Below are 115,343 nucleotides of genomic sequence, written 5' to 3'. Positions count from 1 at the left end.
TGGACGTGTAGATGGTATGGAAGCACACGGTAACAGCCAAATCGTTCGTGCTTACGTTCCACTTGCTGAAATGTTCGGTTACGCAACAGTTCTTCGTTCTGCATCTCAAGGACGTGGTACATTCATGATGGTATTTGACCACTACGAAGATGTACCTAAGTCAGTACAAGAAGAAATCATTAAGAAAAACAAAGGTGAAGACTAATCAGTCCTCGCTCTAGAAGGAAGTCACTTAGTGGCTTCCTTTTGTCTTTAGAAAATACTTCTAAATATGGTAAAATAGTAGGAGAATAATGTGAGGAAAATGAATGTCAAACAGTTTTGAAATTTTGATGAATCAACTGGGGATGTCTGCTGAAATGAGACAGGATCCTGCTTTATCACAGGCTGATATTGAGCGAGTTGTGGTTCATAAAATTAGTAAGGTATGGGAGTTTCATTTCGTATTTTCTAATATTTTACCGATTGAAATCTTTTTAGAATTAAAGAAAGGTTTGAGGGAAGAATTTTCTAAGACAGGCAATAAAGCTGTTTTTGAAATCAAGGCTCGCTCTCAAGAATTTTCAAACCAGCTTTTGCAGGCCTACTATAGGGAGGCTTTTTCTGAGGGGCCATGTGCTAGTCAAGGTTTTAGGTCCCTTTATCAGAATTTGCGAGTTCGTGCGGAGGGCAATCAGCTATTTATTGAGGGCTCAGAGGCGATTGATAAGGAACATTTTAAGAAAAATCACCTTCCTAATTTAGCCAAACAACTTAAGAAGTTTGGTTTTCCAATTTTTAACTGTCAAGTAGAGAAAAATGATGTCCTGACCCAAGAGCAAGAGGAAGCCTTTCATGCTGAAAATGAGCAGATTGTTCAAGCTGCCAATGAGGAAGCGCTTCGTGCTATGGAACAACTAGAACAGATGGCACCTCCTCCAGCTGAAGAGAAACCAGCCTTTGATTTTCAAGCTAAAAAAGCTGCAGCTAAACCGAAGTTGGACAAGGTGGAGATTACTCCTATGATTGAAGTGACGACGGAGGAAAATCGTCTGGTCTTTGAAGGGGTTGTTTTTGATGTGGAGCAAAAAGTGACCAGAACAGGGCGTGTTTTGATCAACTTTAAAATGACGGACTACACTTCAAGTTTTTCTATGCAAAAGTGGGTTAAAAATGAGGAAGAGGCCCAGAAATTTGACCTTATCAAGAAGAATTCTTGGCTCCGAGTGCGTGGGAATGTGGAGATGAATAACTTCACACGCGATTTGACTATGAATGTGCAGGATGTGCAGGAAGTTGTTCACTATGAGCGGAAGGATTTGATGCCAGAAGGTGAGCGTCGGGTTGAGTTTCATGCTCATACTAACATGTCGACTATGGATGCTTTGCCAGAGGTAGAAGAAATCGTTGCGACAGCTGCTAAGTGGGGACACAAGGCGGTTGCCATCACGGATCATGGAAATGTCCAGTCCTTCCCACATGGCTATAAGGCGGCTAAGAAAGCGGGAATCCAGCTGATCTATGGTATGGAAGCCAATATCGTGGAGGACCGTGTCCCTATCGTTTATAACGAAGTGGGGATGGACTTGTCCGAAGCAACCTATGTGGTCTTTGACGTGGAAACGACGGGGCTATCAGCCATCTATAATGATTTGATTCAGGTTGCGGCCTCTAAGATGTACAAGGGGAATGTCATTGCCGAATTTGATGAATTTATTAATCCCGGGCATCCCTTGTCAGCCTTTACTACTGAGTTGACTGGAATTACAGATGATCATGTAAAAAATGCCAAACCACTGGAACAAGTTCTGCAAGAATTCCAAGAATTCTGCAAGGATACAGTCTTAGTTGCCCACAATGCCACCTTTGACGTTGGATTTATGAATGCCAATTATGAGCGTCATGCTCTTCCAAAGATTAGTCAGCCAGTTATTGATACACTGGAGTTTGCTAGAAACCTCTATCCTGAGTATAAGCGTCATGGTTTGGGACCTTTGACCAAGCGTTTTGGTGTGGCCTTAGAACATCACCACATGGCCAACTACGATGCGGAAGCTACTGGTCGTCTGCTCTTCATCTTTATCAAAGAGGTAGCAGAAAAACATGGTGTGACCGATCTAGTTAGACTTAATATTGATTTGATTAGTCCAGATTCTTATAAAAAAGCTCGGATCAAGCATGCGACCATCTATGTCAAGAATCAAGTAGGACTAAAAAATATCTTTAAGCTGGTTTCCTTGTCTAATACTAAGTACTTTGAAGGGGTGCCACGGATTCCGAGAACAGTTCTAGATGCTCATCGGGAAGGTTTGATTTTGGGGTCGGCTTGTTCAGAAGGTGAAGTTTTTGATGCGGTTGTTTCCCAAGGTGTGGATGCGGCGGTTGAGGTGGCCAAGTATTATGACTTTATCGAGGTCATGCCACCAGCTATCTATGCGCCCTTGATTGCTAAAGAGCAGGTCAAGGATATGGAGGAACTCCAGACCATCATCAAGAGTTTGATAGAGGTCGGCGACCGCCTTGGCAAGCCTGTTCTGGCTACGGGAAATGTTCACTATATCGAACCGGAAGAAGAGATTTATCGTGAAATTATCGTCCGTAGTTTGGGGCAGGGGGCTATGATTAACCGGACTATTGGTCATGGCGAACATGCCCAACCAGCACCTCTTCCCAAGGCTCATTTTAGAACGACCAATGAGATGTTGGATGAATTTGCTTTCTTGGGAGAGGAACTGGCACGTAAACTGGTTATTGAAAATCCCAATGCCTTGGCAGAAATCTTTGAACCTGTTGAGGTTGTTAAGGGGGACTTGTACACGCCTTTCATCGATAAGGCTGAAGAAACGGTCGCTGAGTTGACTTATAAGAAAGCTTTTGAGATTTATGGAAATCCGCTGCCAGATATTGTTGATTTGCGGATTGAAAAAGAATTGACTTCCATTCTGGGGAATGGATTTGCTGTGATTTATCTGGCCTCGCAGATGCTGGTTCAACGTTCCAATGAACGGGGTTACTTGGTTGGCTCTCGTGGGTCTGTAGGATCTAGTTTCGTTGCGACCATGATTGGGATTACGGAGGTTAATCCTCTCTCTCCTCACTATGTCTGTGGTCAGTGTCAATACAGCGAGTTTATCACCGATGGTTCTTATGGTTCAGGATTTGATATGCCCAATAAGGATTGTCCAAACTGTGGTCATAAACTCAGTAAAAACGGACAGGATATTCCGTTTGAAACCTTCCTTGGTTTTGATGGAGACAAGGTTCCTGATATTGACTTGAACTTCTCGGGAGAAGATCAACCTAGCGCCCATTTGGATGTACGTGATATCTTTGGCGAGGAATACGCCTTCCGTGCAGGAACGGTTGGTACGGTGGCTGCCAAGACTGCCTATGGATTTGTCAAGGGTTACGAGCGAGATTATGGAAAGTTTTATCGTGATGCAGAGGTGGAACGTCTTGCCCAAGGTGCTGCTGGTGTCAAGCGGACAACAGGACAACACCCGGGAGGAATCGTTGTTATTCCGAACTACATGGATGTTTACGACTTTACGCCTGTCCAGTATCCAGCAGATGACGTGACGGCTGAATGGCAGACGACTCACTTTAACTTCCATGATATTGATGAGAATGTCCTCAAACTTGATGTGCTGGGACATGATGATCCGACCATGATTCGAAAACTCCAGGACTTGTCTGGGATTGATCCTAATGAAATCCCTATGGATGACGAAGGCGTGATGGCCCTCTTCTCTGGGACGGATGTGTTAGGGGTAACACCTGAGCAAATCGGAACGCCTACGGGCATGCTGGGGATTCCAGAGTTTGGAACAAACTTTGTCCGAGGCATGGTCGATGAAACCCATCCGACGACCTTTGCAGAATTGCTTCAGTTGTCAGGGTTGTCCCACGGTACCGACGTTTGGCTGGGCAATGCCCAAGATTTGATTAAGCAAGGAATAGCGGATCTATCGACTGTTATCGGTTGTCGGGACGACATCATGGTTTACCTCATGCATGCTGGTCTCGAACCTAAGATGGCCTTTACCATTATGGAACGGGTACGTAAGGGCTTGTGGCTCAAGATTTCCGAAGAGGAACGCAATGGCTACATCGAAGCCATGAAAGCTAATAAGGTGCCAGAGTGGTATATCGAATCCTGTGGGAAAATTAAGTACATGTTCCCTAAAGCTCATGCGGCAGCCTACGTTATGATGGCCTTGCGTGTAGCTTACTTCAAGGTTCACCATCCCATTTATTACTACTGTGCTTACTTCTCCATTCGTGCTAAGGCTTTTGATATCAAGACTATGGGTGCAGGTTTGGATGCTATCAAGCGAAGAATGGAAGAAATCTCTGAAAAACGGAAGAACAATGAGGCCTCTAATGTGGAGATTGATCTCTATACAACTCTTGAGATTGTCAATGAGATGTGGGAACGTGGTTTCAAGTTTGGTAAACTCGATCTCTACCGTAGTCAGGCGACAGAGTTCCTCATCGATGGGGATACCCTCATTCCGCCATTTGTAGCAATGGATGGTCTGGGAGAGAACGTTGCTAAGCAGTTGGTGCGAGCGCGTGAAGAGGGAGAATTCCTCTCTAAAACAGAACTACGCAAGCGTGGTGGACTCTCATCAACATTGGTTGAAAAGATGGATGAAATGGGGATTCTGGGCAATATGCCAGAGGATAACCAGTTGAGTTTGTTTGATGAGTTGTTTTAAAAGTTTGAAATGTCTTGTGTAGGTTTGAGGTTGTATCATGATGGAAAAGAAAAAAAGAGCAACACCCTGGAAATCAGGGAAAGTTATTTCTATATGTTTACGAAATGGCGTTTATATCTTAGCACAAATGGTGCGTGATCCCTATCTGGTATTTTTCAACCATTTTAATGAGGAAAATAACTGGAAGGGTGTGACCTTGAAAGAGGAAGATATCCTCTTTTGTAAGGCTGTTACTCGCCAGTTTCTACGCTATAGTCCTGTAGCGATTGTCAAAGAAGTTACCCCCCTGTTAGATTATGAACTGCCTAAAGAATGGATTTATAGCCATATTGGAGGACATCCTATTACTGTTTCGGTAAAGGGAAGGGAGCGCCAACTTTCTGGTTTTGGTAGATGTTGTTCTTTGGTTCTGGCGGATAAAGATAGTGGACTACCAGAAGATAATCCACTTATGGGACTCTTCCAATCCTATATCATATCAGATATCAAAGAACAGGATTGGGATCGGGTAGGTCAGGCTGAATTTATGTCTATTGAAGTATTTCCAACACTCAACGAACGTCTCTATCTTTGCTTTCTTTATGGAAAAAATATAAATCCAGAACAAGATATCTCTTTAGGAAAGCCTCTACCTGATGACTATGAAACCTATATAGATATCCTCACAAATAGTCCAGAGGCACGACTCCTCTACCTAGGAGAGCATGAAGAATAAGAAAGGACATTTCATGAAACTAAGAATATTCGCGGAAGATAAGCCGGCTGAGAAGGTATTTGAATATCAATTAGAACTTGCTGATCGTACAATTCTTCTATCAACAGTACTCTTGTCAGGTGCCATTGCTTTAGCAGGATTATTCTCTGCTTTGAAAGAAAAATAAAAATAGAAAAGAGAAAACAGAATGGTTTTACCAAATTTTAAAGAAAATCTAGAAAAATATGCGAAATTGTTGGTTGCGAATGGAATCAACGTGCAACCTGGTCACACTTTGGCTCTCTCTATCGATGTGGAGCAACGTGAGTTGGCTCACTTAATCGTCAAAGAAGCTTATGCTTTGGGTGCGCATGAGGTTATTGTTCAGTGGACAGATGATGTGATTAACCGTGAGAAATTCCTCCATGCGCCGATGGAGCGTCTGGACAATGTGCCAGAATACAAGATTGCTGAGATGAACTATCTTTTGGAGAACAAGGCTAGCCGTCTTGGAGTTCGTTCATCTGATCCAGGTGCCTTGAACGGTGTGGATGCTGACAAGCTATCAGCCTCTGCTAAAGCTATGGGACTTGCTATGAAGCCAATGCGCATCGCAACGCAATCCAACAAGGTTAGCTGGACTGTAGCGGCTGCTGCTGGACTTGAGTGGGCTAAGAAAGTCTTTCCAAATGCTGCGAGCGACGAAGAAGCAGTCGATCTCCTTTGGGACCAAATTTTCAAAACTTGCCGTGTCTACGAAGAAGATCCTGTTAAGGCTTGGGAAGAGCATGCAGCTATCCTCAAGAGCAAGGCTGATATGCTTAATAAAGAGCAATTTTCAGCCCTTCACTACACAGCGCCAGGGACAGATTTGACACTTGGTTTGCCAAAGAACCACGTTTGGGAATCAGCTGGTGCTATCAATGCACAGGGCGAAGGATTCTTGCCAAATATGCCGACAGAGGAAGTCTTCACAGCACCTGACTTCCGTCGTGCAGATGGTTATGTCACTTCTACAAAACCGCTTAGCTACAACGGAAATATCATTGAAGGCATTAAGGTGACTTTTAAGGATGGACAAATCGTGGATATTTCAGCTGAGAAGGGTGATCAGGTCATGAAAGACCTTGTCTTTGAAAATGCGGGTGCGCGTGCCTTGGGTGAATGTGCCTTGGTGCCAGATCCAAGCCCAATTTCTCAGTCAGGCATTACCTTTTTTAACACCCTTTTCGATGAAAATGCATCAAACCACTTGGCTATTGGTGCAGCCTATGCGACTAGCGTCGTTGGTGGAGCGGAGATGAGCGAAGAGGAGCTTGAAGCTGCGGGGCTTAACCGTTCAGATGTTCACGTAGACTTTATGATTGGTTCTAACCAAATGGATATCGATGGTATCCGTGAGGATGGGACACGTGTACCACTCTTCCGTAACGGAGATTGGGCAAATTAAGGAGTCAAAATGATAGGAAGTATGTTTGTTGGTCTCCTAGTGGGATTTTTAGCAGGTACTCTGACCAATCGTGGAGAGCGAATGGGATGTTTTGGAAAAATGTTTCTAGGCTGGATTGGTGCCTTTATAGGGCATTTGCTCTTTGGGACTTGGGGGCCGATAATAGCAGGAACTGCCATTATTCCGGCAGTACTAGGTTCCATGATTGTCTTAGCGATTTTCTGGAGACGAGGAAGTTAATTTCTTAAATCTGATACTCAATGAAAATCAAAGAGCAAACTAGGAAACTAGCCGCAGGCTGCTCAAAGCACTGCTTTGCGGTTGTAGATAGAACTGACGAAGTCAGTAACATACATACGGCAAGACGACGTTGACGCGGTTTGAAGAGATTTTTGAAGAGTATGAAACGAAAAGGAGGTTGGTCATTGTACCAGCCTCCTTTTGAGTATGATATAATAGTTCTATGAGATTAGATAAATTTTTAGTTGCCTGCGCTGTGGGGAGCCGGACTGAGGTCAAAAACTTGCTCAAGGCTGGGCGCGTGACGGTAAATGGTAAAAAAGAAAAGTCAGCTAAATTGCAGATTGATGAAGAAAGAGATGAGATTCGCTTTGATGGGCAAGTGTTGGAGTATGAAGAGTTTGTCTACTACATGATGAACAAGCCCAAAGGAGTTATCTCAGCGACTGAGGATCCCAAGCACAGAACCGTTCTGGACTTGCTGGATGATATTGCTCAGAGCAAGGAAGTTTTCCCAGTAGGACGCTTGGATATTGATACACATGGTCTTCTACTCTTGACCAATGATGGCCAGCTTGCCCATGCTCTTCTTTCGCCAAAGCGTCATGTGGAAAAGACCTATCTGGCTCAGGTCAAGGGAATTATGACCCAAGAAGATGTGGAGACATTTGCCAAGGGAGTTCCTCTCAAAGATTTTACTTGTCAGCCTGCTAAACTGGAGCTCGTGTCCATAGATCCAGAAAAAAATCAAAGTCAAATTCGTGTGACCATTGCAGAAGGGAAGTTTCATCAGGTCAAGCGTATGGTGGGCTACTGTGGCAAGGAAGTAGTAGACTTGCAACGTTTGACTATGGGAACTTTAGTATTGGATGAGAACTTGCAGCGAGGGGAATGGCGTCGCTTGACCAAGGAAGAATTAGAAATTCTCCGCGCTAATATTATTTAATTTAGTTTAATACTCAATGAAAATCAAAGAGCAAACTAGGAAACTAGCCGCAGGCTGCTCAAAACACTGTTTTGAGGTTGTGGATAGAACTGACGAAGTCAGTAACCATACCTACGGCAAGGCGACGTTGACGTGGTTTGAAGAGATTTTCGAAGAGTATAAATTTGAAAAAGGTGAGGGACAATGTCCTCTCCTTTTATGTTTTTCAGTTGCTTCCTTTCTAAAAAGCGTTATAATAGACTGTAGAATAAAAGGAGGAATCTATGAACGCGATTCAAGAATCATTTACTGATAAACTATTTGCCAACTATGAAGCAAATGTAAAATACCAAGCGATTGAAAATGCTGCTAGCCACAATGGAATTTTTGCAGCTCTAGAACGTCGCCAAAGCCATGTAGATAACACACCTGTTTTCTCATTGGATTTGACTAAGGACAAGGTAACTAACCAGAAAGCGTCTGGTCGTTGCTGGATGTTTGCAGCTCTTAACACCTTCCGCCACAAACTCATTTCACAATACAAATTGGAAAATTTCGAGTTGTCACAGGCCCACACCTTCTTCTGGGATAAGTATGAGAAATCAAACTGGTTCTTGGAGCAAGTCATTACGACTGCAGACCAAGAATTGACGAGCCGTAAGGTTAGCTTCTTACTCCAAACACCTCAACAAGACGGTGGTCAGTGGGATATGGTCGTTTCCCTCTTTGAGAAATACGGTGTCGTGCCTAAGTCAGTTTATCCTGAATCTGTTTCATCTAGTAGCAGTCGTGAGCTAAATGCCATTCTCAACAAATTGCTTCGTCAAGATGCTCAAATCTTGCGTGACTTGCTCGCTTCTGGCGCAGACCAAGCGACTGTTCAAGCTAAGAAAGAAGACCTCTTGCAAGAAATCTTTAATTTCCTTGCTATGTCACTAGGTCTTCCACCACGTAAATTTGACTTTGCTTATCGTGATAAGGATAACAACTACCAAAGTGAAAAGAGCATTACTCCACAAGAATTTTACAAGAAATATGTCAATCTTCCACTAGAAGATTACGTTTCTGTTATCAATGCTCCAACTGCTGATAAACCATACGGTAAATCTTACACAGTTGAGATGTTGGGAAATGTGGTTGGTAGCCGTGCAGTTCGCTACATCAACGTGCCGATGGAGCGCTTGAAAGAATTAGCGATTGCCCAAATGCAAGCAGGTGAGACTGTTTGGTTTGGTTCTGATGTTGGTCAGCTCAGCAACCGCAAAGCTGGAATCCTTGCGACAGATGTTTATGACTTTGAATCAAGCATGGATATTAAACTCACTCAAGACAAGGCTGGACGTTTGGACTATAGCGAAAGCTTAATGACCCACGCTATGGTCTTGACAGGTGTTGACTTGGATGAAAATGGCAAGTCAACCAAGTGGAAGGTTGAAAACTCATGGGGAGACAAGGTTGGTGCAGATGGTTACTTTGTTGCCTCAGACGCTTGGATGGACGAATACACATACCAAATCGTTGTTCGTAAGGAATTGCTGACAGCAGAAGAACAAGCTGCCTATGGAGCAGAACCAATCGTACTTGCACCATGGGATCCAATGGGAGCCTTGGCTGAATAATACTCTTAGAAAATCTCTTCAAACCACATCAGCTTTGCCTTGCCGTATATATGTTACTGACTTCGTCAGTTCTATCTGCAACCTCAAAGCAGTGCTTTGAGCAACCTGCGGCTAGCTTTCTAGTTTACTCTTTGATTTTCATTGAGTATAAAAGCATAGAAAAAAGGAATCAGGTTTAGAACCTGGTTCCTTTTGAGTTTCTTGATTACATGATACCGAAGAAACGAGCTGCGATACCTACTGCAAAGAGTGCAAGGATGATTGAGATTGGTGATACTTTTTTCTTAAGCAACCACATGCAAAGGAAAGTAAGGAGAAGTCCCATCAATCCTGGAATCAATGAGTTCAACTGACCTTGAAGGGTTTGTGGTTGAATCTTATCTAGGCTCAATCCACCAAGTGCTTGACCAAGGATACCTTTCAATTCAGCACCTGATACAGGACCTTCTGGGAAGTTGATGTAGGCACCTTCAGCCAGTTGTTTACCTGGAAGGTTAACAGTAAAGTTAATCGATACCCAACGTTGTACAAGAACGGCAAGAATGAACATACCAAGGATAGAAGCACCTTTAGTGATGTCTTTCAAGATACCACCAGACATGTCTTTAGTGATTTCAGAACCAGCCTTGTAACCAAACTCTTGTGTGTACCATAGGAAGGCCATACGGATCGCATTCCATCCGAAGAAGAAGAGAAGTGGACCAACCAAGTTACCAGATGCAGCAAGGGATGCACCAAGAGCTCCAAGGATAGGACGAACTGTAAACCAGAATACTGGGTCACCTATACCAGCAAGAGGTCCCATCATACCGATTTTAACCCCTTGGATAGCAGCGTCATCAATTTCAACACCGTTCGCACGTTCTTCTTCAAGTGCAAGAGTAACCCCCATGATTGGAGCAGCAACGTATGGGTGTGTGTTGAAGAACTCAAGGTGACGCTCAAGAGCAGCAGCTTGGTCTTCTTTAGTAGTGTACAATTTTTTGATAGCTGGGATCAATGAGTAAGCCCAACCCAAGTTTTGCATACGCTCGTAGTTCCAAGAACCTTGAAGGAATTGTGAACGCCACCAAACTTTTTTACGATCTGATTTTGATAATTGAAGTTTTTCAGTCATGATTGTTCCCCTTTCTAGTAGTCTTCTAGGATATCACCGATTGGGTCGTTAGAAGTCGCAGCTCCGCCGCCACCGTTACCACCTTGTTTTGAAAGGTTAAGGTAGATGAAGGCAAGGGCAACACCGACTACACCAAGGGCAATCAAAGTCAATTGAGAAATGGCAGCAAAAGCAAAACCGATTGCGAAGAATGGCCATACTTCACGAGTTGCCATCATGTTGATAACCATAGCGTAACCAACGGCAACGACCATAGCACCACCGACAGCCATACCACCGTTCAACCAGTCTGGCATCAATTTAAGAGCATCTTGAACGGCAGAAGCTGGGATAGCGATAAGGAAGGCTGCAGGGATAGCAATACGAAGACCTTGAAGAAGAAGTGCGATAAAGTGAGCACGTTCAACAGCCGCAATATTTCCTTCTTTAGCAGCAGCATCTGCAGTGTGAACCAAACCAACTGAGATTGTACGAACAATCATTGTCAAGAAAAGTCCAGCTACGGCAAGTGGAATAGCTGTTGCTGTTGCAACGGCGATACCTTCAGTAGTAAAGTTACCACCTTTGATCAAGATGATGGCTGCGGCAACAGATGCAAGAGCAGCGTCAGGAGCTACGGCAGCTCCGATGTTTGCCCAACCAAGGGCGATCATTTGAAGTGATCCACCAAGCATAACCCCTGCTTCGAGGTTACCAGTTGCAAGTCCGATAAGGGTACATGCGACGATTGGTTGATGGAATTGGAATTGGTCGAGGATACCTTCAAGACCTGCAAGGAAGGCAACAACTACAACCAAGACAGCAGAAATAATTGAAATATCTGACATGGTTTTATTCCTTTTCTATTTAATGATAATAAAGTGAAAAATTTTCTTAGAATTCTTCTATAGTTTGATATTTGTTATTGAACGTTGGCTTTGCTAATCAAGTCAAACAAATCTTTTTTAGTGTCGTTTGGTACTTTACGGACGTCAAATTCAACACCGAGGTCACGCATTTTTTCAAATGTAGCAACGTCATCTTTGTCCATAGACAAAACGTTGTTGACCATTGTTTTACCTGTTGAGTGAGCCATTGATCCTACGTTAAGGGTCTTGATTGGCACGCCACCTTCAATTGCACGAAGGGCATCTTGAGGTGTTTCAAACAAGATAAGGGCATGTGTTTCTCCAAAGCGTGGGTCTTTTGAAACCTCGATCAATTTTTGAATTGGAACCACATTGGCTCTGACATTATTTGGAGCTGCTTGTTTAATCAATTCTTTACGAAGATCGTCGTTGGCAACGTTATCTGAAGCAACGATAATACGGTCTGCTTTTGAATCTGGAGTCCAAGCAGTTGCAACCTGACCGTGAAGTAAACGAGTGTCTAGACGTGCAAGGTTGATTTTGAGTTTACCGTCTCCGATGACAGTTCCTTCTGGAATAGCAGCTTGGGCAACTGGAGCTGCTGCAGCGCTTGCTACTTCCTCAACTGGGTTGAGCTCTTCTGGAAGAGCTTTGATGCCATCTTTGGCTTCTTTGATGATATTCGCAGCGACTTTTTCTACACCTGCAGCAGCGTCCATGAGGCGCTCTGTATAGGCTTGAATCAACATCGGTAAATTAAGTCCTGTGATGATGGCAAACTTACGCTCAGGATTTTCTCCCATCACGCGACTAGCTTGGTTAAATGGAGATCCACTCCAAAGGTCAGCCAAAACTAGAACCTCATCTTCTGCGTCAAATGCAGCAACAGCGTTATTAAACTTAGCGTATAGATCATCAGGGCCTTCATTTGGCATAAAGGTTACAACTTGAACCTTTTCTTGTTCACCAAAGATCATAGATCCTGACTGATGAATACCCGCAGCAAATTCGCCGTGGCTCGCAATAATGATTCCGATACTCATTATTGTCATTCCTCCTTTTTTGTTTTAGTTTTCGTTTAAGAAAACTTTAAGACTTTTTAAGTATAAACCGTTTTCATCTAAAAATCAACTATTTATAATAAAAAATTAAAAAGCTTTTATTTGCAGATGTTGATATATTGAGTTTTTGGGAAGTAATCTTGAATTCTTATTTAAAAATTTAATCATGACCACCCGTCTAACGGGTGGTTTGAACCAGGGCTATAAGCCCAAATTACCAGCCAGCGCCTAAAGACGCTGGCTTTCACTTTGTTCAAGCCTCATTGCTCTTGACTCGTCACTTGCCTCTCAAAGAGGCTTTAGTATTACTTACCACTATCCCTAAAGGGATCCTCATATTCTTTTACACTCAATTTATCTAGTGCTATATCATGCTTTTCCTGTTCTTGGATATATTTCTTAATTGTGGCTTCATTAAGCCCTACTGTACTTACATAATAACCTTCTGCCCAGAAATGCCGATTTCCAAACTTGTACTTGAGATTGGCGTGTTTGTCAAACATCATGAGTGCACTTTTGCCTTTTAAATAACCCATGAAACTCGAGACACTTATCTTTGGTGGAATACTTACTAATATGTGTACATGGCCTGGCATTAAGTGACCCTCGATAATTTCAACTCCTTTATAACTACACAAGCGATGAAATATTTCGCCTAAACTACTTCGATATTGATTATAGATGACTTTTCGTCTATAATTAGGGGTGAACACAATGTGATAGAACAGTGCCACTTTGTGTGCGATAAACTATGAGCTTTTTGTGCCATATTTTTCTCCTTTCGCTTTACAATTGGTTTGAATACCTTTATTGTATCGCGTTTGGAGTTTTTTGGGTATAACCTTCGACGCGCACCCGCATAGCGGGTGGTTTTTTTGTCTCGCACCTAACGGAGCGAGACGGACTAATAGTCACATAATATAAAAAAGTTGGAAGCGCATTCCAACTTTTAAAATAGGTTTCTATTAGATTAGTGGGTGAAGTCGAGTACCATACGTCCTTGGATTTGACCTTTTTCCATTTCGTCGAAAATGGCTACGGCATCTTCTATTGGACGTTTTTGAACAACTGGAACTACTAAACCTTCTGCACCGAATTGGAAGGCTTCTTCCAAGTCTTTACGAGTTCCTACAAGAGAACCGATGACTTGGATTCCATCTAGAACGGTTTTCACGATGCTGAGTTCCATCATTTCAGAAGGAAGGCCGACAGCGACAACGCGACCACCAGCACGAACGGAGTCAACAGCCTGGTTGAAGGCAACTTTAGATACAGCAGTTACGACAGCTGAATGAGCTCCTCCATCAGTTTTTTCTCTGATGAGTCCTGGTACATCATCAACTTCTAGGCCGTTAATAACGACATCAGCACCGACTTCTTTTGCAAGGGCAAGTTTGTCGTTGTTGATATCAACTGCGATGACATGAGCATTGAATACTTTTTTAGCGTATTGAACAGCTAGGTTACCAAGCCCACCAGCACCGTAAAGAACAACCCATTGGCCTGGTTCAACTTTTGCTTCTTTTATAGCTTTATAGGTTGTTACACCAGCACATGTGATAGAAGAGGCTTGGGCTGGATCAAGTCCGTCAGGAACTTTGACAGCATAGTCTGCAGTTACGATACATTGTTCAGCCATACCACCATCTACCGAGTAGCCAGCATTTTTCACTGTACGGCAAAGAGTTTCACGGCCAGTAGTACAGTATTCGCAAGTGCCACATCCTTCAAAGAACCAAGCAACGCTGACGCGGTCGCCGACTTTAAGGCTTTTTACATCTGGGGCAATTTCTTTAACGATACCAACACCTTCGTGACCTAGGACACGTCCTGGTACCTGACCGAAGTCGCCATGGGCAACGTGGAGGTCAGTGTGGCAAACACCACAGTATTCAATTTCTACAAGTGCTTCCCCAGTTTCAAGTGGACGGAGTACTTTTTCTTCAACAGCAACACCAGTGCTTTCTGGATTTACAACAACAGCTTTCATAGCTATCCTCCTTTATATTGACCGAGAACAGGGATAACGGGACTGGATTGATTTTGTGTCAACAGAGTCGAGTATGACGAGCTCTCTTGTACTTTATATGTGAAGTATATCACAAAAGAAAGCCTTTTCCAAGGTTTTGGAGGCAAAAAATAGAACAATCGATTAACTGGTTGATGAGACTGTGAAAAGAGCACAAAGACCAGCTTGTAAGCTGGTCAGTATGGACTATAAGAATAAGTCTTGCAGGGTTTTGGCAACTCCGTCTTGGTCATTTGTCAAGGGAATTTGCTCATCTGCATAGGGGAGTAGATCTGGGTTGGCATTTTTCATTGCATAACCTTTCCCAGCAAAAGCGAGCATTTCGGTATCGTTGTGTTCATCTCCAAAGGCAATCAAATCCTTTTTGTCGCGGTTCATTACCTTGAGCAAGTAGTCCAAAGCAAAGGCTTTATTGACTCCTTTTGGAGTACACTCAAGGATATTGAGCGGACCTCCCCAGGTATTGATAGACAGTTGATGCTGGTAGAAGGCATTCATTTCTTTTGCCAAGGCATACTTGTCACTAGCTCTGGTCTGCAACAGAATACAGTTAGGATCCTTGGTTACCAACTCAGGCTGGAATCGATCTTCAGGCTGGAAAGCTTCTACACCAAATAGTTTGGGATTGGCAATTTCTTCATTAGGATTTGTAATGTAGAATTTTTTACGATATTCTCCAGCGATAAAATCGGCTTGAATGTCCTCTGAACGTTGAACCATGTCTAGCAGATATTTTTTGTCTACAGTTAAACACTTTTCAAAATCCCAAACTTGGTCTGGTAAATGAGTAAGGGAGCCGTTGAAGTTAATCATAGGAGTATCTAAGCCTAGTTCACGGTAGAAATCTTTTGACATGCGGTAAGGGCGACCTGTCGTAATAATAACTTGATGTCCTTTTTCAGCAACTTTTTTGATGGTTTCTTTGGTAAAATCAGAAATTTGACTGTCTGAGTTGAGCAGGGTTCCATCTAGGTCAACTGCAATAATTTTTTTCGTCATAGGGACCTTTCTAGTGTCTTTTCAGATAAGATGTCTACTATTATAACAAAAAGCAGGCAGAAAAGCAGATTCCAAACAAAAAATGAAATTGAATCAAATTCTTAAATAAATCAAACAAAGATATTGAAAAAGTGAATGATAAATGATATAATTCTATTATTGTTCGTAAAAATTAAAAGGAGATTGATAATGGACAAATTATTTAAACTAAAAGAGAACGGTACAGACGTTCGTACAGAGGTTCTCGCTGGTTTAACAACTTTCTTTGCAATGAGCTATATTCTCTTTGTAAACCCACAAATGCTTTCACAAACAGGGATGCCTGCTCAGGGTGTCTTCCTAGCAACGATTATTGGTGCAGTAGCGGGTACCTTGATGATGGCTTTTTATGCTAACTTGCCATACGCTCAAGCGCCAGGTATGGGACTCAATGCTTTCTTTACCTTTACAGTTGTATTTGGACTCGGTTATTCTTGGCAAGAAGCCCTAGCTATGGTCTTCATCTGTGGGATTATTTCATTGATTATTACCTTGACAAATGTTCGTAAAATGATCATTGAATCGATTCCAAATGCCCTTCGCTCAGCTATTTCAGCTGGTATCGGTGTCTTTCTTGCCTACGTGGGAATTAAGAATGCTGGACTTTTGAAATTTACGATTGATCCAGGCAACTATACTGTTGTGGGAGAAGGGGCTGACAAGGCTCAAGCAACGATTGCAGCAAACTCTTCAGCAGTTCCAGGCTTGGTCAGCTTTAATAATCCAGCTGTTTTGGTGGCTCTTGCAGGACTTGCTATCACAATTTTCTTTGTTATCAAAGGAATTAAAGGGGGAATTATTCTCTCTATCTTGACAACAACTGTTCTTGCTATTGCAGTTGGTTTGGTAGATTTGTCAAGCATCGATTTTGCTAATAACCATGTTGGTGCAGCTTTTGAAGATTTGAAGACAATCTTTGGTGCAGCTCTTGGTTCAGAAGGTTTGGGAGCTTTGATTTCAGATACAGCTCGCTTGCCTGAAACTCTGATGGCTATTCTTGCCTTCTCATTGACAGATATTTTTGATACAATTGGTACCTTGATTGGTACAGGTGAAAAAGTTGGTATCGTAGCGACAAATGGTGAAAATCATCAATCAGCTAAGTTGGACAAGGCTCTTTACTCTGACTTGATTGGTACTTCAATTGGTGCCATCGCAGGTACTTCGAACGTAACGACTTATGTTGAGTCTGCTGCTGGTATTGGTGCAGGTGGACGTACTGGTTTGACAGCCTTGGTCGTGGCAATCTGTTTTGCGATCTCAAGCTTCTTTAGCCCACTTCTAGCGATTGTACCAACAGCCGCTACAGCTCCAATCTTGATTATCGTTGGGATTATGATGTTGGCTAGCTTGAAAAATATCCATTGGGACGATATGTCTGAAGCGGTTCCTGCTTTCTTCACATCTATCTTTATGGGATTCAGCTACTCTATCACTCAAGGGATTGCAGTTGGTTTCTTGACTTACACTTTGACTAAGCTTGTCAAAGGTCAAGCTAAAGATGTTCATGTCATGATTTGGATTTTGGATGCCTTGTTTATCCTGAACTACATCAGCATGGCACTATAAATGCTATAATATAAAAAGGGGTTCTCCCCTTTTTATATTATAGTTACTTGAAAATTGCTTCAAACTAGGTAGGTGATTTTGATTGAATGGTAGGAGTATGATTGATGATAAAAAAGAATATTTGGGGTGAAGTATTAAACAGGGGGAAGTGGTTAATAATCTTTCTAGTAGGGCTTTTGTTTTCTCAGCTTCCTTTAGCCCTAGCAACTTTTCTAACCAGCAGAAAATTTCCACTGCTTCAAACTGGACTATTAGTAGGGGCCTTATCTCTTGTGGTTTTAACTGTATTTATAATAGGTGCTAGGAAAACACAGTTGGCTAGTTTTGGTTTATCGTTTTTCAAGGCTAAGGATTTGGCTAGATTGGCCTTAAGCTATCTAGTGATTCTTGCCTTTAATATTATTGGTGTGGTCTTACTGCATTTGATGAATGAAACAACAACCAGCAATCAATCAAATATTAATGATTTGGTCCAGAATAGTTCCTTAATTTCCAGTTTTTTCTTACTGGTTCTAATAGCTCCTATTTGTGAGGAGATTTTATGTCGAGGAGTGATTCCTAAAAAACTCTTTCGTGGTAAAGAAAATGTGGGTTATATAGTCGGTGCTATTATCTTTGCCTTGCTTCATTTACCGACAAATCTGCCTTCTCTTCTTATCTATGGAGGAATGTCAACTGTGCTAACTTGGACAGTTTATAAAACCCAACGTTTGGAAATGTCTATCTTACTTCACATGATTGTGAATGGGGTTGTTTTCTGTTTGCTGGCTCTTGTGGTGATTTTGAGTCGGACATTAGGGATTTCTGTTTAATACTCAATGAAAATCAAAGAGTAAACTAGGAAACTAGCCGCAGGCTGTACTTAAGTACGGCAAGGCGACGTTGACGCGATTTGAAGAGATTTTCGAAGAGTATAAGATTATTGACAATTGCTTACTCGTTTCTACTGGGAAAAAGATGAATGCAATCGTGTCCATCTTTTTCTTTTTATGGTAAAATAGAGAAATAATATGGTGAAAAGCCTTGAGGGAGTGACCGAATGTCAAGTAAAACCAATCATGCAAAGACAGCTATTTGCGGAATTATCAATGTAACCCCAGATTCCTTTTCGGATGGTGGTCAATTTTTTGCTCTTGAGCAGGCGCTCCAGCAGGCTCGTAAATTGATAGCAGAAGGGGCTAGTATGCTAGATATCGGCGGAGAATCGACTCGGCCGCGGCCGGGAAGCAGCTATGTTGAGATAGAAGAGGAAATCCAGCGTGTTGTTCCAGTGATTAAAGCTATTCGCAAGGAAAGTGACGTCCTTATCTCTATCGATACTTGGAAAAGTCAGGTGGCAGAGGCTGCTTTAGCTGCTGGTGCAAATCTAGTCAATGATATCACTGGACTCATGGGTGATGAAAGAATGGCTCATGTGGTTGCTAAGGCTAGAGCGAAAGTGGTCATCATGTTTAATCCAGTTATGGCTCGACCTCAGCACCCTAGCTCGCTTATATTCCCTCATTTTGGATTTGGTCAAGCTTTTACAGAGGAAGAATTAGCTAACTTTGAAAAATTGCCAATCGAAGAGTTGATGGAGGCTTTCTTTAAACGAGCACTAGCGAGAGCAGAGGAAGCTGGTATTGCACAAGAAAATATCCTGTTGGACCTAGGAATCGGCTTTGGTCTGACCAAGAAAGAAAATCTGCTTCTTTTACGGGACCTGGATAAACTACATCAGAAAGGCTATCCAATCTTTCTTGGAGTGTCGCGCAAGCGATTTGTCATCAATATCCTTGAAGAAAGTGGTTTTGAAGTCAATCCTGAGACAGAAATTGGTTTCCGCAATCGGGACACGGCTTCGGCTCATGTAACTAGTATCGCTGCGATACAGGGTGTAGAAGTGGTGCGCGTGCATGACGTAGCTAGTCACAAGATGGCAGTTGAAATTGCCTCCGCTATTCGTCTTGCTGATGAAGCGGAAAATCTAGATTTAAAACAATATAAATAAGATGAAAGAGATTCAAAACAATCAGTGGATTGCCAACTACCGGACGGACCAACCGCATTTTGGCTTGGAACGCATGGTGGAACTATTAGCTTTGCGTGGCAATCCCCATCTCAAACTCAAGGTCATCCATATCGGAGGGACCAATGGCAAGGGGTCTACCATTACTTTTTTGAAGAATATGCTAGAAAAACTAGAGCTGAGAGTTGGAGTTTTCAGCTCGCCCTATCTCATTCATTACACAGACCAGATTAGCATCAATGGGGAATCTATCCCAGAGGCTAGACTCGAAACCCTCATGGCAGACTATCAGTCTTTGCTGGAGGGAGAAGTGGCTGCCAATTTACAGGGCACAACCGAGTTTGAGATTATCACAGCCATAGCCTATGACTACTTTGCCTCAGAGCAAGTAGATGTGGCTATCATGGAAGTGGGCATGGGTGGACTCTTGGATAGTACCAATGTCTGTCAGCCCATTTTGACAGGAATTACGACTATTGGATTGGACCATGTAGCCCTACTTGGTGACACCTTGGAAGCCATAGCAGAGCAGAAAGCTGGTATTATCAAACAAGGTATTCCCTTGGTAACAGGGCGTATTGCTCCAGAAGCGCTGGCTGTGATTGACCGCATTGCGGAAGGGAAAGATGCGCCGAGACTTGCCTATGAGAAAGATTATCAGGTTAGCCATCAAAAGAGTGTGGTTACAGGCGAAGTCTTTGACTATACAAGTGTTGTCAGACAAGGTCGCTTCCAGACTGGCCTGCTTGGTTTGCACCAGATAGAGAATGCTGGGATGGCCATAGCTTTACTTGATACTTTTTGTCAAGAAGATGGTCGAGAACTAGCAAGCAATCACTTGCTTGCTCAAGCTCTGGAAGAAACAAGATGGCCGGGGCGTCTGGAGGTCGTGTCAAGGAACCCCTTGATGATCTTGGATGGGGCCCACAATCCCCATGCTATCAAGGCTTTACTAGCAACCTTGCAAGAACGCTTTGCGGATTATCGTAAGGAAATCCTCTTTACTTGTATCAAAACCAAGGCCTTGGAGGATATGTTGGACTTGCTGGGGACCATGCCGAATACCGAGCTTACCCTGACACATTTTGCGGATGGTCGGGCGACTGATGAAAGCGTGCTGAAAGAGGCAGCTAAGTCTAGAAATCTCAGCTACCAAGGTTGGCAGGATTTTCTAGAGCAGAAATTGACAGATAAAAAAGAAGAGAAACAAACAGTTAGGATTATCACGGGTTCCTTGTATTTCTTGAGCCAAGTGAGAGCCTATTTGATGGAGAGGAAGAACGAAAATGGATACACAAAAGATTGAAACAGCTGTAAAAATGATTATCGAGGCTGTAGGAGAGGACGTTAATCGCGAGGGCTTGCAGGAAACACCTGCTCGTGTCGCTCGTATGTATCAAGAGATTTTTTCAGGTCTTGGTCAAACAGCGGAGGAACATTTGTCAAAATCTTTTGAGATTATTGACGATAATATGGTGGTAGAAAAGGATATCTTTTTCCATACCATGTGTGAACACCACTTCTTGCCATTTTATGGGAGAGCGCATATTGCCTATATTCCAGATGGTCGTGTGGCAGGTTTGTCTAAGCTAGCCCGTACGGTTGAAGTTTATTCGAAAAAACCACAAATTCAAGAACGTTTGAATATCGAAGTAGCCGATGCCTTGATGGAGTATCTAGGCGCTAAGGGAGCCTTTGTTGTCATTGAGGCAGAACATATGTGTATGAGCATGCGTGGTGTCAGAAAACCAGGAACTGCAACCTTGACGACAGTAGCTCGTGGTCTATTTGAAACAGATAAGGACCTTCGAGATCAGGCCTATCGTTTAATGGGACTATAATACTCTTCAAAAATCAAATTCAAACCACGTCAGCTTCCATCTGCAACCTCAAAACAGTGTTTTGAGCAGACTGCGGCTAGCTTCCTAGTTTGCACTTTGATTTTCATTGAGTATAAAAAGAATCCGCTTTGGGCGGATTTTTCGAGAAAGGAATCATTATGGATCAACTGCAGATTAAGGATTTGGAAATTTTTGCCTATCATGGTCTTTTTCCTAGTGAGAAAGAATTGGGGCAGAAGTTTGTCGTTTCAGCTATCCTATCCTATGATATGACCAAGGCGGCTACAGACTTGAATTTAACGGCTTCTGTCCATTACGGAGAATTGTGTCAGCAGTGGACGACTTGGTTTCAGGAAACCACTGAGGACTTGATTGAAACGGTAGCCTACAAACTGGTAGAACGTACCTTTGAGGCCTATCCTCTTGTCCAAGAAATGAAGTTGGAACTGAAAAAGCCTTGGGCGCCAGTGCATTTGCCACTAGACACTTGCTCAGTAACAATCCACCGTCACAAGCAACGGGCCTTTATCGCCCTAGGAAGTAATATGGGAGATAAACAAGCAAACTTGAAACAAGCCATTGAGAAGATGCGAGCTCGTAGCATCCATATTCTCAAAGAATCCAGTGTCTTGACGACGGAGCCTTGGGGTGGTGTGGAGCAAGATAGCTTTGCTAATCAAGTGGTTGAGGTGGAAACCTGGTTGCCGGCCCCAGTTCTATTAGAGACCTTGTTAGCCATTGAGTCAGAGATGGGACGGGTGAGAGAAGTACATTGGGGGCCTCGTTTGATTGATTTGGACTTGCTCTTTGTGGAGGATCAGATTCTTTATACAGACAACCTCATCTTGCCTCATCCTTATATAGCGGAACGCCTTTTTGTCCTTGAATCTCTTCAAGAAATTGCGCCTCATTTTATCCATCCTACCTTAAAGCAACCGATCCGCAACTTGTATAATGCTTTGAAAAAATAGAAAAAACTCTAGTTTTCAGTCGCTTGTAACTGAAGGCTAGAGTTTTTATACTCTTCGAAAATCTCTTCAAACCACGTCAGCGTCGCCTTACCGTACTCAAGTACAGCTTGCGGCTAGCTTCCTAGTTTGCTCTTTGATTTTCATTGAGTATTAAAATAGGTCATTTTCTTCTGGGAGGAGGATAGTCTCTCTACCGTCCATATCTAAAACCAAGACTCTGGGGGGATAAAGAGGGTCGAAAGGGTGGTTAAAGTCAAAATCAATGGCTGTAGGGAGGTGTTGGCTTGAAAAGTGGAAGGTAATCTTTCCTTGGTTATTAAGCAATTGAAACTCAAGTTCTTCTTCCAATTCAAAGACATTTTTTAAGAAATGGTCGATGATATACCAAAAAGAGTCAATAACGTCATCAGGCAAGCTGGTAACAATGCCAAAACTAGCTGACCGCATGTGGGTATTGGTAAAAGCCATATCTCTACCCCCTTTCTTTTCCCTTATCATACAGCAAATAGGATTAAAAATCAAGAAAAGGTGATTTTTTGGCAAGAAAAAAAGGTGATACATAGGGTTAAGAACCGCGGCTATTAGGGTATGGTTATCAATTGGAGTAGTTTCTACGTCAGTGTAAAATTCATTACTATTTTTGACTTTTATGTTCACGTTTATCAAAATAAGCCCCTAGGATATGGCCGGAAGCATCATCAATGGCTAAGTGTAAGTTGGTGGTTTCTGCTCCAAACCAGGCATGAGGGCTGGCATCCATTTGGATGAGTTCTCCAGTAAATTTCTTTCTGGGTCTACTAGGATATACCTTTTTAGGGTCTTCCAGGAAGTCTTCAGCCGTCGGTAAGATTGGATTGTCTAGGGGTTGATTCAGGTTCAGTTTAGCTTGTTTTCTTACTCTCTTCTTTGTCTTTCTGTGAGACTTAGGAGAATGTTTTCCTTATAGAGTATTTTTCTAACAGTTGTATCAGAGAGCTTAATTCCCTCTTCTTCAGCTAGTAATTCACAGAAATGAAGAACATTTGGTTTATATGTTTCATAGGAGAGGTATCGCTTTAGGACACGTTCTTTGATTTCATCAGGGATTGCCTGTTTTGGTTTTCGATTTCTGCTTCCGTGTCTGAAGGCTTCTTTTCCTTTCTGTTGATAGACTAGTAGCAGACGATTGATTTGTCTTTCAGAAAGATTGAGTTCGACACAGGCTCGTTTCTTTGTTTTTTTCATTGGGCAATAGCTGTTATCACAAGATATTTTTTCGTTTCATTCATATTTAGTTGGATCCTTTTCATATGACTATTCTATCAAATGAGACATTTTCACGTTCGATTTACTAAAGACATTATCACATTCGAATCACATCAAATAAAAAAATGCTAAATTCCCAAACGAAGTTCCACTGTTAGTAGAAGTGGAAGTTAGTGTGAGACGTTTGAATGGGGTTAAAGGTTAGTTTTTAGAACTTATGTTGGAGTAATTTAGACGACTGGCAGACGTCTTCTGCAGGTATTTTAGAAATGCCGAAAAGCTTAGGAATCTCTTCTCCATAGGTAAATGCAAAGAGCTCATAGGCTGACTTTCCATTCAAAGTAGCACGTTTGACGCTGTTGACATGCGAACAAACTAGATTGATGTCCTCCTGAGTTAAGTTGTCAAAGGAAGTTCCCTTAGGTAGAATATCGCGAACCAGCGTGTGATTTTTCTCAATTCTCCCTTTCTGGTCAGAGCGATTAGGGTCACAAAAGAATAGCTTACTCTCTCCTCGCACATCCATTTCGATGTCATCAACCCTGGCAAACTCTCCACCATTATCTGTCAGGATGACAGGAAAAAGTTGGAAGAAGTCTTTGTCCGCTTGATGAAGAGTATTCTTGATATCATAGAGGTGTTTGGTAACCTCAAGGGCAGTTTTATTATCCAGAAGTCTAGCGAAGATAAAGTTACAGAAAGATAAATTGAAGGTCAGTAGGACTTTGCCTCCCATCCTCTCCAGAACTGTATCCATTTCTAGCCAAGAGTCTAGTTGATTCAGTTTTAAATAGTTTTGAAGATCCTCATAGGAACGTCCTTTTTTAGCTTCTTTAGGGATAGAAGGTAGCTTACTTTTCCGTCTTTCTTTGAATTTAACGGCTCTGGCTAGGTCAATAGGAGCGATAGACAGGTACCCTTTTCGGATGTGTCGATAGACGGTTGAGGAGCTGACATCAAGGTTATGAGTTTTGAGGATATGATAGATGTGTTGTCCCTTTTTAACCCCATCAGAAATGATTTTATCCATGTCCCAGAAGGTCTTGGAATTGAGGGGAGTTCCTTCACGAGCTTCGACAAGAGTTTGTTCGTATTGTTTTTGAGCTTGTTTAGCGAGATAGAAGATTTTCTGATAGCCACAGTTTTGTCTTCTTTTAGGACACCCATTACAGACAAAGGGAGCTTTGTCGAGTAGAGGGCAAGGAAGGTTATGGCATGTAGATTCTCGGACCTGTCTGTTTCGTTTGACTTCTTTGGAAACAGTAGTTGGGTCTTTTAGAATAAGTTGCCCGATAGCTTTGAAGGTTTCACCGCGCTCTAAGCCCAGTTGGATATCATTACGGTCTGAAAGGGTAAGGTGTTTATGTTTTGACATAGTTAGCCTCATTTCTAACTCAAACGTCTCACACTTAATTCCACCATAAAAATCCGTTTTAGACTAATTTCCACTTCGGTTAGGTAAGTAGAAGTTACTTTGAGAAGTTACGTTAAATAAAAAAATCTTCCAATTCCCTTGCAAAAATGAAGAAAGTGTGATAACATAGTACGGTATGTGGTGCTAGCACATCCGCTATATTAGATCTAATAGGAGGAAAACACAATGGCTAAAGTATGTTACTTTACAGGTCGTAAGACTGTATCAGGAAACAACCGTTCACACGCGATGAACCAAACAAAACGTGCCGTAAAACCAAACCTTCAAAAAGTTACTGTTCTTATCGATGGTAAACCTAAAAAAGTTTGGGCTTCAGCTCGTGCTTTGAAATCAGGTAAAGTTGAACGCGTTTAATATATAAAAGTAAGGAGACCTTAGGGTCTTTTTTCTTTTACTGTAGGTATAAAATCATTTGAAAAATAGAGTAAATATCCGCTGATACAGTATTCTGCTTTTACACTTGGGCTGAAATATGATAAAATAGAGTATCAACTAGTTGAGGTAAAAAGGATGACTGTAAAAATTAATACAAAAGATGGTCAAATCGAACTAACAGATGAAGTGATTGCAACCGTCGTAGGTGGAGCAGCAACTGAGATTTTTGGTGTGGTCGGTATGGCTAGTAAAAATGCCCTCAAAGATAATTTCCAAGCCCTTCTAGGTAAGGAAAATTATTCCAAAGGTGTCGTCGTAAAAGCGGCCGAAGATGGCAGTATTGCAGTTGATGTATATACCGTGTTGAGCTACGGAACAAAGATTAGCGAAGTGTCAAAAAACATTCAAGAGCGTGTTCGTTTTAGCTTGGAAAACCAGCTTGGAATTACTGCTCAGACTGTAAATGTCTACATTCAAAATATCAAAGTTGTAGGAGAATAACCGTGTCAAAAATTACTACTAGCTTATTTCAAGAAATGGTGCAGGCTGCATCAACTCGCTTGAATAAGCAAGCTGAATATGTCAATTCATTAAACGTCTTTCCAGTTCCAGATGGAGATACTGGAACAAATATGGGAATGACCATTGAAAATGGAGCCAAAGAAGTTGCAGACAAGCCAGCTTCTACAGCGGGAGAGGTAGCGAGCATTCTTGCCAAAGGTCTTTTGATGGGTGCGCGTGGAAATTCAGGAGTTATTACATCTCAGCTTTTCCGTGGATTTTCACAAGCTATCAAGGATAAAGACGAGTTAACAGGTCAAGACTTGGCTCTTGCCTTCCAATCAGGTGTGGAAGTTGCTTATAAGGCAGTGATGAAACCAGTTGAAGGAACGATTTTGACAGTTTCTCGTGGGGCCGCTATCGGTGCTAAGAAAAAAGCTGAGCAAACAGATGACGCTGTTGAAGTGATGCGCGCAGCCTTGGAAGGTGCTAAAACAGCCCTTGCTAAGACTCCAGATATGCTTCCAGTGTTGAAAGAAGTTGGCGTTGTGGACTCGGGTGGTCAAGGTTTGGTCTTCATCTACGAAGGTTTCCTTTCAGCCCTTACTGGCGAATACATTGCATCTGAGGACTTTGTAGCGACTCCTGCTAATATGAGTGAGATGATCAATGCAGAGCACCACAAGTCTGTAGCTGGTCATGTAGCGACTGAGGACATCACATTTGGTTACTGTACTGAAATCATGGTAGCCCTTAAGCAAGGCCCAACCTATGCCAAAGATTTTGACTACGACGAATTCCGTAACTACTTGAATGAACTTGGAGACTCTCTCCTTGTTGTCAACGATGATGAAATCGTCAAAGTCCATGTCCATACAGAAGATCCAGGTCTTGTTATGCAAGAAGGTCTCAAATATGGTAGCTTGGTCAAGGTAAAAGTTGACAATATGCGTAACCAACACGAAGCACAGGTTGAGAAAGAAGCTACTCAAGTTAGCAAGCCAGCTGAAGAAAAAGAGTATGCTTTGATTGCTGTAGTTGCTGGTAAAGGTCTAGCAGATATCTTCCGTTCTCAAGGCGTGGATTATGTTATTGAAGGCGGTCAAACTATGAACCCTTCAACAGAAGACTTTATCAAGGCTGTTGAACAGGTCAACGCTCGTAACATCATCTTCTTGCCAAACAACAAAAACATCTTCATGGCAGCTCAATCTGCAGCAGAAGTTTTGGAGCAACCAGCAGTAGTGGTAGAAGCTCGTACTCTTCCTCAAGGTTTGACAAGTCTTCTTGCCTTTGATCCAAGCAAGTTCATCGAAGAAAACCAAGAGCGTATGACAGCTGCTCTTAGCGATGTTGTTAGTGGAAGCGTCACAACAGCCGTTCGTGATACAACCATTGATGGCTTAGAAATCCATGAAAATGATAATCTAGGTATGGTGGATGGGAAAATTCTCGTGTCAAACCCTGACATGCACCAAACCTTGACAGAAACATTGAAACATATGTTGGATGAAGATAGTGAAATTGTAACATTCTATGTCGGTGAAGACGGAAGCGAAGAACTTGCTAATGAAATTGCTCAAGAAATCGCAGAAGAATTCGAAGATGTTGAAGTCGAGATTCACCAAGGCCAACAACCTGTTTACCCATACCTATTTAGTGTGGAATAAGATTAATAAAGAACTGAGAAATCAGTTCTTTTTTCTTTTTGAAAAATGGAATCGGTATCTTTTAAATAAAAACAAAAATAATATTCATAAAAAAACGTTAAAATAGAAAATTCAGAAAATTTCTTCTTTTCTCTTGAAAAATCTTGAAAAAATGGTATGATAGTAACAAGTTATTTTTAAGAGAAGAGAAAGGGGAACAATGGAGAAAATCAGTTTAGAATCTCCTAAGACGGGGTCGGATCTAGTTTTGGAAACACTTCGTGATTTAGGAATTGATACCATCTTTGGTTATCCTGGTGGTGCAGTCTTGCCTTTTTATGATGCGATATATAATTTTAAAGGCATTCGCCACATTCTAGGACGCCATGAGCAAGGTTGTCTGCATGAAGCTGAAGGTTATGCCAAATCAACTGGAAAGTTGGGTGTTGCCGTCGTCACTAGCGGACCTGGAGCAACAAATGCCATTACAGGAATTGCAGATGCCATGAGCGATAGTGTTCCCCTTTTGGTCTTTACAGGTCAGGTGGCGCGAGCGGGGATTGGGAAGGATGCCTTTCAGGAGGCAGACATCGTGGGAATTACCATGCCAATCACTAAGTACAATTACCAAGTTCGTGAGACAGCTGATATTCCGCGTATCATTACGGAAGCTGTCCATATCGCAACTACAGGCCGTCCAGGGCCAGTGGTCATTGACCTGCCTAAAGACGTATCTGCTTTAGAAACAGACTTCATTTATTCACCAGAAGTGAACCTACCAAGCTATCAGCCAACTCTTGAGCCAAATGATATGCAAATCAAGAAAATCTTGAAGCAATTATCCAAGGCTAAAAAGCCAGTCTTGTTAGCTGGTGGTGGAATTAGTTATGCTGAAGCAGCTGCAGAATTAAATGAATTTGCAGAACGATATCAAATTCCAGTGGTAACCAGTCTTTTGGGACAAGGAACGATTGCAACGAGTCATCCACTCTTTCTTGGAATGGGGGGGATGCATGGGTCTTTCGCAGCGAATATTGCCATGACAGAGACGGACTTTATGATTAGTATTGGCTCTCGTTTTGATGACCGTTTGACAGGAAATCCTAAGACCTTCGCTAAGAATGCTAAGGTTGCCCACATTGATATTGACCCAGCTGAGATCGGCAAGATTATCAGTGCAGATATTCCTGTAGTTGGAGATGCTAAGAAAGCCTTGCAAATGTTGTTGGCTGAACCGACAGTTCATAACAATACTGAAAAATGGATTGAGAAAGTTACTAAAGACAAGAACCGTGTTCGTTCTTATGATAAGAAAGAGCGTGTGGTTCAACCGCAAGCTGTTATTGAACGAATTGGTGAATTGACGAATGGAGATGCCATTGTGGTAACAGACGTTGGTCAACACCAAATGTGGACAGCCCAGTATTATCCATATCAAAATGAACGTCAGTTAGTGACTTCAGGTGGTTTAGGAACCATGGGATTTGGAATTCCAGCAGCAATTGGAGCTAAAATTGCTAACCCAGATAAGGAAGTAGTCTTGTTCGTTGGGGATGGTGGTTTCCAAATGACTAATCAGGAATTGGCGATTTTGAACATTTACAAGGTGCCAATCAAGGTGGTTATGCTGAACAACCACTCACTTGGAATGGTCCGCCAGTGGCAAGAATCCTTCTATGAAGGTAGAACATCAGAGTCAGTCTTTGATACCCTTCCTGATTTTCAACTGATGGCACAGGCTTATGGCATTAAAAACTATAAGTTTGACAATCCTGAGACCTTGGCTCAAGACCTTGAAGTTATCACTGAGAATGTTCCTATGCTAATCGAGGTAGATATTTCTCGTAAGGAACAGGTGCTACCAATGGTACCAGCTGGTAAGAGTAATCATGAGATGTTGGGGGTGAAGTTCCATGCGTAGAATGTTAACAGCAAAACTACAAAATCGTTCAGGAGTCCTCAATCGCTTTACCGGTGTCCTGTCTCGTCGTCAGGTTAATATCGAAAGTATCTCTGTTGGAGCAACAGAAGATCCGAATGTATCGCGTATCACCATTATTATTGATGTAGCTTCTCATGATGAAGTGGAGCAAATCATCAAGCAACTCAATCGTCAGATTGATGTGATTCGCATTCGTGATATTACGGATAAACCACACTTGGAACGCGAGGTGATTTTGGTTAAGATGTCAGCGCCAGCTGAGAAGCGTGCTGAGATTCTAGCGATTATTCAACCTTTCCGTGCAACGGTGGTAGACGTAGCGCCAAGCTCGATTACCATTCAGATGACAGGAAATGCTGAAAAGAGTGAAGCTCTATTGCGAGTCATTCGACCATACGGTATTCGCAATATCGCTCGAACCGGAGCAACTGGATTTACCCGCGATTAATACTCTTCGAAAATCAAATTCAAACTACGTCAGCTTCGCCTTGCCGTACTCAAGTACAGCCTGCGGCTAGCTTCCTAGTTTGCTCTTTGATTTTCATTGAGTATAAAAAAACTTAATTTTGTTAAACCAGCCTAAAAGGCAATAAATAATAGAAAAGAGAGAAAAAACTATGGCAGTTCAAATGGAATACGAAAAAGATGTTAAAGTAGCAGCACTTGACGGTAAAAAAATCGCTGTTATCGGTTATGGTTCACAAGGACATGCGCATGCTCAAAACTTGCGTGATTCAGGTCGCGATGTCATCATCGGTGTCCGTCCAGGTAAATCTTTTGACAAAGCAAAAGAAGACGGATTTGACACTTATACAGTAGCAGAAGCAACTAAATTGGCTGATGTTATCATGATTTTGGCACCAGACGAAATCCAACAAGAATTGTACGAAGCAGAAATCGCTCCAAACTTGGAAGCTGGAAACGCAGTTGGATTTGCCCATGGTTTCAATATCCACTTTGAGTTTATCAAAGTTCCTGCGGATGTAGATGTCTTTATGTGTGCACCTAAAGGACCAGGACACTTGGTACGCCGTACTTATGAAGAAGGATTTGGTGTTCCAGCTCTTTATGCAGTATACCAAGATGCAACAGGAAATGCTAAAAACATTGCTATGGACTGGTGTAAAGGTGTTGGAGCAGCTCGTGTAGGTCTTCTTGAAACAACTTACAAAGAAGAAACTGAAGAAGATTTGTTTGGTGAACAAGCTGTACTTTGTGGTGGTTTGACTGCCCTTATCGAAGCAGGTTTCGAAGTCTTGACAGAAGCAGGATATGCTCCAGAATTGGCTTACTTTGAAGTTCTTCACGAAATGAAATTGATCGTTGACTTGATCTACGAAGGTGGATTCAAGAAAATGCGTCAATCTATTTCAAACACTGCTGAATACGGTGACTATGTATCAGGTCCACGTGTAATCACTGAACAAGTTAAAGAAAACATGAAGGCTGTCTTGGCAGACATCCAAAATGGTAAATTTGCAAATGACTTTGTAAATGACTATAAAGCTGGACGTCCAAAATTGACTGCTTACCGTGAACAAGCAGCTAACCTTGAAATTGAAAAAGTTGGTGCAGAATTGCGTAAAGCAATGCCATTCGTTGGTAAAAACGACGATGATGCATTCAAAATCTATAACTAATTAGAGAGCAAAGGATTTTGAGAAAACTTTAGCTTCAGCTATTCGTGGGATATTAGATGTACTTATTTAGGGGTTGAAATCATATGAATATTACCAATTTGTTTTCTATCAAGACAGGATGTGATGAAACTGATAGGCAACTGCAAAAATTATTTTTTCAGTTGGATTTACAATTGGGAGAATTGACAGATCAACTAAGAAAATTAGATTCTAATTTTGTTCCTCGTAGTCAATTTGTAGACACGCTGGATTTGAATGATGTAGAATATAAAGAAATTTTAAACTATTTTATCTTCCATCGTAATGATAGTGAAGAAAGTTTGGCAGAATGGTTATATGATTGGATTTCTACAAATCGTTATGAACTTCCTAAAGAGTTTTCAATTCGTATGGCTCATAAATATCATGAAAGTGTTGCTGAAGTTTTTGGAGATGAATAACTAAAAAAACAGTCATTAGTGACTGTTTTTTATAGAAAAAGAGGTTTTATATGTTAAGTTCAAAAGATATAATCAAGGCTCACAAGGTCTTGAACGGTGTGGTTGTGAATACACCGCTTGATTATGACCATTATTTATCGGAGAAGTATGGTGCTAAGATTTATTTGAAAAAGGAAAATGCCCAGCGTGTTCGCTCTTTTAAAATTCGTGGTGCCTATTATGCTATTTCTCAGCTCAGCAAGGAAGAGCGTGAGCGTGGGGTAGTCTGCGCTTCTGCGGGAAATCATGCGCAGGGAGTTGCCTATACTTGTAATGAAATGAAAATTCCTGCTACTATCTTTATGCCCATTACTACTCCGCAACAAAAGATTGGGCAAGTTCGCTTTTTTGGTGGGGATTTCGTGACCATTAAACTAGTTGGAGATACCTTTGATGCCTCGGCCAAAGCAGCTCAAGAATTTACAGTCTCTGAAAATCGTACCTTTATTGATCCCTTTGATGATGCCCATGTTCAAGCAGGTCAAGGGACAGTTGCTTATGAGATTTTAGAAGAAGCTCGAAAAGAATCGATTGATTTTGATGCTGTCTTGGTTCCTGTTGGTGGTGGCGGTCTCATTGCCGGGGTTTCTACCTATATCAAGGAAACAAGTCCAGAAATTGAAGTCATTGGGGTAGAGGCGAATGGAGCGCGTTCCATGAAGGCTGCCTTTGAAGCTGGTGGGCCTGTTAAGCTCAAGGAAATTGACAAATTTGCGGATGGGATTGCTGTGCAAAAGGTAGGACAGTTGACCTATGAGGCAACTCGCCAACATGTTCAAACTTTGGTAGGTGTCGATGAGGGATTGATTTCTGAAACCTTGATTGACCTCTACTCTAAGCAAGGGATTGTCGCAGAACCTGCTGGAGCGGCTAGTATCGCCTCTTTAGAGGTTTTAGCTGAATATATTAAGGGGAAAACCATTTGTTGTATCATTTCTGGAGGAAATAATGATATCAACCGTATGCCAGAAATGGAAGAGCGTGCCTTGATTTATGATGGGATCAAACATTACTTTGTGGTCAATTTTCCACAGCGTCCAGGAGCTTTGCGTGAATTTGTAAATGATATCCTGGGGCCAAATGATGATATCACACGTTTTGAGTACATCAAACGAGCTAGTAAGGGAACAGGTCCAGTATTGATCGGAATCGCCTTAGCGGATAAGCATGATTATGCAGGTTTAATCCGTAGAATGGAAGGTTTTGATCCGGCTTATATTAACTTAAATGGTAATGAAACGCTTTATAATATGCTTGTCTGAGGACTAATAAAAAAATATCATATTATTTGCACAACTGATGTATAGGTGCTATAATGAAGATGAAGAAAGGGGGCGATTCCTATGGTTTTAGGAAACTTATCGTGCAATTCTTACTTCTGTTCATTATAGCACTTATGATGTTTGGCTCAGATTTCCATCCTTCATTTTGATTTCCCATCTATTTTGAAAAGTAGACTCACACGGTCTTTAAGATGTGATTTGCTTTCTTTTTGCTGACAAATATACCATATTAAAAGGATATATGAGTAACTGACTGAGCTTATCTGTCTTGTCATCTTTATTAAGGATGGTTTAGAGAATCGGGTGTTTGGTTTTAGGTTAGCACCTCAATATCCAAATGAGTGATGAATTTGAAGAATATAAGGAATGGCTATCTATCAGATGATTTCTTGAGGAAGAAAGATAGGAGTTTTGAGCTAGTGAATGCTTGGATTTCTAAAGGTTAGGATTGTCATATTCAGTTATTAAATCGAAGAAATAAGCTATCTTACGGAAATAGGGAAGCATTTTTTTAAAAGCTTGAATAATTTTGCACCTCAAGAGGGTAATAATACAATATTTTTATTAGCAAATATTTATGGTGTAGAGGCTAGCAAAACCTATATATTATCGGCTTTAAAAAGGAAGTAAGAAAATTCTGAACTAATTATTTTCGTTGAATATATGTTTTTTTATTGACAAAAGTAGTAAAAACGTATACAATTAAATATTGTAAAGAAGAAAATAGGAGAAAAACATGGCTAAGTCAAACTTTGAAAAAGTAGAATCAGTTGTTGGCTGGGTTCGTGATAAGAAAATCACAGGCTACCGTATCTCTAAAGAAACGAATGCGCGTGAAATGTCTATCATTGCTCTGGCGCAGGGTCGTGCAAAAGTAAAAAATATTTCATTTGAAACAGCCCTAGGCCTAATTGATTTCTATGAAAAAAATCATGAAAAATTTGAAGATTAATCTTTGGATAACGGCGGATTCTTGACCCTCAAGTAGTAGAGATAGAGAATCTGCCTTTTCATTTTGGACAGCAAAAAGACTGCACGGTTGATGCAGCCTTTTCTTTTTATTTAAGATAGCGTTGAAGGAATTCTTTTGTACGGTCTTCTTTAGGATTGGTGAAGAGGTCTTCTGGTTTGCCTTCTTCAGCAATCACACCCTTATCCATAAAGATAACACGGTGAGAGACATCACGGGCGAATTCCATTTCGTGGGTTACGACAATCATAGTCAAGCCTTCCTGAGCAAGATCCTGCATGATTCTGAGGACCTCTCCAACCATTTCTGGATCGAGAGCTGATGTTGGTTCATCAAAGAGAATAGCGTCAGGATTCATGGAAAGGGCGCGAGCGATGGCCACACGTTGTTTTTGACCACCTGAGAGTTGTTTTGGCTTGGCTTGCCAGTAGCGTTCTCCCATGCCGACCTTTTCTAGGTTTTCTTTGGCAATCTTTTCAGCTTCTGTACGTTCGCGTTTAAGGACAGTTGTCTGAGCGACAATTGTGTTTTCAAGCACGTTGAGATTTTCAAAGAGGTTAAAGGATTGGAACACCATCCCCAACTTTTCACGGTATTGCGTGAGGTCATAGCCTTTTTCGAGGACGTTTTGTCCATGATAAAGAATTTGTCCATCAGTTGGCGTTTCAAGTAGGTTAATGGAGCGTAGGAAGGTTGATTTTCCGCTTCCAGAGCTTCCGATGATAGAGATAACTTCTCCCTTGTGGACAGTGAGAGAAATGTCTTTTAACACTTCGTTTTGGCCATAGGATTTTTTGAGGTGTTTAATTTCAAGGATTGCTTGGGTCATTATTTCAAATCCTCCGTTTGCATTTGGTTAGCACCTGTAGTATAGGTATCCATGTCCATGCGGCGTTCGATGAAGCGTAGGATACGTGTTACGGTGAAGGTGAGGACAAAGTAAATCACGGCGATGATTGTAAATGTCTGGAAGTATTGATAGGTTTGCGTTGCCACGGTATTTCCTGAGAAATAAAGTTCGACAACCGAGATAACGTTCAATACAGATGTATCTTTGATATTGATGACAAATTCATTACCAGTTGCTGGTAGGATATTGCGGACAACCTGAGGTAGGACAATCTTACGCATGGTTTGGTTATGAGTCATACCGAGTGCAGTCGCGGCTTCAAATTGTCCCTTGTCAACTGCCAGGATACCACCACGGACGATTTCAGTCATGTAGGCACCGGTATTGATTGAAACGATGAAGATAGCAGCTAGTGTACGGTCAAGGTTGATACCGAAAGCTTGGGCAGTTCCATAGTAGATAACCATCGATTGAACGATCATTGGAGTACCACGGAAAATTTCAATGTAGACATTGAGGATCCAGCCAACTAATTTTTGTAGGCTATAAATGGCTTTATTTTCAGATAGAGGAGCAGTACGGAAAACACCAATGGCAAGGCCGATAATGAGACCTATGATGGTTCCGACGATAGAGATTAAAAGAGTGATACCAGCACCACGCAAGAGTTGTTGCCAGTTTTCAGAAAGAATTTTAGCGACTTGGCTAAAGAAACTACTGCTAGTCTCTTCAGTTGTTGTAGCTTCGGCAGGTTGTTCCTTGATCATACGATCCATCAAGGAAACTTGGTAGTCTTTTGAAATGGTTTCAATGCTGGCATTGATTTGGCTAATACGATTGTCATCTTTACGAAGTCCGATGGCGATAGCTGTATCTTCTTCCCCAGTTTTGAAACCTGGCTCTACTTGGACCATCTTAAACTTAGAGTTCGCAGCTTCAGCAGTCAGAGCTTCTGGGCGTTCAGAAACATAGGCATCGATGACACCAGCCTCAAGAGCTTGGCGCATTTGAGCGAAGTCTCCCATGGCTGTTTCTTTCTTAGCACCCGGGATTTGTGCAATCAAGTCATAAAGGTAGACACCTTGTTGAGAAGTGATTTTCGCACCATTAAAGTTATCCAAAGATTTAGCATTTGCGTAGGCAGAATCTTTTTTGACTAGTAGAACTGGTTCGCTAGTGTAGTAACTGCTTGAAAAGGCAATTTCTTGTTTACGCTCGGCAGTAGGACTCATACCTGCGATAATCATGTCAATCTTACCAGAAGTAAGGGCAGGGACTAGACCTTCCCACTTGGTTTTAACAACCAAAGGTTCTTTACCTAAGTCCTTAGCGATTTTCTTGGCGATTTGAACATCGTATCCGTTAGCATACTGGTTGGTTCCATCGATTTTGACAGCTCCATTGCTATCATCGTCCTGGGTCCAGTTAAAGGGAGCATATGCTGCTTCCATCCCGATGCGTAAATATTCATCGGCTTGAGCAACATTGACAAGTCCCAGCATCAGCAAGAGACTTGTGAAAATAGATAAGTATATTTTTTTCATGATTTCTCCTATTTCTAATCTATTAAAAAATAACTGTCTCCTATTTTATCGAAAAATGCGTAATTTTTCAACATAAGTAAGCCTTTACTTACGAAAAAATGCTATAATGATAAGAAAGATAAAAAGGGGGCTTAATTGATGAAAAAAACTTTTTTCTTATTTGTTTTAGGCTTGTTTTGCCTTCTGCCACTTTCTGTTTTCGCCATTGATTTTAAGATAAACTCTTATCAAGGTGATTTGTATATTCATGCAGACAATACGGCAGAATTTAGACAGAAGATAGTTTATCAGTTTGAGGAGGACTTTAAGGGGCAAATCGTGGGACTTGGACGTGCTGGCAAGATGCCTAGCGGATTTGAGATTGATTCTCATCCAAAGGTTCAGGCTGCGAAAAATGGTGCTGAACTAGCAGACGTTACTAGCGAAGTGATAGAAGGAGCAGATGGTTATACTGTTAAAGTTTATAATCCAGGTCAAGAAGGCGACACAGTTGAAGTTTACCTCGTTTGGAACTTAAAAAATTTGCTTTTTCTATATGATGACATCGCTGAATTAAATTGGCAGCCTTTAACAGATAGTTCAGGGGCTATTGGAAAGTTTGAATTTCATGTAAGGGGAGAGAAGGGGGCTGAAAAACTCTTTTTCCATACAGGCAAACTTTTTAGAGAGGGAACGATTGAAAAGAGTAATCTTGATTATACTATTCGTTTGGACAATCTTTCGGCTAAGCGTGGGGTTGAATTGCATGCCTACTGGCCTCGAACTGATTTTGCTAGCGCTAGGGATCAGGGTTTGAAAGGGAATCGTTTAGAAGAGTTTAATAAAATAGAGGACTCGATTGTTAAAGAAAAAGAGCAAAGTAAACAACTCGTTACCTGGGTCTTCCCTGCCATACTTTCTATCTCCTTGTTATTGAGTATTTGCTTTTATTATATTTATAGAAGAAAGACCACTCCTTCGGTCAAATATGCCAAAAATCATCGTCTCTATGAACCACCAATGGAATTAGAGCCTATGGTATTATCAGAGGCTGTCTACTCGACCTCCTTGGAGGAAGTGAGTCCCTTGGTCAAGGGAGCTGGAAAATTCACCTTTGACCAACTTATTCAAGCTACCTTGTTAGATGTGATAGACCGTGGGAATATCTCTATCATTTCAGAAGGAGATGCAGTTGGTTTGAGGCTAGTAAAAGAAGATGGTTTGTCAAGCTTTGAGAAAGACTGTCTAAATCTGACTTTTTCAGGCAAAAAAGAAGAAACTCTTTCCAATTTGTTTGCGGATTACAAGGTATCTGATAGTCTTTATCGTAGAGCAAAAGTCTCTGATGAAAAACGGATTCAAGCAAAGGGGCGTCAGCTCAAATCCTCTTTTGAAGAAGTATTGAAAGAGATGCAAGAAGGAGTGAGAAATCGGGTTATCTTCTGGGGACTTCCAGATTATTATCGTCCTTTAACTGGTGGGGAAAAGGCCTTGCAAGTGGGGATGGGACTCTCCACTATCTTGCCCCTATTTATTGGATTTGGTTTGTTCTTGTACAGTTTGGACGTTTATGGCTATCTTTACCTCCCCTTGCCAATACTTGGTTTTCTAGGTTTGGTTTTGGCTGTTTTCTATTATTGGAAGCTTCGACTAGATAATCGTGATGGTGTCCTAAATGAAGCGGGAGCAGAGGTCTACTATCTCTGGACCAGTTTTGAAAATATGTTGCGTGAGATTGCACGATTGGATCAGGCAGAGTTGGAAAGTATTGTAGTCTGGAATCGCCTCTTGGTCTATGCAACCCTATTTGGCTATGCGGACAAGGTTAGTCATTTGATGAAGGTTCATCACATCCAAGTAGAAAATCCAGATATCAATCTCTATGTAGCTTATGGCTGGCATAGTATGTTTTATCATTCAACAGCACAAATGAGCCATTATGCTAGTGTCGCAAATACAGCAAGTACCTACTCCGTATCTTCTGGAAGTGGAAGTTCTGGCGGTGGCTTCTCTGGTGGCGGAGGTGGCGGCAGTATCGGAGCCTTTTAAAGAGAACTGCCATAGACTGAAAAAGTATGCTATAATGGAAGATAGAAAAAAGGAGTAATCTATGTATCTTATTGAAATTTTAAAATCTATCTTCTTCGGAATTGTTGAAGGAATTACGGAATGGTTGCCGATTTCCAGTACAGGGCACTTGATTTTAGCAGAGGAGTTTATCCAATACCAAAATCAGAATGAATCTTTTATGTCCATGTTTAATGTCGTGATTCAGCTTGGAGCGATTTTGGCGGTTATGGTCATTTACTTTAATAAGCTCAATCCTTTCAAACCGACTAAGGACAAACAGGAAGTTCGTAAGACTTGGAGACTATGGTTGAAGGTCTTGATTGCGACCTTGCCTTTGCTTGGCGTCTTTAAATTTGATGATTGGTTTGACACCCACTTCCATAACATGGTTTCAGTTGCCCTCATGTTGATTATCTACGGGATTGCCTTTATCTATTTGGAAAAGCGCAATAAAGCGCGTGCTATCGAGCCAAGTGTAACAGAATTAGACAAGCTTCCTTATACGACAGCTTTCTATATCGGACTCTTCCAAGTTCTTGCTCTTTTACCAGGGACTAGCCGTTCAGGTGCAACGATTGTCGGTGGTTTGTTAAATGGAACGAGTCGTTCAGTTGTGACAGAATTTACTTTCTATCTAGGGATTCCTGTTATGTTTGGAGCTAGCGCATTAAAGATTTTCAAATTTATAAAAGCAGGACAGCTCTTGAGTTTTGGGCAATTGTTCTTGCTCTTGGTTGCGATGGGAGTCGCTTTTGCAGTCAGCATGGTCGCTATTCGCTTTTTGACCAGCTATGTGAAAAAACACGACTTTACCCTTTTCGGTAAATACCGCATCGTGCTTGGTAGTATCTTATTGCTTTATAGCTTTATTCGTTTATTTGTATAAGAAAAAACCTTGAAGGGGTAGCTCTTCAAGGTTTTAAAATCCAGTCATGGTAATCCCCAGCAGGCGGACACCTCTTTCTTTCTCGCTTAACTCTTCATAGAGTTGCAGGGCGATTTGGCTTATCTGATTAGCATCCTGTGTTTTTTGAGCCAGACTTTTTCGTTTGGTAAGAGTTGAAAAGTCCTCGTAGCGAATTTTCAGAATGACAATTTTTCCAGCTTTTTCTTGTTGATGTAGATTGAGAGCGACTCTTTCTGATAGAAGAGTCAGCTCTTTTTTGATGTCTTCCTCAGCACGGAGAATCTTCCCGTAGGTTTTCTCCTTTCCGATTGATTTACGGATGCGATTGGATTTGACGGGGGAATTGTGAATACCACGAGCCTTTCGATAAAGGTCATAGCCCAGTCTGCCAAAGCGGTCTATTAGGGTCACTTCAGGAACTTCAAGTAGGTCAGCTCCAGTAAAAACACCCATGTGATGAAGGCGTTCCACCGTCTTTTTTCCTACTCCATGAAATTTGGAAATATCCATTTGTTTGAGAAAATCCTCAGCCTGTTCAGGTAAAATCACTGTCAAACCATGTGGTTTTTGATAATCGCTAGCCATTTTAGCTAAGAATTTGTTGTAGGAAACACCTGCGGAAGCAGTTAGATGGAGTTCTTGCCAGATATCCTCTTGAATGAGGAGAGCGATTTTGACCGCTGACTTGATACCGAGTTTATTTTCTGTCACATCCAAATAGGCTTCGTCAATGCTCATGGGTTCAATCAAATCTGTATAGCGCTTAAAGATAGCTCGAATCTGGAGTCCCACAGTCTTGTATTTTTCATAATTCCCTGAGATAAAGACTGCCTGGGGACAACGTTCGTAGGCTTCCTTGGAACTCATGGCAGAATGGACACCAAAAGCTCGCGCCTCATAGCTACAAGTGGAAACGACTCCCCGCCCACCTGTTTGCCGAGGGTCGCTTCCGATAATGACAGGTTTTCCTCTGAGTTTAGGATTATCTCTGATTTCCACCGCAGCAAAAAAGGCATCCATGTCAATATGGATGATTTTTCTTGACAAATCATTTAACAAAGGAAAAATCAACATGCCTAGCCCCCTTTTTACTGCTTATTTTCTTTTATTATACCCTTTTTTCTGAAAAAAAGAAAAAAGGACTTTATTTTTTCAAAAATATAATACAGTTTGAAATAAAATGTAGACTGTTTTAGAAAAGAAAGTGTAAAAATAGGGAATTTTCACTTGTTGAAATCGGTTACTGTATGGTATACTTGACTCATGAATGTAACAGATGGTTGTTACTAGAAAGAAAAAAGAGGACATTAACATGGTTGTTAAAACAGTTGTTGAAGCACAAGATATTTTTGACAAAGCTTGGGAAGGCTTCAAAGGCGTAGATTGGAAAGAAAAAGCAAGTGTATCACGCTTCGTACAAGCTAACTACACACCTTATGATGGAGACGAAAGCTTCCTTGCAGGACCAACAGAACGTTCACTTCACATCAAAAAAATTGTAGAAGAAACTAAAGCACACTACGAAGAAACTCGTTTCCCAATGGACACTCGTCCAACATCTATCGCTGATATCCCAGCAGGATTTATCGATAAAGAAAACGAAGTTATCTTCGGTATCCAAAACGACGAACTCTTCAAATTGAACTTCATGCCAAAAGGTGGTATCCGTATGGCTGAAACTACTTTGAAAGAAAATGGATACGAACCAGATCCAGCTGTTCACGAAATCTTTACTAAATACGTAACAACAGTTAACGACGGTATCTTCCGCGCTTATACTTCAAATATCCGTCGTGCTCGTCACGCACACACTGTAACTGGTCTTCCAGATGCATACTCACGCGGACGTATCATCGGTGTTTACGCACGTCTTGCTCTTTACGGTGCAGACTACTTGATGCAAGAAAAAGTAAACGACTGGAATGCAATCGAAGAAATCGATGAAGAAACAATCCGTCTTCGTGAAGAAATCAATCTTCAATATCAAGCATTGCAACAAGTTGTTCGCTTGGGTGACCTTTACGGAGTTGACGTTCGCAAACCAGCGATGAACGTTAAAGAAGCTATCCAATGGGTTAACATCGCCTTCATGTCTGTCTGCCGTGTTATCAACGGTGCTGCTACATCCCTAGGACGTGTACCAATCGTATTGGACATCTTTGCAGAACGTGACCTTGCTCGTGGTACATTTACTGAATCAGAAATCCAAGAATTTGTTGATGATTTCGTTATGAAACTTCGTACAGTTAAATTTGCTCGTACAAAAGCTTATGACCAATTGTACTCAGGTGACCCAACTTTCATCACAACTTCTATGGCTGGTATGGGTAACGACGGTCGTCACCGTGTTACTAAGATGGACTACCGTTTCTTGAACACTCTTGACAACATCGGTAACTCTCCAGAGCCAAACTTGACAGTTCTTTGGACTGACAAATTGCCATACAACTTCCGTCGCTACTGTATGCATATGAGCCACAAACACTCTTCTATCCAATACGAAGGTGTAACAACAATGGCTAAAGACGGATATGGTGAAATGAGCTGTATCTCATGCTGTGTGTCTCCACTTGACCCAGAAAATGAAGAGCAACGCCACAACATCCAGTACTTCGGTGCTCGTGTAAACGTATTGAAAGCCCTTCTTACTGGTTTGAACGGTGGTTACGACGATGTTCACAAAGACTACAAAGTATTTGACATCGAACCAATCCGTGACGAAGTTCTTGAATTTGAATCAGTTAAAGCTAACTTTGAAAAATCTCTTGACTGGTTGACTGATACTTACGTAGATGCTTTGAACATCATCCACTACATGACTGATAAGTACAACTACGAAGCTGTTCAAATGGCCTTCTTGCCAACTAAACAACGTGCTAACATGGGATTCGGTATCTGTGGATTTGCCAACACTGTTGATACATTGGCAGCTATCAAATACGCTACAGTTAAACCAATCCGTGATGAAAATGGCTACATCTACGATTACGAAACAATCGGAGAATACCCACGTTGGGGTGAAGATGACCCACGTTCAAACGAATTGGCAGAATGGTTGATCGAAGCTTACACAACTCGTCTACGTAGCCACAAACTTTACAAAGACGCTGAAGCTACAGTATCACTTTTGACAATCACATCTAACGTTGCTTACTCTAAACAAACTGGTAACTCACCAGTTCACAAAGGTGTATACCTCAACGAAGATGGTTCTGTGAACTTGTCTAAACTTGAATTCTTCTCACCAGGTGCTAACCCATCTAACAAAGCTAAAGGTGGATGGTTGCAAAACTTGAACTCACTTTCTAGCCTTGACTTTAGTTATGCAGCTGATGGTATCTCATTGACTACACAAGTATCACCTCGCGCTCTTGGTAAGACTCGTGACGAACAAGTTGATAACTTGGTAACAATCCTTGATGGTTACTTCGAAAACGGTGGACAACACGTTAACTTGAACGTTATGGACTTGAACGATGTTTACGAAAAGATCATGTCAGGTGAAGACGTTATCGTACGTATCTCTGGATATTGTGTAAACACTAAATACCTCACACCAGAACAAAAAACTGAATTGACACAACGTGTCTTCCACGAAGTTCTTTCAATGGATGATGCCTTGGATGCATTGAGCTAATCAAGTTCTTGAATAATGAAATAAGGAACCCTCGGTCAAACGACTGAGGGTTGTTTTTTGGGCTCTTCAATTCCTTGAGTCAGGTACTGAAATGTCTGACCGAGATTCAAAGATACTTGTTGAGTTGCGGGAAGTATTTGATACTCAATGAAAATCAAAGAGCAAACTAGGAAGCTAGCCACAGGTTGCTCAAAACACTGTTTTGAGGTTGTAGATAAGACTGACAAAGTCAGTCACATATATACGGCAAGGCGAAGCTGACGTGGTTTGAATTTTATTTTCGAAGAGTATGAAAATAAAAACACCACACTTTGTAAGACACAAGGTGTGGTTGTATTTTATCTCTTAGACCAAGTTCTCTTCATAAAGAGAAGTAGGATTGGATAAATCTCCAAGCGGCCTGCAATCATTGCAAAGGAGAGGAGAATTTTTGAGATAGGGCTAAAGATTGAGAAACTAGATGTCGTTCCTAGAATAGGACCGATGTTATTGAAACAGCTAAAGACAGCACTGGTAACGATCAGGAAATCATTGCTATCTAGGCTGACAATAAAGATAAGCGCTAGCAAAATCATAGCATAGATGACAAAGTACTTGAGAATTTTATGCTGGGTATCCTTGTCAATCACCGTTTTATTAACATGGAGTGTCAAAACACGGTGGGGCGATAGGATTGACAAAATTTGATTTTTGGCAATTTTTGAAAGGATAAGGCCTCGAATAACCTTGAGTCCACCTGCAGTTGAACCAGCAGAACCACCGATTGCCATGAGGAAGAGAAGGATAAACTGGGAGAAGAGGGGCCAATTGGTAATATCTCCATATCCAAAACCAGTCGTTGTAATGATATTGGAAACCTGGAAGAAGGCCATTTCAAAACTCTTAGAAAATCCTGGGTAGAGATAGAGGGTATTGAGGCTGATCAAGCCTGTAGAAAGCAGAACAATGACCAAGTAAGCTCGAAGTTCTTCGTCACCAAAGAAGGCCTTGACGCGACGGAGCATGAGGTAGTAGTAGAGATTGAAATTGACCCCAAAAACCAGAACTCCGATACTAACCAGATAGGTAATCAGTGAGCTACCATAGTGGGCAATTCCATCGTTATAGACTGTAAAACCTCCTGTACCTGCTGTTCCCATGGCAATGACAAAACTATCAAATAGGGGCATACCAGCTAGATAATAGATGATGACAAAGAGGGAAAAGAGGGCTAGGTAAAGGAGATAGAGGATCTGGGCAGTATTTTTGAGTTTGGATACAACCTTGCCAAAAACAGGGCCAGGAACCTCAGCCTTCATCACTTCTAGGTGGCTATTCTTGGCATTATCCATAATAGCAAGTGCAAAAACAAGCACTCCCATCCCTCCAATCAAGTGGGTAAAACTTCGCCAGAAGAGGAGGGAACGACTGAGAACCGAAACGTCGTTCAGAATAGTTGCTCCGGTAGTTGTAAAGCCAGAACTGATCTCAAAAAAGGCATCTATAACACTGGGAATTTGTCTAGCAAAGACAAAGGGGAGACCACCAAAGAAAGACCAAAGGATCCAACAGAGGGCCACAATCAAGATTCCCTCCTTGGCATAAATCCGTTGATTTTTTGGCTTTTGTAAAATTCCTGAACCGCCTAGTAATACGAGAATCCCAATCGTTGTAAAGAGGGCTGTAAAGACTTGGCTCGATTCACGGTAATAGATAGCAACAGACACAGGAACCAAAAGGAGAACAGCTTCAAGCAAAAGTAACTTTGAAAGGAGGTAACGAATCATACTTTTATTCATTTCTTACCTCGCAATTAAGTCATAAATCTTGGTGATGTTTGGCAACAAGGTTGTTACTAGGAGCTTGTCTCCAACTTCCAACATATCCTCCCCAGTTGGGAAAATAGTCTTGCCCTTTCGAATGATGGCTGCAATAAGAACCCCTTTTTTCAATTTCAGTTGAGAAAGAGGTTTGGCAGTCATCTTATTAGCTTCCTTGATATGGAATTGCAGGGTTTCGATTTGGCCATTGGCTAGATGGTGCATGGCTTGAAGGTCTGAATACTGGGCATTAACTCGACCACGAATAAAGTGCATGATTGTATCTACAGCAATGCTTTTAGGTGTGATGATACTTGAAAAATCAGGCGCATTGATAATCTCGAGGAGACTGGTACGATTGACCTTGGTAATATTTTTCTGTACCCCTACCCTGTCAAGGAACATAGAGGTAATCAGATTTTCCTCATCGACCCCTGTTAGAGTCGCAACGGCATCATAGTTTTGAGCACTTTCTTCCAGCAGGATATCTTTTGCGGTACCATCTCCTTGAACGATGTGGAGGTTTGGAAATTTCTCGCTAAAGAAGCTAGCGATTTCAGGATTGATTTCAATAACCTTGGTATCGATACGACTGTCTTTGAGGATACCTAGTAGATAATAGGCAATTCTACCAGCTCCCACAATAAGAAGACTCTTCACGGCACGAGACTTGAAATAATTATGGAAGAGCATCATGTCAACACGGTTACCGGTGACAAAGATTCTATCTTTATCCTGTACAGTCATGTCACCGCTTGGAATGATAATTTGATGATCCCTCTCTATCGCACAGACAATGACATTGCCAAATTTTTTCCGAAAATCAGAAATGGGCATTTGGCAAAGACCACTGGAGGATTTAACAGTGAATTCCATCAAGCTGACCCGTCCACCAAAGAAACGTTCGACAGACAGGGCGTTGGGGAAGTCAATGATATTAGCAATAGCGCGGGCAGCCAAGAGCTCAGGGTTAACGATAAGAGAAAAACCGAGAATATTCTTTTCTTTGAAATAAGAGTTAGAATATTCAGGGTTTCGCACCCGAACGATAGTTTCTTTAGCTCCCATTTTCTTGGCTAGAACGGCTGCAATCATGTTGACTTCATCGTACTCAGTCAGGGTGATAAAGATATCACAATCTTGGACGCTGGCTTGCTCAAGAATGGCAAAATCGGCCCCGTTACCAAGGATACCAATGATATCAAAGCGACTGACAATATGATTGAGAACAGCTTCGTCTTGCTCAATTAGCAAAACATCATGCTTTTCTGCAACCAAGGAGCGACAGAGGGCAAAACCAACTTTTCCCCCTCCGACAAGGATAATTTTCATATTAAAACCTACTTTTTCATGATGTAACTATCATACCTTTTTTCAAGAAAAAATGCACCTACTAGCTAATAACAAGAGCTTTTAGTGAAAATTTGCTATAAGATAAAACTATACCCTAACCAATTGAAATAGCTATTAGCGACTTTCTCTGAAATATGGTATGATAAAGGATATACAAGGAGATAAAATGAATAATAATTTACTGGTATTACAATCAGACTTTGGTCTGGTTGATGGTGCGGTATCGGCTATGATTGGAGTGGCTTTAGAAGAATCTCCAACCTTAAAAATTCATCACTTGACGCACGATATTACGCCTTATAATATTTTTGAGGGGAGCTACCGTCTTTTTCAGACGGTGGATTACTGGCCTGAGGGAACGACTTTTGTATCGGTTGTCGATCCAGGTGTCGGCTCGAAACGTAAGAGTGTGGTTGCCAAGACTGCAAAAAATCAATACATTGTCACGCCAGATAATGGAACGCTTTCTTTTATCAAGAAACACGTTGGCATTGTAGCTATTCGTGAAATTTCTGAAGTGGCCAATAGACGTCAAAACACAGAGCATTCTTATACCTTCCACGGTCGTGATGTTTATGCTTATACTGGTGCTAAACTGGCCAGCGGTCACATTACTTTTGAGGAAGTGGGGCCAGAGCTCAGTGTAGACCATATTGTAGAGCTTCCAGTCGTAGAGACCATCATTGAAGATCATTTGGTGAAGGGAGCTATTGATATTCTGGATGTGCGTTTTGGTTCGCTTTGGACCTCTATCACGCGAGAAGAATTTTACAAACTGGAACCAGACTTTGGTGACCGTTTTGAAGTGACTATCTATCACGCTGATATGCTGGTCTATCAAAATCAGGTTGTTTATGGCAAATCATTTGCGGATGTGAGAATTGGGCAACCCATCCTTTACATCAACTCTCTCTATCGTTTAGGTCTGGCTATCAACCAAGGTTCTTTTGCCAAGGCCTATAATGTGGGTGTCGGTTCATCTTGGACCATTGAAATAAAGAAAATAGAAGGATAAAATAGGAGAATAAATAGTATGGAAATCAAATTTACAATTAAACAAGTTGTTGCTGTCGGAATTGGCGCTGCCCTCTTTGTCGTCATCGGGATGATCAACATTCCGACCCCTGTTCCCAATACAAGCATCCAGCTTCAGTATGCGGTACAAGCGCTACTTTCTATTATTTTTGGACCGATTATCGGTTTGCTTGTCGGGTTGATTGGTCATGCAATCAAGGACTCTCTTGCTGGTTACGGTCTGTGGTGGACTTGGATTATCGCTAGTGGGCTCTTTGGTCTAGCTGTGGGGCTATTTAGAAAGTACGTTCGCGTGATCAATGGTGTCTTTGACTGGAAAGATATTCTTATTTTTAACCTCATTCAACTACTTGCAAATGCCCTTGTTTGGGGTGTCTTGGCACCGCTTGGAGATGTTGTGATTTATCAAGAAGCGGCAGAAAAAGTATTTGCACAAGGGATTGTTGCGGGAATTGCTAATGGTGTATCTGTAGCTATTGCAGGAACTCTTCTCTTGCTTGCCTACGCAGGAACTCAAACTCGTGCAGGAAGTTTGAAAAAGGACTAATACTCTTCGAAAATCTCTTCAAACCACGTCAGCTCTATCTGCAACCTCAAAACAGTGTTTTGAGCAACTTGTGGCTAGCTTTCTGGTTTGCTCTTTGATTTTCATTGAGTATAAAATGATGGGGAAGGCTGGGCAACCAGTCTTTTTGCTGTTTATTGATTAGTTAGGCAAGTAAGCTAGGATAGGAATCTTTTTGGCGCTAAGATTTTAAGAGAAGAGACTGCAAGAAGGGGTAGATTTATGATAAAATAGAAGTCTAAGAAGCGAATGAAGAGAGTAAGATGAAAGAAGCTATAATTGAGTGGAAGGATTTCTCTTTCCGGTATGAAACACAACAAGAACCGACCTTGCAAGGGGTAGACTTGACCATTTACAAGGGAGAGAAAGTCTTAATTGTTGGGCCATCTGGGTCAGGTAAATCTACCTTGGGTCAGTGTTTGAATGGGATTATTCCCAATATTTACAAGGGTCAGATGTCTGGAGAATTTGTGATCAAGGGTCAAGCCGCTTTTGATATGAGTGTCTATGATAAATCTCATTTAGTCAGCACGGTTTTGCAGGATACAGATGGGCAGTTTATCGGCTTGTCCGTGGCAGAGGACTTGGCTTTTGCTCTGGAAAATGATGTAACAGGACTAGAAGAGATGAAAAATCGTGTTTATAAATGGGCTGAAAAGCTGGACCTTCTTTCTTTACTGGATCAGCGTCCTCAGGATTTGTCAGGTGGACAAAAGCAGCGAGTCAGTCTGGCTGGTGTCTTGATTGATGAGAGTCCGATTCTCTTGTTTGATGAGCCACTCGCCAATCTTGATCCCAAGTCAGGTCAGGATATTATCGAATTGATTGACCAGATTCATAAGGAAGAGGGGACGACGACCCTTATTATCGAGCACCGTTTAGAGGATGTTCTGCATCGCTCTGTGGATCGGATTGTCTTGATAAACGATGGCCGTATCCTCTTTAATGGGAGTCCTGATCAGCTACTTTCTACTGATTTATTGACCCAAAATGGAATTCGGGAACCCCTTTATCTAACTACTCTCCGTCAATTAGGTGTGGATTTAGCTAAGGAAGAACAATTAGCAAATCTGGATAACTTGTCTATCTCAAAAGGTCAGGTTCAGTTGCAGAATGAACTGGTAAAAGAAACCCCAGAATTACAGTCACTCTTTAGACTAGAGGACGTGTCATTTTCTTATGATGATAGACCGATTTTAAAGTCCCTACATTTGGATATTAAAAAGGGTGAAAAGATTGCCATTGTCGGAAAAAATGGAGCAGGGAAGTCAACTCTAGCCAAGGCTCTAAGTGCTTTTATTCAGACTGAAGGACGCTATCTGTGGGAAGGGCAGGATATAAAAGGAGATTCTGTTGCAGAACGGGCGGAACGAGTAGGCTATGTGCTGCAAAATCCTAATCAAATGATTTCGACCAACATGATTTTTGATGAGGTGGCTCTGGGACTTCGTTTGCGAGGTGTGGACGAGCAGGAAATTGAAACGAGAGTCTATGAAACCTTGAAAATCTGTGGTCTCTATGAATTCCGTAATTGGCCTATTTCTGCCCTGTCGTTTGGACAGAAAAAACGTGTGACTATTGCATCGATTTTGGTCTTAGGGGCTGAAATTATCCTCTTAGATGAACCGACTGCAGGTCAAGACCAGAAGAACTATACTGAGATTATGGAATTTCTTGAAGAACTGCATCAAAAAGGTCATACCATTGTCATGATTACTCATGATATGCAATTGATGCTGGATTATTCGGATCGGGCTCTTGTCATGGTGGATGGGGAATTGATTGCCGATACTGATCCAGCTAGTCTGTTGAGCAATCCTGAACTGTTAGTAAAAGCCAACCTAAAAGAAACTTCAATCTTCAACTTGGCCAAGAAACTAGACGTGGATCCACTTGCTTTAACGGCATTTTACAAAGAAAGGAGAGAAGGATGCCAGCTAAACTAATTGGTTACCAGCATAGAGATACTGTGATTCATCGCTTGTCAGGAGCTGGGAAACTCCTCTTTTTCATCCTCGTGTCCTTGGCGGCCATGATTAGCTATGATACCAGACTGCTTGTTCTGATTGCTATCTTTTCGGTCTTTCTCCTCTATTTGTCAGAAATCCGCTTTAAAGATGTTTCCTTTGTAGCCGTTTTTGCGACGGTATTTGCCGTTTTAAACGTTTTGATGGTCTATCTCTTTTCTCCCGAGTATGGGGTTGGACTTTACGGAGAGAGAAGTGTGATTTGGCAGGGAATCGGTGCCTACACTCTGACCAGTCAAGAACTCTTTTATCTGCTAAATCTGGCTATTAAGTACCTTTGCACCATTCCTCTGGCTATTATCTTTTTGATGACAACCCACCCTAGTCAGTTTGCTTCCAGTTTAAATCAAATCGGTGTGTCTTACAAGATTGCCTATTCAGTCAGCCTGACCTTGCGCTATATTCCAGATTTGCAGGAAGAATTCTTTACCATCAAGATGTCTCAGGAGGCGCGTGGGATGGAATTATCCAAGAAAGCTTCTCTCATGCAACGAATCAAAGGCAATCTGCGCATTATTACGCCCTTGATTTTTAGCTCGTTAGAACGCATTGATACCATCGCGACCGCCATGGAGCTTCGACGCTTTGGAAAAGAGAAAAAGCGGACTTGGTATAGTTATCAAGCCTTGAAAAAAGGGGACTATCTTACCTTGCTCTTGGCAGCCTTGTTTTTAGTAGCTAGTTTACTACTTATCTTGCAGAATCACGGACGATTTTACAACCCTTGGAAATAGTATTGTCAAAGTTTTCATTAGATAAGTAAAGAGAAATTATTCTATAACTTTTTATTGATAGATTGTATGAGAAATAAAGTTAATAATTGTATGCTTGAAACTTTTTGACAAAACATGAATTAGCTTGTATATTTTACAGTAGAATTTACACTACAAAATCAAAGTTATTCAAATATAATCATTTTCAACTAAGTTCAGTGTCATAATGTAGAGATGATATAAAATAGTAAAAGTATTTAATTTAAATCGTGTTAATTTCATTTTGTGTAAACATGGGAAAATGTTGAATGTATATAATGACGGGAGATGATTTACAATGATAAGTTTAGAGCTGTTGTCTGAAGAAAATAGTTTAGACGTCTATTTTTTTGAAAAAGAGAATCAAGAGTATTTTGAGCGGAATTTACCTCTTAGACCAGCTAACTATTTTGATTTAGAAGGTTTTAAAGAAATTACGAGGGAATTGTTAAGGGAACAAGAGAATCATGATGTCTACATGCATCTTATTAGAGATGCACAAGGCGTTATGGTTGGAAGAATCAATTTAAGTGTTTTAGGGAAGGATAGAAAAACAGCAGAACTTGGATATAGGATTGGAGAAAATGTTAGCAATTTAGGTTATGCCAGCGAAGCGCTTAAACTCGTTTTAGAAAAAGCTTTCACGACTTATGGTTTCAATAGAATCATTGCAGGGACGGCAACGGACAATCTGGCCTCCCAGAGAGTGCTTTTAAAAAATGGCTTTACCTTTAGTAGGGTTATAGAAAATGACTTACAAATTCATAATGAGTGGGTTCATACAGCAGTATTTGAGATAACGAGGTCATAATATCATCATTCCCAGTCCACAGATAGGTATAAAAGAGTAAGCAATTTTTGCAGATATTTAAGAATTTTCTCCTAGAAACCCTTGGAAATAGCTTGAAAAAATTGAAAAAATCAAGTCGTTTCTATTGACAATGATTCTGAAAGTGTTATACTAAGAAAGTAGTTTCGCTGATTTACTTCAAACCTGTTGTGAGGTAAGTTAACGATGCCTTAACCACGCTGTTTGCTGAGCTTGACTCCGGGCAGTGTGGCTATTTTTTTGCAATGGTAAAAGGAAGCAAGTCATGACAAATCACATTGTATTATTTGAGCCTCAAATTCCACAAAATACAGGCAATATCGCGCGTACTTGCGCTGCGACCAATTCTCCCCTCCACATCATCAAGCCTATGGGCTTTCCTATCGATGACCGCAAGATGAAGCGGGCTGGATTGGATTATTGGGATAAGCTAGAGATTTATTTTTACGATAGTTTGGAAGATTTCATGTCTCAGATGAAGGGCAAACTCTATCTGATTTCGAAATTCGCTGAGAAAGTGTATTCTGAGGTGGATTTATCGACTGACGACGACCATTATTTTCTTTTTGGACGTGAAGATAAGGGCTTGCCTGAGGACTTTATGCGAGAACATCCTGAAAAGGCTCTCCGTATTCCCATGAATGATGAACATGTCCGCAGTCTCAATGTGTCTAATACCGTCTGCATGATTGTCTACGAAGCCCTTCGCCAGCAGAACTTTGCAGGTCTTGAGCTTGTCCATACCTATGAAGTGGATAAATTGAAATAAAAAATGAAAATGAACAAAATGCTTGCGCTTGCAAGCGTTTTTTGTTATGATAAAAGAGTCTTCAGGGCAGGGTGTGATTCCCGACCGGCGGTAAATTTGACTAGCTATTTTAGCTTTCTCGTCGTTGTCTTGTCTCGATATACTTTAAGTATCATCTTCGACTGCGACGCCTAGATAAATCTAAAATATCTTAGCCAAATAAGTCCGCGAGCGCAAGCTGATGTGGTGAGATTCCACAACCGACAGTATAGTCTGGATGGGAGAAGACGAAAGAATAGCTTTGTCTGTTCTGATAGATTTATAGCTAAACTGTAACCGCTTGCTTGAATTTCCTTAATGGAGTGAGAGGGAAGATTTGGGATATAAAAAGTGAGAATAGATAGAGGAATCCTTTCTAACTTCTTCTGATTTTATAGAAAATTGGAGGAACCTGTTATGACAAACACACGTCGACTTTCGACCATTGCAATTCTATCAGCCATCTCATTTGTGCTGATGTACTTTGACTTTCCGCTTTTACCAGCGGCATCTTTCCTCAAGATCGAATTTAGTATCTTGCCAGTCCTTGTGGGTCTGGTGGTCATGGATTTGCCTGCTGCTCTAGGAGTGCTCTTGCTTCGCTCACTCTTGAAATTGCTTCTTAACAGCCAAGGAGTGAATACTTACATTGGTTTGCCGATGAATATCGTAGCTTTGGGAGTTTTTGTCATCGTATTTGCTTTGATTTGGAAAAAGGAACGGACAACCCTTCGTTTCCTACTAGGTTCTCTAGCTGGAACTATTGGTTTAACCGTGGCTATGTTGCTTCTCAACTATGTTTACGCTGTTCCTTTGTACGCTAAGTTTGCTAACTTTGATATTGGAAAAATTTTGGGACTTTCCAACTACCTAATGACTATGGTGTTGCCTTTTAACTTGATTGAGGGTGTAATCTTTTCCGTTTCATTCTGGTTGTTGTATGTTCTCTTGAAACCAACCTTAAAACATTATGAGAGATAAACAAACATTTTTAATGAAGGGCAGTTTTGCCCTTTTACTTTTCGTTATTCTTGGCTACATGGTCAAATTTTACCCTGAAGCGCTGGTCGATTTTGACCAACCGATTCAGACTGCCGTTCGAGGAGACTTGCCAGATTACTTGACTATTCTTTTCCGAGCCATCACACGCTTGATTGATATTCCAGTGATTATCACTTGGGTTGCCATCGTAGCCTTTATCTTTTATCGTAAGCGATGGAAGATAGAAAGTTTCTTCATGCTGGGAAATCTGGCTTTGGCAGGACTTTTAATCGTGACCTTTAAAAATATCTACCAGCGCCCACGACCAGCTATTTTACACTTGGTTGAGGAGAAGGGATTTTCCTTTCCAAGCGGCCATTCTCTGGCTGTGACGCTGATGGTAGGGACTTTGATTGTTATTCTTAGTCAGCGGATTAAAGATTCGGTCTGGAGAAAAATCGTACAAATCGTCCTTGGCCTTTACTTAGTCAGTGTGCTGGTATCAAGGGTTTATCTGGGAGTTCATTATCCATCAGATGTCCTTGCCAGTCTCTGTGTGGGCTTGGGAGTCTTGTTTATCGAATTTCCCTTCTATGACAAGCTACGCTTCCAATGGCGATTTAAAGGCAAGCAGAAGTGATGGAAAAGATAAAAAATTGTACAAATACAAATAGAACCATATGAAATATATACTTGAAACATGTTTTGGTGTTTGATATATTTTAATAAATAAAGCAAGGAGGAAGAAAGTGTGGGTATGTTATTAGCGACACGCTTAAAAAATAAAAGAAAGGAATTAAAATTATCTCAAAAAGAATTAGCTGAGGGGATTTGTGAGCAAGGGCAGATTAGCCGTATGGAGCAAGGTAAATATTCACCTGGGTCAGAATTACTCTTTCAACTATCTAAGCGATTGAAGGTGAGCATGGATTATTTCTTTGAAGATACTGAGGTTTCTAGTTTAGAAAATATTGATAAGTTTAAAGAATTATCTAAGAAATTTTTGGATGAGAGGGAATATGAATCTCTCCATTACATCTATGAACTGGAAAAATCTAAACGTACTCGTCTATCTGCTAAAGACCAGATTTATTTGGACTGGATTGATACATTAGTTCAATTCTGTTATTTAAATCATCAAACAGGGGCAGTTGCGAAACTGGAAAAAATACTGTTATCTCTGAAAAAATCTGATTTTTACTATCTACAACTGGGAAATACCTTGGCTAATTTTTATTTTGATATGGGGCAGGAAGACACATATCAGGAACTCTATCAACTTTTAAAAGAGAACCTCCAGTCACTATCTGTTCATCATTTGGAACAGTTAGAATTGATGATTAAATTCCGATATAACTATTGTAGATATTTGTGGTTGAATGAACGAACATCTGAAGCTATAGCAGAAATTACAGAAACGATAGCTATTTGTAAAAGATATAATAGTAGTTATCGATTAGCAGATTTGTATTGTTTATTGGGAAATATAAGCGAGAGCTTTGCTGAAAGGGATAGGATACTAGGTTTTTATCAAGTATCTTATCAGCTTTACAAGCACGAAGAGAACCAGAGAATGATGCTAGAAATTGAGAAGGAAATGAAATTATTGGAAAGTGAAGATTAAGAAAAGGATTTGTATTTTTAGATAACTTAAATTCATATTTCAAAAAAAATAAAAAAACACCATAAAAATTATTGACAAACCAAAATTGATGTATTAGAATATCATCAATAGTTTTTGATTTTGGTATTGGAGCTTTGGGGATATATTGGGCGTTGTTAGGATTTCAATTTCCTTTTGAGCTGAAGAAGGAGGCAATCCAATGAATACTTTTCTGACCAATAAAAATTACCGGATGTTGCTAATTAATCAATGGGTTTCGTCATTTGGTGATACGCTGTTTTATATTTCCTTTATTTCTTATGTATCGGGATATAAATTTGCTTCATTAGCTGTTCTTTGTATAACAGTTTCGGAGACTTTGCCGCAGATTTCTCAGTTGTTCACAGGCGTTATTGCCGATTTTCAAAAAAATCGTGTTGCAAAATATATTGCTATATTGGCAAGTAAGTTTCTGCTTTATACTCTATTGACACTGTTTGTAACGGATAAGAACTTTTCTATGGGGATGGTTTTTCTTATTTGTGGCATCAATCTTTTATCAGATACTATGAGTTATTTTGCAGGTGCTATGATTTCTCCTTTGTATGTGAGGATTATAGGAGATGATATGACAGATGCTATGGGGTTTAGACAGGCAACTGCTGGTGTAGTTAATATTCTTAGCAACCTTACAGGTGGAGTTTTGATTGGGGTCATCAGTCTTCAGATGTTTGTGGGTTTGAATGCTTTGACCTTTCTTTTTGCACTGTTGGGTGTGGTGTTTATTCGTACTTCTTTGAGAGATATTGAGGGACAGATGGAGGTTAGTAAAGGATTAACCGCAAAATCTTTTGGAGAGCATTTCCTCTATTCTATGAAGATATTGGCAAGTTTTCCAGCCATCATCAAATTAATATTCATTGCTGCTATGAACCAAGTGATTTTAAGCATTATTACCCCTTTAACGACCTTGATGTTGATTCATCATCCATTTATCTTCTTTGACACTGGGAAATCCATTGCAGCATTGTCAGTGGTTATTTTTTCAGGAACGATTGTGGGAAGTTTTTTGAGTGGAGGTATCCTAAAAAATATTCCCATAAAAATGATTGTCTACTTTGAAGAAATTATGCATCTCTGTATTCTCTTTTCTTGGTTGACCAATCATTTCCTCCTTTTATTGGTAGTTGTCTTCTTATGCGCAGTTGCAGTAGGAATGATGGGGCCTCGGATTTTCAACCTTGTATTCTCGATGGTTCCAGAAGAAGTCATGGGAACCATCCAGTCAGTGCTTGGAGTATTCAATGTTGTTGTACCAGGAATTCTTAGCATGCTCATCGTTGCCTTAGCGAGTGCTACAAACATAAAAATCACAGTGCTTCCACTTTTTATTTTTGTATTGACTGCCTTAGCAATTGTGAAAGCAATGAAAATAGAGTAATAGTAGTATGAACTACTGTCTCTTTTTGGGTGGGAGTTCACTATCCATCAGACGTTCTTGCCAGTCTCTGTGTGGGCTTGGGAGTCTTGTTTATCGAATTTCCCTTCTATGACAAGCTACGCTTCCAATGGCGATTTAAAGGCAAGCAGAAGTGAATATCAAATTCTCTTGAGGAGAAAGAAATGAAAGTCAACATAAAAGCTCTCCATCCGACTCAACTATACTTATCAGAAAAGAAACTAGCAGGCATCCAGACACTTTACCAGTCGGCAGAAGCAATCCAAGTCGATCCAATCAGTATTCTTGCCTTTGGAGATTACTTGCTGATTACAGACGGGCATCACAGGGCTTATCAGGCTTTATTGGCAGGTAGGGATACGATTTCTGCTGAGTGGGATAGAGATGGTGGTGATGAACTATATCATCTCTATGCGCAAGCTTGCGAGGAAAGAAAGATTTACTCTGTTCTGGATTTAAAAAATCATATCTTACCTCAAGATGAGTATGAAGTAAAATGGTATAACTGGTGTGATGGTTTTAATCAAGCAGCAACTCTCTTATTGAAAAGGAAAGCAGATGAAACGGATTTTACAAATAGATAATGCACTGCGTCTTGTTCCTTATTATAAGGTCAATCATTGTGAGAAAGCTTTTGCTTGGTATCAGGATGTGAACTTGGTTCACCTCGTAGATGGTGTGAAGAGACCTTATAGTCAAGAAACTTTGGAAGCCATGTATTCCTATTTGGATCAGCATGGTGAGCTTTTTTGGATTGAAGTCAAGGAGAAGGGAGAATGGTTTCCAATTGGGGATGTTACACTATCTCAGGATAATCTCCCCATTGTGATTGGGAATTCCGCTTACCAACATCGAGGACTTGGAAAAAAGATTCTGAGTGCTTTGATTGAATTGGCTCGAGTAAAAGGATGGAAAGAATTGAGAGTCAAGGAAATCTACACCTACAATCATGCTTCTAGGAGGTGTTTCAAGTCGCTTGGATTTGTGGAAAATGGAGCAACAGAAAAAGGAATGAGTTTTATATTGAAATTAATCTAATCCTGCCACTTTCTCCCCCTTAACCTTTGACTATTCTGCAAAATTATCGTAAAATAAAGAGTAAATGATAAAATGAGGTCAGAGTCTGTTTGCTCTGGCGATAGTAGTATAAATGAGGAGAAACGCTTTGGAATTAGAAGTATTTGCTGGGCAAGAAAAAAGTGAACTATCTATGATTGAGGTAGCGCGTGCTATCTTGGAACTTCGTGGTCGCGATCATGAGATGCATTTTAGCGATCTTGTAAACGAAATTCAAAATTACCTTGGAACATCAAACAGCGATATCCGTGAAGCCTTGCCTTTGTTCTACACAGAGTTGAACTTTGACGGTAGCTTCATCTCACTTGGAGACAACAAATGGGGGCTTCGTTCATGGTATGGTGTAGACGAAATCGACGAAGAAATCATTGCTCTTGAAGAAAATGACGATGATGAAGTAGCACCAAAAGCTAAGAAAAAACGCGTCAATGCCTTCATGGATGGCGATTCAGATGCTATTGACTACAATGCAGATGATCCAGAAGACGAAGATGCATACGAAGCAGATCCAGCTCTTTCATACGATGATGAAAATCCAGATGATGAGAAAAATGAAGTGGAAGCTTATGATGCAGAAATCAACGAAATCGCCCCAGATGACTTGGGTGAAGACGTGGATCTCAACGAAGAAGATGACGAGTTCTCAGAAGATGATGCTGAAACCAGCGAGGAATAAAAGTTAGGTGTGTCAATCGAAAGTTAGCCATGAAGAATAAATTCTTTGGGTGACTTGTAGTTCAAGCATTTTTTAGGATAGTTATTAATCCGCTTTTCGATGAATGCGACTTCTTTGGGAGTCGTTTTCTTAGTTCCTTTAGGTAACCATCTACGAATGAGCCTGTTGTGATTCTCATTATAGTAAAATGAACCAAAAATAGTACACAATGTGGTATAATATTCTTATGGCATATTCAATAGATTTTCGTAAAAAAGTTCTCTCTTATTATGAGCGAACAGGTAGTATAACAGAAGCATCACACCTTTTCCAAATCTCACGTAATACCATTTATGGCTGGTTAAAGCTAAAAGAGAAAACAGGAGAGCTAAACCATCAAGTAAAAGGAACAAAACCAAGAAAGGTTGATAGAGATAGACTTAAAAACTATCTTACTGACAATCCAGACGCTTATTTGACTGAAATAGCTTCTGAATTTGGCTGTCATCCAACTACTATTCACTATGCTCTCAAAGCTATGGGCTACACTCGAAAAAAAAGAACCACACCTACTATGAACAAGACCCAGAAAAAGTAGCCTTATTTCTTAAGAATTTTAATAGTTTAAAGCACTTAGCACCTGTTTATATTGATGAAACAGGATTCGATACTTATTTTTATCGAGAGTATGGTCGCTCTTTAAAAGGTCAGATAATAAGAGGTAAAGTATCTGGAAGAAGATATCAGAGGATTTCTTTGGTTGCAGGGCTAACAAATGGTGAGTTAATCGCTCCAATGACTTACGAAGAGACGATGACGAGCGACTTTTTTGAAGTATGGTTTCAGAAGTTTCTCTTACCAACATTAAATACACCATCAGTTATTATTATGGATAATGCAAGATTCCATAGAATGAGGAAGCTAGAACTTTTATGTGAAGAATTTGGGCATAAACTTTTACCTCTTCCTCCCTACTCATCTGAGTACAATCCTATTGAGAAAACATGGCCTCATATCAAAAAGCACCTCAAAAAAGTATTACCAAGTTGCAATACCTTTTTCGAGGCTCTTTTGTCCTGTTCTTGTTTCAATTAACTATATAATTGTTTTGCATCTCTGTGCCTTTCTTGTGTTTGTGGTTGAACAACAAGTATAACACAGAGGTGTTTTCTTATGCCTACAAGAGCTTTCATTTGACAATAGGAACCCTTGAAGCTGCTTCGTTAGCTAAACCAAGGCTAATCTTAGCCTTGGCTCGCCAGCCTAACAGCATCAAGCCTCTTATCAAATGAAATCGAGGACTAGCTATCAGCTAGTTGAACCATCTAATTTTTAGGAGGGGCTGGGTGGCTAACTTCATTATAGAACTTTCATTTAGATTACTTACATTTTGTTTTGATAAGTTTTACGGTAATCTCCAGGAGAAAGCCCAGTCCTTTGTTTAAAAATTTTAGTAAAGTAAGAATAATTATCATACCCTACTTGACAAGATACTTGTGATATCGAGATATTTGTTTGAGATAGGAGAGATTTAGCAGCATTAATGCGCTTATCCGTTATATATTTAACAAGAGTTTCTCCAGTTTCTTTTTTAAAAATTCTAGCTAAATGATCTGCACTGAGATAAACCATATCTGCTAATATAGAACGATTTATATCCTCATAGTAGTGATGATCTATGTATTCGACAATACGTTGAATACTATTTTTCTGGTTTTCAATGTTTGTTGCAAATTTCTTAGCATGTGACCAATAATAATCAAAGTAATCCTGAAATGATTCAACTGAATGAAAGCGTCGTTGGAATAAGAAATCATGAGTGCTGTTTTGGAATAATTTATGTGCCGAGATTCCATTTTGATCTAGATATATTCCTATTTGTTGAGTCCAATCTAGTAAAATTTGTTGTAGTGTGAAAGTAGGAATTTGAGAATTATAAGCAAGTGAATTAATTTTTTCTCTTAATTCGTATTCACTTAAGGTATCTAAAAAAGTAATTGAAAGAGTTTCTGTTTTAAAGGAAGTTGGAAAACTATGTGGAACACATGTAATAGTATTCCAATAAGAAACATATTGTTCATTATAAGTGTAGAGTTCTTTGGTATGAAATAAAATATCGGATAGTTTATGGCAACTCTTATATATAATGTTTGAGTATTTACTAAAGTTATTAGAAATTTGAGAATGAATCTCATATGCCAATTTGTCACTACGTTTGGATGAGTCTACTCTAAAGAGACAAACATATTGATCAACCTGGCTTTCCATCTTGAATAGACTTATCAGCTTATAAGAAGGTTGTGAAATTCTTTGAAGTTCTCTTTTTAGTTGAGAAGTCCATGATGGAGTTTCTGCAGAATAATCTTCTTCATTAAGATTGATTGTTAAAACTGCAAGAAAAAAATACTGGTGTTTTTGAAGAATAAAATCTTGTTTGCTTGCTATATTTTCTAGCTCATCAATGCGAGAAATTTGAGGTTTTCTAAGGTAATCATACCAGAAGTTATCTTCTATTTGTAAAAGTGCATCATTTTTTCCGTTTAAGTTATGATTCTCAATTTTACTAATGGCTTTTTGAATAATAAATTCTAATTTTTCAAAGTTAATGGGTTTTAGATAGTATTCGAAGCTTTGTAATTCAATTGCTTTTTGAGCATAGTTGAAGTCGGCGTAATTGGTTAAAAAAATTGTTTTTATATCATATTTTTCATTTCTAATCCACGATAAGAGTTCGAGGCCACTACCTTGAGGCATTTCTATATCGCTTATCATGAGATCAATAGGATTCTCTCTAATAATATTTTGAGCTTGAGTGAGGCTATAGGCAACATAAACAGTGTCAATGTGTAGTTTATCCCAATTTATTTTCTCTCGTAAAGCCTCAATGATAAAGCGATCGTCATCAACTAATAAGATGTTCATTATAACCTCCGTCTATAATCTTGTATGGAATAAGTAAAAGAATTTTAGCCCCACCTTCTTCATTATTTTCAAATGCAATACTATAGTCATTAGGATAGAGAAGATTTAAACGTTCGATGGTGTTTGTGATCCCAATATGATGTCCATCTTCTGTTATTAGAGACTGTTTCTGATTTAGTTTTGATAAAATTTCTTCAGAGAAACCTGGACCATTATCCTCGATACAAATCTGAATATAATCTGAGTTCTCAGTTTTTACTTTTTTTATTGATAGTAAAATTGTAAATAAATCTTGAAATGAAAAACCGTGTTTGATTGTGTTTTCAATAAACGTTTGTAACAGTAATGATGGGACAAGAGTATTTTGTAAATCAGAATTGTAGTCTAGTGAAAAGTAGATACTATTTCCATATCGAATTCGTTGTATTTCTAAATAATCTTTAATATGCTGAACTTCATCTTTAAGTTCTGAAAAATCTTGATTAGCCATAAATAAATGACGGAGATAATTTGAAGTTAGGATAGTTAACTCTTCAATTTCTTTATAGTTTTTTGTTTGAAGCATACTATGAATCATTGATAACATATTTAAGTAGAAATGCGGACGAATTTGGTTCTTAAGATAATTAAGTTCTATCTTCTTAAGTTCTAGTTGTGAATGGTATTCCCGTATTTTTAATTCTTGCATGTCAAATATTACTTTATTAAGTTTATCATTTGCCTTATCAATTTCTAGTATACCTTCAGATATAAAAAATTCAGAAGGGGGGATGGAGTCCCCAAGTTGAGAGAGTCGTTCAGTGAGTCTTGTTATTGGTTTAATCATCCATTGACGGATATACAGGATAATGATGATTGATAAAATGGTGATAATGATAGGAACAGCTGATAAAAATACTTCTAAGAGTGTGATATTTCTAAAGACTTCGGCATAATCGACTAAAACATAAATATCGAAAGGTAAATGCGTTTTTTCATTTTGAGCATGAATCAGGTAGTTTTCGGAGGGTATATTGTTAGGCTCTTTTAGAGAAAGTTTACCATTATTTCCAATATTAAGTTTTCTTAGAGGTTTTAGGATATCTTCTGAAGATATGACGGCATAAATGATTTTTCCTTCGTAATGAACAGATTTAACTAAGTATTCGCTGTTTTTAGTAGTTACATTTTTCCATTTACGGTCACTTATATCACTACGCAATGATTTTAGATTTGATTTTAACAGTAGATAATCTTCATATGGAATATAAAGATTGGAGACATTTATAAAATGATCAGTACTATCGGTTTCTAATAAGAATGTCATATGAGTTTCATTTTGATATTCAAACTCTGTAAAGCTAGTTTGAACTTTTTTGAGATCTTCTTGATAGTCAAGAAACGTTTGTACATGATTTAATTTCTCTAAAGATTCATTATGCGTTATTGTTGAGTACATAAAGCGTTCTACAGAATGCAATTTCTCATTAACAGAGTCAGCATAAATTTCAATTGAACTACGTAGGTGTACTATATTTTGGTTTTTAATAAAATTTCTGGTTATGTTACTCATAGCAATATTGATTAAAATATTTATCAATAGTAGTACAAGTAGGAGTTTAAAGAAAAAATGAATGGAATGTTTTTTTGATAAGTCGTGATTTAATTTCATATACTATTCTCCTCTTAAAATTATAGCACTTTGAAAATACGATATCATGTAACAAAACAGATATGTTTTATCAAGATGTCGGAAAAGTAATAGTTTTTAAAATTAAAAAACTGAAAAATTGATAAACCTAGTCCAAAAAGTTCTATTAAGGGAATTCTATATGGTGTAAAATAATCGTAGAAAATCAGATGGGGGGAAAAACATGAAAGTAGCATTTCAACTTCATAAAATAAAATTAAAGCATAGTATTCCGTTATATATATTACTTTTTCCTTCAATATTGCTATTGATTTTATTTTCCTATATTCCCATGTTGGGACTAATTATTGCATTTAAAGACTATTCACCAGCCAATGGTATCTTTGCTAGTCAGTGGGTAGGATTTAAGTATTTTACTCAATTTTTCTCATCATTCCAATTCGGGACAACTATGTTCAATACATTAAAAATTTCACTTTATAGTATTGTAGTAGGATTTCCCTTACCTATTATACTAGCTATCATTAGTAATCAGTTAAGAGTTGGGAAATTTAGAAAAATATTTCAAGTGACAACTTACTTACCTCATTTTATCTCTACAATGGTTATGTGTGGGATGATTATCTTATTTTTATCTCCTACTAGTGGTTTGTTAGCGAATGTATTTAAGTCTGTTGGAATCACTATTCCAGATTTTTTATCAAAACCTAGTCATTTTGCAGGTGTTTATGTTTGGAGTGATGTATGGCAACATATTGGTTGGGATAGTATTATTTATCTGGCGGCGCTTTCTGCAATTGATCCTACATATTATGAGGCTGCAACTATGGATGGTGCCTCTAGGTTACAAAAAATTCGGCATATAGAATTACCATTGCTTTTGCCGACTGCTATGATTTTATTAATATTAAGAGCAGGTAGTTTATTAAGTGTAGGGTTTGAGAAAGTGTTACTACTACAGAATCCACTTAATTTAGCAGGAAGTGAGATAATTTCGACCTATGTTTATAAAGTTGGTATGGTGAATTTTCAGTATAGTTATTCGACAGCTATAGGGTTATTTAACACCGTAGTCAATCTAATAATTTTGTTATCTGTTAACTGGTTCTCAAAAAGATATACTAGAACGGGTCTTTTTTAAAGGAAGGAGTGCTTAAAGTGAGATGGTTTCATAAATCAAGAAAAACAAACTCTGAATTATTATTTGATATAGTTACCTATGGTTTAGCAATTTTCCTCATCCTGTTAATTGTTTATCCGTTATGGTTTGTAGTGATTGCATCTTTTAGTAATCCTTCAGATGTTGCAAATGGAAAGGTATGGTTTATTCCTAGAGAATGGAAATTAGATGGATATTTACGTCTTATTCAACAACCTTTATTCTTACGTAGCTATCTAAATACCATTTTATATACTGTTGTTGGTACCTTAGTTGCTTTAGTAGTCAATATTCCAGCTGGTTATGCTTTATCTAGAAAAGAATTAGTTGGTAGAAAGTGGATGAGTATTCTATACATAATCCCTATGTTTGTATCAGGTGGCTTGATTCCTACCTACTTAACAGTAAAGAATGTAGGCTTGATTGATACATTTTGGGTAATGGTAATACCTTTTGCAGTTTCATCATACAATATTATTGTTGCTAGAACTTTCTTTAATAATAGTATTCCAGATGGGATGTGGGAGGCTGCGCAGATTGATGGCTGTGGTACAATTCGTTATTTTATTAAAATAGTTGTTCCGTTATCAAAAGCTATTATAGCAGTTATTGGACTTTGGACTGCAGTTGGTATTTGGAATTCGTGGTTTAATGCTTTAATTTATTTAACGAATGAAAATTTACAACCATTGCAATTAATTTTACGACGTTTACTAATTAGTAATCAAATGTTACAATCGCAAGCAACAGGAGAAGTGGCATCAGATCTTCGTATCAAAGCTGATATGATGAAATATGCAGCAATTGTTATTTCAACCGCTCCGATTATGTTGCTATATCCCTTTGTTCAAAAATATTTTAATCAAGGCGTAATGATTGGCGCCTTGAAAGAATAGGAGAAAAACATGAAAAATAAATCATTTACATATTTGTTCTTAGGAACAGTTACACTTGCTGGCTTAACAGCCTGTGCAAATTCCAATAATGCGAATAAGGACGATAAGTCTGGAGAAGATTCTTATAAAATCACAACTGTTCGTTGGTCTGACTGGGGAGAAGATTATCATAAAGGTTTTCTAACTGATTCTGCCAAAGAATCAGGTATCGATGTTAAATGGGATACACTTGTAGCTGCAGATTGGGTAGATAAGAAATCTGTGTTGGTTGCTAGTGGAGATTTACCAGATGCATTTTTAGGTTCAAATGCTTTTACAGATTCAGAAATTGCTCAGAACCAATCTTTATTTATTCCATTGGAAGATTTAATCAAAGAAAACATGCCAAATTTAACTAAGGCTATGGAGAAAGAACCTAAGATTAAAGCTATGATTACTTCACCAGATGGTCATATCTACAGTCTACCTAAAAAATTACCGATGCGTCCTACTGTAGCTAATCAGCTATTTATTAATAAAAAGTGGCTGGATAATTTAGGATTAAAGGTTCCAGAAACTTATGATGATTTAGTAAAAGTACTACAAGAATTTAAGGATAAAGATGCGAACGGAAATGGAGACGCTTCTGATGAAATTCCATTCGGAGCAGGAAACTTTGATCCAACATTCTCATATATTCTTCCGTTCAATAATCGTTTAGGGGCAGATAATACATATGAAATGTCTGTAAAAGATGGAAAACCAGTCTACCTTCGTACAGAAGAAAGTTATAAACAAGGGATTGCAGCAATGCACGAATCTTATAAAAAAGGTTTGATTGATCCGGAAATCTTTACAGAAGATACCTCTATGAGTGTTGCGAAACGTATGGATAAGGGAGTATCTAGAGTAGGTGTTTCTAGTGGTTGGACAGCAGATGCAACGTTTGGATTACATTCAAGTGAGTATATTGCTCTACCTGCTTTAAAAGGTATGGATGGTAAACAATATGTCTTTTCTGATCCAGATCATTACAACTATGGTCGAAATGAAATTTTGATTACAAATAAGAGCAAAAACCCTGCTAAATTATTGAAATGGTTGGATAAATTATATACAGATGAAGCAAGTATTCAGAATTTCTATGGATCATTTGGAATAGCTACTGAAAAGAATGGTGATAAGTTTAAAGTGTTACCTCCTAAAGATGGTAAATCAGCTGATGAATGGGCATGGATTAATTCACTTCGAGATTTTGGTCCTAAATACGTAAGCGATGATATCAATAGTCGCGTAGAAATCGATCAAACACAAGGTGATGGATTGAAATTGAAGATGGACCAAGATTTGAAACAATTTGCGTTGCCAGCTTACCCTAATGTGATTTATTCACAAGAAGAGCTTAACAAATTATCATCAATCTATGTTAGCATTGAATCCTATGTCAAACAACAAGCATCTAAATGGGTAGTTGAAGGTGGCATAGAAAAAGAATGGGACTCATACAAAGAAACTCTTAAGAATATGGGATTGGACGAATTTATGAAGATTCAACAGGAAGCATATAATCGTTACCAAAAAGAAGTCAAAGAGTAATACTTTATATGAACTCTTGGTTGTATAAACAAGGGACTAGCTAATTACAGGAAGCGAGACTGATAACATCAAATTATCTCGCTTCCTTTATTCTAATTTTTAAAGAAATTTGGAAATGTTTTTTAAATAATTTAGGTAATATTTTTGTGCAACTGACATTCTAAAATATAGAGTTAAGACGATTGATTTTATGGAGAATATATTATGCAAAAATTATTTTCATTAGATGGAAAAGTGGTTAGAATTTTAACTTTTTTGACAGATTTAATTATTTTAAATACTCTATTTATTGTTAGTTGTATTCCAATAGTTACAATTGGGGCATCATTAACTTCTCTTACGACAATGTGGTATCGTATTTTAAAAGGTAAAGATACCGATATTGCTTATCATTATTTTCGGATCTTTAGACAAAATTTTAAACAATCAACTTTTATTTGGTTGTTTATCCTCCTAATAGAATTACTTTTATATGTGAACTATTGTCTTTGGGGCTATTCAAGTTTACTTTCAGAGTATAGTTTATTGTTAGTGTTGCCCTTTTTATTTGTTATAATACTTTTGATGAGTGTTATTTTTCCCTATATTGGTCTATTTAAAGATAATCTAAAAAATAGTATTGTAAATAGCGTATTAATTTGTATGTTAAATCCAATACAAGCTATCATGTTGGTTTTATTTAATATGTCTGTACTGTATATGAGTTTTAGTAGTCCAGAACGAGTTTTAACAGCTATTTACGTATTTACATTTGGGGGATTTGCTTTTTGCGGATTGATGAATGTAACGATAACAAATAAAATGTTTGATAAGGTAAAGAAATTTACTAAAAGGAGGAAAACAAAGTGAAAATTTTTAAGGGAGAGTTTTATCGAATCTCTGTATTAACAGACAAGCTAGTAAGGTTAGAATACTCTCAAACTGGAAGTTTTGAGGATAGAACGACACAACTTATCTATAATAGAGATTTTGGCCAAGTTTCGTTAGATTATATCGAGACATCAAACGTACTAGATATTATGACGGACTATTTTCATTTGCATTTTAATAAAGGAGAATTTAACGCCGAAAATTTATTTATAGAATTAAAAGGAAATTTTGCCGTATATGGTAGTCGCTGGTATTTTGGTGAATCTATTGAAACGTTAAAAGGAACAGCTCGGACTCTGGATAAGGCAGATGGAGCAATCTCGTTAGAAGATGGAATTATTAGCCGAAATGGTATAGCCTTATTGGATGATTCTCAAGGATTTATTTGGGATGAACAGTCTGGTTATATTGAGAGAGAAAATCAAATTGACCTCTATTTCTTTGCCTATGGGCATGATTATAGAGGAGCAATCAGAGACTTTTACCATTTGACTGGCTCAACACCCTTGCTGCCAAGATATGCTTTAGGCAATTGGTGGAGTAGGTATTGGCCTTATACGTCGGATGAATACTTGGATTTAATAGACAGATTTGAAACAGAGAAAATTCCATTATCTATCGGTGTTTTAGATATGGATTGGCATATAACTGACATTCCAGCTCGTTTTGGAAGTGGCTGGACAGGATATAGTTGGAATAAAAACTTAATACCAAATCCAGAACAGTTATTGCAACAACTTCATGATAGAAAGTTAAAACTCTCCTTAAATGTCCATCCTGCTGATGGTATACGGGCTTATGAAGAAGCTTATCCTCGAGTCGCCAAACGATTGGGGTTAAATGTAGAACTAGAAGAACCTGCTATTTTTGATTTTTTTAATCCCTCTTTTAGAGAATCCTACTTTGAAGATGTTCATTATAAGCTAGAAAAGCAAGGAGTAGATTTTTGGTGGATTGACTGGCAACAAGGGACACAAGGCATGTTGGATCCACTATGGCTTTTAAACCATTATCACTATCAGGATAGTTGTAAACATTCAGAAGGTGGCTTGATTTTATCAAGATATGCAGGTCCTGGTAGTCACCGCTACCCTGTTGGTTTTTCAGGGGATACTATTATTAGTTGGAATTCGTTAAGATTTCAACCTTATTTTACAGCGACAGCATCAAATATCGGTTATAGTTGGTGGAGCCATGATATCGGTGGACATATGTTGGGGGATTATGACGAAGAGCTACAAACTAGATGGCTACAGTTTGGTGTTTTTAGCCCGATTACTCGATTACATAGTTCTAGAAGTCCCTTCAATAGCAAAGAACCTTGGTTTTTTTCAGAAACAACATCTAAGATTATGAAGAAATACCTTCGTTTGAGACATCAGATGATTCCATATCTATATACCATGAATGTAAAGACACACGAGGAAGGTGCCCCATTAATCAGCCCAATGTATTATTTCTACCCAGAGAATGATGAGAGTTATAATGTTCCAAATCAATACTTTTTTGGAACAGAACTGATGGTGGCTCCCATTGTAGAAAAGATGGACTTGGCATTCAAATCTGCAAAAGTGGATGTATGGTTCCCTGAAGGTGAATGGTATGACTTCTTTTCAGAGAAAAAATATACAGGTGGTGTGAAGTTAAGTGTTTATCGAGACATTTCGATGATACCTGTGTTTGCAAAAAGTGGTGCAATCATTCCCTTGGTTGGTTCTGAGATAGATATGGGTGTTGATTTACCTGAAGTTGTAGATTGGTATGTATTCCCAGGCAAACAACATTCTTTTGAAATGATTGAAGATCAAAATGGTCAAAGATATAAAACAAGATTGTCAATCGACTGGAAAATGGGGATGGTAGAGCTAACATTACAAGGAGATTCTAGTATCGTTCCAAGCAATAGAAAACATAGAATTCATTTTAAAGGAACGAATGTGTCTATAATTGAATTGCCAAATAAGAATGATACAGCTAATTTTGAATGGAAAGATAATAAAACACCATCTCTAAATGATGAAGTTTTTAGACTACTAAAGACGGCTTCTCTTCCATATGAATTAAAAGATAGATTGTTAAATCAATTCATCAATGCCAAAAATTCTCATGACTTAATGAATATCTTGCATCATCAGGATAAGGAATTGAGAGGGCGTTTGTTGGAAATGATATTTACTAATGAAAACTAATTGAAATAATTAGAAAGTCATTTGTTTAGTGTATATGAAGATTCGGTATGGCATTTGTTATCATTGGTCACATTGAAAATGTGAAATAAGCACCTACAACATAGACTTTACAACACTTCATGGTTCGATCCGTGAGGTGTTTTTCTATTTAAGTCAAAGCCAATCAAAAAATCTCACTATTCTTAGGCTAAAGGAGAACTAATCATAGTGAGATTGTGAATTATAGTAGTTTTTGTATGGCCTCTTCAATTTGTTTGGGGTCTGTTTTTGAAGAGAAGCGTTCAAAGACCTGCCCATCACGACCGATGAGAAATTTAGCGAAATTCCATTCGATTCGTTTTCCCAGTGGGCCAGATTTCTGGTCTTTTAACCAGACATAGAGAGGATCTGCCTCCTTACCGTTGACCTTGATCTTGGCAAAACGTGGGAAGGTGGTTTGATAATGTAGGCTACAGAAGGTGTTGATTTCCTCTGCGCTGCCTGGTGCTTGTCCCATAAACTGATTGCAAGGGAAGTCTAAAATCTCAAAACCTTGTTCTTGATAACGGTCATAGAGTTCTTGGAGACCTTGGTACTGGGGTGTTAAACCACATCCGGTAGCAGTGTTGACAACCAAGAGAACTTTCCCACGATAGGCATCTAGTGGAGTTTCTTGATTGTCTTGGTTCAAGACTGAAAAATCATAAAGTGAAGTCATGAGGGCCTCTTTTCTTTTTCTACATTGTAACAGTTTTTACTTTTTTCGTCGAGTCGGATGGAAGATATTGTTGAAAAATAGGTTCTTGATATAATAGAAACCGTTTACAAACAGCTTAAAAAATGGTGTGGTTTAATTAAACCGATTTACTTAGCTGCTATAAATCTCTAATTTGAGATTTAGTTCCTATTGATTTATTGGAGTGTATACATGCAAACAAAAACAAAGAAACTCATTGTGAGTTTTTCTTCACTTGTTTTATCAGGATTTTTATTATACCATTATCTGACAGTTGGAGCGGAAGAAACGACTACGAATACCATTCAGAAAAGCCAGAAGTTCAGTATCAGCAAAGGGATGCAAAAAATTTAGTTGAAAATGGTGATCTTGGTCAGACGGAGGACGGAAGCAGTCCGTGGACAGGAAGCAAAGCTCAGGGGTGGTCAGCTTGGGTAGACCAGAAGAATAGTTCTGCAGATGCCTCAACTCGAGTTATTGAGGCTAAGGATGGGGCTATCACTATCTCAAGCCATGAGAAATTAAGGGCAGTGGTTCACCGTATGGTCCCTGTTGAAGCTAAGAAAAAGTATAAACTGCGTTTCAAGACTAAAACAGATAATAAAGTCGGGATTGCTAAGGTTCGTATCATTGAGGAAAGTGGTAAGGACAATCAATTGTGGAATTTTGCAACGACGTCAGGAACAAAGGACTGGAAGACCATTGAAGCAGACTATAGCCCGACTTTAGATGTTGATAAAATCAAGCTGGAGTTATTCTATGAAACGGGAACTGGGACTATTTCTTTTAAGGATATTGAACTGGTAGAGGTAGCAGACCAGCCTTCTGAGGATTCTCAAACAGATAAACAGCTCGAGGAAAAGATTGATTTACCAATTGGGAAAAAACATGTCTTTGCTCTTGCAGACTATACTTTATAAGGTAGAAAATCCTGATTTTGCTTCAGTCAAAAATGGAATTTTAGAACCTCTTAAGTAAGGGACAACCAATGTCATTGTCAGTAAAGATGGCAAGGAGGTGAAAAAGATTCCTTTGAAGATTTTAGCCTCTGTTAAGGATGCATACACAGCCCGTTTGGATGACTGGAATGGTATCATCGCTGGGAATCAATACTATGATTCTAAAAATGAACGGATGGCCAAATTAAACCAGGAACTGGAAGGAAAGGTGGCTGATAGCCTATCCAGTATTTCAAGTCAGGCGAGCAGCACCTATTTGTGGGAAAAATTTTCAAATTATAAAACGTCTGCGAATCTAACTGCTACTTATCGGAAATTGGAGGAGATGGCCAAGCAAGTGACCAATCCTTCTTCTCGTTATTATCAGGATGAAACCGTTATTCGAACAGTTAGGGATTCCATGGAATGGATGCATAAACATGTCTACAGTAGTGACAAAAGCATTGTTGGGAATTGGCGGTATTATGAAATCGGTACACCTCGTGCCATCAACAATACCTTGCCTCTGATGAAAGAATACTTCTCTGATGAGGAAATTAAAAAATATACAGATGTGATTGAAAAATTTGCGCCAGATCCCGAACATTTCCGAAAGACGATTGATAACCCATTTAAGGCCCTAGATGGAAACTTAGTGGATATGGGAAGGGTAAAAGTAATAGCTGGTTTACTGCGTAAGGATGACCAAGAAATTTCTTCTACCATTCGTTCGATTGAGCAAGTGTTCAAGTTGGTAGACCAAGGTGAAGGTTTTTATCAAGATGGATTCTATATCGACCACACCAATGTTGCCTATACGGATGCTTATGGAGATGTCTTGATTGATGGCCTGTCTCAACTGTTGCCAGTCATTCAAAAGACCAAGAGCCCAATCAATAAAGATAAAATGCAAACTATGTACCACTGGATTGATAAATCGTTTGCCCCTTTGCTGGTGAATGGAGAGTTGATGGATATGAGTCGTGGACGCTCGATCAGTCGTGCAAATTGCGAGGGGCACGTGGCCGTAGTAGAAGTGCTAAGAGGGATTCACCGGATAGCGGATATGTCTGAAGGAGAAACCAAACAACGTTTGCAGAGTCTTGTGAAGACCATTGTTCAATCGGATAGTTATTATGATGTCTTTAAGAATTTGAAGACTTATAAGGATATCAGTTTGATGCAATCTTTGTTAAGCGATGCTGGAGTCGCAAGTGTTCCAAGAACCAGTTACCTATCTGCCTTTAATAAGATGGATAAAACAGCTATGTACAATGCGGAGAAAGGGTTTGGATTTGGCTTGTCACTCTTTTCCAGTCGTATCTTGAATTACGAACACATGAACAAGGAAAACAAACGTGGTTGGTATACGAGTGATGGGATGTTCTATCTTTACAATGGCGATTTGAGTCACTATAGCGATGGCTACTGGCCAACAGTTAATCCATATAAGATGCCTGGTGCGACAGGAACAGATGCTAAGAGATCGGATAGTGATACAGGTAAAGTTCTACCGTCTGCTTTCGTTGGAACGAGCAAACTAGATGAGGCCAATGCGACAGCAACCATGGATCTCACTAACTGGAATCAAACACTGACTGCTCATAAGAGCTGGTTTATGCTGAAGGATAAGATCGCCTTTTTAGGAAGCAATATCCAAAACACTTCAACAGATACTGCTGCAACTACAATTGACCAGAGAAAACTGGAATCAAGTGATCCATATAAAGTCTATGTCAATGATAAAGAAGCCTCCCTCACGGAACAAGAAAAGGATTATCCTGAAACCCAAAGTGTCTTCTTAGAATCGTCCGATTCGAAAAAGAATATTGGTTACTTTTTCTTTAAGAAGAGTTCAATCAGTATGAGTAAGGCTGTCCAAAAGGGATCTTGGAAGGATATCAATGAAGGACAGTCAGACAAGGAAGTTGAAAATGAATTTCTTACGATTAGTCAGGCTCATAAGTAAAATGGGGATTCTTATGGCTATATGCTCATCCCTAACGTGGATCGTGCCACCTTCAATCAAATGGTAAAAGAGTTAGAAAGTAGTCTCATCGATAACAATGAGATCCTTCAGTCTGTTTATGATGCCAAACAAGGAGTTTGGGGCATTGTGAAATATGATGATTCTGTCTCTACTATTTCCAACCAATTCCAAGTCTTGAAACGTGGGGTCTATACGATTCGAAAAGAAGGGGATGACTATAAGGTTGCCTACTACAATCCTGAAACCCAGGAATCAGCTCCAGATCAGGAAGTCTTTAAAAAGTTAGAACAAGCAGCTCAACCACAAACTCAGGATTCAAAAGAAAAGGAAAAATCTGAAGAAGAAAAGAACCATTCGGATCAAAAGAATCTCCCTCAGACAGGAGAAGGTCAGTCAATCTTGGCAAGTCTAGGGCTCTTGCTACTTGGGGCGACTTATCTATTCCGTAGAGGAAAGAATAACTGATTTGTTCATCATCTAAGATGAATCACATGAAACTGTGGAAAATAGAAAAAATCCGAAGAAAGTCAAACATCTTCGGATTTTTCTTTTAAAAAGAGTTTGGAACAAAAAGATTTTGATTTTAGAAATTCTTTATTATAAATTTTAAAAATCGATAGATTAGACAAAAAAGCGAACAATACAGAATTCTGAGTGTCAGATAACTCGTTTTGTTCGCTTTTTATATTTAAGGTTAGACTTTTGTCCCAGACTATTTTCACTTCATTTTATCTGAGTGTAACATACTGTTGGGCAATCTCGCTAATGCGGTCAAAGTCGCCTTGGGAAGCGAGTTTATTGAGTTCGCCACCAATTCCAACGGCGTCTGCACCAGCAGCGAACCATTGAGGAATGTTGTTTAGGCCGACTCCTCCGGTTACCATTACGGAAACTTGTGGGATCGGTGCCTTGACTGCAGAGATATATGCTGGACTGAGAGCACTACCTGGGAAGAGTTTAATGATTTCACTACCGGCTTCAAGTGCAGTCGTTATCTCTGTGAGAGTAATACAGCCTGGAATGTACGGAGTGCTATAGAGATTGCACATTTTTGCAGTTTCAGCATGGAAAGATGGAGAAACAACGTAATTTGCTCCGGCTAGAATAGCATCTCTAGCAGTTACGGCATCAATCACAGTACCTGCACCGATACAAACACTTTGATCGTCCTGATACAAGTCTACAAGTTCCTTGATGATTTGCCCTGCATACTGATTGGTATAGGCGATTTCAATAGCTTTGATACCTCCCTTGATACAAGCAATCGAGGCTTGCAGTCCTTCTTCCTTTGTATTTCCTCGAATAACAGCGACAATTTTTTGTTTTTTTAGTTCAATAATCGTATCTGATTTGGTCATGTAATTCTCCTAACGAATGATATCTTGTGCATTTGCCAGTAATTTTTCAATACTAGTTTCGGAAGTGGAGAGATGGTCTCCTGGAAGAGTACATTTGAGAGTTGCGCTCGCAACTGCAAAGTCAATGGTAGTTTTTAAGGAGGAATGATGGAGTAGTTGATAAAGGGCACCAGATATAAAGGCATCTCCGCTACCAACTCGTTGATAGACTGCAGTTTTTAGTTGGACAGACTCTTCAAATCGTTCTCCCAGAGCATAGGCCTGATAGACATTTTTGTCTTGTTCATCACTAGAGCGGAGGGTATGGAAAATGGCCTTGAAACCATAGGCTTCTTTTAATTGTCGCATGCGATTTTCCACCTCTTTTAGGCTGGCTCTGTCTCTTGGGAACATCTCTAGATTTTGGTCATCAATCATGAGAGGATCAATACCAAAGCAATAGTCAGCGAAACGTGCAAACTTAGAAAATTCATACTTGGCTTCTAGGACTGAAATCATCTTTGTTCTCAGATTGAGATCCATTGAAACGATAATCCCTCGGCGCTTGGCTTCTTCCAAGAGTAGGAGAAGGAGCGTACGAACCTCTTGACCGATAGCTACAGTGATTCCACTAAAATGAAAATGGCTAATCCCCTGAAAGAGAGAATCCATATCTAGCATGTTTGGCCGAATCTGACTGATACTCGTATGCTTACGATCGTAGAAAACTTCACTTTGACGACAACCAAAGCCGTTCTCCAAAAAGTAGAGGCCGATTCGATTGCCAATCCGACAGATTGAACTGGTATCGATTTGGTGCTGTTTCAAGAATGTGAGAAAACGATCTCCAATCTCGTTGTCAGGGAGTGCGGTAAAGACTTTCGTTGAGATACCCAGGGCCTGCAAATTACAAGCGATGTTAATTTCTGATCCGCCAAAATAAGTCGAACTGGCAACATGATCGCCGATACTGGTGGCATCTAATGGTGAGATTCGAATTAATGGTTCGCCAAACAGTAATATTTTCGTCATCCATTAGTTCCTTTCTGGTTTAGAATAGCTTTACTTGGCTAATACTTCTTTCAAATAAGCAGCGACTTCATCATCTTGGCAGTTTTCAAAGAAGTATTCTTGGAAGTATTTGCCAGAGATGGTGTCTTTGAGGAAGTCTTGGTCGATTGTTTTAAGGATGGTCATCAAATCATTGTAGGTGATTTGTTTTACCTCGTTTAAGATACGAGCGTTGCGTTGTTCAGGGATTACACGTTCTCTTGGGTAGCCACCGCCCATTTCTTCAGCAAATAAGCGTTCAAACATCAATTTGAGGGTCAGTTCTGCCCCCCAGCCAAATCCTTTGGCATAAGGGATAGACAAGGCGTTACCACCATTGATTTGAGAATAAAGGTAAGCGTCAGTTGGGTCCACTGCTAGACCACAGACAACACCAGGGAAGCTGTTTAAAGCAAGCATAGCTCCTACACCCGTACCACAGCCGGTAACAACAAAGTCGACTGCTTTTGTATTTAAAAGGATGGCAGCCATTAGGCCGTTTTGTACGTATGTTAATGGGTTTTCACCTTCTTCTCCACGCATACCATAGTTAAATAATTGGTAGCCTTTTTTATTTGTCGCTTCTTTTAGACTATCATAAATAATGTGATTCTTACTAGCTTGACTATTTTCATTGATTAATGCGATTTTCATAAGATCCTCTTTCTATTTTTACTCAGGTTGTTTTCCGATGTAGGCTAAGATACCGCCATCTACATATAGGATGTGGCCATTGACAAAGTCGCTGGCATCACTAGCGAGAAAGACAGCAGGGCCCATTAAATCTTCAGGATTTCCCCAACGTGCAGCAGGTGTTTTTGCAATGATGAACTGGTCAAATGGGTGGCGAGAACCATCTTCTTGCAACTCACGAAGAGGTGCTGTTTGAGGAGTGGCAATATAACCCGGCCCGATTCCGTTACATTGGATATTGGCTCCACCGTATTCAGACGCAATGTTGCGGGTCAACATTTTCAAGCCGCCTTTAGCGGCAGCATAAGCGCTAACCGTTTCACGTCCCAGTTCGCTCATCATCGAGCAAATATTGATAATCTTTCCATGCCCTTTCTTTATCATAGAAGGAATGACTGCTTTTGAAACGATAAATGGTGCGTTTAAGTCAATATCGATGACCTTACGGAAATCAGTGGCGCTCATTTCGCACATTGGAACGCGGCGGATAATACCAGCGTTATTAACAAGGATGTCAATGACACCAACCTCTTGTTCGATTTGCTTGACCATGGCTTGGATACCGTCCTCGTCTGTCACGTCACAGACATACCCATGGGCTTCGATGCCAACTTCACGATAAGCTTCAATCCCTTTATTGACCAGGTCTTGATTGATATCATTAAAGACAATAGTAGCGCCGACCTCAGCGTAGGATTTGGCAATAGCAAATCCAATTCCATAAGAAGCGCCGGTGATGAGAGCAATTTTTCCTTTTAAAGAAAACTGCTCAATTGAGAATGATGTATTTGTCATTTGATACTTCCTTTCAAATTTGTTAAGACTTCTCTATAACCAAATTATATTCTAGTAAACCGGTTTTGTCAATAATTAAATATTTTTATTTCTGAAAATCTTTGTTTTCCTAAAAAAAAAACGGAAGATTTTGAAGTTTCTGTCTATTGTAATGGTTAAACAAGCAATGAAAGCGCTAATATTTTTTTGAAAAAACTATTGACAAGATAAAAATAAAGGTCTACAATGTAAAATATAGAGTAAACCGGTAAACTCAAAAAAGAAAGGAGAAAAGATGAAAATTGTACTTGTAGGGCATGGACATTTTGCCACAGGGATTTATAGTTCTTTACAATTGATTGCAGGCAATCAAGAAAATGTAGAGGCGATTGACTTTGTGGAAGGAATGTCAGCAGATGAACTCAAGCAAAAAATCTTACTTGCAATTTCAAATGAAGAAGAAGTTTTAATCCTAAGTGATCTCTTGGGAGGATCGCCATTCAAGGTTTCTTCTACCATAATGGGAGAAAATCCAGCCAAAACAATGAATGTTCTCTCGGGTTTGAACTTAGCTATGTTAATGGAAGCAGTCTTTGCTAGAATGGCTCATAGCTTTGATGAGGTTGTTAATAAATCAGTAGTGGCGGCTCAGGGCGGAGTCGTAAATGGTAAAGAATTGTTTTCAACGGATGCAGAGGAAGAGGAAGAAGATTTCGAATCGGGTATTTAAAGGGTAAAAGAATGATAAAAAAGGTTACGATTGAAGAAATAAAATCGCCTGAGCGCTTCTTAGAAGTACCACTTCTGACGAAAGAAGAAGTCGGCCAGGCAATCGATAAGGTTATTCGGCAGTTAGAACTCAACCTTGACTATTTCAAGGAAGATTTCCCGACGCCAGCTACCTTTGATAATGTCTATCCAATCATGGATAATACGGAATGGACCAATGGTTTCTGGACAGGAGAACTGTGGTTGGCTTATGAATACAGTCAACAGGATGAATTTAAAAACATCGCTCATAAAAATGTTCTTTCTTTCCTGGATCGTGTCAATAAGAGAGTAGAATTGGATCACCATGATCTCGGCTTCTTGTACACACCGTCTTGTATGGCTGAATATAAGATAAATGGAGATGGAGAGGCCAGAGAGGCAGCCTTGAAAGCTGCAGATAAGTTGATTGAACGCTATCAAGAAAAAGGTGGTTTTATTCAAGCTTGGGGAGACTTGGGCAAGAAAGAGCATTACCGTTTGATTATCGACTGCTTGCTCAACATCCAACTCTTATTCTTTGCTTATCAAGAAACAGGCGATCAAAAATACTACGATATTGCAGAAAGCCATTTCTATGTTTCAGCTAATAATGTAATCCGTGATGACGCTTCGTCCTTCCACACCTTCTACTTTGATCCTGAGACAGGTCAACCCCTTAAAGGTGTAACGAGACAAGGGTATAGTGATGATTCATGCTGGGCACGTGGTCAATCATGGGGAGTCTATGGTATTCCTTTGACTTATCGTCACCTGAAAGACGAGTCCTGCTTTGACTTGTTTAAGGGTGTAACCAATTATTTCTTGAATCGTCTGCCAAAAGATCATGTTTCTTATTGGGATTTGATTTTTAATGATGGTAGTGATCAATCACGAGATTCTTCAGCAACAGCTATCGCTGTCTGTGGGATTCATGAAATGCTAAAACATCTCCCAGAGGTGGATGCTGACAAAGATATTTATAAACATGCTATGCATGCCATGCTTCGTTCTTTGATCGAACATTATGCAAATGATCAATTTACCCCTGGTGGGACAAGTCTCCTCCACGGTGTGTACTCATGGCATTCAGGTAAAGGAGTGGACGAAGGCAATATCTGGGGTGACTACTATTACCTAGAAGCCCTTATCCGTTTCTACAAGGATTGGAACCTATATTGGTAGGAGGAGAAATATGACAATGCCAAATATTATTATGACCCGTATCGATGAACGGTTGATTCATGGGCAAGGACAACTTTGGGTAAAATACCTAGGTTGTAATACGGTCATTGTTGCCAATGACGAAGTAAGCACGGACAAGATGCAACAAACTCTGATGAAAACAGTTGTGCCAGACTCAGTTGCCATGCGTTTCTTCCCTTTGCAAAAGGTGATTGATATCATTCACAAGGCCAATCCTGCTCAAACGATCTTTATCGTTGTAAAGGATGTGAAGGACGCTTTAACCTTGGTAGAAGGTGGTGTCCCTATTGAAGAAGTCAATATTGGGAACATTCACAATGCCCCTGGTAAAGAGCAAGTGACACGCTCCATCTTCCTGGGTGAAGAGGACAAGGCAGCCCTCAAGGAATTGAACCAAACTTATCAAGTAACATTTAATACGAAAACAACTCCAACAGGAAATGATGGAGCTGTTGAAGTCAACATTATGGACTATATTTAAAAGAGGAGATCGTTATGTCGATTAATGTATTTCAAGCGATTTTAATTGGATTATGGACAGCTTTCTGTTTTAGTGGAATGCTGTTAGGAATTTACACCAATAGATGCATTGTTCTGTCATTTGGTGTCGGAATTATTCTAGGTGATTTGCCTACTGCTCTTGCAATGGGAGCTATTGGTGAATTGGCTTATATGGGATTCGGTGTTGGTGCTGGAGGTACTGTTCCACCAAACCCAATCGGACCTGGTATCTTTGGTACCTTGATGGCTATCACTAGTGCTGGTAAAGTCAGTCCAGAAGCGGCTCTTGCCCTCTCTACTCCGATTGCTGTGGCGATTCAATTCTTACAAACTTTTGCCTACACTGTACGTGCTGGTGCGCCTGAAACGGCGATGAAGCACTTGAAAAACCATAATTTGAAGAAATTCAAGTTCACTCTAAATGCAACAATTTGGTTGTTTGCCTTTATTGGATTTACCTTGGGTTGCTTGGGTGCCCTTTCAATGGATACCTTGTTGAAACTCGTAGACTACATTCCACCAGTATTGCTTACAGGTTTGACAGTTGCTGGTAAAATGCTCCCAGCTATCGGTTTTGCGATGATCTTGTCAGTGATGGCTAAGAAAGAGTTGATTCCCTTTGTCTTGTTGGGATATGTTTGTGCAGCTTATCTAAACATCCCAACAATTGGTATTGCAATTGTAGGTACTATCTTTGCTTTGATTGAATTTTATAACAAGCCAAAAACAGCGAATCATGTGGTAGAGGAGGAAGCACACGATGACTGGATCTAACAAATTAACAAAACGTGATTATCTTAAAACGTCTTTGCGGGCATTCTTTTGTCAAAATGGATTTAACTATAGTAACTATCAAGGGTTGGGATATGCCAATGTGATGTATCCTGCTTTGAAAAAACACTATGGAGAGGATCAGGAAGGTTTCTACCAAGCCTTGGAAGAAAACTGTGAATTCTATAATACCAACCCACACTTCCTACCTTTTATTACCAGTTTGCACCTTGTAATGTTGGAAAATGGCCGTCCGGCAAAAGAGACACGTAGCATCAAGATGGCCTTGATGGGGCCATTGGCAGGTATTGGGGATTCTCTTTCTCAATTCTGTTTAGCTCCATTGTTCTCAACCATCGCCGCTTCTTTTGCTCAAGAAGGCCTGGTTGTCGGTCCAATCTTGTTCTTCCTAGCGATGAATACGATTTTAACAGCGATTAAATTGTCAACTGGTCTGTATGGATACAAACTAGGAACGACTGTGATTGATAAACTAAGTGAGCAGATGGCAACGATTTCTCGTATTGCCAATATTATTGGTGTAACCGTAATTGCTGGTTTGGCAGCGACATCTGTTAAGATTATGGTGCCGATCACCTTTGCTGCAGGGGAAGTTAAAGCAGATACCAAACAAAGTATCGTAAGTATTCAGGGAATGCTTGATAAGGTTGCTCCAGCTCTTCTACCAGCCCTATTTACACTTTTAGTTTACTACTTGATCAAAGAAAAGAAATGGACAACATATAAACTCGTTATTTTAACAGTTATCATCGGAATTATCGGAAGCTGGCTTAAGATTCTAGCTTAATGGATACAACATTGTTTTATGGAATAGTGATTGTCTTGGCAGTGAGCCCCCTTTTACTGTCAAGCTTTCATTCTATTCGTCAGCAAAAGTTGCTTCGCAAACAGATGGAGCAACGAAAAGAGTATTTAGCTTCTTTAACATCTGGTGATGAAGTGTTGTTATTGTCTGGAATTCATGGAAAAATCATTTCTATCAAAGATGACTTGGTCTCCTTGCAGATTGCAAAAGGTGTGGTCATCTATGTAGAAAAGGAAAGTGTAATGGGAAAGACAAAAGAACTGCTTTTTAAGTAGTTCTTTTTCTGGTAATAGATAATGAAAGAAGAAAGAAGACAATTTTTTGAAAGAATTGATGGGGATCAATATCGTGATTATATCTTGTCCCACTGTTCACAAGACTATGAGAAAGTCAAGCGTTCCCTTGAACGCTTGATGGACAATCGTTTTATGTTTGATAGTCCTTGGGATATGGAACCTTGTTCAAAAATCCATCAAATCCAGCCGATGGTGTGGAATCAAGTATTTGAAGATGATCCAGAATGGGCTTATATGCTCAATCGACAAGAATATCTCTTGCAGTTTATGATAGGGTACCTGGTAGAAGGAGATAAGGGCTATATCCAAAAGTGCAAGTTCTTTCTATTTGACTGGATTGAGCAGGTGAGAGAATTTCGTCCTCAATCTTTGATGACTAGAACCTTGGATACGGGTATTCGTTCCTTTACTTGGTTGAAACTACTCTTGCTCCTCTTGAAATTTGACTTGCTAGAGGAGGAAGAACTAGAGAAAATTTTGGTCAGTCTAGAAAAGCAGATTGACTTTATGAAAAGCCATTATCGCGCCAAGTACACCCTTAGTAACTGGGGGATTTTACAAACGATTCCGATACTTGCAACCTATCATTTCTTTTCAGATAAGATGGACCTAGAAGAAGCTTACCATTTTGCTTCAAAGGAGTTGAAACAGCAGATCGAGACGCAGATTTTAGAGGATGGAAGTCAGTTTGAACAGTCGATTCTCTATCATGTAGAGGTTTATAAAGCCTTGCTGGACTTGTGTCTCTTGCTTCCGGACTTGCAAGATAGCTTTCAAGAGCTGCTGGAAAAGATGGCGACTTACATTCAAATGATGACAGGTCTAGATGGACGGACCTTGGCTTTTGGTGATAGCGATTCTACAGAAACGACAGAGATTTTGAGCCTGTCTGCTATGGTTTTGAACAAGGAAGACCTTCTTAACGGTCTGGATGTTAAAGTCGATTTACTTAGCCTCCTGTTCCTGGGGCGAGAAAAGGTCAAGCGACTGCAGGAATTTGAAAAGAGAGCTTGGCAGCCTAAGTTCAGGAGCTTTGAAGATTCTGGGCATGTTTGCATTAAGGATGAACATCGTTATCTATTTTTTAAAAACGGTCCGCTGGGAAGTGCCCATAGCCATAGTGACGAGAATAGTTTTTGCTTACAGTATCAAGGCCAACCGATTTTCATAGATGCTGGGCGTTATTCTTATCGGGAGGTAGATGAACGTTATCTCTTAAAGAGTGCTTGGAGTCATTCGACCTGTATAGTAGATGGGAAAGCTCCAGAAAGGATCGTGGGATCCTGGGAATATGAATACTATCCTCACTCCCTGTTCTGTCACCACAAAGAAAGAGAGGGAGTGCATTATATTGAGGGGGCTTATTTGTCAGCAGAACCTGATTTGCCTTATCTTCACAGGAGAAAAATCCTCATGTTGGCAGAGGATGTATGGCTCTTGGTAGATGATATCAGGTGTCAAGGTCAGCATGAGGCGTTGACTCAGTTTATCCTTGACAAGGATGTGACCTATCAAGATGGGAAAATCAATCAGTTGAAACTATGGAGTGAAGTTGATTTTGATTTGGAAGCTACGATCATTTCTCCTAAATACAATGAGCTTGAAAAAAGTAGCAAACTCACCAAACACCAATTCTTTGAGAATCAGATGCTGGATTATACAATCATTGCGCATGAGAGTTTTGAAATCATCCGTCATTCTGTCTACCAGACAGATGGTCATCAAGTAGAAAATGCTCTGGCTTTTGAAGTGAAAAATGACGAAACAGACAAGCTGATTCTGTTATTAAGCGAGGATATTTGTGTAGGTGAAAAATTATGCCTCGTTGACGGAACAAAAATGCGTGGAAAATGTCTAGTATATGATAAAATAAATGAGAGAATGATTCGCTTGCAGTGCTAGAAATAGACGTTTTGAATAGTGAATATGTTATAATGGGTATTAGTAGGAGGTGTTTTAGATTGGAGAAGAAACTGACCATAAAAGATATTGCAGAAATGGCTCAGACATCGAAAACAACCGTGTCATTTTACCTAAACGGGAAATATGAAAAAATGTCCCAAGAGACACGTGAAAAGATTAAAAAAGTTATTCATGAAACAAATTACAAACCGAGCATTGTTGCGCGTAGCTTAAACTCCAAACGAACAAAATTAATTGGTGTTTTGATTGGTGATATTACCAACAGTTTCTCAACCCAAATTGTTAAGGGAATTGAGGATATCGCCAGCCAGAATGGCTACCAGGTAATGATAGGAAATAGTAACTACAGCCAAGAGAGTGAGGACAGGTATATTGAAAGCATGCTTCTCTTGGGAGTAGACGGCTTTATTATTCAGCCTACCTCTAATTTCCGAAAATATTCTCGTATCATCGATGAGAAAAAGAAGAAAATGGTCTTTTTTGATAGTCGGCTCTATGAACACCGGACTAGCTGGGTCAAAACCAATAACTATGATGCCGTTTATGATATGACCCAGTCCTGTATCGAAAAAGGTTATGAGCATTTTCTCTTGATTACAGCGGATACGAGTCGTTTGAGTACTCGGATTGAGCGGGCAAGTGGTTTTGTGGATGCTTTAACAGATGCTAATATGCGCCACGCTAGGCTAACCATTGAAGATAAGCATACGAATTTGGAACAAATTAAGGAATTTTTACAAAAAGAAATCAATCCCGATGAAAAAACTCTGGTATTTGTTCCTAACTGTTGGGCCCTACCTCCAGTCTTTACCGTTATCAAAGAGTTGAATTATAACTTGCCACAAGTTGGGTTGATTGGTTTTGACAATACGGAGTGGACTTGCTTTTCTTCTCCAAGTGTTTCGACGTTGGTTCAGCCCGCCTTTGAAGAAGGACAACAGGCTACAAAGATTTTGATTGACCAGATTGAAGGCCTCAATCAAGAAGAAAGGCAACAAGTCTTGGATTGTAGTGTGAGTTGGAAAGAGTCGACTTTCTAAGATGAAAGGGAAATAACTGGCAACCTCTGTTAAGAAATAAAATAATCCCATCTAGCATGAGCTGGATGGGATTATTTGTCTATAAAATGAGAAATTATGGGAGTAATCTCCTAAATCAACTGTTTTTGATTTACTTCTTTAACTACTTGATAAAAGTTATAGAAGTAGACCAAACTTGAGATGATGGTTACGACTAGGAATATTGGAAATTTCCATTGGATGGGGTTTCTTGATTGTCTTGATTTAAGACTGAAAAATCGTATAGTGTAGTCATTGATTGCTTTTCTCCTTCTGTTTGGTATTTTTAGGAGTCTTCTCCTCTTGTAGTGATAGAAATCCGTAGGTCAGGGTTCCAAAAATGCTGCCGATAATCAGGCCATACATCAGGAAAGGAACACTTTTGTCGAATTGCGTGAGTAACTTCACAAAATCTGAAAAGGACATCTGCTGAACGAAGACCTTATGAAAGAGGAGTAGGGTAAAGAGGACAATCTGAAGACCGATAAACACAACCCAGCTTCGAAATTTGATTTGGCCTTTGCTGTAGGTTTTGAGGATGATTTCTGACTTGTCATCTTTTTCCAGATGGAGTTCTTTGACGGCTCTTTGAGTTTTTAAAGTAATGAAAAAAATGAGTCCAGAGTAAACGTAGGGCATGGCATAGCGAACGGCCTCTATGAAGCGTCCAAATAACAGATAAAACAAGAAGAGGAAGAAGGAAGAATAAACGATTTGGACCATGGAACGGGCACAGGCTTTGTAGATAATTTCTTGCCGGCATTCATCAAAAGGGCCTTGGATATGAAAGAGATTTCGAAGTAGGCGAGTGGTTAAGTCATCTTTTTTCATACTAGTAACCTCCTAAATGAGCAGTTTTACTGATTTTCTTTTACGAATTGATAGAGATAATAAAGATAAGTGATAGAAGAAAGGATAGCGATAGTGAACAGTAAATAATATTTCCAACCGCTTGAGGCGAGCATCAGTTGTGGAAAAGATAGAATTATAAAGTATAGTGCTAAGTTAAGTGTGCGCGTTTTTGGGGAGTTAATCTTTAGATAAGTTAGTACTTTATTAAGTGCTGGAAAAAAGACTAGCACGAGGAATATCTCTCTGATTGGTAAGTCCCCTGAAATGATGATGAAGATGAGCAGAGAACTGAACAAAAGATGATAGGTCAGTAAAGTTAGTAATGATTTCATAAGGCACCTCCTAATCCTGGTCTTTTTTAGCTCTTGCAATACGAAGTGAGTCGACAATATGTATCATCACTCCGAAAAAGAAAGCTCCCAGTATAGTTTTAAAAATATGTTTTGTATTTAGAAGAGAACTGATAAAATTTGGATTTTCACTTGTTAGTGGAATTATAAAAAATATCACTGTTCCATAAATCGAACCTGCTTTCAGACCAGGATAACGTGACTGTTTCTTTTCTTTTTTCATGAGTTTTCTCCTAATCATTATCCTGATCTTTCTTGGCTTTTGCAATGCGACGGGAGATGATAATTTGTATAATCACTCCGAAGAAGAAAGACTGGAGAATACTTGAAAAAATATTTTCAAAAGCGAGAAGTGACTGAAGATAATCCTGACTCTCACCTAGCAGTATATGGAGAAGAGGGGTTGAAAAAAAACTCATTAATCCATAGAGTAGACCTGCTTTCATACCAGGGTAGTGTAGTTGCTTACTTTCTTTCTCGCTCAGCATATCTGGATCAATAGCTGTAATCCCTGTTTTTTTGGTTTGGGAGAGCACATAGAGAGCAGAAATCATCGAAATGCCGAATACCACAAGAGGATAGCCGATAGCGACAATTTGCGGGTATTTATAAGCGAGGACGAAGGGGATGAGATTCCCAAACGTCATCAGATAAAAGAGGATGATAAAGACTTGATTGCCAATACGATCAGCCTCGCGTCGTTTGTGTTCGTCGAGAGGGCCAGAAATTCCGTATATGCGTTTGATGAGTTTTTCAGTGAAGGTTTCTTTTTTCATGAGTTGGCTCCTTTTTTAAAAATTATCCTCCCAAAAGAGACTGTTGAGGTCAGTTTGGAGGCTGCGGGCGAGATTGAGACAGAGTTCCAGAGTTGGGTTGTACTTGTCGTTTTCAATCATATTGATGGTTTGTCTCGAGACACCTATATCCTTGGCGAGTTCGAGCTGGGAAATGCCCAGTTCCTTGCGAAATTCTTTCACACGATTCATCTGTTCTCCTTTCTGATTTGTGTCGTATATATTTGACTACATTATATTCTTCTATAGAGTGAATGTCAAGCATATTTGACATATTTCTTAAAGAAATCTTACTTTTTTTGACCTATTTGTCTGACTAGTGCAAGCTAGTCAGATTTGTGGTAAAATAGATAGGATATGACAAAAGAATTTCATCATGTAACGGTCTTACTCCACGAAACGATTGATATGCTTGACGTAAAGCCCGACGGTATCTACGTTGACGCGACTTTGGGTGGAGCAGGCCATAGCGAATATTTATTAAGTAAATTAAGTGAAAAAGGCCATCTCTATGCCTTTGACCAGGATCAGAATGCCATTGACAATGCGCAAAAACGCTTGGCACCTTACATTGAGAAGGGAATGGTGACCTTTATCAAGGACAACTTCCGTCATTTACAGGCACGTTTGCGCGAAGCTGGTGTTCAGGAAATTGATGGAATTTGTTATGACTTGGGAGTGTCTAGTCCTCAGCTGGATCAGCGTGAGCGCGGTTTTTCTTATAAAAAGGATGCGCCACTGGACATGCGCATGAATCAGGAAGCTAGTCTGACAGCCTATGAAGTGGTGAACCACTATGACTATCATGACTTGGTTCGTATTTTCTTTAAGTATGGCGAGGACAAATTTTCTAAACAGATTGCGCGTAAGATTGAACAGGCACGTGAAGTGAAGCCAATCGAGACAACGACTGAGCTGGCAGAGATTATCAAGTCGGCCAAGCCTGCCAAAGAGCTCAAGAAGAAGGGTCATCCTGCTAAGCAGATTTTCCAGGCTATTCGAATTGAAGTCAATGATGAACTGGGAGCCGCAGATGAGTCCATCCAGCAGGCTATGGATATGTTGGCTCTGGATGGTAGGATTTCAGTGATTACCTTTCATTCCTTGGAAGACCGTTTGACCAAGCAATTGTTCAAGGAAGCTTCAACAGTTGAAGTTCCAAAAGGCTTACCTTTCATCCCAGATGATCTCAAGCCCAAGATGGAATTGGTGTCCCGTAAGCCAATCTTGCCAAGTGCAGAAGAGTTAGAAGCCAATAACCGCTCGCACTCAGCCAAGTTGCGCGTGGCCAGAAAAATTCACAAGTAAGAGGAAAAAAGATGGCAGAAAGAATGGAAAAAACAGGTCAAATACTACAGATGCAACTTAAACGGTTTTCGCGTGTGGAAAAAGCTTTTTACTTTTCCATTGCTGTAACCACTCTTATTGTAGCCATTAGTATTATTTTTATGCAGACCAAGCTCTTGCAAGTGCAGAATGATTTGACAAAAATCAATGCGCAGATAGAGGAAAAGAAAACTGAATTGGACGATGCCAAGCAAGAGGTCAATGAACTATTACGTGCAGAACGTTTGAAAGAAATTGCCAATTCACACGATTTGCAATTAAACAATGAAAATATTCGAATAGCGGAGTAAGATATGAAGTGGACAAAAAGAGTAATCCGTTATGCGACCAAAAATCGGAAATCGCCGGCTGAAAACAGACGCAGAGTTGGAAAAAGTCTGAGTTTATTATCTGTCTTTGTTTTTGCCGTTTTTTTAGTCAATTTTGCGGTCATTATTGGGACGGGCACTCGCTTTGGAACAGATTTAGCGAAGGAAGCTAAGAAGGTTCATCAAACCACCCGTATAGTTCCTGCCAAACGTGGGACTATTTATGACCGAAATGGAGTCCCAATTGCTGAGGATGCGACATCTTATAATGTCTATGCGGTTATTGATGAGAACTATAAGTCAGCAACGGGTAAGATTCTTTACGTAGAAAAAACACAATTTAACAAGGTTGCAGAGGTCTTTCATAAGTATCTGGACATGGAAGAATCCTATGTAAGAGAGCAACTCTCGCAACCTAATCTCAAGCAAGTTTCCTTTGGAGCAAAGGGCAATGGGATTACCTATGCCAATATGATGTCTATCAAAAAAGAGTTGGAAACTGCAGAGGTCAAGGGGATTGATTTTACAACCAGTCCCAATCGTAGTTACCCAAACGGACAATTTGCTTCTAGTTTTATCGGACTAGCTCAGCTCCATGAAAATGAAGATGGCAGCAAGAGCTTGCTGGGAACCTCTGGAATGGAGAGTTCCTTGAACAGTATTCTTGCAGGGACAGACGGCATTATTACCTATGAAAAGGATCGTCTGGGAAATATTGTCCCCGGAACGGAACAAGTTTCCCAACAAACTGTAGATGGCAAGGATGTTTATACGACTATTTCCAGCACCCTTCAGTCCTTCATGGAGACCCAGATGAATGCCTTTCAAGAAAAAGTAAAAGGCAAGTATATGACGGCTACCTTGGTTAGTGCTAAAACAGGGGAAATTCTTGCAACGACGCAGAGACCAACCTTCGATGCTGATACTAAGGAAGGGCTGACTAAGGACTTTGTTTGGCGTGATATCCTTTATCAAAGTAACTATGAGCCAGGGTCAGCCATGAAGGTCATGACGCTCGCTGCTGCTATTGATAATAATACTTTCCCAGGAGGAGAAGTTTTCAATAGTAGTGAGTTAAAAGTAGCAGATACTACTACCCGAGATTGGGATGTCAATGAAGGATTAACTGTCGGAGGAATGATGACCTTTTCTCAAGGGTTTGCGCACTCAAGTAACGTTGGGATGACGCTTCTTGAGCAAAAGATGGGAGATGCTACCTGGCTGGATTATCTAAGTCGCTTTAAATTTGGTGTTCCGACTCGTTTTGGCTTGACGGATGAATATGCAGGTCAACTTCCGGCTGACAATATCGTCAATATTGCTCAGAGTTCATTTGGACAAGGGATTTCAGTGACCCAGACGCAAATGATTCGTGCCTTCACGGCTATTGCCAACGATGGAGTCATGCTAGAACCGAAATTTATTAGTGCCATTTATGATCCAAATGATCAAACTGCTCGGAAATCTCAAAAAGAAATTGTGGGAAATCCTGTTTCTAAAGATGCAGCTAGTCTAACTCGGACTAACATGATTTTGGTAGGGACGGATCCGGTTTATGGAACCATGTATAACCACAGCACAGGCAAGCCAACTGTAACTGTTCCTGGGCAAAATGTAGCCCTCAAGTCTGGTACGGCTCAGATTGCTGACGAGAAAAATGGTGGTTATCTAGTCGGGTTAACCAACTATATTTTCTCGGCTGTATCGATGAATCCGGCTGAAAATCCTGATTTTATCTTGTATGTGACGGTCCAACAACCTGAACATTATTCAGGTATTCAGTTGGGGGAATTTGCCAATCCTATCTTGGAAAGGGCAGTGGCTATGAAAGAATCTCTGAATCTTCAAACAACAGCTAAAGCTTTGGAGCAAGTAAGTCAACAAAGTCCTTATCCTATGCCTAGTGTCAAGGATATTTCACCTGGTGATTTAGCAGAAGAATTGCGTCGCAATCTTGTACAACCTATTGTTGTGGGAACAGGAACGAAGATTAAAAACAGTTCTGCTGAAGAAGGGAAGAATCTTGCCCCGAATCAGCAAGTCCTGATCTTATCTGATAAAGCAGAGGAAGTTCCAGACATGTATGGTTGGACAAAGGCGACTGCTGAGACCTTTGCTAAGTGGCTCAATATAGAACTTGCATTTGAAGGTTCGGGCTCTACTGTGCAGAAGCAAGATGTTCGTGCTAACACACCTATCAAGAACATTAAAAAAATTACATTAACTTTAGGAGACTAATATGTTTATTTCCATCAGTGCTGGAATTGTGACATTTTTACTAACTTTAGTAGGAATTCCGGCCTTTATCAAATTTTATAGAAAGGCGCAAATTACAGGCCAGCAGATGCATGAGGATGTCAAACAGCATCAGGCAAAAGCTGGGACTCCTACAATGGGAGGTTTGGTTTTCTTAATTACTTCTGTTTTGGTTGCTTTCTTTTTCGCCCTATTTAGTAGCCAATTCAGCAATAATGTGGGAATGATTTTGTTTATCTTGGTCTTGTATGGCTTGGTCGGATTTTTAGATGACTTTCTCAAGGTCTTCCGTAAGATCAATGAGGGGCTAAATCCCAAGCAGAAATTGGCTCTTCAGCTTCTAGGTGGAGTTATCTTCTATCTTTTCTATGAGCGTGGGGGCGATATGCTTTCAGTATTTGGTTACCAAGTGCATCTAGGGATTTTCTATATTTTCTTCGCTCTTTTCTGGCTAGTCGGTTTTTCAAACGCAGTGAACTTGACAGATGGTATTGACGGTCTGGCTAGTATTTCCGTTGTGATTAGTTTGTCTGCCTATGGCGTTATTGCCTATGTGCAAGGTCAGATGGATATCCTTCTAGTGATTCTTGCCATGATTGGTGGTTTGCTCGGTTTCTTTGTCTTTAACCATAAGCCTGCTAAGGTCTTTATGGGAGATGTGGGAAGTTTAGCTCTTGGTGGAATGCTGGCAGCTATTTCAATGGCTCTCCACCAAGAATGGACTCTCTTGATTATCGGAATTGTGTATGTCTTTGAAACAACTTCGGTCATGATGCAAGTCAGCTATTTCAAACTGACAGGTGGTAAACGTATTTTCCGTATGACGCCTGTGCATCACCATTTTGAGCTTGGAGGATTGTCTGGTAAAGGAAATCCTTGGAGCGAGTGGAAGGTTGACTTCTTCTTTTGGGGAGTGGGACTTCTAGCAAGTCTCCTGACCCTAGCAATTTTGTATTTGATGTAAGAACGGCACCCTGATTTTTCAGGGTGTTTTTGCTTTTTAAAAAATATTGGTCAATTAAAGTCAAAATCCTTGACCTTTTCTGACTAATGTAGTATATTATGAACGTAAGGTAAATGAAAGCCTTACTAGAACGCTTATTTAAAGTAAAAAAGAAAGAGGTGGGTCTATGTTTCATCTAGAAATCTTTAGAAGTAAAGATAGTCTACTCCTGCTTGAAAAAGAAAAACCAGAAATAGTACGTAGAGTAGCGATTTAGCTAGTCTAAATTTTTTAAAACAAAGGTCAAAGATAGTCAATATCAGTAATAATAAATAACAAAAAGAGGTAAAGAATATGAACAACAACTTTAATAATTTTAACAACATGGATGATTTATTTAACCAATTGATGGGTGGTATGCGCGGATACAGTTCTGAAAATCGTCGTTACTTGATTAATGGACGTGAAGTCACACCTGAGGAATTTGCTCACTATCGTGCAACTGGTCAATTACCAGGAAATGTAGAAGTTGATGGCAAAATGCCACAACAGGCTTCAGGTATGAAACAAGATGGTGTCCTTGCTAAACTAGGGCGAAACTTGACAGCAGAAGCTCGCGAGGGCAAGCTGGATCCTGTTATCGGACGAAACAAGGAAATTCAAGAAACATCTGAGATCCTCTCACGTCGTACCAAGAACAATCCTGTTCTGGTCGGAGATGCAGGTGTTGGTAAGACAGCTGTTGTCGAAGGTCTTGCTCAAGCAATTGTGAACGGCGATGTTCCAGCTGCTATTAAGAATAAGGAAATTATTTCCATTGATATTTCAGGTCTTGAGGCTGGGACTCAATACCGTGGTAGTTTTGAAGAAAACGTTCAAAACTTAGTCAATGAAGTGAAAGAAGCAGGGAATATTATCCTCTTCTTTGATGAAATTCATCAAATTCTCGGTGCTGGATCTACTGGAGGTGACAGTGGTTCTAAAGGACTTGCGGATATTCTCAAGCCAGCCCTCTCTCGTGGGGAATTGACAGTGATTGGGGCAACGACTCAGGATGAATACCGTAACACCATCTTGAAGAATGCTGCTCTTGCTCGTCGTTTTAACGAAGTCAAGGTCAATGCTCCTTCAGCAGAGGATACATATAAAATTCTTCAAGGAATTCGTGACCTCTATCAACAACACCACAATGTCATCTTGCCAGACGAAGTTTTGAAAGCAGCGGTGGATTATTCTGTTCAGTATATTCCACAACGTAGCTTGCCAGATAAGGCTATCGACCTTGTCGATGTTACGGCGGCTCACTTGGCAGCTCAGCATCCTGTAACAGATGTGCATGCTGTTGAACGTGAAATTGAGGTAGAAAAAGACAAGCAAGAAAAAGCTGTTGAGTCAGAAGATTTTGAAGCAGCTCTAAACTATAAAACACGCATCGCAGAATTGGAAAAGAAAATCGAAAACCACACAGAAGATATGAAAGTGACTGCAAGTGTCAACGATGTGGCTGAATCTGTAGAACGAATGACCGGTATTCCAGTATCTCAAATGGGGGCTACGGACATCGAACGTTTGAAAGATATGGCTCATCGCTTGCAAGACAAGGTAATCGGTCAAGATAAGGCAGTTGAAGCTGTTTCTCGTGCTATCCGTCGTAACCGTGCTGGTTTTGATGAAGGTAATCGCCCAATCGGTAGTTTCCTCTTTGTAGGACCAACTGGGGTTGGTAAGACAGAGCTTGCTAAGCAATTGGCGCTAGATATGTTTGGAACCAAGGATGCGATCATCCGTTTGGATATGTCTGAATACAGTGACCGCACAGCTGTTTCTAAGCTAATTGGTACAACAGCAGGATATGTGGGTTATGATGACAATAGCAATACCTTAACAGAACGTGTTCGTCGCAATCCATACTCTATCATTCTCTTGGATGAAATTGAGAAGGCTGATCCTCAAGTCATTACCCTTCTCCTCCAAGTCTTGGATGATGGTCGTTTGACTGATGGTCAAGGAAATACCGTTAACTTTAAAAACACAGTCATTATCGCAACATCAAATGCTGGTTTTGGCTATGAAGCTAACTTGACAGAAGATGCGGACAAACCAGAATTGATGGACCGTTTGAAACCATTCTTCCGTCCAGAATTCCTCAACCGCTTTAATGCAGTTATCGAGTTCTCGCACTTGACGAAGGAAGACCTTTCTAAGATTGTGGATTTAATGTTGGCTGAAGTCAACCAAACCTTGGCTAAGAAAGACATTGACTTGGTAGTCAGTCAAGCAGCTAAGGACTATATCACAGAAGAAGGCTACGATGAAGTCATGGGGGTTCGTCCACTCCGTCGTGTGGTTGAACAACAAATCCGTGACAAAGTCACAGACTTCCACTTGGATAACCTTGATGCTAAACACCTAGAAGCTGACATGGAAGATGGTGTTTTGGTCATTCGTGAGAAATCCTAAGACAGAATTTTGAGAATAAAAAAGAAGGAGCCAGCTGAAAAAACTGGTTCCTTTTTTGTGTTTAAATCACATGACGCTCAAAGGCATCATCTGAAATCCCTTGTTCCAAGATGAGTTTTGCCCATTCTTTAGCAGAGAAGAGGCTGTGGTCCTTGTAGTTTCCGCAAGATTCGATGGTTGTCCCTGGGACATCTTCCCAAGTAGTAGTTTCAGCGATTTCCTTGAGCGAATCCTTGATAACAGCCGCGATTTCAGCACTGGTGTGACGCCCCCACATAATCATGTGGAAACCTGTGCGGCAACCAAATGGTGAACAGTCAATCATACCGTCAATGCGAGTACGGATGAGTTTGGCTAAGAGGTGCTCGATAGTGTGCAGACCAGCGGTAGGGATTGAGTCTTCATTGGGTTGTACTAAGCGAATGTCATAATTGGAGATGATGTCTCCTTTTGGCCCTGTTTCTTCCCCAATCAAGCGGACATAGGGTGCTTTAACAATAGTGTGGTCAAGTTCAAAACTTTCAACAATAACTTCTTTTGACATGGTAAATCCTTTCAGTTTTCTAATTTCATTATAACATAAAGCCGGCTCCTGAGACAGAGAGAAAACCTCTCCGAGGGTGGAGAGGTTGAAATCGTTACTTGCGATACAAGCGGTCGTATTGGTAGTAAGGGTCAAAGGTTACATTGATACCTAGTTTGCGAAGGACATTCTTGTCTTCATCGGTTAAGATGATGGTTGAGTGGGCTTCGCTTCCTTTGAGGTTGCCAAGTTCTTCCATAGCACGAGCAGCATCAGGATTTTCTGTAGCTGTGATAGCAAGTGCAATCAGGATTTCATTTGAATGAAGGCGTGGATTGCGGCTACCCAGATGATCAATTTTAAGACCTTGGATTGGCTTAACAACTTCAGGTTCGATTAGTTTTACTTCTTTAGCGATGTCAGCTGATTTCTTGATGGCGTTGATAAGAGCAGCGGCTGTAGGGCCAAAGAGTTCAGAGTTCTTACCTGTGACGATTTCCCCATTTGGTAATTCAAGGGCTAGAGCTGGTCCGTCAGTTTCTTCTGCTTTTTGACGGGCAACGACAGCAACCTTACGGTCTGTAGGTGTGATGCCGAGGTCGTTCATGAGCAACTCGATTTTCTTGACAGCAGATTCGCCCACTTTTTCGGCTTTGAAATCAAGAACAGTCTGATAGTAGCGACGGATGATTTCTTGTTTAGAGGCTTCAATGGCAGCCTCGTTATCTGTGATAGCGAAACCAACCATGTTGACACCCATGTCTGTTGGAGAAGCGTATGGAGACTCTCCTAGGATACGTTCCAACATACGTTTGAGCACTGGGAAAATCTCGATATCACGGTTGTAGTTGACAGTGGTTTCTCCATAGGTTTGAAGATGGAAAGGGTCAATCATGTTGACATCATCAAGGTCAGCTGTGGCAGCCTCGTAGGCCAAATTGACTGGGTGATGAAGGGGAAGATTCCAAACTGGGAAGGTTTCAAATTTAGCGTAGCCAGACTTGATACCATTGATTTGGTCGTGGTACATATTGGACATACAGGTTGCCAATTTTCCAGAACCAGGTCCAGGAGCGGTTACGACAATCAAGTTACGACTGGTTTTGATGTAGTCGTTTTTTCCCATACCTTCAGGAGAAATGATGTGATCCATATCCGTCGGATATCCTTTGATTGGATAATGAAGATAAGAATCAATTCCGTTTTTCTCAAGTTGGTTGCGGAAGGCATCTGCAGCGGGTTGACCAGCGTACTGTGTGATGACAACAGAGCCGACAAAAATCCCTAATTCATTGAATTTATCAATCAAGCGAAGAACTTCTTGGTCATAAGAAATGCCCAAGTCACCACGTGCTTTGGAATGCTCGATATTGCTAGCATTAATGGCAATTACAACTTCAACTTGCTCTTTCAATTCTTGTAAGAGCTTGATTTTGTTGTCAGGCTCATAGCCAGGAAGCACACGAGCAGCGTGGAAATCTTCTAGCATTTTGCCACCAAACTCCAAGTAGAGCTTGCCGTCAAATTGGTTAATGCGCTCTAAAATGTGGTCGCGCTGTAGATTCAAATATTGTTCAGAACTAAAAGCTTGTTTTTTCATTTTTTTACCTCTGACCTCTATTATAATAAAAAATTGGAAGTTAGGAAACTCTGGACTTAAAAAAGGAATCAAAAAGATTAGGCAAACGCTTGCACAAAATTCCAAAAAGCGCTATCATAGACTGTAGATTATGAAGATAATGAGGTAAGAAGATGCAAGAAAAATGGTGGCACAATGCCGTAGTTTATCAAGTTTATCCTAAGAGCTTTATGGATAGCAATGGAGATGGAATTGGCGACTTGCCAGGTATTACCAGTAAGTTAGACTATCTAGCCAAGCTGGGGATCACAGCGATTTGGCTTTCTCCTGTTTATGACAGCCCTATGGATGATAATGGCTACGATATTGCTGATTATCAAGCGATTGCAGCTATTTTCGGAACTATGGAGGACATGGACCAACTAATTGCGGAAGCTAAGAAACGTGATATTCGTATCATCATGGACTTGGTAGTCAATCATACCTCAGATGAACATGCTTGGTTTGTCGAGGCCTGTGAAAATCCTGATAGCCCTGAGCGAGATTACTATATTTGGCGGGATGAACCCAATGATTTGGATTCTATCTTTAGTGGTTCTGCTTGGAAATACGATGAAAAGTCAGGTCAATATTATCTCCACTTTTTCAGTAAGAAACAGCCCGATCTCAACTGGGAAAATGAAAAACTTCGTCAGAAAATTTATGAGATGATGAACTTCTGGATTGATAAAGGCATTGGTGGTTTCCGCATGGATGTCATTGACATGATTGGCAAAATTCCTGACGAGAAAGTAGTCAATAATGGTCCTATGCTCCATCCCTATCTCAAGGAGATGAATCAGGCGACCTTTGGAGATAAGGATCTCTTGACAGTAGGGGAGACTTGGGGAGCAACGCCTGAGATTGCTAAGCTCTACTCTGATCCAAAGGGGCAAGAATTGTCTATGGTTTTCCAGTTCGAACACATCGGTCTTCAGTATCAGGAAGGTCAGCCTAAATGGCACTATCAAAAAGAACTGAATATTACTAAGTTAAAAGAGATTTTCAACAAATGGCAGACAGAATTAGGAGTTGAGGAAGGCTGGAATTCGCTCTTCTGGAACAATCATGACCTTCCTCGTATCGTCTCAATCTGGGGAAATGACCAGGAATACCGCGAAAAATCTGCCAAAACCTTTGCGATTTTGCTTCATCTCATGAGAGGGACACCTTATATCTACCAAGGTGAGGAGATTGGGATGACCAACTATCCGTTTGAAACACTGGACCAAGTAGAAGATATTGAATCCCTCAACTATGCGCGTGAGGCTCTTGAAAAAGGTGTTCCGATTGAAGAAATCATGGACAGTATCCGTGTTATTGGACGTGACAATGCCCGCACCCCTATGCAATGGGACGAGAGCAAAAACGCCGGGTTCTCAACAGGTCAACCTTGGTTGGAGGTTAATCCAAACTATCAAACAATCAACGTTCAAGAAGCGCTGGCAAATCCAGATTCTATTTTCTATACCTATCAGAAACTGGTTCAAATCCGTAAGGAAAACAGCTGGCTGATTCGAGCTGACTTTGAATTGCTTGATACGGCTGATAAGGTCTTTGCCTATATCCGTAAGGATGGCGACCGTCGCTTCCTAGTCGTGGCTAACTTGTCCAATGAAGAGCAAGTCTTTGTAGTAGAAGGAAATGTCAAATCTGTCTTGATTGAAAACACCCTAGCTCAAGAAGTCTTTGAAAAACAAATCTTAGCTCCATGGGATGCTTTCTGTGTGGAATTGACTGACTAAAATGAGAGAGGTTGGGCAAAAACTCGACTTCAGGAGAAAATGAAGTAAATCTTCCCACAATAAAACGCATAGTACCAAGGTTTTCATTGTACTGACCTGATATTATGCGTTTTTTGTTTTAAAGACTTTTTTCCCAGCCTCTTTTTGCTAAAAGTTGTGTAAAAACTCTTTTAAAAACATTTGTTAGAATTTTCTAACAAATTCTACAAGAAGTCTTGCATTTATAAAAAAATAGGGTATAATAGTGAAAATACTATCTTAAAGGAGATTATTTATGCAATCGAAAAAGTGGCTCTTAGGAGCAGGAGTGACCTTGAGCACAGCTATTCTTTTAACAGCTTGTGGGAAAAGTGAAAAGAATGCAGATGCTCCCAAAACATTTTCTTATGTTTATGCTGTTGATCCATCATCCTTGGATTATAGCCTTACAAGTAAAAGTTCAACTTCTGACGTAATAGGTAATGTCGTCGACGGTCTTTTAGAGAATGATAAATATGGGAATCTCATTCCTTCTCTAGCAGAGGATTGGTCAGTTTCTAAAGATGGCTTGACTTACACTTACAAACTTCGTAAGGGGGTGAAGTGGTATACTTCTGAAGGAGAGGAGTATGCAGAAGTTAAGGCTCAGGATTTTGTTACAGGTCTGAAACATGCAGCAGATGGAAAGTCTGATGGTCTTTCTTTGGTTGAGAAATCCATCAAAGGATTAGAGGCTTATGTTAGTGGTGAGACAAACGACTTCTCAACTGTAGGTGTGAAGGCTCTTGATGATTATACGGTAGAATATACCCTTAATAACCCGGAAAGTTTTTGGAACTCTAAAGTAACCACAGCAACCATGCTTCCTGTAAATGAAGAATTTTTGAATGCAACAGGCAAGGATTACGGAGCGCCAACTCCAACAAGTATTCTTTACAATGGCCCATATTTTTTGAAATCTTTGATTTCTAAATCTGTGATTGAATATGAAAAAAATCCTAACTATTGGGATAAGGACAATGTCAAAATTGATAATGTTAAATTGACATTCTATGATGGTTCAGATCAAGAATCCTTAATTCGTAGCTTTACACAAGGTGCCTATACAACTGCTCGTCTCTTTCCAGCAAGCTCAAACTTTGAATCAACTAAAAAGGAATACGGTGATAAGATTGTCTATAGTCCACAAGAGGCAACAAGCTACTACCTCACTGTGAACGTAAACCGCCAGTCTTACAATAAAACAGCTAAAACAGATGAGTCACAAAAAACATCAACAAAAGAAGCTCTTCTCAATAAGAACTTCCGTCAGGCTCTTAATTTTGCATTTAATCGCCACGCCTATACAGCTCAATTAAACGGTGAAGAGGGTGCGGATAAGATTATTCGTAATAGTCTAGTGCCAGATAACTATGTTCAAGTAGCTGGGAAGACCTTCGGACAGTTGGCTCAGGATGAACTACTGAAATATGGAGAACAGTGGAAAGATGTGACTCTCACAGATGGTAAGGATACAATTTACAATCCAACAAAGGCTAAATCTGCATTTGAAAAAGCGAAGTCAGAATTGCAAGCTAAGGGAGTAAGTTTCCCGATTCATTTGGATGTGCCTGTTGAGCAAACTGATGTAGTTGCGGTTCAACAAACCAATTCGCTAAAACAATCAATTGAAGAAACGCTTGGAACGGAGAATGTCATTATAGATGTTCTTCAAATGACAGATAATGAGAAGGAAAGTATTACTTCTCAAGCTAAAGTTCCAACCCAAAAAGATTATGATTTGAACGGAACAGGTTGGGGACCAGATTACCAAGATCCAGCAACCTATCTCAATATTTTAGATGCTAAGAAGGGTTCTGCCTTGAAACATCTAGGTATAACAAAAGGCAAGGATCCTGAAGTTGTGGCGAAAGTTGGCTTGGATGAATACAAGAAGCTCTTGGATGATGCGGCTTCTGAGACAAGTAATCTTGATAAACGATATGAAAAGTATGCTAAAGCACAGGCTTGGGTTACTGATAGTTCACTTCTTATTCCAGTTGCTTCTTCAGGGGGCTCTCCTATGGTTAGTCGTACTGTTCCATTTACCAAAGCTTATTCACAGGTTGGTATTAAGGGGGATCCATTTATTTTTAAAGGAATGGAACTTCAAAATGATATTGTGACAACTAAAGAGTATGATGCGGCCTTCAAAAAGTGGCAAAAGGAAAAACTGGAATCGAATGCTCAGTATCAAAAGGATTTAGAAAAGCACATAAAATAATGTGAATGAGAATCTTGCTTTCGTTAGGTTATCAGTTAATTCATTGATATTTAAATGATAAATCGCATAAAAACAAGGGAGGACTGTATGAAAGGCAGAAATCCTTTGTTTTTTTATGACTAAAGTTTATAAACTTTCATTCTCAGAATTCAATTAACTTTACAAATTCCCACTATTTTGGTAAAATAAACTTATGTTATAAAAACTAACATAAAGGAGAAAGAAGATGAATACAAAAAAGCGTGTCCTCAGTGCAGGCCTGACTTTTGCGGCTGCTTTGCTTTTAGCTGCTTGCGGACAATCAGGTTCAGATACAAAAACTTACTCATCAACCTTTAGTGGAAATCCAACTACATTTAACTACTTGTTAGACTACTACGCTGATAATACAGCCATCATTACCAACCTAGTTGATGGCTTGCTTGAAAATGACAATTACGGGAATCTAGTTCCATCTTTGGCAGAAGACTGGTCTGTTTCAAGCGATGGTCTGACTTATACCTACAAATTGAGAAAAGATGCCAAATGGTTCACGGCTGACGGTGAAGAGTATGCCCCAGTCAAGGCACAAGATTTTGTGACAGGTATCAAGTACGCAGTGGATAATAAATCACAGGCCATTGACTTGATTCAAAACTCGATCAAGGGCTTGAATGATTATATTACAGGAGCGGATTCTGACTTTTCTAAGGTTGGAGTGAAAGCCATCGACGACTATACTGTTGAGTATACTTTGGCACGCCCAGAACCTTACTGGAACTCAAAAACAACCAATAGTATTCTTTTCCCAGTAAACGAAGAGTTTTTAAACTCAAAAGGCAAAGATTTTGGCACCCTATCTCCAGATAGCATTCTCTACAGTGGACCTTATTTGTTAAAAGATTTCACATCAAAATCATCTATCGAGTATGTGAAGAACCCGCATTACTATGATCATGACAAAGTATCGATTGAACACGTGAAATTGGCCTATTTTGATGGTTCAGACCAAGAATTGACCATCCGTAACTTTGAAAGTGGAGCTTATTCAATCGCTGGGGTTTATCCAAATAGTTCTAACTTCGCCAAGACCAAGGAGAAATATAAGGATAATATCGTCTATAGCTTGCAGGACAAGACTTCTTGGTATTTTAATTTCAACGTCAACCGTAAGGCATACAACCATACGTCTAAAACGACAGATGAGCAGAAGAAGTCAACTGAGACAGCTGTCTTGAACAAGAACTTCCGCCAAGCGGTGAACTTTGCCTTGGACCGCACAGCCTATTCTGCTCAGTCAAATGGGGAAGAAGCGGCTAGCAAGACCCTTCGTAACACCCTAGTGCCTCCTACATTTGTCCAAGTTGGAGACAAGACCTTTGGAGAAGTAGTTGCTTCTAAATTGGTCAACTATGGCACAGAATGGTCAGGTATTAACTTGGAAGATGCTCAGGATGCCTATTTCAACAAAGAAAAAGCCCAAGCAAAATTTGCGGAAGCTAAAAAAGAATTGGCAAGTCAAGGTGTGACTTTCCCTATTCACTTGGATGTGGCTGTTGATCAGACAAGTAAAAATGCTGTGACAGGCATGAACTCAGTTAAGCAGACCCTTGAGTCAGTTTTAGGTGCCGATAACATTGTCATTGATGTTCAACAACTTTCAACAGATGATTTTAATAACGTAGCCTTCTTGGCACCGACACCAGCTGATCGAGACTATGATTTGAACTTTGATGGTTGGGTAGGTGATTACCAAGATCCGTCAACCTATCTCAATCCTTTCAATGCAGAGGATGGGTTCTACCTCAAGATCTTTGGTCTAGATGCCCAGGAAGATAAAACTAAGATTGCTAGCTTGGGGCTTGATACTTACACCAAGATGCTCAAAGATGCAGATAGTGAAAATAAAGATGTAGCCAAACGCTATGAAAAATATGCTGAAGTACAGGCTTGGATGATTGACAATTCTCTGATTATGTCAGCCATGTCAAGTGGTGGTACAGCATCTGTAACCAAAGTAACGCCATTTACAAGAGGGTATTCATTGGTTGGTATCAAGGGTGATGGCAATAACTACAAGTACATGAAACTGCAAAAAGATACTGTGACAACCAAACAGTTTGAAGAAGCTAAAAGTAAATGGGAGCAAGAAAGCAAAAAAGCAATCGAAAAAGCCCAAAAAGAAGCAGAAAAGCATGTTAAATAGTTAGAAATAGCTTTTTCAAGGAGAATCATAAAGACAAACATCAGTTTTGGTGCTTGTCTTTTTAAATCCCTTGGCTATTGGAAACTGAGAAATGATTTGTTTTGTGCTAAAATAGATTGAAACTAAGATTCTCTCTTTTACTATAGTTAAGGAGATGTAAAGATAAATGATAAGGGAGAGACTATGTACGACTATCTAATCGTTGGTGCTGGTTTGTCGGGAGCAATTTTTGCTTATGAAGCAACCAAGCGTGGGAAAAAAGTAAAAGTTATTGATAAACGTGACCACATTGGTGGAAATATCTACTGTGAGAATGTAGAAGGGGTTAATGTTCATAAATACGGTGCTCATATCTTCCATACTTCTAATAAAAAAGTTTGGGATTATGTGAATCAATTTGCTGAATTTAACAACTACATCAACTCGCCTGTAGCTAATTACAAGGGTAGCCTTTATAATCTACCTTTCAATATGAATACTTTCTATGCTATGTGGGGTACAAAAACTCCTCAAGAGGTCAAAGATAAGATTGCTGAGCAAACGGCACATATGAAGGCTGTTGAACCTAAAAACTTGGAAGAACAGGCTATCAAGTTAATCGGTCCAGATATTTATGAAAAGTTGATTAAAGGATATACTGAAAAGCAATGGGGACGTTCTGCGACTGACCTTCCACCCTTTATCATCAAACGTCTACCAGTTCGTTTAACCTTTGATAATAACTACTTCAATGACCGTTACCAGGGTATTCCAATTGGCGGTTACAACGTCATCATCGAAAATATGCTCAAGGATGTTGAAGTAGAACTTGGAGTTGACTTTTTTGCCAATCGTGAGGAATTAGAAGTTTCTGCTGAAAAGGTTGTCTTTACAGGAATGATTGACCAATACTTCGATTATAAACATGGTGAGTTAGAATACCGTAGTCTTCGTTTTGAGCATGAAGTTCTTGATGAAGAAAACTATCAAGGAAATGCTGTTATCAACTATACAGAACGAGAAATTCCTTATACTCGCATTATTGAGCATAAACACTTTGAGTATGGTACACAAGCTAAAACGGTCATTACTCGTGAATACCCAGCTGATTGGAAACGTGGAGATGAGCCTTATTATCCAATCAATGATGAGAGAAACAATGCTATATTTGCCAAATATCAGGAAGAAGCGGCAACAAATGACAAGGTCATTTTCTGTGGACGTTTGGCTGACTATAAATACTATGACATGCATGTGGTCATCGAACGGGCTTTGGAAGTGGTCGCGGAAGAGTTGGGACAATAATGCAAGGATTCTGTCATTTTAGAATCTTTGCTGCTTAAGATTTTTAGAAGTAAGGTCAACAAGATTCTTTTCTGCTTATCAGAAGAGAACCTCTGTTGGCTTTTTTGGTATAAATGAACAATTTTATTTTTCAGAATATATCAAATATAACAAATAACTCTTAAAATTCAGAAAATTCTATTGACAGGACTTGAAAAAGAGTCTATAATGAATAAAAAAACAAAGGAGAATACTATGAAAACAAGAAAAGTATTGGCTCTTGCGGGAGTAACCTTATTAGCAGCTGGTGTTTTAGCTGCTTGTTCTGGGGGTTCAGGCGCTCAAGGTGAAAAAACCTTTGCCTTTACCTACGAGACACATCCAGATAATCTCAACTATTTGACAACTGGTAAGGCAGCAACTTCTGAGATTACTAGTAATGTGATCGATGGATTACTTGAAAATGATAAATACGGGAACCTTATTCCCTCAATGGCAGAAGACTGGTCGGTTTCTAAGGATGGCTTGACCTATACCTATAAAATTCGTAAAGACGCCAAGTGGTATACTGCAGAAGGTGAAGAGTATGCGCCTGTTAAGGCTCAGGACTTTGTGACAGGTCTTAAATATGCAACAGATAAGAAAGCGGAAGCCCTTTACTTGGTACAGGATTCAATCAAAGGTCTGGATGCCTATGCCAAAGGTGAAATCACAGACTTTGCTCAAGTCGGGATTAAAGCCATTGACGATCAGACAGTCCAATACACCTTGAACAAACCTGAAACTTTTTGGAATTCTAAAACAACCATGGGTGTGCTTGCGCCAGTCAATGAAGAGTTTTTGAATTCAAAAGGGGATGATTTTGCCAAAGCTACGGATCCAAGTAGTCTCTTGTATAACGGTCCTTATTTGTTGAAATCCATTGTGACTAAATCCTCTGTTGAATTTGCGAAGAATCCGAACTACTGGGATAAGGACAATGTGCATATTGACAAAGTTAAATTGTCATTCTGGGATGGGCAAGATACCAGCAAACCAGCAGAAAACTTTAAAGATGGTAGCCTTACAGCAGCTCGTCTTTATCCAACAAGTGCAAGTTTCGCAGAGCTCGAGAAGAGTATGAAAGACAATATTGTCTATACTCAACAAGACTCTACGACTTATCTAGTGGGAACAAATATTGATCGTCAATCTTATAAGCACACATCTAAGACTAGCGAAGAACAAAAGACATCTACTAAAAAGGCTCTCTTAAACAAGGATTTCCGTCAGGCTATTGCCTTTGGTTTTGACCGTACAGCTTATGCCTCTCAGTTGAATGGAGAAACTGGAGCAAGCAAAATCTTGCGCAATCTCTTTGTGCCACCAACATTTGTTCAAGCAGATGGGAAAAACTTTGGCGATATGGTCAAAGAAAAATTGGTGACTTATGGGGATGAATGGAAGGATGTGAACCTTGCCGATTCACAAGATGGTCTCTACAATCCAGAAAAAGCCAAGGCTGAATTTGCTAAAGCTAAATCAGCTTTACAAGCAGAAGGTGTGACATTCCCAATTCACCTAGATATGCCTGTTGATCAGACAGCAACTACAAAAGTTCAGCGCGTCCAATCTATGAAACAATCCTTGGAAGCAACTTTAGGAACTGATAATGTCGTTATTGATATCCAACAATTGCAAAAAGATGAATTGCTTAATGTAACTCTATTTGCTGAAAATGCTGCTGGCGAAGACTGGGATTTATCAGATAATGTCGGTTGGGGTCCAGACTTTGCCGATCCATCAACTTATCTCGATATTATCAAACCTTCTGTAGGAGAAAGTACTAAAACATATTTAGGATTTGACTCAGGGGAAGATAATGTAGCTGCTAAAAAAGTAGGTCTATATGACTACGAAAAATTGGTTACTGAGGCTGGTGATGAGGCTATAGACGTTGCTAAACGCTATGAAAAATATGCTGCTGCCCAAGCTTGGTTGACCGACAGTGCTTTGATCATCCCAACAACTTCTAAAACTGGTCGTCCAATCTTGTCTAAGATGGTACCATTTACAATACCATTTGCATTGTCAGGAAATAAAGGTACAAGTGACCCAGTCTTGTATAAATACCTTGAAATTCAAGACAAGGCAGTTACTGCAGATGAATACCAAAAAGCTCAAGAAAAATGGATGAAAGAAAAAGCAGAATCCAATAAAAAAGCGCAAGAAGAACTTGCCAAACATGTCAAATAAAACAAAAAGAGACTGAGCAAAAAGTCCTTAAAAGCAAAACGCATATTGTCAGGTGAAAGCCTTGATCGTATGCGTTTTATTGTGGGAAAATGTACTTGATTTCTGTATTTCATTTTGACAATGAAAAAATCCTGAGTTTAGAGTTCTCAGGATTTTTCGTTTACTGTTGTGGTTGTTGTTGGACTTGAGGAGTCTGTGGAGCTGGATTTTGATTGGCTCCTGGTGCATTTGGTGCTTGATTTTGACCATTAGTACTAGCATCAGGACTTGTTACTGGTGCTTGACTAGTAGAGCTTTCTGCACTTGTTGATGAGCTTTCGGTTGAAGATGATTGGGATGTCGTTTCAGTCCAAGTCGGTCTTGCTCCATTTTGGAAAACAAACTGCCCATTTCGATAGATGCCATCTGGCATATTCCAGTCCTCTGGATTGCTTCCTTCAGACAGGTAGGTCATCATAGAGCGGTAAACTTTAGCAGCGACCGTAAGGCCATCGCCTACAAGTGGTGTCAGACGGTTAGAATAGCCTGTCCATACAGCCATTGCATATTTGCGGGTATACCCTACAAACATTTCATCTGGAGCTACGTAACCAGTGTTCTTGATATACTTTTCAATTTCTTCGTCAGTATAGTTAGAAGTACCTGTTTTACCTGCTTGTGGAAGCCAAGGTAGGTAGGCTCCACGTCCGATTCCGTATACTAAGACAGTTTTCATCATGTCGGTCATCATATAGGCTGTCGTTTCCTTCATGGCACGAGTTCCGACATTAGAGAACTCTTTTTCACTCCCATCACTAAAGACGACTTTATGGATATACATTGGTTTATAGTAAGTTCCACCATTTGCAAAGGCAGCGTAAGCAGCAGCCATCTTTTCACTACTTGCTCCATATTTTTTGTCTGACTCGGTTGTGTTACTTGAAATGGCATTTGAGTAGTGAAGACTTGGGTAGTCGATTCCGAGACCATTTAGGAAAGTCTTGGCACGGTTGAGTCCGACCTTGTTTAGCGTTTCCACGGCTGGGACGTTTCGCGATTGTTGCAGGGCGTATTGCAAGGTGATGTTGCCAAAGTAGCCCCTATCCCAGTTATAAACAGGGGTATCTGTCCCAGGATAGTTATAGGGCTCATCGTGAACGATAGTAGCAGTTGAATCGTAGACACCGTATTCCAAGGCAGGAGCATAGTCTGTGATCGGTTTCATAGTTGATCCCCAGTCACGGTTGGTTTCAACGGCTTGGTTAATTCCGAAAGATACATTACTTGATTGGTGACGGGCGCCTAACTGAGCAATGACTTTACCATTTGTTACATCCACGATAGTGGAAGCTACTTGCAATTCATCGTCTGGATAGGCAACGTACTCGTCTGTGTTGTAAATATTCCACAGATGTTTTTGAGCTTCTTGGTCTACATTTGTGTAGACATCCATCCCAGTTGTGAGCAGGTTATAGCCTGTTTCTTCTTCAACTTGATTGATGACTTCCTTGAGGTAATTATCCATGTAAGCAGGGTAATTACTTGCTGATTTGAGACTTTGTAGTCCATCAGTAATTGGTGTATTGACTGCTTTCTCATACTGTTCAGCAGAGATGTAGCCTTGATTTTTCATTTCAGATAAGACCAAGTTTCGGCGGCCTTGGGCTTCTTCTGGATGTGAATAGGGGTCATATTGGTTTGGTGCCTGAGGCATTCCAGCCAGCAAGGCTAACTGAGGTAAACTTAAATTATTGAGGTCTTTACCATAGTAGTTTTGAGCTGCTGTCTGCATTCCATAGTTGCCATTAGACATGTAGACCTTATTTATATAGTAGGTCAAGATTTCTTGCTTGGTTGCTTTTTGTTCTAACTGAATCGCTAACCAAGCTTCCTGAGCCTTACGAGAAATAGTCTGGTCGGAAGTCGAGGTTGAAAAGTAAGTCAACTTAATCAACTGTTGGGTGAGAGTTGATCCACCTTGGAGGGAATTGCTTTGCAGATTGCGCAAGAAAGCTCCCAGGATACGGATGGTATCAATCCCCCTGTGGTCGAAGAAGCGATGGTCTTCGATAGAAACGATTGCCTTAACCAAATCTGTGGGAATATCATTAGCTTGGGCATTGACGCGGCGTTCAGAACCCAAGTCAGCAATGAGTTGATTTTTATTGTCGTAGATTTTACTAGAAGTTGTTGCAACTAGTTTACTCTCGGATAGGCTAGGAGCCTTGCTAACGTAGTAGAAAAAAACTCCTCCGCCTAAGACAATGGCTGCGATAACCAAGCTTAAGAAGCTAATGCTCAGATACTTGATTAGGCGCAGAATCGTTGGTTTGTTCATCTTGTTTTACCACCTAATAAATGTTCTTTGATAACATTGAGATAAGGAATTTGAGGGAAGGCACCAGCCTTGATTTCATATCCATATTCTCGAATATATCCAAGTGGCATTGATTTTTGTCCCTTATCTTGATGATAGAAGCGAATCAAATCGAATGCCGGCAATAAGTAGGTTTCTTGCTGAGAAGAAAAGTGAAGAAGGACAAAGCAGATTCCTTGTTGGGCAAGGACTTGTTCCATATGCTGAATCTGATGTGGATGAAAATTTTTCATCGGAATCGCACGTTTTTGTTTTGTTTCCTTGGCTTCAAAGTCGATGTAATATCCATTATAAACGCCAGAATAGTCCGTCGTTGAAGCTTGTCGAAAATAGGCTTCAACAATCTTGGCACGACTTCGCTGTGGATAGTCCACTCGTACAATTTGAATAGGGGTTGGTTTCTTGTGTATAACAGCCAAGCCCTGAGACAAATAGTAGTCGTTGGTAGCATTGATCATCTTTTCAAAAGACATTCCTCGATTTGCGAAATTTTTGGGTTGAGAAAGAGATGTTTGTCTTTTTTGTGATGAAAGTTTATGTGGATAGTTGACCATAATTCTCCTTATTGGTACAATAACATCACTCTATTATACCATAAATTTGCACAGAAAGGGTTAAAAATGGCTACAGCTTTGGTTTTAGGCTATTCTGCTTTTGATTTAGGTTTGTTTTCTGACAAGGATCCTCGTCTTAAATTGATTAAAAAAGCGATACGTAAAGATTTAGAGGCAATGGCAGCAGATGGGGTGTCTTGGCTTGTATTTACAGGGACTTTGGGCTTTGAATATTGGGTTTTAGAGGTTGCTCAGGAGATGAAAACCGAGTACGGTTTCCAGTTGGCGACCATTTTTGCTTTTGAAACCCATGGGGAAAATTGGAATGAAAGCAATCAGATGAAACTGAGCCGCTTTAAGCAGGTAGACTTTGTCAAATATGCCTATCCTCGCTATGAACACAAGGGGCAGTTAAGAGATTACCAGCAGTTTTTACTGGAAAATACGAACAGTTCCTATCTTTTTTATGATGAAGAAAATGAAACGAAACTAGCTTATTTTTACCAAAAGATGAAAAATCAAGAGGACTATTTTATAAAGAGATTAACATTTGATCAATTAAATGAACTGGCTGAAAATTTTTCCGAAAATTGAAGCTTTGACCTTGATTTTTGTTTGCCTTTTTTTATATAATAATACTAGCAAGCGAGAATGGAGAGAGACATGGCAAGTATTATTTTTTCAGCGAAAGATATTTTTGAACAAGAGTTTGGACGTGAAGTCCGTGGGTATAGCAAGGTAGAAGTTGATGAGTTTTTAGACGATGTCATCAAGGATTATGAAACCTATGCTGCCTTGGTCAAGTCACTTCGTCAGGAGATTGCGGATTTGAAGGAAGAATTAACTCGTAAACCGCAAGTGAGTTCGGCTCCAAGTCCTAGTCACCCAGATCCAATTGATGTGGCTGCTTCATCTTCTATGACGAATTTTGATATTTTGAAACGCTTGAATCGTCTTGAAAAAGAAGTATTCGGTAAACAAATTTTAGACAATACTGATTTGTAATTCAGGTCTTGTTACATGCAATTTTTGGATAATCGCGTGAGGAGAATTGCTTCTCATGAGGAAAGTCCATGCTAGCACAGGCTGTGATGCCTGTAGTGTTTGTGCTAGGCGAAACCATAAGCCTAGGGACGAGAAATCGTTACGGCAGTTGAAATGGCTAAGTCCTTGGATAGGTCAGAGTAGGCTTGAAAGTGCCACAGTGACGGAGTCTTTCTGGAAACAGAGAGAGTGGAACGCGGTAAACCCCTCAAGCTAGCAACCCAAATTTTGGTCGGGGCATGGAGTACGCGGAAACGAACGTAGTATTCTGACTGCTATCAGCTAGAGCTGTTAGTGGTAGACAGATGATTATCGAAGGAAGTGGTCCTAGTCACTTCTGGAACAAAACATGGCTTATAGAAAATTGCATATAGGTTGGGGCTGAGAAATTTTCTCAACCTCATTTTTTAAAGTGGACATATAGAAAGGTCTTGCAAGACTGTAACATGAAAAAAGAATTTAATTTAATTGCAACTGTGGCAGCAGGTCTTGAAGCTGTTGTAGGACGAGAAGTGCGAGAGTTGGGCTACGATTGTCAGGTTGAAAATGGTCGTGTTCGTTTTCAAGGAGACGTGAGAGCTATTATCGAAACCAACCTCTGGCTTCGGGCAGCAGATCGTATCAAGATCATCGTAGGAACGTTCCCAGCTAAGACTTTTGAGGAACTGTTTCAGGGAGTTTTCGCTTTAGATTGGGAAAATTATTTACCACTTGGAGCTCGGTTCCCGATTTCAAAAGCCAAATGTGTTAAATCTAAACTTCACAATGAACCCAGTGTTCAGGCTATTTCTAAGAAAGCTGTTGTCAAGAAATTACAGAAACACTATGCTCGCCCAGAAGGGGTTCCTCTGATGGAGAATGGCCCAGAGTTTAAGATTGAGGTCTCTATTCTCAAAGATGTGGCAACTGTCATGATTGATACGACAGGCTCCAGTCTCTTTAAACGTGGCTATCGTACCGAAAAAGGCGGCGCTCCTATCAAGGAAAACATGGCGGCAGCCATTTTACAACTTTCTAACTGGTATCCAGACAAGCCTTTGATTGATCCGACCTGTGGTTCGGGGACTTTCTGTATCGAGGCTGTCATGATTGCCAGAAAGATGGCGCCTGGTCTTCGTCGCTCTTTTGCATTTGAGGAATGGAACTGGATTAGCAATCGCTTGATTCAGGAAGTGCGCACAGAAGCAGCTAAGAAAGTGGATCGTGAGCTGGAACTGGATATCATGGGCTGTGATATCGATGCTCGCATGGTAGAAATTGCTAAAGCTAATGCTCAGGCAGCTGGTGTTGCAGGGGATATTACCTTTAAGCAGATGCGCGTGCAGGATTTACGTTCTTATAAAATCAATGGTGTAATCATTTCCAATCCGCCTTATGGTGAACGCTTGTCAGATGATGCAGGGGTGACCAAGCTCTATGCTGAGATGGGTCAGGTATTTGCACCACTGAAAACTTGGAGCAAATTTATCCTGACTAGTGATGAAGCCTTTGAAAGCAAGTATGGTAGCCAAGCAGATAAGAAGCGTAAGTTATACAACGGAACCTTGAAAGTGGATCTGTATCAATATTTTGGTCAGCGTGTCAAACGGCAAGAGGTAAAATAGAAAGGGATACTCATGAGTAAAAAAAGACGAAATCGTCATAAAAAAGAAAACCAAGAACCGCAATTTGATTTTGATGAAGCAAAAGAATTAACAGTTGGTCAAGCTATTCGTAAAAATGAGGAAGTGGAAGCAGGAGTCTTGCCTGAAGATTCCATTTTGGACAAGTATGTCAAGCAACATAAAGATGAAATCGAAGCAGATAAGTTTGCGACTCGCCAATACAAAAAAGAGGAGTTAGTTGAAACTCAGAGTCTGGATGATTTAATTCAAGAGATGCGTGAGGCTGTAGAAGAGTCAGAAGCTTCTTCGGAGGAAGTTCCATCTTCTGAAGACATCTTACCTCCCTTGCCTCTGGATGATGAGGAGCAAGGCTTGGATCCTCTATTGCTAGAGGATGAAAATCCAACAGAAATGACTGAAGAAGTGGAAGAGGAGCAAAACCTTTCTCGTTTGGAACAAGAAGGCTTAGAAAAGAAAAGCAAAAAAGGCTTTGTTTTAACCGCTTTGGCTCTTGTATCAGTAATTATCTGTGTCAGTGCTTATTATGTCTATCGTCAAGTGAATCGCTCGACCAAGGAAATTGAAACTTCTCAATCAACTACAGCCAATCAATCGGATGTGGATGATTTTAATACACTTTATGACGCCTTCTACACAGACAACAATAAAACAGCTTTGAAAAATAGCCAGTTTGATAAACTAAGTCAACTCAAGACCTTACTTGATAAGCTGGAAGGTAGTCGTGAACATACGCTTGCCAAATCGAAGTATGATAGTCTAGCAACGCAAATCAAGGCCATTCAAGATGTCAATGCACAATTTGAAAAACCAGCTATTGTGGATGGTGTCTTGGATACCAATGCCAAAGCCAAATCGGATGCTAAATTTACAGATATTAAAACTGGAAATACGGAGCTTGATAAAGTGCTAGATAAGGCTATCAGCCTTGGTAAGAGCCAGCAAACAAGTACTTCTAGCTCAAGTTCAAGTCAAACTAGTAGCTCAAGCTCTAGTCAAGCAAGCTCAAATACGACTAGTGAGACAAGCCCAAGTAGTTCAAATGCTGCCTCAAATGAAACTAGAAGTTCTCGCAGTGAAGTCAATATGGGTCTCTCGAGTGCAGGGGTTGCTGTTCAAAGAAGTGCTAGTCGTGTTGCCTATAATCAGTCTGCTATTGATGATAGTAACAACTCTGCCTGGGATTTTGCGGATGGTGTCTTGGAACAAATTCTAGCGACTTCACGTTCGCGTGGCTATATCACTGGAGACCAATATATCCTTGAACGTGTCAATATCGTTAACGGCAATGGTTATTATAATCTCTACAAGCCAGATGGAACCTATCTCTTTACCCTTAACTGTAAGACAGGCTACTTTGTCGGAAATGGCGCTGGTCATGCGGATGACTTGGACTACTAAGCAGTCGTTACAAAATTCTTTCTTTTCAAAAGTAAAAATGATAAAATAAAACAAATCAAACAAGAGGAGTGTCAAATGACAAAAGCTAACTTTGGTGTCGTAGGTATGGCCGTAATGGGTCGTAACCTTGCCCTTAATATTGAATCTCGTGGTTACACAGTTGCTATCTACAACCGTAGTAAAGAAAAAACGGAAGATGTAATTGCTTGCCATCCTGAAAAGAACTTTGTGCCAAGCTATGATGTTGAAAGTTTTGTAAACTCAATCGAAAAACCTCGTCGTATCATGCTTATGGTTCAAGCTGGACCTGGTACAGATGCTACTATCCAAGCCCTTCTTCCACACCTTGACAAGGGTGATATCTTGATTGACGGAGGAAACACTTTCTACAAAGATACAATCCGTCGTAATGAAGAATTGGCAAACTCAGGTATCAACTTTATCGGTACTGGGGTTTCTGGTGGTGAAAAAGGTGCCCTTGAAGGTCCTTCTATCATGCCTGGTGGACAAAAAGAGGCCTACGAATTGGTTGCAGATGTTCTTGAAGAAATCTCAGCTAAAGCACCAGAAGATGGCAAACCATGTGTGACTTACATCGGTCCTGATGGAGCTGGTCACTATGTGAAAATGGTTCACAACGGTATCGAGTATGGTGATATGCAATTGATCGCAGAAAGTTATGACTTGATGCAACACTTGTTAGGCCTTTCTGCAGAAGATATGGCTGAAATCTTTACTGAGTGGAACAAGGGTGAATTGGACAGCTACTTGATCGAAATCACAGCTGATATCTTGAGCCGTAAAGACGATGAAGGCCAAGATGGACCAATCGTAGACTACATCCTTGATGCTGCAGGTAACAAGGGAACTGGTAAATGGACTAGTCAATCATCACTTGACCTTGGTGTGCCATTGTCACTGATTACTGAGTCAGTATTTGCACGTTACATTTCAACTTACAAAGAAGAACGTGTGCATGCTAGCAAGGTTCTTCCAAAACCAGTTGCCTTCAAATTTGAAGGAGACAAGGCTGAGTTGATTGAAAAGATTCGTCAAGCCCTTTACTTCTCAAAAATCATTTCATATGCACAAGGTTTTGCTCAATTGCGTGTAGCTTCTAAAGAAAACAACTGGAACTTGCCATTTGCAGACATCGCATCTATCTGGCGTGATGGCTGTATCATCCGTTCTCGTTTCTTGCAAAAGATTACAGATGCTTACAACCGTGATGCAGACCTTGCTAACCTTCTTTTGGATGAGTACTTCTTGGATGTTACTGCTAAGTACCAACAAGCAGTGCGTGACATCGTAGCTCTTGCTGTTCAAGCTGGTGTACCAGTGCCAACTTTCTCAGCAGCTATTACTTACTTTGATAGCTACCGTTCAGCTGACCTTCCAGCTAACTTGATTCAAGCGCAACGTGATTACTTTGGTGCCCACACTTACCAACGTAAAGACAAAGAAGGAACATTCCACTACTCTTGGTATGACGAAAAATAAGTAGGTCTGCCATGGGGAAACGGATTTTATTACTTGAGAAAGAACGAAATCTAGCTCATTTTTTAAGTTTGGAACTCCAAAAAGAGCAATACCGAGTTGATCAGGTTGAGGAGGGGCAAAAAGCCCTCTCCATGGCTCTTCAGACAGACTATGACTTGATTTTATTGAATGCTCGTCTGGGGGATATGACAGCCCAGGATTTTGCAGACAAGCTGAGTCGGACTAAGCCAGCTTCGGTCATCATGGTCTTGGACCATCGTGAAGAATTGCAAGATCAGATTGAGACAATCCAACGCTTTGCCGTTTCTTACATCTATAAGCCAGTTATTATTGAGAATCTGGTAGCTCGTATTTCAGCGATTTTCCGAGGTCGGGACTTCATCGACCAACACTGTAGTCAGATGAAGGTTCCAACGTCTTATCGCAATCTGCGTATGGATGTAGAACATCATACCGTTTATCGTGGCGAAGAGATGATTGCTCTGACCCGTCGTGAGTATGACCTTTTGGCTACTCTTATGGGAAGCAAGAAAGTTCTGACTCGTGAGCAGTTGTTGGAAAGTGTCTGGAAGTATGAAAGTGCAACCGAAACGAATATCGTGGATGTCTATATCCGTTATCTACGTAGCAAGCTTGATGTAAAAGGTCAAAAAAGCTACATTAAAACCGTGCGTGGTGTCGGTTACACCATGCAAGAATAGAAAGCAGTTGCAGTTATGTAACTGCTTTTTTTGAGAGATTTCTACATATTGACATACAATTAGAACTTTGCTACAATCATACTCAATGAAAATCAAAGAGCAAACTAGGAAACTAGCCGCAGGCTGTACTTGAGTACGGCAAGGCGACGATGACGTGGTTTGAATTTGATTTTCGAAGAGTATCAGTTATGGAGGATAGGTCTAATGAAAACAATAAAAAAATTGATGCAAATTGCATTAGCAGTCTTTTTCTTCGGTTTGCTAGCGACAAATACTGTATTTTCGGATACCACAGGTGGCCAATTTGTTGATAAGAATAATAGAAAATATTATGTTAAAGATAACCATAAAGCAATCTATTGGCATAAAATAGACGGTAAAACCTACTATTTTGGTGATAAAGGAGAAATGGTAGTTGGTTGGCAATACATTCCAATGCCAGTTAAAGGATATACAATTGGTCCTTATCCTAATGGTATAAGATTAGAAGGTTCCCCAATGCCAGAATGGTACTACTTTGACAAAAATGGAGTGCTACAAGAGTTTGTTGGCAAGCAAGTTTTAGAAGCAAAAACTGCTACAAACACCAACAAACATCATGGGGAACAATATGATACCCCAGACGAAAAACGTGTTTATTATTTTGAAGATCAGCGTAGCTATCACACTTTAAAAACTGGTTGGATTTATGACGAGGGTCATTGGTATTATTTACAAAAGAGTGGTGGCTTCGATGCTCGTATCGACAGTTTAACGGTTGGGGAGCTAGTGCGTGGTTGGACAAATGATAACTCAACTTGGTACTATCTGGATCCAACAAGTGCTGCAATGCAAACTGGTTGGCAATATCTTGGTAACAAGTGGTACTATCTCCGTTCATCGGGGGCCATGGCGACGGGTTGGTATCAGGAAGGCTCAACTTGGTACTACTTAGACCAGCAAAATGGTGATATGAAAACAGGTTGGCAAAACCTTGGTAACAAGTGGTACTATCTCCGTTCATCAGGAGCCATGGCGACAGGCTGGTTCCAGGTCAATGGAAAATGGTGCTATGCTTACAGCTCAGGTGCTTTGGTAGTGAATACGACTGTAGATGGTTATTCTGTTAATTATAATGGCGAATGGGTTCGATAAATAATGATAGTATTTTGTAATTTGAGATAAATTTTAAGTAAGAGTGCAGCTTCACGAAGTGATACTGGATAAAAAGTTTTTAAAATCAGAAAACCGCATATTATCAGGCGTCAAAAAAATTGGCAAAAACTTGATAATATGCGGTTTATTGTGGAAAGATTTACTTATTTTTAACGAAAGGTAAATTCCCAAACTAACTTCCACCGCTAATCCAAGTGGAAGTTAGTCTGATAAAAATCGTAAAAACCAGTGGAAATCCGTGTCAGGGTAAGTTCCGCTGGTTTTAATCATGCTTGATTTCATCGC

General features: G+C 40.0%; 99 protein-coding genes, 1 other RNA gene, 6 pseudogenes and 1 riboswitch (1 of these 107 running past the window's edge). Of the genes and pseudogenes, 75 read left to right on the top strand and 31 right to left on the bottom strand.

Annotated features, from left to right (window positions below; genetic code table 11):
• From fusA to pepC, 9 genes are all read left to right on the top strand, one after another.
• Positions 1 to 205, top strand: the final stretch of a protein-coding gene (fusA, locus tag PCY12_RS05480) for an elongation factor G (protein WP_000090345.1). 1,877 nt of this gene lie to the left of the window's left edge; only the last 205 of its 2,082 coding nucleotides appear in the window; its start codon lies beyond the left edge, outside the window; it ends in the stop codon at positions 203 to 205.
• A gap of 103 nt (positions 206 to 308) precedes the next feature.
• Positions 309 to 4,700, top strand: coding sequence for a PolC-type DNA polymerase III (locus PCY12_RS05475; RefSeq protein ID WP_301351949.1), 4,392 nt, complete (start codon positions 309 to 311; stop codon positions 4,698 to 4,700).
• A gap of 37 nt (positions 4,701 to 4,737) precedes the next feature.
• Positions 4,738 to 5,415: a hypothetical protein gene (locus tag PCY12_RS05470; protein WP_301351947.1), complete on the top strand. Its 678-nt coding sequence runs from the start codon at positions 4,738 to 4,740 to the stop codon at positions 5,413 to 5,415.
• A gap of 13 nt (positions 5,416 to 5,428) precedes the next feature.
• Positions 5,429 to 5,581: a hypothetical protein gene (locus tag PCY12_RS05465; RefSeq protein ID WP_301351945.1), complete on the top strand. Its 153-nt coding sequence runs from the start codon at positions 5,429 to 5,431 to the stop codon at positions 5,579 to 5,581.
• Between the two features lie 21 nt (positions 5,582 to 5,602).
• Positions 5,603 to 6,844, top strand: a complete 1,242-nt coding sequence (locus tag PCY12_RS05460) for an aminopeptidase (RefSeq protein WP_033676074.1) — start codon at positions 5,603 to 5,605, stop codon at positions 6,842 to 6,844.
• A 9-nt stretch (positions 6,845 to 6,853) separates the two neighbouring features.
• Positions 6,854 to 7,084, top strand: coding sequence for a GlsB/YeaQ/YmgE family stress response membrane protein (locus tag PCY12_RS05455; protein WP_000580445.1), 231 nt, complete (start codon positions 6,854 to 6,856; stop codon positions 7,082 to 7,084).
• A gap of 223 nt (positions 7,085 to 7,307) precedes the next feature.
• Entirely contained in the window at positions 7,308 to 8,030 is a 723-nt protein-coding gene (locus PCY12_RS05450; protein ID WP_301351943.1) for a pseudouridine synthase, read from the top strand.
• A gap of 16 nt (positions 8,031 to 8,046) precedes the next feature.
• On the top strand, positions 8,047 to 8,322 hold the full coding sequence (locus PCY12_RS05445) for a hypothetical protein (protein ID WP_301351941.1): 276 nt from the start codon (positions 8,047 to 8,049) through the stop codon (positions 8,320 to 8,322).
• Positions 8,294 to 9,628, top strand: a complete 1,335-nt coding sequence (gene pepC / locus PCY12_RS05440; RefSeq protein WP_301351940.1) for an aminopeptidase C — start codon at positions 8,294 to 8,296, stop codon at positions 9,626 to 9,628. Before PCY12_RS05445 ends, pepC begins: the two co-directional genes overlap by 29 nt.
• A gap of 205 nt (positions 9,629 to 9,833) precedes the next feature.
• Here the strand turns inward: pepC and PCY12_RS05435 are convergent, their stop codons facing one another.
• The 6 genes and pseudogenes from PCY12_RS05435 to PCY12_RS05410 form a co-directional block, all read right to left on the bottom strand.
• The gene (locus PCY12_RS05435; RefSeq protein ID WP_000136858.1) at positions 9,834 to 10,745 is read right to left on the bottom strand and encodes a PTS system mannose/fructose/sorbose family transporter subunit IID; all 912 of its coding nucleotides are present in this window, start codon (positions 10,743 to 10,745) and stop codon (positions 9,834 to 9,836) included.
• A gap of 14 nt (positions 10,746 to 10,759) precedes the next feature.
• A complete protein-coding gene (locus PCY12_RS05430; RefSeq protein WP_001280328.1) occupies positions 10,760 to 11,572 on the bottom strand; it encodes a PTS mannose/fructose/sorbose transporter subunit IIC in 813 nt (270 codons plus the stop codon).
• A gap of 74 nt (positions 11,573 to 11,646) precedes the next feature.
• The gene (locus PCY12_RS05425) at positions 11,647 to 12,636 is read right to left on the bottom strand and encodes a PTS sugar transporter subunit IIB (protein ID WP_033688085.1); all 990 of its coding nucleotides are present in this window, start codon (positions 12,634 to 12,636) and stop codon (positions 11,647 to 11,649) included.
• A gap of 323 nt (positions 12,637 to 12,959) precedes the next feature.
• Positions 12,960 to 13,423, bottom strand: a pseudogene (gene tnpA / locus PCY12_RS05420) (IS200/IS605 family transposase).
• 201 nt (positions 13,424 to 13,624) lie between these two features.
• On the bottom strand, positions 13,625 to 14,644 hold the full coding sequence (gene adhP, locus PCY12_RS05415; RefSeq protein WP_173225990.1) for an alcohol dehydrogenase AdhP: 1,020 nt from the start codon (positions 14,642 to 14,644) through the stop codon (positions 13,625 to 13,627).
• Positions 14,645 to 14,869: 225 nt separating this feature from the next.
• Entirely contained in the window at positions 14,870 to 15,682 is an 813-nt protein-coding gene (locus tag PCY12_RS05410; RefSeq protein ID WP_301351939.1) for a Cof-type HAD-IIB family hydrolase, read from the bottom strand.
• A gap of 189 nt (positions 15,683 to 15,871) precedes the next feature.
• On the opposite strand from PCY12_RS05410, the gene PCY12_RS05405 reads away from it, so the two are divergent.
• The 6 genes from PCY12_RS05405 (at position 15,872) to folK (ending at position 22,110) form a co-directional block, all read left to right on the top strand.
• Positions 15,872 to 17,290, top strand: a complete 1,419-nt coding sequence (locus PCY12_RS05405) for an NCS2 family permease (protein ID WP_000359311.1) — start codon at positions 15,872 to 15,874, stop codon at positions 17,288 to 17,290.
• A gap of 104 nt (positions 17,291 to 17,394) precedes the next feature.
• A complete protein-coding gene (locus PCY12_RS05400) occupies positions 17,395 to 18,102 on the top strand; it encodes a CPBP family intramembrane glutamic endopeptidase (RefSeq protein ID WP_301351938.1) in 708 nt (235 codons plus the stop codon).
• 227 nt (positions 18,103 to 18,329) lie between these two features.
• Positions 18,330 to 19,280: a dihydropteroate synthase gene (gene folP, locus PCY12_RS05395; protein WP_367316714.1), complete on the top strand. Its 951-nt coding sequence runs from the start codon at positions 18,330 to 18,332 to the stop codon at positions 19,278 to 19,280.
• A gap of 1 nt (position 19,281) precedes the next feature.
• A complete protein-coding gene (locus PCY12_RS05390) occupies positions 19,282 to 20,604 on the top strand; it encodes a folylpolyglutamate synthase/dihydrofolate synthase family protein (RefSeq protein ID WP_301351936.1) in 1,323 nt (440 codons plus the stop codon).
• Entirely contained in the window at positions 20,585 to 21,139 is a 555-nt protein-coding gene (gene folE, locus PCY12_RS05385) for a GTP cyclohydrolase I FolE (protein ID WP_050208078.1), read from the top strand. Before PCY12_RS05390 ends, folE begins: the two co-directional genes overlap by 20 nt.
• Before the next feature lie 158 nt (positions 21,140 to 21,297).
• Positions 21,298 to 22,110 carry a 2-amino-4-hydroxy-6-hydroxymethyldihydropteridine diphosphokinase gene (gene folK / locus PCY12_RS05380; RefSeq protein WP_301351935.1) on the top strand — a complete coding sequence of 271 codons (813 nt, stop codon included), beginning with the start codon at positions 21,298 to 21,300 and terminating at the stop codon, positions 22,108 to 22,110.
• 150 nt (positions 22,111 to 22,260) lie between these two features.
• Here the strand turns inward: folK and PCY12_RS05375 are convergent, their stop codons facing one another.
• The 3 genes and pseudogenes from PCY12_RS05375 to PCY12_RS05365 form a co-directional block, all read right to left on the bottom strand.
• A complete protein-coding gene (locus PCY12_RS05375; RefSeq protein WP_000886035.1) occupies positions 22,261 to 22,578 on the bottom strand; it encodes a DUF960 domain-containing protein in 318 nt (105 codons plus the stop codon).
• A 184-nt stretch (positions 22,579 to 22,762) separates the two neighbouring features.
• A pseudogene (locus PCY12_RS05370) lies at positions 22,763 to 23,378 on the bottom strand (helix-turn-helix domain-containing protein); the annotation flags it as partial.
• 185 nt (positions 23,379 to 23,563) lie between these two features.
• Positions 23,564 to 24,730: an IS30 family transposase gene (locus tag PCY12_RS05365; RefSeq protein WP_301351934.1), complete on the bottom strand. Its 1,167-nt coding sequence runs from the start codon at positions 24,728 to 24,730 to the stop codon at positions 23,564 to 23,566.
• A 225-nt stretch (positions 24,731 to 24,955) separates the two neighbouring features.
• Here PCY12_RS05365 and rpmB point away from each other — a divergent pair, with 225 nt between their 5' ends.
• The 10 genes and pseudogenes from rpmB (at position 24,956) to PCY12_RS05315 (ending at position 33,611) form a co-directional block, all read left to right on the top strand.
• Positions 24,956 to 25,144 carry a 50S ribosomal protein L28 gene (rpmB, locus tag PCY12_RS05360; protein ID WP_001140948.1) on the top strand — a complete coding sequence of 63 codons (189 nt, stop codon included), beginning with the start codon at positions 24,956 to 24,958 and terminating at the stop codon, positions 25,142 to 25,144.
• A gap of 156 nt (positions 25,145 to 25,300) precedes the next feature.
• Positions 25,301 to 25,666: an Asp23/Gls24 family envelope stress response protein gene (locus PCY12_RS05355; RefSeq protein WP_000216437.1), complete on the top strand. Its 366-nt coding sequence runs from the start codon at positions 25,301 to 25,303 to the stop codon at positions 25,664 to 25,666.
• A 2-nt stretch (positions 25,667 to 25,668) separates the two neighbouring features.
• Positions 25,669 to 27,336, top strand: coding sequence for a DAK2 domain-containing protein (locus tag PCY12_RS05350; RefSeq protein WP_301351932.1), 1,668 nt, complete (start codon positions 25,669 to 25,671; stop codon positions 27,334 to 27,336).
• A gap of 199 nt (positions 27,337 to 27,535) precedes the next feature.
• Complete coding sequence (locus tag PCY12_RS05345; RefSeq protein ID WP_261059788.1) at positions 27,536 to 29,236, top strand: acetolactate synthase large subunit; 1,701 nt, start codon at positions 27,536 to 27,538, stop codon at positions 29,234 to 29,236.
• A complete protein-coding gene (ilvN, locus tag PCY12_RS05340) occupies positions 29,229 to 29,705 on the top strand; it encodes an acetolactate synthase small subunit (protein WP_001253803.1) in 477 nt (158 codons plus the stop codon). Before PCY12_RS05345 ends, ilvN begins: the two co-directional genes overlap by 8 nt.
• Before the next feature lie 169 nt (positions 29,706 to 29,874).
• Complete coding sequence (gene ilvC, locus PCY12_RS05335; RefSeq protein ID WP_000290683.1) at positions 29,875 to 30,897, top strand: ketol-acid reductoisomerase; 1,023 nt, start codon at positions 29,875 to 29,877, stop codon at positions 30,895 to 30,897.
• Between the two features lie 83 nt (positions 30,898 to 30,980).
• Positions 30,981 to 31,337, top strand: a complete 357-nt coding sequence (locus PCY12_RS05330; protein WP_001027897.1) for a hypothetical protein — start codon at positions 30,981 to 30,983, stop codon at positions 31,335 to 31,337.
• A 50-nt stretch (positions 31,338 to 31,387) separates the two neighbouring features.
• Positions 31,388 to 32,638: a threonine ammonia-lyase IlvA gene (gene ilvA, locus PCY12_RS05325; protein ID WP_000952975.1), complete on the top strand. Its 1,251-nt coding sequence runs from the start codon at positions 31,388 to 31,390 to the stop codon at positions 32,636 to 32,638.
• A 537-nt stretch (positions 32,639 to 33,175) separates the two neighbouring features.
• Positions 33,176 to 33,289, top strand: a pseudogene (locus PCY12_RS05320) (SPFH domain-containing protein); the annotation flags it as partial.
• Between the two features lie 106 nt (positions 33,290 to 33,395).
• A complete protein-coding gene (locus PCY12_RS05315; protein ID WP_001130036.1) occupies positions 33,396 to 33,611 on the top strand; it encodes a hypothetical protein in 216 nt (71 codons plus the stop codon).
• A 106-nt stretch (positions 33,612 to 33,717) separates the two neighbouring features.
• Here the strand turns inward: PCY12_RS05315 and PCY12_RS05310 are convergent, their stop codons facing one another.
• Both PCY12_RS05310 and PCY12_RS05305 read right to left on the bottom strand, forming a co-directional pair.
• Positions 33,718 to 34,458, bottom strand: a complete 741-nt coding sequence (locus tag PCY12_RS05310; protein WP_000189483.1) for an amino acid ABC transporter ATP-binding protein — start codon at positions 34,456 to 34,458, stop codon at positions 33,718 to 33,720.
• Positions 34,458 to 36,023 (bottom strand): ABC transporter substrate-binding protein/permease, encoded by a 1,566-nt coding sequence (locus tag PCY12_RS05305; protein ID WP_301351930.1) that lies wholly within the window; start codon positions 36,021 to 36,023, stop codon positions 34,458 to 34,460. Before PCY12_RS05305 ends, PCY12_RS05310 begins: the two co-directional genes overlap by 1 nt.
• 138 nt (positions 36,024 to 36,161) lie before the next feature.
• Here PCY12_RS05305 and PCY12_RS05300 point away from each other — a divergent pair, with 138 nt between their 5' ends.
• Together PCY12_RS05300 and PCY12_RS05295 are read left to right on the top strand one after the other, a co-directional pair.
• Complete coding sequence (locus tag PCY12_RS05300; protein WP_301351928.1) at positions 36,162 to 38,051, top strand: DUF2207 domain-containing protein; 1,890 nt, start codon at positions 36,162 to 36,164, stop codon at positions 38,049 to 38,051.
• A gap of 61 nt (positions 38,052 to 38,112) precedes the next feature.
• On the top strand, positions 38,113 to 38,958 hold the full coding sequence (locus PCY12_RS05295; RefSeq protein WP_301351925.1) for an undecaprenyl-diphosphate phosphatase: 846 nt from the start codon (positions 38,113 to 38,115) through the stop codon (positions 38,956 to 38,958).
• A 33-nt stretch (positions 38,959 to 38,991) separates the two neighbouring features.
• Here the strand turns inward: PCY12_RS05295 and dinB are convergent, their stop codons facing one another.
• Positions 38,992 to 40,053 (bottom strand): DNA polymerase IV, encoded by a 1,062-nt coding sequence (gene dinB, locus PCY12_RS05290; RefSeq protein ID WP_301351923.1) that lies wholly within the window; start codon positions 40,051 to 40,053, stop codon positions 38,992 to 38,994.
• Positions 40,054 to 40,291: 238 nt separating this feature from the next.
• Between dinB and pflB the strand changes: the two genes are divergently transcribed.
• Positions 40,292 to 42,616, top strand: a complete 2,325-nt coding sequence (pflB, locus tag PCY12_RS05285) for a formate C-acetyltransferase (RefSeq protein WP_000260630.1) — start codon at positions 40,292 to 40,294, stop codon at positions 42,614 to 42,616.
• Between the two features lie 338 nt (positions 42,617 to 42,954).
• Here the strand turns inward: pflB and PCY12_RS05280 are convergent, their stop codons facing one another.
• The gene (locus PCY12_RS05280) at positions 42,955 to 44,394 is read right to left on the bottom strand and encodes a TrkH family potassium uptake protein (protein ID WP_301351921.1); all 1,440 of its coding nucleotides are present in this window, start codon (positions 44,392 to 44,394) and stop codon (positions 42,955 to 42,957) included.
• Positions 44,395 to 44,397: 3 nt separating this feature from the next.
• Complete coding sequence (gene trkA / locus PCY12_RS05275) at positions 44,398 to 45,747, bottom strand: Trk system potassium transporter TrkA (RefSeq protein WP_301351919.1); 1,350 nt, start codon at positions 45,745 to 45,747, stop codon at positions 44,398 to 44,400.
• 187 nt (positions 45,748 to 45,934) lie between these two features.
• Between trkA and PCY12_RS05270 the strand changes: the two genes are divergently transcribed.
• The 14 genes and pseudogenes from PCY12_RS05270 to rpoE all read left to right on the top strand — a co-directional run bounded on the left by PCY12_RS05270 (position 45,935) and on the right by rpoE (position 57,559).
• Complete coding sequence (locus PCY12_RS05270; protein WP_112444429.1) at positions 45,935 to 46,783, top strand: S-adenosyl-l-methionine hydroxide adenosyltransferase family protein; 849 nt, start codon at positions 45,935 to 45,937, stop codon at positions 46,781 to 46,783.
• A gap of 18 nt (positions 46,784 to 46,801) precedes the next feature.
• A complete protein-coding gene (locus PCY12_RS05265; protein WP_000403160.1) occupies positions 46,802 to 47,350 on the top strand; it encodes an ECF-type riboflavin transporter substrate-binding protein in 549 nt (182 codons plus the stop codon).
• Between the two features lie 281 nt (positions 47,351 to 47,631).
• Positions 47,632 to 49,314, top strand: a complete 1,683-nt coding sequence (locus PCY12_RS05260) for an ABC transporter ATP-binding protein (RefSeq protein ID WP_301351917.1) — start codon at positions 47,632 to 47,634, stop codon at positions 49,312 to 49,314.
• Complete coding sequence (locus PCY12_RS05255) at positions 49,299 to 50,129, top strand: energy-coupling factor transporter transmembrane component T (protein ID WP_301351915.1); 831 nt, start codon at positions 49,299 to 49,301, stop codon at positions 50,127 to 50,129. The genes PCY12_RS05260 and PCY12_RS05255 overlap by 16 nt, the downstream gene beginning before the upstream one ends.
• 316 nt (positions 50,130 to 50,445) lie before the next feature.
• Entirely contained in the window at positions 50,446 to 50,958 is a 513-nt protein-coding gene (locus tag PCY12_RS05250; RefSeq protein WP_301351913.1) for a GNAT family N-acetyltransferase, read from the top strand.
• Positions 50,959 to 51,241: 283 nt separating this feature from the next.
• Positions 51,242 to 51,745 (top strand): tRNA (cytidine(34)-2'-O)-methyltransferase, encoded by a 504-nt coding sequence (locus PCY12_RS05245; protein WP_301351911.1) that lies wholly within the window; start codon positions 51,242 to 51,244, stop codon positions 51,743 to 51,745.
• 53 nt (positions 51,746 to 51,798) lie between these two features.
• Positions 51,799 to 52,017: riboswitch (FMN riboswitch) on the top strand.
• Between the two features lie 163 nt (positions 52,018 to 52,180).
• On the top strand, positions 52,181 to 52,744 hold the full coding sequence (locus PCY12_RS05240; RefSeq protein ID WP_061695092.1) for an ECF transporter S component: 564 nt from the start codon (positions 52,181 to 52,183) through the stop codon (positions 52,742 to 52,744).
• Positions 52,734 to 53,384, top strand: a complete 651-nt coding sequence (locus tag PCY12_RS05235; protein WP_301351909.1) for a phosphatase PAP2 family protein — start codon at positions 52,734 to 52,736, stop codon at positions 53,382 to 53,384. The genes PCY12_RS05240 and PCY12_RS05235 overlap by 11 nt, the downstream gene beginning before the upstream one ends.
• Positions 53,385 to 53,495: 111 nt before the next feature.
• On the top strand, positions 53,496 to 54,368 hold the full coding sequence (locus tag PCY12_RS05230; protein WP_000525619.1) for a helix-turn-helix domain-containing protein: 873 nt from the start codon (positions 53,496 to 53,498) through the stop codon (positions 54,366 to 54,368).
• A gap of 199 nt (positions 54,369 to 54,567) precedes the next feature.
• Positions 54,568 to 55,788: an MFS transporter gene (locus PCY12_RS05225; RefSeq protein ID WP_301351907.1), complete on the top strand. Its 1,221-nt coding sequence runs from the start codon at positions 54,568 to 54,570 to the stop codon at positions 55,786 to 55,788.
• A gap of 26 nt (positions 55,789 to 55,814) precedes the next feature.
• A pseudogene (locus tag PCY12_RS05220) lies at positions 55,815 to 55,943 on the top strand (phosphatase PAP2 family protein); the annotation flags it as partial.
• A gap of 27 nt (positions 55,944 to 55,970) precedes the next feature.
• Entirely contained in the window at positions 55,971 to 56,390 is a 420-nt protein-coding gene (locus tag PCY12_RS05215; protein ID WP_301351906.1) for a chromosome partitioning protein ParB, read from the top strand.
• Between the two features lie 4 nt (positions 56,391 to 56,394).
• A complete protein-coding gene (locus PCY12_RS05210; protein ID WP_301351961.1) occupies positions 56,395 to 56,844 on the top strand; it encodes a GNAT family N-acetyltransferase in 450 nt (149 codons plus the stop codon).
• A gap of 127 nt (positions 56,845 to 56,971) precedes the next feature.
• Positions 56,972 to 57,559, top strand: a complete 588-nt coding sequence (rpoE, locus tag PCY12_RS05205) for a DNA-directed RNA polymerase subunit delta (RefSeq protein WP_049512146.1) — start codon at positions 56,972 to 56,974, stop codon at positions 57,557 to 57,559.
• A 23-nt stretch (positions 57,560 to 57,582) separates the two neighbouring features.
• On the opposite strand, the pseudogene PCY12_RS05200 reads toward rpoE, so the two are convergent.
• Positions 57,583 to 57,738, bottom strand: a pseudogene (locus PCY12_RS05200) (IS30 family transposase); the annotation flags it as partial.
• A 47-nt stretch (positions 57,739 to 57,785) separates the two neighbouring features.
• On the opposite strand from PCY12_RS05200, the gene PCY12_RS05195 reads away from it, so the two are divergent.
• Positions 57,786 to 58,633, top strand: a protein-coding gene (locus tag PCY12_RS05195; RefSeq protein WP_301351904.1) for an IS630 family transposase whose coding sequence is annotated in 2 segments (ribosomal slippage) — positions 57,786 to 58,104 and positions 58,104 to 58,633 — 849 coding nt in all. Because the reading frame shifts where the segments join, the coding sequence is not laid out codon by codon here.
• A gap of 288 nt (positions 58,634 to 58,921) precedes the next feature.
• On the opposite strand, the gene PCY12_RS05190 is transcribed toward PCY12_RS05195, so the two are convergent.
• Together PCY12_RS05190 and PCY12_RS05185 are read right to left on the bottom strand one after the other, a co-directional pair.
• Positions 58,922 to 60,460, bottom strand: a complete 1,539-nt coding sequence (locus PCY12_RS05190) for a helix-turn-helix domain-containing protein (protein ID WP_301351902.1) — start codon at positions 60,458 to 60,460, stop codon at positions 58,922 to 58,924.
• A complete protein-coding gene (locus tag PCY12_RS05185) occupies positions 60,441 to 62,111 on the bottom strand; it encodes a histidine kinase (RefSeq protein WP_301351900.1) in 1,671 nt (556 codons plus the stop codon). Before PCY12_RS05185 ends, PCY12_RS05190 begins: the two co-directional genes overlap by 20 nt.
• Positions 62,112 to 62,313: 202 nt before the next feature.
• On the opposite strand from PCY12_RS05185, the gene PCY12_RS05180 reads away from it, so the two are divergent.
• The 5 genes from PCY12_RS05180 (at position 62,314) to PCY12_RS05160 (ending at position 68,779) form a co-directional block, all read left to right on the top strand.
• Positions 62,314 to 63,231 carry an ABC transporter permease subunit gene (locus tag PCY12_RS05180; RefSeq protein ID WP_301351898.1) on the top strand — a complete coding sequence of 306 codons (918 nt, stop codon included), beginning with the start codon at positions 62,314 to 62,316 and terminating at the stop codon, positions 63,229 to 63,231.
• Between the two features lie 17 nt (positions 63,232 to 63,248).
• Positions 63,249 to 64,145, top strand: coding sequence for a carbohydrate ABC transporter permease (locus tag PCY12_RS05175; RefSeq protein ID WP_001267167.1), 897 nt, complete (start codon positions 63,249 to 63,251; stop codon positions 64,143 to 64,145).
• A 9-nt stretch (positions 64,146 to 64,154) separates the two neighbouring features.
• Positions 64,155 to 65,720, top strand: coding sequence for an extracellular solute-binding protein (locus tag PCY12_RS05170; RefSeq protein WP_301351896.1), 1,566 nt, complete (start codon positions 64,155 to 64,157; stop codon positions 65,718 to 65,720).
• A gap of 204 nt (positions 65,721 to 65,924) precedes the next feature.
• Positions 65,925 to 66,569, top strand: coding sequence for a YesL family protein (locus tag PCY12_RS05165; RefSeq protein WP_173229315.1), 645 nt, complete (start codon positions 65,925 to 65,927; stop codon positions 66,567 to 66,569).
• A complete protein-coding gene (locus PCY12_RS05160) occupies positions 66,566 to 68,779 on the top strand; it encodes a TIM-barrel domain-containing protein (protein ID WP_301351895.1) in 2,214 nt (737 codons plus the stop codon). Before PCY12_RS05165 ends, PCY12_RS05160 begins: the two co-directional genes overlap by 4 nt.
• A gap of 220 nt (positions 68,780 to 68,999) precedes the next feature.
• Here PCY12_RS05160 and PCY12_RS05155 read toward each other — a convergent pair whose 3' ends face one another.
• Positions 69,000 to 69,476, bottom strand: a complete 477-nt coding sequence (locus PCY12_RS05155) for a glutathione peroxidase (RefSeq protein ID WP_301351893.1) — start codon at positions 69,474 to 69,476, stop codon at positions 69,000 to 69,002.
• Between the two features lie 210 nt (positions 69,477 to 69,686).
• On the opposite strand from PCY12_RS05155, the pseudogene PCY12_RS05150 reads away from it, so the two are divergent.
• Positions 69,687 to 72,887 (top strand): annotated as a pseudogene (locus PCY12_RS05150) (LPXTG-anchored hyaluronate lyase).
• A gap of 263 nt (positions 72,888 to 73,150) precedes the next feature.
• Here PCY12_RS05150 and PCY12_RS05145 read toward each other — a convergent pair.
• From PCY12_RS05145 to PCY12_RS05130, 4 genes are read right to left on the bottom strand one after another with little or no spacing between them, the layout of a single operon-like run.
• On the bottom strand, positions 73,151 to 73,780 hold the full coding sequence (locus PCY12_RS05145; RefSeq protein WP_049513598.1) for a bifunctional 4-hydroxy-2-oxoglutarate aldolase/2-dehydro-3-deoxy-phosphogluconate aldolase: 630 nt from the start codon (positions 73,778 to 73,780) through the stop codon (positions 73,151 to 73,153).
• Between the two features lie 9 nt (positions 73,781 to 73,789).
• On the bottom strand, positions 73,790 to 74,791 hold the full coding sequence (locus tag PCY12_RS05140; RefSeq protein ID WP_173249780.1) for a sugar kinase: 1,002 nt from the start codon (positions 74,789 to 74,791) through the stop codon (positions 73,790 to 73,792).
• Positions 74,792 to 74,821: 30 nt separating this feature from the next.
• Positions 74,822 to 75,463, bottom strand: a complete 642-nt coding sequence (locus PCY12_RS05135; RefSeq protein WP_000684789.1) for an RpiB/LacA/LacB family sugar-phosphate isomerase — start codon at positions 75,461 to 75,463, stop codon at positions 74,822 to 74,824.
• An 18-nt stretch (positions 75,464 to 75,481) separates the two neighbouring features.
• Entirely contained in the window at positions 75,482 to 76,297 is an 816-nt protein-coding gene (locus PCY12_RS05130) for a gluconate 5-dehydrogenase (protein WP_061631077.1), read from the bottom strand.
• A 274-nt stretch (positions 76,298 to 76,571) separates the two neighbouring features.
• Here PCY12_RS05130 and PCY12_RS05125 point away from each other — a divergent pair, with 274 nt between their 5' ends.
• Genes PCY12_RS05125 through PCY12_RS05090 form a run of 8 tightly spaced genes read left to right on the top strand, consistent with a single transcriptional unit; the run spans position 76,572 to position 83,586 of the window.
• The gene (locus tag PCY12_RS05125) at positions 76,572 to 77,006 is read left to right on the top strand and encodes a PTS sugar transporter subunit IIA (RefSeq protein WP_000706826.1); all 435 of its coding nucleotides are present in this window, start codon (positions 76,572 to 76,574) and stop codon (positions 77,004 to 77,006) included.
• An 11-nt stretch (positions 77,007 to 77,017) separates the two neighbouring features.
• Positions 77,018 to 78,208 carry a glycoside hydrolase family 88 protein gene (locus PCY12_RS05120; protein ID WP_000592923.1) on the top strand — a complete coding sequence of 397 codons (1,191 nt, stop codon included), beginning with the start codon at positions 77,018 to 77,020 and terminating at the stop codon, positions 78,206 to 78,208.
• Positions 78,209 to 78,218: 10 nt separating this feature from the next.
• Positions 78,219 to 78,710, top strand: a complete 492-nt coding sequence (locus PCY12_RS05115) for a PTS system mannose/fructose/N-acetylgalactosamine-transporter subunit IIB (RefSeq protein WP_173249779.1) — start codon at positions 78,219 to 78,221, stop codon at positions 78,708 to 78,710.
• Positions 78,711 to 78,724: 14 nt separating this feature from the next.
• A complete protein-coding gene (locus PCY12_RS05110; RefSeq protein ID WP_000026611.1) occupies positions 78,725 to 79,504 on the top strand; it encodes a PTS mannose/fructose/sorbose/N-acetylgalactosamine transporter subunit IIC in 780 nt (259 codons plus the stop codon).
• The gene (locus tag PCY12_RS05105) at positions 79,491 to 80,309 is read left to right on the top strand and encodes a PTS system mannose/fructose/sorbose family transporter subunit IID (protein ID WP_000148015.1); all 819 of its coding nucleotides are present in this window, start codon (positions 79,491 to 79,493) and stop codon (positions 80,307 to 80,309) included. Before PCY12_RS05110 ends, PCY12_RS05105 begins: the two co-directional genes overlap by 14 nt.
• On the top strand, positions 80,309 to 80,602 hold the full coding sequence (gene yajC, locus PCY12_RS05100; RefSeq protein ID WP_000381733.1) for a preprotein translocase subunit YajC: 294 nt from the start codon (positions 80,309 to 80,311) through the stop codon (positions 80,600 to 80,602). Before PCY12_RS05105 ends, yajC begins: the two co-directional genes overlap by 1 nt.
• A gap of 21 nt (positions 80,603 to 80,623) precedes the next feature.
• Positions 80,624 to 82,525, top strand: a complete 1,902-nt coding sequence (locus PCY12_RS05095) for an alginate lyase family protein (protein WP_301351891.1) — start codon at positions 80,624 to 80,626, stop codon at positions 82,523 to 82,525.
• Between the two features lie 59 nt (positions 82,526 to 82,584).
• Positions 82,585 to 83,586: a LacI family DNA-binding transcriptional regulator gene (locus PCY12_RS05090; protein WP_000412459.1), complete on the top strand. Its 1,002-nt coding sequence runs from the start codon at positions 82,585 to 82,587 to the stop codon at positions 83,584 to 83,586.
• A gap of 270 nt (positions 83,587 to 83,856) precedes the next feature.
• Here PCY12_RS05090 and PCY12_RS05085 read toward each other — a convergent pair whose 3' ends face one another.
• From PCY12_RS05085 to PCY12_RS05065, 5 genes are read right to left on the bottom strand one after another with little or no spacing between them, the layout of a single operon-like run.
• A complete protein-coding gene (locus PCY12_RS05085; protein WP_050971690.1) occupies positions 83,857 to 84,435 on the bottom strand; it encodes a DUF3278 domain-containing protein in 579 nt (192 codons plus the stop codon).
• 26 nt (positions 84,436 to 84,461) lie between these two features.
• Positions 84,462 to 84,788 carry a hypothetical protein gene (locus tag PCY12_RS05080; RefSeq protein WP_000838779.1) on the bottom strand — a complete coding sequence of 109 codons (327 nt, stop codon included), beginning with the start codon at positions 84,786 to 84,788 and terminating at the stop codon, positions 84,462 to 84,464.
• A gap of 10 nt (positions 84,789 to 84,798) precedes the next feature.
• A complete protein-coding gene (locus PCY12_RS05075) occupies positions 84,799 to 85,029 on the bottom strand; it encodes a hypothetical protein (RefSeq protein WP_050216135.1) in 231 nt (76 codons plus the stop codon).
• A gap of 10 nt (positions 85,030 to 85,039) precedes the next feature.
• Positions 85,040 to 85,582: a DUF3278 domain-containing protein gene (locus PCY12_RS05070; RefSeq protein ID WP_301351889.1), complete on the bottom strand. Its 543-nt coding sequence runs from the start codon at positions 85,580 to 85,582 to the stop codon at positions 85,040 to 85,042.
• Positions 85,583 to 85,597: 15 nt separating this feature from the next.
• A complete protein-coding gene (locus PCY12_RS05065; protein WP_001082471.1) occupies positions 85,598 to 85,792 on the bottom strand; it encodes a helix-turn-helix transcriptional regulator in 195 nt (64 codons plus the stop codon).
• 165 nt (positions 85,793 to 85,957) lie between these two features.
• On the opposite strand from PCY12_RS05065, the gene rsmH reads away from it, so the two are divergent.
• The 5 genes from rsmH to PCY12_RS05040 all read left to right on the top strand — a co-directional run bounded on the left by rsmH (position 85,958) and on the right by PCY12_RS05040 (position 92,914).
• Positions 85,958 to 86,908 carry a 16S rRNA (cytosine(1402)-N(4))-methyltransferase RsmH gene (gene rsmH, locus PCY12_RS05060; RefSeq protein WP_000159416.1) on the top strand — a complete coding sequence of 317 codons (951 nt, stop codon included), beginning with the start codon at positions 85,958 to 85,960 and terminating at the stop codon, positions 86,906 to 86,908.
• An 11-nt stretch (positions 86,909 to 86,919) separates the two neighbouring features.
• A complete protein-coding gene (gene ftsL / locus PCY12_RS05055) occupies positions 86,920 to 87,237 on the top strand; it encodes a cell division protein FtsL (RefSeq protein WP_000840840.1) in 318 nt (105 codons plus the stop codon).
• A 3-nt stretch (positions 87,238 to 87,240) separates the two neighbouring features.
• A complete protein-coding gene (gene pbp2X, locus PCY12_RS05050; RefSeq protein WP_301351887.1) occupies positions 87,241 to 89,493 on the top strand; it encodes a penicillin-binding protein 2X in 2,253 nt (750 codons plus the stop codon).
• A 1-nt stretch (position 89,494) separates the two neighbouring features.
• Positions 89,495 to 90,475 carry a phospho-N-acetylmuramoyl-pentapeptide-transferase gene (gene mraY / locus PCY12_RS05045; RefSeq protein WP_301351885.1) on the top strand — a complete coding sequence of 327 codons (981 nt, stop codon included), beginning with the start codon at positions 89,495 to 89,497 and terminating at the stop codon, positions 90,473 to 90,475.
• Between the two features lie 333 nt (positions 90,476 to 90,808).
• Complete coding sequence (locus PCY12_RS05040) at positions 90,809 to 92,914, top strand: ATP-dependent Clp protease ATP-binding subunit (protein ID WP_301351884.1); 2,106 nt, start codon at positions 90,809 to 90,811, stop codon at positions 92,912 to 92,914.
• 61 nt (positions 92,915 to 92,975) lie between these two features.
• On the opposite strand, the gene PCY12_RS05035 is transcribed toward PCY12_RS05040, so the two are convergent.
• Entirely contained in the window at positions 92,976 to 93,458 is a 483-nt protein-coding gene (locus PCY12_RS05035) for an S-ribosylhomocysteine lyase (protein WP_000032547.1), read from the bottom strand.
• 94 nt (positions 93,459 to 93,552) lie between these two features.
• Positions 93,553 to 95,037 carry a DUF1846 domain-containing protein gene (locus PCY12_RS05030; RefSeq protein WP_050259728.1) on the bottom strand — a complete coding sequence of 495 codons (1,485 nt, stop codon included), beginning with the start codon at positions 95,035 to 95,037 and terminating at the stop codon, positions 93,553 to 93,555.
• 152 nt (positions 95,038 to 95,189) lie between these two features.
• On the opposite strand from PCY12_RS05030, the gene PCY12_RS05025 reads away from it, so the two are divergent.
• The 5 genes from PCY12_RS05025 to PCY12_RS05005 all read left to right on the top strand — a co-directional run bounded on the left by PCY12_RS05025 (position 95,190) and on the right by PCY12_RS05005 (position 104,725).
• On the top strand, positions 95,190 to 96,800 hold the full coding sequence (locus PCY12_RS05025; protein ID WP_301351882.1) for an alpha-glucosidase: 1,611 nt from the start codon (positions 95,190 to 95,192) through the stop codon (positions 96,798 to 96,800).
• Between the two features lie 274 nt (positions 96,801 to 97,074).
• Positions 97,075 to 99,042: a peptide ABC transporter substrate-binding protein gene (locus PCY12_RS05020; RefSeq protein WP_301351880.1), complete on the top strand. Its 1,968-nt coding sequence runs from the start codon at positions 97,075 to 97,077 to the stop codon at positions 99,040 to 99,042.
• 226 nt (positions 99,043 to 99,268) lie between these two features.
• On the top strand, positions 99,269 to 101,227 hold the full coding sequence (locus PCY12_RS05015) for a peptide ABC transporter substrate-binding protein (RefSeq protein ID WP_301351878.1): 1,959 nt from the start codon (positions 99,269 to 99,271) through the stop codon (positions 101,225 to 101,227).
• Between the two features lie 183 nt (positions 101,228 to 101,410).
• Positions 101,411 to 102,511 carry a UDP-galactopyranose mutase gene (glf, locus tag PCY12_RS05010; RefSeq protein WP_301351876.1) on the top strand — a complete coding sequence of 367 codons (1,101 nt, stop codon included), beginning with the start codon at positions 101,411 to 101,413 and terminating at the stop codon, positions 102,509 to 102,511.
• Positions 102,512 to 102,745: 234 nt separating this feature from the next.
• Positions 102,746 to 104,725 carry a peptide ABC transporter substrate-binding protein gene (locus PCY12_RS05005; RefSeq protein WP_301351874.1) on the top strand — a complete coding sequence of 660 codons (1,980 nt, stop codon included), beginning with the start codon at positions 102,746 to 102,748 and terminating at the stop codon, positions 104,723 to 104,725.
• Positions 104,726 to 104,885: 160 nt separating this feature from the next.
• Here the strand turns inward: PCY12_RS05005 and pbp1a are convergent, their stop codons facing one another.
• Positions 104,886 to 107,042: a penicillin-binding protein PBP1A gene (gene pbp1a, locus PCY12_RS05000; protein ID WP_301351873.1), complete on the bottom strand. Its 2,157-nt coding sequence runs from the start codon at positions 107,040 to 107,042 to the stop codon at positions 104,886 to 104,888.
• Positions 107,039 to 107,635 carry a Holliday junction resolvase RecU gene (gene recU / locus PCY12_RS04995; protein ID WP_000248777.1) on the bottom strand — a complete coding sequence of 199 codons (597 nt, stop codon included), beginning with the start codon at positions 107,633 to 107,635 and terminating at the stop codon, positions 107,039 to 107,041. The genes pbp1a and recU overlap by 4 nt, the downstream gene beginning before the upstream one ends.
• A gap of 66 nt (positions 107,636 to 107,701) precedes the next feature.
• Here recU and PCY12_RS04990 point away from each other — a divergent pair, with 66 nt between their 5' ends.
• The 8 genes from PCY12_RS04990 (at position 107,702) to PCY12_RS04955 (ending at position 115,037) form a co-directional block, all read left to right on the top strand.
• Positions 107,702 to 108,229, top strand: coding sequence for a DUF1273 domain-containing protein (locus PCY12_RS04990; protein WP_050271159.1), 528 nt, complete (start codon positions 107,702 to 107,704; stop codon positions 108,227 to 108,229).
• A gap of 69 nt (positions 108,230 to 108,298) precedes the next feature.
• The gene (gene gpsB / locus PCY12_RS04985) at positions 108,299 to 108,640 is read left to right on the top strand and encodes a cell division regulator GpsB (RefSeq protein ID WP_000146532.1); all 342 of its coding nucleotides are present in this window, start codon (positions 108,299 to 108,301) and stop codon (positions 108,638 to 108,640) included.
• Positions 108,641 to 108,660: 20 nt separating this feature from the next.
• Positions 108,661 to 109,041: RNase P RNA component class B (rnpB, locus tag PCY12_RS04980), an RNA gene on the top strand.
• 84 nt (positions 109,042 to 109,125) lie between these two features.
• On the top strand, positions 109,126 to 110,283 hold the full coding sequence (locus PCY12_RS04975; protein ID WP_050390419.1) for a class I SAM-dependent RNA methyltransferase: 1,158 nt from the start codon (positions 109,126 to 109,128) through the stop codon (positions 110,281 to 110,283).
• Positions 110,284 to 110,295: 12 nt separating this feature from the next.
• On the top strand, positions 110,296 to 111,702 hold the full coding sequence (gene mapZ / locus PCY12_RS04970; protein ID WP_301351872.1) for a mid-cell-anchored protein MapZ: 1,407 nt from the start codon (positions 110,296 to 110,298) through the stop codon (positions 111,700 to 111,702).
• 75 nt (positions 111,703 to 111,777) lie between these two features.
• A complete protein-coding gene (gndA, locus tag PCY12_RS04965) occupies positions 111,778 to 113,202 on the top strand; it encodes an NADP-dependent phosphogluconate dehydrogenase (RefSeq protein WP_000158787.1) in 1,425 nt (474 codons plus the stop codon).
• 11 nt (positions 113,203 to 113,213) lie between these two features.
• A complete protein-coding gene (locus PCY12_RS04960; RefSeq protein ID WP_033689345.1) occupies positions 113,214 to 113,903 on the top strand; it encodes a response regulator transcription factor in 690 nt (229 codons plus the stop codon).
• A 204-nt stretch (positions 113,904 to 114,107) separates the two neighbouring features.
• Positions 114,108 to 115,037, top strand: coding sequence for an N-acetylmuramoyl-L-alanine amidase family protein (locus PCY12_RS04955; protein ID WP_301351871.1), 930 nt, complete (start codon positions 114,108 to 114,110; stop codon positions 115,035 to 115,037).
• The last annotated feature ends 306 nt before the right edge of the window (positions 115,038 to 115,343 follow it).

It is taken from the genome of Streptococcus sp. SPS1, assembly GCF_030439915.1.
Classification (GTDB): Bacteria; Bacillota; Bacilli; order Lactobacillales; family Streptococcaceae; genus Streptococcus.
This window is presented reverse-complemented; position numbering and strand designations above follow the sequence as displayed.

What these genes read in the sequence shown, in the direction of transcription:
- PCY12_RS05475 (WP_301351949.1), top strand. Translation starts at nt 309, where the DNA reads ATGTCAAACAGTTTTGAAATTTTGATGAATCAACTGGGGATGTCTGCT.
- PCY12_RS05470 (WP_301351947.1), top strand. Translation starts at nt 4,738, where the DNA reads ATGATGGAAAAGAAAAAAAGAGCAACACCCTGGAAATCAGGGAAAGTT.
- PCY12_RS05465 (WP_301351945.1), top strand. Translation starts at nt 5,429, where the DNA reads ATGAAACTAAGAATATTCGCGGAAGATAAGCCGGCTGAGAAGGTATTT.
- PCY12_RS05460 (WP_033676074.1), top strand. Translation starts at nt 5,603, where the DNA reads ATGGTTTTACCAAATTTTAAAGAAAATCTAGAAAAATATGCGAAATTG.
- PCY12_RS05455 (WP_000580445.1), top strand. Translation starts at nt 6,854, where the DNA reads ATGATAGGAAGTATGTTTGTTGGTCTCCTAGTGGGATTTTTAGCAGGT.
- PCY12_RS05450 (WP_301351943.1), top strand. Translation starts at nt 7,308, where the DNA reads ATGAGATTAGATAAATTTTTAGTTGCCTGCGCTGTGGGGAGCCGGACT.
- PCY12_RS05445 (WP_301351941.1), top strand. Translation starts at nt 8,047, where the DNA reads ATGAAAATCAAAGAGCAAACTAGGAAACTAGCCGCAGGCTGCTCAAAA.
- pepC (WP_301351940.1), top strand. Translation starts at nt 8,294, where the DNA reads ATGAACGCGATTCAAGAATCATTTACTGATAAACTATTTGCCAACTAT.
- PCY12_RS05435 (WP_000136858.1), bottom strand. Translation starts at nt 10,745, where the DNA reads ATGACTGAAAAACTTCAATTATCAAAATCAGATCGTAAAAAAGTTTGG.
- PCY12_RS05430 (WP_001280328.1), bottom strand. Translation starts at nt 11,572, where the DNA reads ATGTCAGATATTTCAATTATTTCTGCTGTCTTGGTTGTAGTTGTTGCC.
- PCY12_RS05425 (WP_033688085.1), bottom strand. Translation starts at nt 12,636, where the DNA reads ATGAGTATCGGAATCATTATTGCGAGCCACGGCGAATTTGCTGCGGGT.
- adhP (WP_173225990.1), bottom strand. Translation starts at nt 14,644, where the DNA reads ATGAAAGCTGTTGTTGTAAATCCAGAAAGCACTGGTGTTGCTGTTGAA.
- PCY12_RS05410 (WP_301351939.1), bottom strand. Translation starts at nt 15,682, where the DNA reads ATGACGAAAAAAATTATTGCAGTTGACCTAGATGGAACCCTGCTCAAC.
- PCY12_RS05405 (WP_000359311.1), top strand. Translation starts at nt 15,872, where the DNA reads ATGGACAAATTATTTAAACTAAAAGAGAACGGTACAGACGTTCGTACA.
- PCY12_RS05400 (WP_301351938.1), top strand. Translation starts at nt 17,395, where the DNA reads ATGATAAAAAAGAATATTTGGGGTGAAGTATTAAACAGGGGGAAGTGG.
- folP (WP_367316714.1), top strand. Translation starts at nt 18,330, where the DNA reads ATGTCAAGTAAAACCAATCATGCAAAGACAGCTATTTGCGGAATTATC.
- PCY12_RS05390 (WP_301351936.1), top strand. Translation starts at nt 19,282, where the DNA reads ATGAAAGAGATTCAAAACAATCAGTGGATTGCCAACTACCGGACGGAC.
- folE (WP_050208078.1), top strand. Translation starts at nt 20,585, where the DNA reads ATGGATACACAAAAGATTGAAACAGCTGTAAAAATGATTATCGAGGCT.
- folK (WP_301351935.1), top strand. Translation starts at nt 21,298, where the DNA reads ATGGATCAACTGCAGATTAAGGATTTGGAAATTTTTGCCTATCATGGT.
- PCY12_RS05375 (WP_000886035.1), bottom strand. Translation starts at nt 22,578, where the DNA reads ATGGCTTTTACCAATACCCACATGCGGTCAGCTAGTTTTGGCATTGTT.
- PCY12_RS05365 (WP_301351934.1), bottom strand. Translation starts at nt 24,730, where the DNA reads ATGTCAAAACATAAACACCTTACCCTTTCAGACCGTAATGATATCCAA.
- rpmB (WP_001140948.1), top strand. Translation starts at nt 24,956, where the DNA reads ATGGCTAAAGTATGTTACTTTACAGGTCGTAAGACTGTATCAGGAAAC.
- PCY12_RS05355 (WP_000216437.1), top strand. Translation starts at nt 25,301, where the DNA reads ATGACTGTAAAAATTAATACAAAAGATGGTCAAATCGAACTAACAGAT.
- PCY12_RS05345 (WP_261059788.1), top strand. Translation starts at nt 27,536, where the DNA reads ATGGAGAAAATCAGTTTAGAATCTCCTAAGACGGGGTCGGATCTAGTT.
- ilvN (WP_001253803.1), top strand. Translation starts at nt 29,229, where the DNA reads ATGCGTAGAATGTTAACAGCAAAACTACAAAATCGTTCAGGAGTCCTC.
- ilvC (WP_000290683.1), top strand. Translation starts at nt 29,875, where the DNA reads ATGGCAGTTCAAATGGAATACGAAAAAGATGTTAAAGTAGCAGCACTT.
- PCY12_RS05330 (WP_001027897.1), top strand. Translation starts at nt 30,981, where the DNA reads ATGAATATTACCAATTTGTTTTCTATCAAGACAGGATGTGATGAAACT.
- ilvA (WP_000952975.1), top strand. Translation starts at nt 31,388, where the DNA reads ATGTTAAGTTCAAAAGATATAATCAAGGCTCACAAGGTCTTGAACGGT.
- PCY12_RS05315 (WP_001130036.1), top strand. Translation starts at nt 33,396, where the DNA reads ATGGCTAAGTCAAACTTTGAAAAAGTAGAATCAGTTGTTGGCTGGGTT.
- PCY12_RS05310 (WP_000189483.1), bottom strand. Translation starts at nt 34,458, where the DNA reads ATGACCCAAGCAATCCTTGAAATTAAACACCTCAAAAAATCCTATGGC.
- PCY12_RS05305 (WP_301351930.1), bottom strand. Translation starts at nt 36,023, where the DNA reads ATGAAAAAAATATACTTATCTATTTTCACAAGTCTCTTGCTGATGCTG.
- PCY12_RS05300 (WP_301351928.1), top strand. Translation starts at nt 36,162, where the DNA reads ATGAAAAAAACTTTTTTCTTATTTGTTTTAGGCTTGTTTTGCCTTCTG.
- PCY12_RS05295 (WP_301351925.1), top strand. Translation starts at nt 38,113, where the DNA reads ATGTATCTTATTGAAATTTTAAAATCTATCTTCTTCGGAATTGTTGAA.
- dinB (WP_301351923.1), bottom strand. Translation starts at nt 40,053, where the DNA reads ATGTTGATTTTTCCTTTGTTAAATGATTTGTCAAGAAAAATCATCCAT.
- pflB (WP_000260630.1), top strand. Translation starts at nt 40,292, where the DNA reads ATGGTTGTTAAAACAGTTGTTGAAGCACAAGATATTTTTGACAAAGCT.
- PCY12_RS05280 (WP_301351921.1), bottom strand. Translation starts at nt 44,394, where the DNA reads ATGAATAAAAGTATGATTCGTTACCTCCTTTCAAAGTTACTTTTGCTT.
- trkA (WP_301351919.1), bottom strand. Translation starts at nt 45,747, where the DNA reads ATGAAAATTATCCTTGTCGGAGGGGGAAAAGTTGGTTTTGCCCTCTGT.
- PCY12_RS05270 (WP_112444429.1), top strand. Translation starts at nt 45,935, where the DNA reads ATGAATAATAATTTACTGGTATTACAATCAGACTTTGGTCTGGTTGAT.
- PCY12_RS05265 (WP_000403160.1), top strand. Translation starts at nt 46,802, where the DNA reads ATGGAAATCAAATTTACAATTAAACAAGTTGTTGCTGTCGGAATTGGC.
- PCY12_RS05260 (WP_301351917.1), top strand. Translation starts at nt 47,632, where the DNA reads ATGAAAGAAGCTATAATTGAGTGGAAGGATTTCTCTTTCCGGTATGAA.
- PCY12_RS05255 (WP_301351915.1), top strand. Translation starts at nt 49,299, where the DNA reads ATGCCAGCTAAACTAATTGGTTACCAGCATAGAGATACTGTGATTCAT.
- PCY12_RS05250 (WP_301351913.1), top strand. Translation starts at nt 50,446, where the DNA reads ATGATAAGTTTAGAGCTGTTGTCTGAAGAAAATAGTTTAGACGTCTAT.
- PCY12_RS05245 (WP_301351911.1), top strand. Translation starts at nt 51,242, where the DNA reads ATGACAAATCACATTGTATTATTTGAGCCTCAAATTCCACAAAATACA.
- PCY12_RS05240 (WP_061695092.1), top strand. Translation starts at nt 52,181, where the DNA reads ATGACAAACACACGTCGACTTTCGACCATTGCAATTCTATCAGCCATC.
- PCY12_RS05235 (WP_301351909.1), top strand. Translation starts at nt 52,734, where the DNA reads ATGAGAGATAAACAAACATTTTTAATGAAGGGCAGTTTTGCCCTTTTA.
- PCY12_RS05225 (WP_301351907.1), top strand. Translation starts at nt 54,568, where the DNA reads ATGAATACTTTTCTGACCAATAAAAATTACCGGATGTTGCTAATTAAT.
- PCY12_RS05215 (WP_301351906.1), top strand. Translation starts at nt 55,971, where the DNA reads ATGAAAGTCAACATAAAAGCTCTCCATCCGACTCAACTATACTTATCA.
- PCY12_RS05190 (WP_301351902.1), bottom strand. Translation starts at nt 60,460, where the DNA reads ATGAACATCTTATTAGTTGATGACGATCGCTTTATCATTGAGGCTTTA.
- PCY12_RS05185 (WP_301351900.1), bottom strand. Translation starts at nt 62,111, where the DNA reads ATGAAATTAAATCACGACTTATCAAAAAAACATTCCATTCATTTTTTC.
- PCY12_RS05180 (WP_301351898.1), top strand. Translation starts at nt 62,314, where the DNA reads ATGAAAGTAGCATTTCAACTTCATAAAATAAAATTAAAGCATAGTATT.
- PCY12_RS05170 (WP_301351896.1), top strand. Translation starts at nt 64,155, where the DNA reads ATGAAAAATAAATCATTTACATATTTGTTCTTAGGAACAGTTACACTT.
- PCY12_RS05165 (WP_173229315.1), top strand. Translation starts at nt 65,925, where the DNA reads ATGCAAAAATTATTTTCATTAGATGGAAAAGTGGTTAGAATTTTAACT.
- PCY12_RS05155 (WP_301351893.1), bottom strand. Translation starts at nt 69,476, where the DNA reads ATGACTTCACTTTATGATTTTTCAGTCTTGAACCAAGACAATCAAGAA.
- PCY12_RS05145 (WP_049513598.1), bottom strand. Translation starts at nt 73,780, where the DNA reads ATGACCAAATCAGATACGATTATTGAACTAAAAAAACAAAAAATTGTC.
- PCY12_RS05140 (WP_173249780.1), bottom strand. Translation starts at nt 74,791, where the DNA reads ATGACGAAAATATTACTGTTTGGCGAACCATTAATTCGAATCTCACCA.
- PCY12_RS05135 (WP_000684789.1), bottom strand. Translation starts at nt 75,463, where the DNA reads ATGAAAATCGCATTAATCAATGAAAATAGTCAAGCTAGTAAGAATCAC.
- PCY12_RS05130 (WP_061631077.1), bottom strand. Translation starts at nt 76,297, where the DNA reads ATGACAAATACATCATTCTCAATTGAGCAGTTTTCTTTAAAAGGAAAA.
- PCY12_RS05125 (WP_000706826.1), top strand. Translation starts at nt 76,572, where the DNA reads ATGAAAATTGTACTTGTAGGGCATGGACATTTTGCCACAGGGATTTAT.
- PCY12_RS05120 (WP_000592923.1), top strand. Translation starts at nt 77,018, where the DNA reads ATGATAAAAAAGGTTACGATTGAAGAAATAAAATCGCCTGAGCGCTTC.
- PCY12_RS05115 (WP_173249779.1), top strand. Translation starts at nt 78,219, where the DNA reads ATGACAATGCCAAATATTATTATGACCCGTATCGATGAACGGTTGATT.
- PCY12_RS05110 (WP_000026611.1), top strand. Translation starts at nt 78,725, where the DNA reads ATGTCGATTAATGTATTTCAAGCGATTTTAATTGGATTATGGACAGCT.
- PCY12_RS05105 (WP_000148015.1), top strand. Translation starts at nt 79,491, where the DNA reads ATGACTGGATCTAACAAATTAACAAAACGTGATTATCTTAAAACGTCT.
- yajC (WP_000381733.1), top strand. Translation starts at nt 80,309, where the DNA reads ATGGATACAACATTGTTTTATGGAATAGTGATTGTCTTGGCAGTGAGC.
- PCY12_RS05095 (WP_301351891.1), top strand. Translation starts at nt 80,624, where the DNA reads ATGAAAGAAGAAAGAAGACAATTTTTTGAAAGAATTGATGGGGATCAA.
- PCY12_RS05085 (WP_050971690.1), bottom strand. Translation starts at nt 84,435, where the DNA reads ATGAAAAAAGATGACTTAACCACTCGCCTACTTCGAAATCTCTTTCAT.
- PCY12_RS05080 (WP_000838779.1), bottom strand. Translation starts at nt 84,788, where the DNA reads ATGAAATCATTACTAACTTTACTGACCTATCATCTTTTGTTCAGTTCT.
- PCY12_RS05075 (WP_050216135.1), bottom strand. Translation starts at nt 85,029, where the DNA reads ATGAAAAAAGAAAAGAAACAGTCACGTTATCCTGGTCTGAAAGCAGGT.
- PCY12_RS05070 (WP_301351889.1), bottom strand. Translation starts at nt 85,582, where the DNA reads ATGAAAAAAGAAACCTTCACTGAAAAACTCATCAAACGCATATACGGA.
- PCY12_RS05065 (WP_001082471.1), bottom strand. Translation starts at nt 85,792, where the DNA reads ATGAATCGTGTGAAAGAATTTCGCAAGGAACTGGGCATTTCCCAGCTC.
- rsmH (WP_000159416.1), top strand. Translation starts at nt 85,958, where the DNA reads ATGACAAAAGAATTTCATCATGTAACGGTCTTACTCCACGAAACGATT.
- ftsL (WP_000840840.1), top strand. Translation starts at nt 86,920, where the DNA reads ATGGCAGAAAGAATGGAAAAAACAGGTCAAATACTACAGATGCAACTT.
- pbp2X (WP_301351887.1), top strand. Translation starts at nt 87,241, where the DNA reads ATGAAGTGGACAAAAAGAGTAATCCGTTATGCGACCAAAAATCGGAAA.
- mraY (WP_301351885.1), top strand. Translation starts at nt 89,495, where the DNA reads ATGTTTATTTCCATCAGTGCTGGAATTGTGACATTTTTACTAACTTTA.
- PCY12_RS05040 (WP_301351884.1), top strand. Translation starts at nt 90,809, where the DNA reads ATGAACAACAACTTTAATAATTTTAACAACATGGATGATTTATTTAAC.
- PCY12_RS05035 (WP_000032547.1), bottom strand. Translation starts at nt 93,458, where the DNA reads ATGTCAAAAGAAGTTATTGTTGAAAGTTTTGAACTTGACCACACTATT.
- PCY12_RS05030 (WP_050259728.1), bottom strand. Translation starts at nt 95,037, where the DNA reads ATGAAAAAACAAGCTTTTAGTTCTGAACAATATTTGAATCTACAGCGC.
- PCY12_RS05025 (WP_301351882.1), top strand. Translation starts at nt 95,190, where the DNA reads ATGCAAGAAAAATGGTGGCACAATGCCGTAGTTTATCAAGTTTATCCT.
- PCY12_RS05020 (WP_301351880.1), top strand. Translation starts at nt 97,075, where the DNA reads ATGCAATCGAAAAAGTGGCTCTTAGGAGCAGGAGTGACCTTGAGCACA.
- PCY12_RS05015 (WP_301351878.1), top strand. Translation starts at nt 99,269, where the DNA reads ATGAATACAAAAAAGCGTGTCCTCAGTGCAGGCCTGACTTTTGCGGCT.
- glf (WP_301351876.1), top strand. Translation starts at nt 101,411, where the DNA reads ATGTACGACTATCTAATCGTTGGTGCTGGTTTGTCGGGAGCAATTTTT.
- PCY12_RS05005 (WP_301351874.1), top strand. Translation starts at nt 102,746, where the DNA reads ATGAAAACAAGAAAAGTATTGGCTCTTGCGGGAGTAACCTTATTAGCA.
- pbp1a (WP_301351873.1), bottom strand. Translation starts at nt 107,042, where the DNA reads ATGAACAAACCAACGATTCTGCGCCTAATCAAGTATCTGAGCATTAGC.
- recU (WP_000248777.1), bottom strand. Translation starts at nt 107,635, where the DNA reads ATGGTCAACTATCCACATAAACTTTCATCACAAAAAAGACAAACATCT.
- PCY12_RS04990 (WP_050271159.1), top strand. Translation starts at nt 107,702, where the DNA reads ATGGCTACAGCTTTGGTTTTAGGCTATTCTGCTTTTGATTTAGGTTTG.
- gpsB (WP_000146532.1), top strand. Translation starts at nt 108,299, where the DNA reads ATGGCAAGTATTATTTTTTCAGCGAAAGATATTTTTGAACAAGAGTTT.
- PCY12_RS04975 (WP_050390419.1), top strand. Translation starts at nt 109,126, where the DNA reads ATGAAAAAAGAATTTAATTTAATTGCAACTGTGGCAGCAGGTCTTGAA.
- mapZ (WP_301351872.1), top strand. Translation starts at nt 110,296, where the DNA reads ATGAGTAAAAAAAGACGAAATCGTCATAAAAAAGAAAACCAAGAACCG.
- gndA (WP_000158787.1), top strand. Translation starts at nt 111,778, where the DNA reads ATGACAAAAGCTAACTTTGGTGTCGTAGGTATGGCCGTAATGGGTCGT.
- PCY12_RS04960 (WP_033689345.1), top strand. Translation starts at nt 113,214, where the DNA reads ATGGGGAAACGGATTTTATTACTTGAGAAAGAACGAAATCTAGCTCAT.
- PCY12_RS04955 (WP_301351871.1), top strand. Translation starts at nt 114,108, where the DNA reads ATGAAAACAATAAAAAAATTGATGCAAATTGCATTAGCAGTCTTTTTC.